Here is a 113,006-nt window from a genome sequence, read left to right on the forward strand (position 1 = left end):
TCGTAGCGGCGCGCGTGCACACCTTCGGCCACTTCGGTCCAGGTCATTGCGCCTCCAGGATTTTCCCGCGCACGGTGGGCGCGGTGGTGCTGACGTCCGCTTGCGCGGCGAGCTCGACGTCGTTCGCGTGGCCCGCCGCGGCCAGTTCGCGGCCGGACGAACACGTGCGCAAGGCCTTGGCCACATCGGTGCCCGCGTAGGCGGCGGCAGCGAGAGCGGCTTCCGCCGAGAGCGTGCCGCCGTGGCGGGCGAGTGCCGCGACGATCGCACCCGCGCCCAGCTGGTCCTCCACGCACGGGCGCAGCGGCCCGAAATGCTGCTCTTCGCCCAGCAGATCGATGCCCCAGCGTTCGCCCGCCGGGATCACGCCGACGGGCCGCCCGGCCGCCAGCTCGTGCGCCTTCGCCGCGACGGCCGAGGCGTTGCGCAGGCAGCCGGCCAGTACGTGCGCTCTTGTGGCGGCGGCCGCGGCGATCAGGGTGGCGCCGTTGGGCGAGGGCAGTGCGAGGAGTGTGCCCGACGGGATGTCCGTCACAGAGGAGGGCCGCAGCGTCCACGCTTTCTCGCCCGCGACGACCGCCCCCGCGGCGCGCGTTTCGGCGACGCCGCGGTCGTCGCGCCAGCGCACCGGCAGCACCCGGCCGCCGCGTGCGATGACGAGATCCGTGTTGGTGCAGAAGGAAAGCACGTCGACCACGACGAGCACCGCGCACGCGCCGCCGAGCGCCGTGATGCCTTCGGCGCCCCATTCGAGCCGCACGTCGTGTCCAGGCTGTTTCCATGTGTCCACCCCCAGAGCATGCCCGCCACCGGCGGTGATGGCAGACTCGCCGCTGTGCGTGTCTACTTGGGATCCGACCATGCCGGTTTCGAGCTGAAGAACCACCTGGCCAGCCACCTCGCGGGCCAAGGGCACGAAGTCGTCGACGTCGGTCCGCACACCTACGACCCGGTCGACGACTACCCCGCCTACTGCGTGGCCGCGGCGCTGCGCGTGTCCGGCGACGAAGGCAGCCTCGGTATCGTGATCGGCGGCTCGGGCAACGGCGAGCAGATCGCCGCCAACAAGGTGCCCGGCATCCGCGCGGGTCTCGGCTGGAGCGTCGAGACGGCGCAGCTGTGCCGCGAGCACAACCACGCCCAGGTGCTCGGCGTCGGCGCGCGGATGCACACCGTCGAGCAGGCCACGGAGATCGTCGAGGCGTTCCTGGCGACGGAGCCGTCGCCGGAGGAGCGCCACGGGCGCCGGATCCAGCAGCTGCTCGACTACGAGCGCACCGGCACCCCGCCGCCCCTGCCGGAAGCCTGATGCCCGAAGGGCACACCCTCCACCGCCTCGCCCGTCTGCACAAACGCCGCTACGCCGGCGCGCCCGTCTCGGTGTCCAGCCCGCAGGGCCGGTTCGCCGAGGAAGCGGCGAAGCTCGACGGGCAGGTGCTGGAGTCGGCCGAGGCGTACGGCAAGCACCTGTTCCACGACTACGGTCCACACGGGACGGTGCACGTCCACCTCGGCCTGTACGGCACGTTCGGCGAAACGCCGCTACCCGAAACCGAACCGGTGGGCCAGGTGCGGATGCGCCTGATCGGCCGCACGCACTGGACCGACCTGCGCGGCCCCACCCGGTGTGAGCTGCTCGACGCGGCCCAGGTCGACGCGATCAAGGCGCGGCTCGGGCCCGATCCGTTGCGCCGCGACGCCAAGCCCGACCTCGCGTGGGACCGGATCTCGCGTTCGCGCACGTCGGTGGCCGCGTTGCTGATGGACCAGGCGGTGCTCGCCGGCGTCGGCAACGTGTACCGCGCCGAGGTGCTGTTCCGCCACGGCGTCGCCCCGATGGTGCCCGGGCGCGCGCTCGACCGCGGGCTGTGGGACGCGATGTGGGCCGACCTGGTGACGTTGATGCGCCACGGCGTGCGCATCGGCCGCATCGACACGGTGGCGCCGGAGCACATGCCGGCCGCGCAGGGCCGCGCGCCGCGCGACGACCGGCACGGTGGCGAGGTGTACGTCTACCGGCGCGCCGGGATGCCGTGCCTGGTGTGCGGCACGCCGGTGGCGCACCAGGAGCTCGTGGGGCGGAACCTGTACTGGTGCCCGTCCTGCCAGCCCGCCTGAGTCACGCGGTGAGGCCGTCCAGCAGCAGGTCGAGCCGCTCGGCCAGCGCGGCGGCCAGGTCGAACGGCGGCGCTTCGTCGGCGAGCCAGCGGCGGAGGGTGTCGCCGTAGATCGCGGTGACCACTTCGGCCACCGTGCGCGGCGGGAGCTCCGCGCGTAGTTCGCCGCGTTCCTGGCCCTGGTGGATCGCGGCGATCGTCGCGTCGGGCACGGGGTGCTGGTGGGCGACGACCTCGTCGTGGCGCAGGCTCACGTGCAGCATGCGGGTGAGGGTGCGTTCGCGCTCGTTGACGGCCGCCAACGCTCGGAAGTAGCGGTGCAGCCGCGTGCGCGCGGGTTCGTCGGAGTCGTCGACGGTGAGCAGCTGGTCACGGCGATCCTGGCCCCAGGCGACGAGGAAATCGCGCTTGTGGGGGTAGTGGTTGAGCACGGTCTGGCGCGCGACGTCGGCTTCGGCGGCGATGTGGTCGATCGTCGTCGCTTCGTAGCCGTGCGCCTCGAACAGCTCGAGCGCGGCCGTGAGCAGGCGCGCCCGCATCCGGGCCCGGTTCGCTTCCCGCCGTCCAGTCACGGTGCCAGCTTACCGAAGTTTGGTCTTGAGGCTAAACTTAGTCTGAAGACCACTCTTTGAAGGAGTTGACCATGCAGGTGGACATCCGCGACAAGGTCATCGTCATCACCGGCGCGGCGCAGGGACTGGGCCGCACGCTCGCGCTGGGCCTGGCGCGCGAGGGCGCGCGGATCGCGGTGCTCGCCCGCAGTGCGGCGAAGGCGGCGGGCACCGTGGACGAGATCGTCGCTTCGGTGCCGGACGCACCGAAGCCACTGGCCGTCGTGGCGGACGTGTCCGACGAGGACCAGGTCCGCGCCGCGGCCGAGGCCGTCGACGCGCACTGGGGCCGCGTCGACGCCTTGATCAGCAACGCCGGCTGGATGCCACCCGCCGGCACGATGCGCGTGCTGGACTTCGAGCTGGCCGATCTGCGGCGCATCCTCGACAGCAACCTCGTCGGCTGCTTCCTCGTCACCAAGCACTTCGCGCCACTCATGATCCGCGGGGGCGGCGGCCGCATCATCTACGTCGGCAGCATGGTCGGCACCCAGGCCGGCCCCGGCGCCGGCGCGTACGGCGCGTCGAAGGCCGGCGTGCACCTGCTGAGCAACGTGGTGCACCAGGAACTGGCCGACCAGGGCATCCGCACCGTCGCGCTGGCGCCCGGCCTCACGGTCACGCCGGGCATGCGCGTGGCCGCCAGCGAGGAGCACATCGCGCGCGTCAGCGCCCGCTACCCGGGCGGCCGCGTCGGCCAGCCGGAGGACATCGTGCCCTTCGCGGCCTTCCTGTGCAGCCCGGCGGCCGAACACCTGTCGGGCACCCTGGTGGGGATCCGGCCGATCACGGGGTGAGTCCGATGTGGACTGGGGTGGGGGAATGGTTGGTGCGCCCCGGGTTTGCGCGGCAACCGGCTGAGCTGGTGCGGGTCGGCGCGCGGTGGTCAGCCGCGGGTTTCCGTTGAGCTGTATCGGAGCTTGTCTGGCCTGGCGCTGTTGCCGGGCGCGGTTTTCCGCGCCCGGCACGGGGCGTCGGGCTGGTGCGGACCGGCGCGTGGTGGTCAGCCGCGGGTTTCCGTTGAGCTGTATCGGGGCTTGTCTGGCCTGGCAGTGTTGCCGGGCGCGGTTTTCCGCGCCCGGCACGGGGCGTCGGGCTGGTGCGGACCGGCGCGCGGTGGTCAGCCGCGGGTTTCCGTTGAGCTGTTATCGGGGCTTGTCTGGCCTGGCGCTGTTGCCGGGCGCGGTTTTCCGCGCCCGGCAGGGGGCGTCGGGCTGGTGCGGGTCGGCGCGCGGTGGTCAGCTGCGGGTTTCCGCCGAGCCGTACCCGGGGTTGTCTGACTTGGCGCCGTTGATGGGCCTCGGATGTTGGCAGCGTCTGGTTGAGTCCTGTCGGGCCGGCGTCGGCGGTCAACTGTGCGCTCAGGCCGGGCGGTGCTGGGCTCGGCTGGTCGGCGCCGTTGCCGGGCCTCGGCTTTCGGCCGTGCTTGGTCGGGCCGGGCCGGGTTGTCGGTCTGGGCGCGGCCTGCTCGAGCCCGGCGCACCCGTGGCTTTGCCGAGTACCCCGAACCGGCCCCGCAGCAGCCCCTGAATGCGGTGAAGGGCACCTCGCGGGAACCGGAGTCCCGCAAGGTGCCCTTCACCGACGTTGCCGCCGGCTAGAAGTCGAAGCCGCCGCCGCCGAAGCCGCCGCCGTCGAACCCGCCGCCGTCGAAGCCGCCGAAGTCCTGGCCGCCGCCGTCGTAGCCGCCGCTGTCGCCGCCGTCGAAGCCGCCGCCATCGCCACCGTCGCCGCCGTCGCCGCCCTGGTCGCCGGACTCGAGGGCGTCCTGCTGGCCGGCGTCGTAGCCCGATTCCCAGGCCGAGGCGCTCGCGATGCCGCTCATGCCGGAGAACATGGCGCTGAACAGGAACATCGAGCCCAGGCCCCACGCGCCGGCCACGAGCGCGGGCTTCCACCACGGCTCGCTGTACCAGCCCTGCGGCACCGGACGTCCCGCGACGCGGCCGCCGGGGTAGTAGTACGGCGTTTCCTGGCCGGGGTCGGGCGAGGCCTCGTAGTGCTGGCCCTCGACGTCGACCTTGCGGTGCTCGGTCACCTTGCCGGCGCGCTCGCGCTCGGCCTCGTCCGGCAGCGCCGGGCCCGGGTCGAGGCCCATGGCCGTGCGGGCGGCGCGGACGTAGTACAGGCCTTCGAGCGCGGTTTCCTTGACGAGCCGGGCCTGCTCGACGGTTTTCGCCTGTTCGAGCTGGGAGCCGGCGGCGTTGTAGCGCTCGCTGGCGTCGGCCATCGCCTGCTGGGACGCCGTGTCGGTGCCGGAGATGTTGAGGACCTGTCCGCCGAGGCGTTCGACGAGGCGGCGCGCGTCGGCCTTCGCGTCGTCGAGCTGCCGCTGCCGCGAAGCGGCCTGCGACCGGGCGAAGTACAGCCCGCCCCCGACGATCACGACGACGAGCACGATCAACAGGATCGCGGTGCCCATGGGTCACTCCACGTGGTGAGCTTGTCTCGGCGGCCCCGCGGCCGCCTTTGAACCGGACAACGCGGACAGTACGCTGAGGGTTCCCGAGAGGTGACGGGGAGCACCTCTGGCCGGGCAAAGTAGAACACGTTACAGTCGGGTCATGAAGTTCTCCCTGTCGATCGCGATGAACCCCCTCGATCAGCTGGGCGAGCTCGCCCGCGCCGCCGAGGAGGCCGGATTCTCCTCGATCGTCCTGCCGGATTCCCTGTTCTACTCGGAGAAGGTGTCGGCGGACTACCCGTACACGCCCGACGGCAGCCGGTTCTGGACCGAGGAGACGCCGTGGGTCGACCCGCTGGTGGCGGCCGCGTCGATGGGCGCGGTGACCGAGCGGCTCGAGTTCTACACCTCCGTGCTGAAGCTCGGCTCGCGCAACCCCGTGCTGCTCGCGCGTCAGGTGAACTCGGTGGCGGCGCTGACCGGCGGCCGGTTCGGTCTCGGGCTCGGCATCGGCTGGTCGCCGGAGGAGTTCGAGTGGTGCGGCGCGCCGTACGAGCGGCGCGGCAAGCGCTTCGACGAGGCCATCGAGGTGCTGCGCCTCATCCTCGACGGCGGCATGGTCGAGTTCCACGGTGAGTTCTTCGACTTCGACAAGCTGCGCATGAGCCCGACGCCGCCGAAGCGCGTGCCGTTCTACATCGGCGGCCACACGGACATCGCGCTGCGCCGGGCCGCGCGCGTGGGCGACGGCTGGTCGTCGGCGATGATGACGCTCGACCAGCTGCGCGATACGATCAAGCGGCTCAAGGAACTGCTCGCCGAACGCGGGCGCGAGGCCGATCCGTTCGAGTTCCAGGCCGTGTGCGTCGACCGCTTCGGGCTCGACGGCTTCCGCGAGCAGGCCGAGGTGGGCGTGACCGACGCGATCACCATGCCGTGGGTGTTCGAAGGCCTCGGCTTCGACGCCGAGGTGGGCCCGAAGGTCGACGCGATCCGCAAGTTCGGCGACGAGGTCATCGCCAAGTTCCGTGAATCGGGGGCGTGACATGAGTGTCGAGGTCAGCTGGGACGTCGACGCGGACCAGCCGCCGGCTCGCCTGGCGTCGTTCCGGTCCATGACGTCCGTCGCGGCGGGCGACAAGGACGCGTGGCTCGCGCTGTTCGCACCGGACGCCGTGGTGGAAGACCCGGTGGGCCCGTCGATGTTCGACGAGCAGGGCAAGGGCCACCACGGCCACGAGGGCATCGGCTCCTTCTGGGACCTGACGATCGCCCACGTGGAGCGCTTCGAGTTCGTCATCCGCGACTCGTTCGCCGCGGGCGCCGAGTGCGCCAACGTCGGCACCATCACCACCTACCTGCCCGGCGGCTACCGCGTCGACACCGACGGCGTCTTCGTCTACCGCATCGGCGACGACGGCCTGATCACCTCGATGCGCGCCTTCTGGGAAACCGAACGCGCGATGGCGACGGCACGCCAGGTCTGAGCCTTTCCGGTCGCTTCAGGACGCGCTCATGCGCTCGTCGGCGTAGGCGCATTGCGTTTCGATGACCTCGCGGAGGTGATCGAGGGCCGCCACCGGGTCGGCGAGCGGCGACGTCGTGCGCAGCCACCGGGCCCAGGCACCGTTCTCGCCGAGGAACGGGGCCGAGTGCCCGGTGCCGAGCCGCGCGTCCAGGTACGCGAGCGCGCCCAGGGCCGAGTCCTGCTCGCCGCGGTCGGTGCTCGGCAGGAACGCGCGGAGGTACTCGACCAACAGGCGCGCGTCTTCGTCCGCGCCGAATCGGGCGAGGGCAAAGCAGAACCCGCGGCCGGCGTAGATGCGTTCGTTCGCGAGGAGCAGCTCGCCGATCCGGTCGCGGTGCGCTACTCGCCGCGCGAAAGCGATGAGCCACGACGCCGTCAGCTGCGCGCGCCATTCGTAGCCGAGCAGCAGCTCGAGCTCGTCGTCGGTGATCCGGAGCGCGTCCTGCGCCAGCGTGCGCCCGAGCGTCTCGCGCTGCGCCGGGTCGCTCAGGAAACAGGTGTTGGCCAGGTGAAAGTACCGGCGGCCCGGCGTCACGTACTTCTCGACGACGGCGTTCAGCGCGGGCTCGTGCCGGTGGTCACGCATGCGGGGATTCTGCCCGCGCTGGCCCCTGCCCGCGACGGTGTTTCCTGGCAAGATCGCCCGTCGGGAGTTGCCGAACACCGGGAGGCGTCATGGTTGCCGGACATCCGCTCGGCCCGCCGGCGCACGAGCAGCACTGGGTGGACCTCGCGGCAAACCTGGCGCGAGAGTTCGCGCTGACGGCCGCCGAGCGGGACCGGACGGGCGAGCTGCCCGTCGGGAACCTCCGGAGGCTGAACGCGAGCGGGCTCGACGTCGCCTTGCTGCCGGCGGAGTACGGCGGCCAGGACCTCAGCTACCGCAGCTACGGTGCGATCGTCCGGGTGCTGAGTGCGGCGTGCCCGTCGACGGCGTGTGTGTGGGTGATGCACATCGGCGCGGCGGCGGGGCTGGTGGAGATGGCCGAGCCGGACGTGGCGCGGTTCTTCGCGCAGCGGCTGGCGGCCGGGGCGCGGTTCGCGAACGCGTTGAGCGAGCCGGCCGGCGGGAACCTGTTCCTGCGGTCACAGCAGCCCGCGGTGGAGGTCGAAGGCGGGTTCCGGCTGAGCGGCGAGAAGCGCTTCTCGTCCGGGTGTGAGATCGCCGATCACTTCCTCGTCAACGCGAAGATCGACGGCGTCTCCACGTTCTTCGGGCTCGACGCCGACCCGGCGACGATGACGTTCCGACCGAGCTGGGACGCGATGGGCCTGCGCGCGAGCGGCAGCCAGCTGATCCGGTTCGACGGCACGCTCCTGCCCCACGAACGCCGCTGCCCGCCGTCGAAACGGCGGCGCCCCAACCACATCGGGGCGGGGGTGGCGGCGTTGTCGCTGGGGGTGGCCGACGGTGCGCTGGCCGCGTTGCGGGAGCACGCGCGCGCCCGGCAGGTGGTGCCCGGCGGCGGGACGCTGGCGGAGCAGCAGTGGGTGCGCTTCGGCGTCGGCGAGCTGGAGAGCCGGCTGCAGGCGGCCGCGATGTTCGCGCAGCACATGTGCTGGCTCGCCGACGAGAACTCGCCGGAGTTCCTGCCCGCGACGATGCGCGCGAAGCTGCTGGCCAACGACGTCGCGCGCGAGATCGCCGACCTCGGCGTGCGGGTGGGCGGGGGATCGGGCTACCTGAAGACGTCGCCGATCGAGCGGTGGTTCCGCGACGCGCAGGCGGGCTGGCTGATGGCCTACTCCGCCGAGGTCTGCAAGGACGTGATCGGCTCGCAGGTGCTGGGCGACGATGCCTGAGCGGATGCTGTTCAACGCGTTCCACATGTTTGCGGTTTCACACCACGCGCAGGGACTGTGGGCCGAGCCGGACAGCCGCCAGCTCGGCTACACCGACCCTTCGACGTGGCTGGACCTCGCGCGGACGCTGGAGCGCGGCCGGTTCGACACGCTCTTCTTCGCCGACGTCCTCGCCCCCTACGAGACCTACCGTGGCTCGCGCGACGCCGCGGTCCGCGAGGGGATGCAGTTCCCGACCGGCGATCCCTCCGTGCTGATCCCGCTGCTCGCCTACCACACGGAACACCTGGGGTACACGTTCACGCAGAACATCCTGCAGGAGCACCCGTACCCGTTCGCCCGGAAAGTGTCCACTCTGGACCACCTGACGGGCGGGCGGGTGGCGTGGAACATCGTCACGTCGTTCCTGCCGGGCGCGGGCCGCAACCTCGGGTACGGCGGGCTGCCGGGCCACGAGGAACGCTACGGCCGTGCCGAGGACTTCACGCAGGCGGCGCTGAAGCTGTGGCTGCACAGCTGGGAGGACGGCGCGGTGCTGCGCGACCGTGTGCGGCGCGAGTTCGCGGATCCGGCCAAGGTGCACGCCGTGGTCCACAATGGACACTACTACCAGCTCGACGGACCGCACCTGAGCGAGCCGTCGCCGCAGCGGGTGCCGGTGCTGTTCAACGCCGGCGTCTCGCCGGCCGGCCGCGCGTTCGCCGGGCGGTACGCGGAGTGCCTGTTCATCAACTCCCAGGACCCCGCCGAGGCGGCCCCGATCGTCGCCGACGTGCGCCGGGCGGCGGCCGCAGCGGGCCGGAACCCGGCGCACGTCAAGGTTTTCGTGCCGCAGTCGTACCTGCTCGCCGGCACTGAGGCCGAAGCCCGGCGGCGCCACGCCGAGCTGCTGGAGCACCAGACGGTGGAGGGGAACCTGGCGCGGGCGTCGGTGTTCGCCGGCCACGACTTCGGCCTCGACGACCCGGACGCGCTCGTCGGCGACCTGCGCGGGCGCGAGGTGTCGGAGCCGGTGCGCAAGCTCCTCGCCACGACCACGCGGGACGACTGGACGCTCGGCGAGCTGATCCTCAGCCGCACCAACAAACGCGTCGTCGGGACGCCGGAGCAGATCGTCGAGAACATCGCGCGCTGGCGCGACGCGGGCGTCGACGGGATCAACCTCGAGTACGTGATCTCGCCGACGAGCTTCACCGAGTTCGTCGACCACGTTGTCCCGCTGCTGCAGGCGCGTGGTCTCATGCAACGCGAGTACCGGCCGGGCACGTTGCGGGAGAAGCTCTTCCCCGGCGCCGGCCCGGTGCCGCCGCGCGATCACCCGGCGTGGGCGCTCAGGCCGCGCTGTGGGCCAGCCAGTGGTCGACGAGATCCCGATCGCCCGTGATCGTCACGTCGTCGGCTGGCCGGCGACGGGTGAGCACGAGCAGGAGGTCGGTCAGCGGGCCGGCGAGCGTGACGTCGGCGGGGGTGGTGGCGCGCGTCCACTCGATGCCGTCCGGGGTGCGGGTGACGTGCCAGCCCTCGGCGTGGTCGGGGAGGAACCGCAGGGTCTGCCCGGTGCCGCTGAGCCCGGCGACGTCGGGTTTGAGCGTCCGCGTGGCGGGGTTCGCGAGCAGGCCGAACCAGTCGCTGATCACGTCCTCGGCCAGGTCCGGGGCGACTGAGAACGCGGGGCCCGCCGCGTCGGCGTGGTGCACGACGGTGTCGTTGAGCAGGCGGCGCAACCAGAACCCGGCCGGCCCCTGGCCGAAGAACGTCCACACGGGACTGTCGCTGGTGGACACCGCGTCGATGAGATCGGCGGCTCCGGCTTGCAGCCAGCCGGACCAGCCGGCCGGGTCGCCGGGGGCGGCGTCGAACGGGTCGGGCACCGGCGAGGGGCCGGAGCGCACGACGCTCGCCGCCCAGCGGTGCGCCTGGCCGACGTGGCCGACGAGCACGCGCAGCGGCCAGTCGGGGCACGTCGGCACGCGGGCTTCGGGGTCGGCGCCGGCCGTGGCTTTCGCGAGGGCGGCGGTGTGGTGGTGGAGCGCGTCGGCGAGTCGGGTGGTGTCCATGGGCCGTACCGTAGGAACTCCATCCGGCTGGAGGTTCTACCGATGGTGACCGGGGTCACACTGGGGATCGGCGACCTGGCGCGACGGACCGGCGTGCCCGTCCGCACGATCCGCTTCTACTGCGACGAAGGCCTGCTCGAACCCACCCGTAGCGCGGGCGGCCACCGCCGCTTCGCCGAGGAGGCCGTCGAGCGGCTCACGCTCGTGCGCCGGATGCGCGGCCTGGGCCTGGGGCTGCCGCTGATCACCGACGTCCTCGCCGGCCGCCGCTCCCTGGCCGACGCCGTGGCCGCCGAACGCGCCGCCCTGGACCGCGAAGTCGCGACGCTCGCCTGGCGCCGGTCCGTCCTGCGCGCCGTCGAGGACGCGACCCCGCTCGACCGCCCGGCGCGGCTGGAGCTGCTGTCGGCCGTGGAGGACGGGTACGCCGCCCACGACGTCCTCGTCCGCCTCTGGCACCCCATGACCTCCGGCCCCGTCCCCGCCGACTCGGCTCGCATGTTCCTGGCCATCAGCGCCCCGCCGCCCCCGGAGCTGCCGACGCCCGCACAGGTCGTCGCCTACGCGTCGCTGGTGCTGCTCGCCTCGGACCGCTCGTTCGTCGACGCCCTGCGCACCAGCACCCTCGTCAACCACGACCGGATCCCCGACCTCGCCGCCCTGCACGCCGAGGTCGCGCAGGCCTGTGAGCTCGCCTTCCCCGCCGTGACGTCCGGCACCCGCCCGGCGCCGGGCCCGGCCCTCGACCGCTTCGTCGCCGCCCACGCGGCCGCCCTGCGCACCACCGACACCCCGGCCTTCCGCCACGCCCTCAACCACCGCACGGCCCCCGACCGCGACCCGCGCGTGCGCCGCTACTGGACCCTGGCGGGCGAGGTCACGGGCGAACCGGCCCCGATGGGCGTCACGCACACCTGGCTGCTGGACGCGCTGAACGCTTCGGCCGGCTGAACGGAGCGAGTTCCGGTGAAGGTGAACCCGAAGGCCGTGCTGCTCGCGCCGGTTGTCGTTCTGCTGGCCGCGTGCGGCCCGACGGCGAAGGCGATCGATCCGCTCCAGCCGGGGTGGGCGCCGTCCGCGTTGCTCGCCGGCGCGGGCGGCTTCTACGTCAATCCTGACAACCCAGCCGCGAACTGGGTGCGGACAGCGCCGCCCGGCCCGCGCACGGACTCGATCCGGGCGCGGATCGCCACGAGGCCCGCGGCCACGCTGATTGCTGAGCCCGCGGCGACCGCCTCCTCGCACGTCCGGGCCGTGGTGACCGCCGCCGCGGCGGTGCGGCGGCAGCCGATCCTGCTGCTCGACGCGGATCGGGCCGGTGCGTGTGCGGACGGGGGCGCGGGGTGGTTCGGCGAGGTGGCGCGAGGACTGGGGGACGACCGCGCGCTGGTCGTCGTCCGGGGGCGTGAGTGCCGACCGGGTGCCGCTGCCCACGCTCTGGCGGCAGCGGCCCACACGACCGTGCTGCTCGACGTGTCCGATGCACCGTCGCCGGACGTTGCGGCGCAGCGGGTCGCGGTGGGCGGACCGGACGTCGACGGGTTCGCCACCAACGTCGGCGGCTACGCGCCCGAACGCGTGGCCCTCGCGACCAGCCGCGCGATCGGCCAGGCCCTCGCCGCGAGCACCGGGAAACGCGAATACCTCGCCGTGATCGAGAGCAGTCGCAATGGCCGGCCGGTGTCCGGTGCGTGCAACCCGGCCGGTGCGCGAATCGGGCTGTACGAGTCGCTCTCCGCCGACGGCGCCCCGCAGCAGCTGTGGCTCACCACGCCCGGCATTTCCGACGGGCCGTGCGGAACCGCCCCGGCCGGCCGGGCCGGCGACTTCGTCCCGGACCTCGCCGCCGCCCTCGCTCAGCGGTGAGTCCCAGATCTTGGACAGACTCGCCAGACGTCTGACGTCCAACCTATTCTCGCGGCGGACGAGGGCGAGGAGTGGTGCATGTCCGAACGTGATCGGGCTCGGTTGGCGGAGCCGGCGCAGCCGCAGGATTTCCCGGACAGCCCGTTGAGCCGGGTGCTGCGGCAGCCGTTGCTGCTGGGGGTGTTCCTGCCGCTGCAGACGGGTGGATGGTCGCAGTCGACGTTGCCGCGCGGGACGGACTGGACGTTCGACTACAACCGCGCGCTGACGCAGCAGGCGGAGAAGTTCGGGTTCGACATCGCGTTCGGGCTGTCGCAGTGGCTGCCCAAGGGCGGGTTCGGCGGGGAGACGCACTACCGCGAGAACTTCCTCGACCCGTTCGTCTCGGCGATCGCGCTCGCGTCGGCGACGGAGTCGATCCTGTTGCTGGGCACGGTGCACGTGCTGTACGGGCCGTGGCATCCCTTGCACCTGGCCAAGTTCCTCGCGACGGCCGACCACATCTCGGGCGGGCGCTTCGGTGCGAACATCGTCACCGGGTACGCCGACACCGAGCCCGCGATGTTCGGCCAGCTCAAGCCCGAGCACGACAAGCGCTACGCGATGGCCGACGAGTTCGTCGCCGTGTGCAAGGACCTCTGGGCGGGCGAGGACAACCTCACGTTCCACGGCGAGCACTACTCGCTGCAGGAGGCCTACGCGTCGCCGCTGCCGAAGTACGGGCGGCCGATCCTGGTGTCAGCCAGCGGTTCCCCGGCGGGTTTCGCGTTCGCGGGCCGCAACTCCGACCTCGTGTTCATCTCCAGCCCGGCGGGCGAGAACATCGACCGCGCGCTGGAGGCGTTGCCGGCGCACGTGGAAAAGGTCAAGCAGGCCGCGCGGGACCAAGGCCGCGAAGTGCGCGTGGTGATCAATCCCACGGTCGTCTCCGCGCCCACGAGCGCCGAGGCGCACGCGCGGTACCAGGCGATCATGGACCACGCCGACCTCGGGGCGATCGGGGCGTTCACCGACCGCCACACCGCGGGCGACAGCCAGTCGTGGCTCGAGCACTCCGCCCGTGGCCGCGCGGTCGGCGGGCACCTGCACATCGTCGGCTCGCCCGAGGAAGTCACGGACAAGCTGCGCCGCCTGCACGAAACGGGCATCGACGGCGTTCAGCTGACGTTCTACGACTACCAGCCCGAACTCGACTTCTTCGGCACGCAGATCGTGCCGCTGCTGGAAGAGGCCGGGCTGCGCAAGAGTGTTACGAATCCCTGACTGTCCACGCGGGACCGGCCGCCGCGGCCGGTCCCCGGCCTACTCTGTGCGAAGACAGAGGAGGTCACCCTGATCACGTTGGTGCTGATCGGCTTGGTGGGCGGGCTGATCACCGGCATTTCGCCCTGCGTTCTCCCGGTTCTGCCGGTGTTGTTCATGACGGGCGGGGCGAGCGGCGCGCGCAAGACCGGCACGGCACCGACGCGGCGCCGGCCGTTCCTCATCGTCGCGGGGCTGGCGTTGAGCTTCAGCCTCGTCACGCTCCTCGGCACGCTCGTGCTCGCCGCGCTGCACCTGCCCGGTGACGTGCTGCGCTGGGCGGGCCTCGTGGTGCTGGTGGTCCTCGGCGTCGCGATGATGTTCCCGCGCGTGCAAGACCTCCTGGAACGCCCGTTTGTCCGCCTGGGCCGCAAATCCGTGCCGGGTGACCGCGGTGCGTTCGTGCTCGGGCTGGCGCTCGGCACCGTCTACGTGCCGTGCGCGGGGCCGGTGCTCGCGGCCATCACGGTGGCCGGCGCGACGCACACGATCGGCGTGTCGACGGTCGCGCTCACCGTCGCGTTCGCCGTCGGCACGGCGATTCCGCTCCTGTTCTTCGCGATGGCCGGCAACCGCGTCGCCGAGCGGGTGAAGGCGTTCCGCGACCGGCAGCGGCAGGTGCGCATCGCCGCGGGGATCGTGGTGATCGGGCTGGCCGTCGCGCTCACGTTCAACGTCACCGACGCCCTGCAGCGCGCCATTCCCGACTACACCGCCGGGCTGAACCAGGCCCTCGGCGCGGACAAGGTCGGCGGCGGCGGCCTGCAGGCGTGCGACCCGTCCGACGAGCTGCAGGACTGCGGCACGGCGCCGCAGCTGGCCGGGATCAGCCAGTGGCTGAACACACCCGGCGGGAAACCCGCCGCGCTGCAAGGGAAAGTCGTGCTCTACGACTTCTGGGCCTACTCGTGCATCAACTGCCAGCGCGCCATCCCGCACGTCGAGGCGTGGTACCAGCGCTACCACGACGCGGGCCTGGAGATCGTCGGCGTCCACACACCGGAGTACGCGTTCGAGCACGTCCCCGCCAACGTCGCGGCCGGCACCGCCCGCCAGCACATCACCTACCCCGTGGCGATCGACAACGACTACGCCACCTGGAACGCGTTCAAGAACGAGTCCTGGCCCGCCGAGTACCTCGCCGACGCCACCGGGCACGTCCGCCACGTCTCCATCGGCGAAGGCGACTACGACGGCACCGAGTCGCTCATCCGTGAGCTGCTGACCACCGCCAACCCGAGCCAGACGCTGCCGCCGCGCACCGACGTCGCCGACGACACCCCCACGAACCCGTTGCAGAGCCCCGAAACCTACCTCGGCTCCGAGCGCAGCGGCGCCGGCGGCGCGCCCGTCGAGCTCCACGGCAAGTGGACCACCGCCCCCGAATACCTGACGGCCGGCGACGACGCCTCCCTCACCCTCACCTACGACGCCTCTGCGGTCTACCTCGACGTCGGCGGCACGGGCACCGTCACGGCCACCGCCGGCGGCGTCACGAAGACGATCCCGGTGTCCGGCAGCCCGGACATCCACGCCGTCGTGCAAACCCCGACGCCGCAACAGGGCACGGTGACGCTGAAGCTGAGCCCGGGGCTGCAGGCCTACTCGTTCACGTTCGGCTGACGTTCCGCAGCAGACCCGAGCCGAGGTCGGTGAGGCAGTGGCGCACCATCGTGCCCTCGCGGTGGCTGGTCAGGAGGCCCGCCGAGCGCAGGATGGAGGCGTGGTAGCTGGCCGACGCGGGGGAGACGCCGACACGGCGGCTCAGTTCCGTGGTGGTGCGCCCGCCCGCGGCGGCGGTGAGCAGGTGGGCGCGGGTCTTGCCGAGGAGGGTGGCGAGCGCGGCCGAGGCGTCTGTCGCCGGGGCGTGGCCGAAGGGGTATTTCCGCGGGTCCAGGGCCATCGGGTAGACGATCACGGGCGGCAGCGCGGGGTCGGCCAGCACCGTCGGCGCGCCGTGGCAGAAGAACGACGGCACGAGCCGGACGCCGCGGCCGTCGAGGTGCAGGTCGCCGGTCACGTGGGTGCCGTGCAGGACCAGGGTGTCGCCGGAGCGCGTGAGCAGCGGGTGCAGGCCGGTCAGCAGGCCTTCGACGCCGGAGTCCAGCAGGGCGCGGGCGCGCAGGCGGCGGTCGTCCTGCACGGCGCCTTCGCCCCCGATGGCAGCCGCCTCGCCACCGCCGGCGCCGACCACGCCGTGCGCTTCTGGCTCACCGACGCCGCGGCCGCGGCGCGGACGATCTGCGCGTCGTCCGCGCCCGGCATCGGACGGCGCGCGGTCAGGCGCCATGGTCGAGCGGTCACGGGGCGGTCGCCGCGGCACCCATCCTGGGGACGCCACGGCGGGGGGACAAGCTTTTCGAGCGTGCTCGAAACGGTCACCACCGGCCGCGGTGCACGACCTCGTCGAACGGGCGGCGAGTGGGGTTCTTGATGGGCCGCAGCGGCCGGTCGGCGGGATAGCCGATGGCCAGCATGAGCGACACGACGTGGTCGGCCGGAACCCCGAGGATCTCCCGCGCCCGGTCCTGGTCGCCGATCGAGGAGTGCCCGGTGCCGATGCCGAGGTCGGCGGCCGCGAGCATCATGGCGTAGGTGGCCTGCCCGAGGTCGTACTGGTCGAGCACGCGTGTGCGGTCGTCGGCCGGTTCGGGCACCACCAGCACGATCGCGGCCTGGGCGCCGGCGAGGTGCCCCGCGCCCTGCCAGACCGTGGAGAGCTCACGCAGCTGCTCGCGGTCGGTCACGACCACGAAGTCCCAGTGCTGGCGGTTCGACGCCGAGGGCGAGCGCCAGCCGGCCTCGGCGATCCGCGTGAGGTGCTCTTCGGCCACCGGCTCGCCGGTGTAGCTGCGGACGTTGCGACGGGCGCGGATGGCGTCCCAGGTCTCCATGGCGTTCTCCTCTTCACGCGGCGGGCCGGTGCCGGACCAGGCTGTCACGGCGGGGTCGGAGAAGCCAGACGGCCGTTCGGCAGGACGACGCTGCCGGAGAACCGGTGCGGCGGTGCGAGGTGCGTCCTGCTCACGGCCTGCTGGAGAATGCGGTGGGCCGGCGTGGTCTCGCGTGGTCGGGCGGATTTCCGGCGACGGCTTTCTTTCGCGTGTGGACTGTCCGCTGTGGACGCGGGAGCTTACTTCGCCGCGTGGCGCTCGATGATCGCGATCATCGAGTCCAGGCCCGCTTCCAGTGCCTTCGTGGAGCGCTGCGCCTGGGCCAGCACGAGACCACCCTGCAGCGCGGCCAGCATCGCCAGCGACAGGTGCTCCGCGTCGGTGTCCGCGCGCAGCACGCCGTGGTCGATCATGTGCCGGAGCCCGTCGCGGATGGCCTCGGCCCAGAGGGTGAAGCTGTGGGCGAGGGCGGCGCGCGCGCCGGCGTCGTGTTCGGCGAGCTCGCCCGAGAGGGTGGCGAGCGGGCAGCCGCCCTGGCAGTGCAGGTCGTGTTGCAGCTGCACGAGCGCGTCGCGCCAGGCGCGCAGGGCGGCGAAGCTGTCGAGCCGGGACAGCAGGGCGTGCTGGCCGCCGACGATGCGCGTCGTCTGGAACTCGATGACGGCCCTGGTCAGGGCGCCTTTGTCGGCGAAGTAGTGGTAGATCTGCGATGAGCTGACCCCGGCGGCGTCGCGTACGTCGGGGGTGCTGGTGCCGGCCACGCCGCGTTCGGCCATCAGCTGGGCGGCCGCGGACACGATCCGGTCCCGGGTGGCCTGCCCACGCGCGGTCAGGCGGGCCGTCGCCGTCTCTGTCATGCCCCCAGTCTACGGAAAACCCGGCTAACTGGATTTGACTATCCAGTTCGTGGCCGGTACTACTGGATCGAGCTATCCAGTTCTGCTGGCCAGCGGAGCTGGCGGGGACGTCGAAAGGCTTGATGTGACCACCACCAGCAGCACCATCGCCGAACGGGTCGAGGCCCTGCAGGAGGGTCTGGCGGGCAAGATGCCGGCCGGGGCCGTGGCCGCGTTCGGCGGTGAGCAGGCCGCGCTCGATGCCGCCGGCGTGCCCGCGGGCGTGCTGTCCGCCGGCGCGCCCATGCCCGACGGCGACCTGCTCGACGCGCACGGTGCCGCCACCACGCTGACCGCGGCGCGCGGCGGCAAGCCCGCCGTGGTCGTGACCTACCGGGGTGCCTGGTGCCCGTTCTGCAACGTCGCCCTGCGCACCTACCAGGAACAGCTCGTGCCCGCGCTCGCCGGCCGCGGCATCGAGCTCGTGGCCATCAGCCCGCAGAAACCGGACGGCTCGCTGACCATGGCCGAGAAGAACGAGCTCACCTTCACCGTGCTGTCCGACCCGGGCAACCAGATCGCCGCCGGCCTCGGCGTGCTCACCGCCCCGACCGACGAGGTCCGCGAAGCGCAGCAGTCCCTGGGCCTCGATCTGGCCGACATCAACGCCGACGGCACCCGCGGCATCCCCATGCCCACCGTCGTCCTCGTCGACGCCGAGGGTTTCGTCCGCTGGATCGACGTGCACCCCAACTACACCACCCGCACGGAGACCTCGGACATCGTCGCGGCTCTCGAACTGCTCTGAACGGCGGCATGCGCCCGCTTTCCCGATGCGGGACCCGGGCGCACAGCCGTCCGCCGAAGACCGAAGGCACCGGGTTCGCCCGGTGCCTTTGTCGTCCCCGGCGCGGGCGAAAACCGTTGCGCCGCGGCGGTTATTGTCCGTCCACCCGCCGTCCTTTGACGGTGGCTCCCGCCCTGGCGGCGGCCACAGATCGTCTTTCGGGTCCACCACCCGGATCGCCGGATCCGGGGTGCTCGACCCGACTGTGCGTTTAATCCCCTGTGAACGGTTGGAGCACGTCCGCGCTGCCCGTTGTTCGGCTGGCGTATACCGACGTGGGTGAGCCTGAGCGCGTCGGTCGGGGACCGCTGGAATAAAGGAAAACGATGGCCGAGCCTCGGTTCGAGATGGTGTCCATCTCGGTTGCTGGACTGAATGGACGAGCGCATTCCGATTCGGGGTGGGCCGTCATGTGGCGTTTTCTCTCAGCCAACAACCGCAGCATCGCACAGTCGGTTAATTCCTTCCCTGACGGTGATTCCTGCGCCCACGCGGTGCAGACGCTCAAGGCCGGCCTCAAGCTCGCGCAAGTTCTGACCGTGCGCGACGAGCAGGGGATGTGGCTCTGGCAGCTGCGCCTGGACGGAACGCCGGTCGGCGTGTCCAGCCGCAAGTACCGCCGTCGTCTCCACGCGATCAATTCGGGTAGTTCTTTTCATCAACTGGCCGAATCCAGCCGCGAGATCAACCGAACGCGTGTTCGTCCGTAGTTAATGTTTTTGCCCGGCCTGCGACAGCTGTCCGGGTAAAGCTGCGCGAGCGTGATTCGGAGAGGAGGGGACATGACCGGTGTGCTCGAACACGCCGGCGGGGAAACTCAGGCCCGCCGGAAGACCGGAAGACCCGGCGGCGCCGACCGTTTCTTCCGCCTGGCACTGCTGGGTGCGGGGCTGCTGGTGCTCACGATCATGGTGGTGGTGGGCGGTTTTCTGCTGAAGAACGGAAGCCGGGCACTCGGCCGGGCCGGACTGTCCTTTCTCACCACTCAGGCGTGGCAGCCCGACTCCGGCAACTTCGGCATCGCCGCGGTGCTCGTCGGCACGCTGCTCATCGCCGCAACCGCGCTGTGCGTGGCTTTTCCGCTGGCCTGCGGGGTGGCGCTGTACATCTCGGAGTACGCACCGCCGCGGCCGAAGCGGGTGCTGATCAGCCTGGTGGACCTCATGGCCGCCGTCCCGAGTGTGGTCTACGGCCTCTTCGGCGCGGTGTTCCTGCAGTGGAACCTGCTCGACGTGCCGCGCTGGCTCTCGATCCACCTCGGCTGGTTCCCGCTGTTCACAGTGGACGGTTACGACGCGAACGACCCGCTGAGCAGCCAGACGGTGTTCGCCAGCTCCACCTTCTTCGCCGGCCTGGTGGTCGGGATGATGGTGATGCCGATCACCTGCTCGGTCATGCGGGAGTCGTTTTCCCAGGCCCCGCCCGGAGAACGGGAAGGCGCCTACGCGCTCGGCGCCACGCGCTGGGGCATGATCCGCAGCGTCGTGCTGCCCTACGGCCGCGGCGGGATGATCGGCGGCACCATGCTCGGCCTCGGCCGCGCGCTCGGCGAGACCATCGCGGTGTACATGATCATCGCGCCCGTCTTCACCATCCAGCCGCACGTGCTGCAGAGCGGGGCGAACTCCGTGTCGGCGCTCATCGCCCAGCAGTGGGGCGCGGCCAGCCCGTTCGGCCTCTCGGCGCTGATGGCGGCCGGTCTCGCGCTGTTCGCCCTCACGCTCGTCGTCAACTTCGGCGCGTCCGCGATCATCGCGCGCAGCCGCTCCGGACAGGGGAGTGAGGCATGACCGCCCTGGACACGCGGGAAACCCCGGAAATCCCCGAGCTCCCCGAGTTCGACGACGCACCCGAGGCGCCCGAACGCCGCCGCGTCACCCGGCCCGGCCGGCGCGCCGACACGGTGAACGTGGTGGGCGCGCTCGTCGCGGCCATCGCGCTGACCGCGATCGTGTTCACCCAGCTCGCCCCCTTCGGCGGCGCCATCGGGTTCCTCGCGATCGCGTGGGTGCTGTTCCTCGGCCTCTACGCGCTGCTGGTCTCCTTGACCGACAACGCGCTGGCGGTCCGCGACCGCCTGGTCTCCGCGGTCGTGCACAGCCTCGCCGCGTTCGCCTTGCTGTCGCTGATCACGATCGTCGGCTACCCGCTCGTGCGCGGCATCGACGCGTTGAGCCACTGGAACTTCTTCACCGACGACATGGCCAACGCCGGCCCGCTCGACCCGCTGAGCCAGGGCGGGATCATCCACGCGGCGGTCGGCACCTTGGAGCAGATCGCCATCGCGCTCGTGCTCACCGTCCCCTTGGGACTCACGTGCGCGGTGTTCCTCAACGAGACCCGCGGCTTCTTCTCCCGGCTGGTGCGCACGATCGTCGACGCGATGACCGCGCTGCCGTCCATCGTGGCCGGCCTGTTCGTCTACGCGGCGCTGATCCTCTCGCTGGGCCTGGAGAAGTCGGGGCTGGCCGCGGGGTGCGCGATCAGCGTGATGATGCTGCCGATCGTGATCCGGGCCTCCGACGTGGTGATCCGGCTCGTACCGGGCTCGCTGCGGGAGGCGTCGCTCGCGCTGGGCGCCGGGCAGCTGCGCACGGTGTGGCACGTGGTGCTGCCGACCGCGCGCTCGGGCCTGACCACGGCGATCCTGCTCGGCACCGCGCGCGGCATCGGCGAGACGTCCCCGGTGCTGATCACCGCCGGGTTCACCGCCTACCTCAACGCCGACCCGCTCTCGGGCCCGCAGATCTCCTTGCCGCTGGCGACTTTCTCACTGGTCACCTCGCCGGAGGAGGCCATGAAGGCCCGCGGGTTCGGCGCCGCCGCCGTGCTGATGCTGCTGGTGCTCGTGCTGTTCGTGATCGCCCGGCTGGCGGGCGGCCGCCCGGCCGGGGAGCTGACCCGCGGCGGACGCCGGCGCCGCGAACGTGCCTCGGCCGCCGACCGCGAACGCTTCATTCGGAGAATGCAGGGGGAACAGCAGTGAGAAGCCGGATCTTCCGCTGGGTCGGGCTCGCGCTGGCGCTGGTGCTGCTCGGCCAGAGCACCGCGTTCGCGCAGGGCTACGTGCCCATCAGCGGCGCGGGGTCTACGTGGAGCTCGAACGCGCTGGACCAGTGGCGCAAGAACGTCGGCCAGTACGGCATGCGGATCAGCTACGCCGCGACGGGTTCCACCGACGGCCGCAACCAGTTCAAGGCGGGCCAGGTCGACTTCGGTGTGTCGGAGATCCCGTACGGCCTGACCGACGCCGGCGTCACCGACGCCGCACCGACCAACCGCGGCTTCGCGTACATGCCGATCGTCGCCGGTGGCACGGCGTTCATGTACAACCTGCACATCGGCAACACCCGGGTGACGAACCTGCGGCTGTCGGGCAAGACGCTCACCCAGATCTTCACCGGCGCCATCACCACCTGGGCCGACCCGGCGATCAAGGCCGACAACCCGGGCCTGACCCTGCCGGCCCGCAAGATCATCCCGGTGGTGCGCTCGGACGGTTCGGGCACCAGCGCGCAGTTCACCACCTACATGGCCCGCCAGTACGGCTCGCTGTGGGACGCCTTCTGCCGCAAGGCCGGGCGCTCGACCCCGTGCGGGTTCACCTCGAACTACCCGCTCGTGCCACCGATGATCGGGCAGTCGGGCTCGCTCGGCGTCACCAACTTCGTGCGCCAGGACCAGAGCGAGGGCGCGATCACCTACGTCGAGTACTCCTACGCGCGCAACGCCGGGTTCCCCATCGCCAAGGTGCTCAACCAGGCCGGGTACTACATCGAGCCGAAGGCGCCGAGCGTCGCGGTCGCGCTGCTCTCGGCCCAGATCAAACCGGACCTGACCCAGGAGCTCGGGAACGTCTACACGAACCCCGACCCGCGCACGTACCCGTTGTCCAGCTACAGCTACATGATCCTGCCGACCACGCCGACGGCGCCGTTCACTGTCGAAAAAGGACGGACGCTGTCGGACTTCGCCTACTACTTCCTGTGCGAGGGCCAGCAGCAGGCCGATCAGCTGGGCTACTCGCCGCTGCCGATCAACCTGGTGCAGGCCGGCCTCAACCAGGTGGCCCGGATCCCCGGTTCGACGAAGAAGCCCACTGACATCACGAAGTGCCACAACCCGACCTTCTCGCCGGACGGCACGAACCTGCTCGCCAAGAACGCCCCGCAGCCCTCGCCGTGCGACAAGATCGGCGTGGTCCAGTGCACCACCGGCACCGGCGGCGCGAAGTCCTCGACGCCGAACAACGGCGCGGGCAGCCACTCGAACACCACTGGCGGACCGGGCGGCACCGCCGGCAACGGCCCCGGCGGCACGGCCGGCACCCCCGGGAACACGAGCTCGACCCCGGGCGCGCCGGGCACCGCCAACGGTCCCGGCGGCGGCGCGATCGACCCCGACACCGGCCTGCCCGTCGGCACGCAGAACCTCGCCGACGGTGGCTCGTCGGTGCCCGTGTCGCTCGCCCAGCGCGACGACGCCACGGCGGCGCTGCTCACGTCCGTGGCCGTCGCTCTGCTGCTCGGGCTCGTGATCGGCCCGCCGTTCCTCGCCCGCCGCCTCACCAAGGACAGGGACCGGTCGTGAAGTACCTCAGACTCCTGCTGGCCGCCTTGCTCGCCCTGGCCGCGCTGCTCGTGGCCGCCCCCAGCCAGGCCGAGACCGGATCCGCGGTCACCGTGTCGGGCACCGGCGCGTTCTCCTCGCTGAAGGTGACGGTCAGCCAGACCACCGACCTGATCAACCAGACCGTGCGGGTGACCTGGACCGGTGGGCAGCCGACCGGTCCGTCGGGCAACTTCGCCACCGACTACCTGCAGATCATGCAGTGCTGGGGCGACGATCCGGCCGGTCCGAAGCGGGAACAGTGCCAGTACGGCGGGCTCGCCGCGCAGGGCTCGCCGGTCGCGGGCGCGTGGACGCGGCTGCGGCAGGTCAGCTACGGCACCCTGAAAGACGGGCTGGAGACGATCAAACCCGCGGACGGCAAGCAGGCCGTGGTCCCGTTCACGTCCGTCTCCGGCGTCACGACGACCTCGACCGGAGAGTTCTTCACCGCCGGCACCACCAACGAGGTCCCGCTCGCCAAAACCCGGCTCGACGGCGGCGGCGAGGTCGACTTCGAGGTGCAGACCGCACTCGAGGCCGACGGCCTCGGCTGCGGCACCGTCGTCAACGGCGCGCCGCGCGGGTGCTGGCTGGTGATCGTGCCGCGCGGCGACCGGGAGGTCGACGGCACCCAGGTCGGTGTCGGAGACAACCGGCCGCAGCTGGACTCGTCGCCGTTGAGCCAGACGAACTGGAACAACCACATCTCGGTGCCGCTGAAGTTCCAGCCGGTGGGCGACTCGTGCCCGCTCGGCGCGGCCGAGCGGCAGACCTCGGGTGACGAGTTCCTGTCCGAAGCCGTGCTGCGCTGGCAGCCGACGCTGTGCGCCGGCGGCGGCACCGTCTACGGCTTCACCCAGGTGCCCGACGGCGTCGCTCGCCAGACCGTGGTGTCGGACAACCCCGGCCTCGCGTTCATGACCGATCCGGTGCCACCGGACCAGGTCACGAAACCATTGGTGTACGCGCCGATCGCGTTGTCCGGGTTGAGCATCGCGTTCATCACCGAGCGCCAGTCGGCCGGCGAAGGCGTGGTGCCGCCCGAGGTGTGGCAACGCGACGGCGAGCAGATCACCGAGATGAACCTCAACCCGCGGCTCGTGGCGAAGCTGCTCACGCAGTCGTACGTGCTGTCTTTGCCCACGCGCCAGGACTACCTCAAGGGCAACCCGGACTCGCTCACGCTCGACCCGGAGTTCCTCCGGCTCAACCCCGACTTCAAGGACTCCGGCCGGCTGATGTCCGCTGTGGACGCCCTTGTGCCCACTGTGGACATGGACGCCACCACCATGCTGTGGAACTGGATCAAGGCCGACAAGGACGCGTCCGACTTCGTCAACGGCGTGCCCGACCCGGACGGCATGAAGGTCAACCCGTCCTTCCGCGGCACGAACCTGCCGGTGTCGAACTTCCCGCGCTCCGACCTGACGTGCGCCGGCACGGGGCTGCTGGCCAGCTGCGCGCTCGACCTGCGCCCGCTCGCCAACGACATGCACGAGGCCGGTCGCGCCATCAGCCGCGGTGACACGCTCGGCAAGGCCCCCACCGGCTTCGCGACGCCGACGGGCGCGCCGGAGCTCAAGGCCGTCGACCGCGAACCCCAGGGCCAGCGCAGCCTGCTGGCCGTGGTCGACACCCCGACGGCCGAGCGTTACGGCCTGCCCACGGCCAAGCTGCGCAACTCCTCGGGCGCGTTCGTCGCGCCGACCGACTCGGCGATGCTCGCCGCCGTCGCGGCCGCGAAACCCGGCGCGGTCAAGGATGTCCTGCACCTGGACCCGACGACGACCGCCGCCGACGCGTACCCGCTCACGAACCTCGCCTACGCGGCGACCGCACCGTCCGCGTTGGACAAACAGGCCGGGGCCGACTACGCCGCGTTCCTGAAGTACGCGGTGGGGAACGGCCAGAAGCCGGGAATCGAGGCGGGCACCCTGCCGGCCGGTTACGTGCCGCTGCCCGAGGCGATGCGCGCGCAGACCGTGGCCGCTGCCGACACGATCGCGGCCCAGTCCGGCCAGACCACCCCGCCGCCCCCGTCCGGCGACCAGACGTCCGGCGCGGGCGCGGGTGGCGCCAGCGGCGGCGACCTGCCCCCGGCGTCGGACGGCTCGGGCGGCACCGGCGGCGTGGGCGGCACGCCCGGCACCGGCGCCGGACCTCCGCCGAACGCACCGGGCGGTGCACCCCTGGCCGTCAAGGCACCGCCGACTTCCACGGCCGACCAGCAGAACGTGGCGCAGACACGGCCCACCCCGGGCTCGCCCGTCGGGTTCGTGCGCTACCTGCTGGTGATCCTGCTCGCGGCGGGCGCAGTCGCCGTCGCCTCCGGGCCCGCGCTGACGCGCCTGAGCAAGCGGATGGGGAGGTGATGTCCGCGGCCCGCCGGCCCGGGAGTTGCCGCTCCTGAGCTCGACGGGCCGGGTGCAACCGGCAAGACCGGCGTCACGACCGCAAAACGGCGACGCCGGCAGGTCCGGACGACGAGTCCGGGCATTCCTGCTGCGAAAAGGATACCTGAAGTGAGCAGAAGAAAAACCCTCGTCACGGTCGCCGCGGCGGCCCTGGTGCTCGGCCTGAGCGGGGTGGCGCAGGCCGACCCGAGCGGCACGCCGACCTTCCGCCAGCTCGCGGGTGTCGGCTCCGACACCACGCAGGGCGTGGTGAACGGCCTCTCCGACGCGATCACCGTCGGCGGCACCAAGATCATCGCCTCCTACGACGCGGTGGGCTCGGTCACCATCACCACGAAGGACGCGTCGACGCCGAACTGCACCATCCCGCGCCCGGCCAACTCGGGTGAGGGCGTCAACGCCCTGGTCGCCTCGCTCGACAACGGCACCAACTGCGTGCAGTTCGCGCGGTCCTCGGCCAACAACTCGTCGAGCTACGCCGGCAAGAACCTCACCTACGTGCCGTTCGCCGTCGACGCCGTGACCTACGCGGTGCGCTCGGACAGCTCGATCTCGAAGAAGCTGACCACCGCGCAGCTCAAGAGCATCTACAACTGCACCGCCCCGGGCGTCGGCACGACCTACAAGCCGCTGCTGCCGAAGTTCGGCTCGGGCACCCGCGCGTTCTTCCTGTCCTCGCTGGGCCTGACGAACGCCGCGAACTACACCACCACGTTCCCGTGCGTGCACGACACCGACCCGACGAACGCGCCGATCGAGGAGAACACCGGCACGTTCCTGACGGACCCGGCGAACGTCGCGCCGTACTCGATCGCCCAGTACCAGAGCCAGATCAACGGCGTGGTCCCGGCCGTGCAGGGCAAGGCCGTGCTGGCCACGCTCAACGGCATCTCGCCGACGTCGCTGAACACCTCCTCGTCGTTCAAGCGGGACGTCTACAACGTCATCCCGAGCGCCCAGGTGGGCAACGCGCCGTACGCCGGCACCTTCGTCGGCCCCGACTCCGCGATCTGCGCCGCCGGCGACGTGATCACGAAGTACGGCTTCGGCAAGGCCGCCAACTGCGGCGACACCAGCATCGTCACGCCCTGACCCGGAAAAGGACCTCTTCCATGAGCACCAGATCCCTGCTGCGCCGCGTCGCCGTGGGCGGTGTCATCGTCACCGCCGCGCTGGCGGCGATGGGCACGCTCTCGACGGCCTCGGCCGCCGTTGCGCCGGGCACGCTCGGCACCCTGACCCTGAGCCCGGCCACGGGCGTCGACACCACCGCGGGCGTGGCCACCACGTCGGCGGGCTGCCCGGAGACCTCCGACGCGTACTACCTGTACGTCTTCGGCCCCGGCGGCTTCACCAACGGTCTCATCGCGACGACCACCACCGACGTCGGCCTGTCCCACACGGACGGTTTCCCCGTCCAGCTGGGCCTGTCGATGAAGGACATCGCGCTGGACAACAGCACCACCGTCCAGCCGGGCCGCTACGACCTGGTCGCGAGCTGCATCGACTCGTTCTCGCAGGAGGTGCAGGGCACCTTCACCCAGGCGATCTACTTCACCGACTCCACGCACTACCAGAGCACCGACCCCGACGCGCCGGTCTCGACCAGCACGTCGCTCGCGGTCTCGCCGGCTTCCCCGGCCACGCAGGGCAGCACCGTCACCCTGACCGCCACGGTCACCCCGGCCTCGGCCGGCGGCACCGTGCAGTTCAAGGACGGCGCGGCGAACCTGGGCAACCCGGTCGCCGTCAACGGTGGCACCGCGGTGCTGACCACGTCGGCGCTGACCGCCGGCAGCCACTCGCTGACCGCCGTCTTCACCGGTGGTTCGCAGAACGTCGGCGGCTCGACGTCGGCGGCGGTGACCTACCAGGTCAACGCCCCGGTCGCGACCCCGACCACGACCGCGCTCTCGGTCACGCCGAGCGGCACGGCCCAGCAGTTCAGCACGGTGACGCTGAACGCGTCGGTCAACCCCGCGGGTGCGGCCGGCTCGATCCAGTTCACCGACGGTGGTGCGAACCTGGGCAACCCGGTCGCGCTGTCCGGTGGCACCGCGACGCTGAACACCTCGACGCTGGGCGTGGGCGACCACACCTTCACCGCCAAGTTCGTCCCGGCCAACCCGGCGGCGTTCGTGGCCTCGGAGTCGGCCGGTGTGCCGCTGTCGGTGACCGCCTTCGCGGGCGTGGCCACCTCGGAGAACATCACCACGACCGTCAACGCGGGTGAGCTGCTCATCAGCGTCGACAACGAGAACGTGACCCTGCCGTCGCCGACGATGCTCCCCGACGCCTCGATGCTGCAGACCTCGGGCCAGCTGAACCCGGTCACGGTCACCGACACCCGCGCCGGGAACCCGGGCTGGAACGTCTCCGGCCAGGCGACCGACTTCGGTGACGGTGCTTCGCACGCGATCAACGCCGCCAACCTCGGCTGGACCCCGGTCCTGGTCGACAAGGTGGCCGCGCAGAACATCACCGCGGGCCCGGCCGTCGGCCCGGCCGCGGCCGTGGAGCCGGGCGCGGCCGCTCCGGCGGGCCTCGGCCTGGCGGGTTCCCGCACCCTCGCCACCGCCGCTTCGAACGGTGGCAACGGCACGGCGCACCTCGGCGCCGGGCTCTCGCTGAACGTGCCGACGTCGACCGTCGCCGGCACCTACACCGCGGTGCTCACGCTCACCGCCATCTGATCACCGGGTCTCCGGCGGCGCGGTGCCGGCCGCCCGCCGGAGACCCGGCCCCCAGTCGTTCTTCCGTCCGAAGGGAAACGCCGATGCGCCTCGTGGCACTGGCCGCCGCGCTCCTGCTGGGTTTCGCGCCCGCCGCCACCGCCTCCGCCGCTCCCGCCGAGGCGCACCCGTCTTCTCACCTCGGTGCCGAGGCCGCTTTCCGCCCGGCCGCCCAGCCGCCCGCGGGGGACCGGCGCGTGACGTTCGGCGTGCGCCCCGCCACCGCGAAGGCGCCGGACAACCGGCCGAGTTTCGGTTACGGCGCCACACCCGGCGCCGTCGTCAAGGACTACGTCGCCGTCTCCAACGTCGGCACCACCCCGGTGACGCTGAAGATCTACGCGAGCGATGCGTTCAACACCCCGGAGGGCGGGTTCGACCTGCTCGCCGCCGGCAAGAAGTCGGTGGACGCCGGGGCCTGGACCAAACCCGCGCAGGCCAGCGTCTCACTCAAGCCCCGGTCGGTCTCGATCGTCCCCTTCAGCCTGACCATCCCCGTGAACGCGACCCCCGGTGACCACGCGGCGGGCCTCGTCGCCGCGCTGACCACCGAGCAGACGGGCGCGAACGGGCAGCGGGTCTCGGTCGAGCAGCGCGTCGGCGCGCGCATCTACCTGCGCGTGACCGGGCAGCTCACGCCGCGGCTCGCGATCACCGGCCTCACCGGCACCTACGACCCGACGCCGTTCGGCCGCGGCGACGCGACCGTGAGCTACACCGTGCGCAACACCGGCAACACCCGCCTTTCGGGCACGCAGCGCGTGGGCGTGAGCACGCCGTGGGGGACCACTGTGGACAGTGCCGCGCTGCCGCCGATCCCGGAGCTGCTGCCGGGCGGGCTGTTCAAGGTGACCACGAAGGTCTCCGGCCTGCTGCCCGCGGGCTGGCTGAACGCGACCGTGCACGTCGACCCGCACCCGGTGGCCGGGTTCACCGACCCGGTGGAGCCGGTCGAGGAGACCCTGACGCTGAGCGCCGTGCCGTGGGCGTTCCTCGGCATCCTCCTGGTGCTGGTCCTCGGCGTGGTCGCCGTGGTGTTCACGAGGCGCAGACGTCGGCGTGGTGGCACGACCGAAGCCCCGCCGGCGGAGGAGGTGGCCGAACATGCGGCTGCGCACTGAGCTCCTGCTCGTCGCGGGCGGGCTCGTCCTGTTCGCGGCGCCCGCCCAGGCGGCGCCGATCGGCGGCCTGGTCGTGACGCCCGGCGAAGGCCAGGACGCGTCTTCGATCCGCATGCACACCAGCGCCGGCTGCCCGGCCGACGCCGACGCGTACTACGCGAGCCTGCGCGGCAAGGGCATGCCCGCGGCGGGGCAGGTGGTCGTCGCGAACACCGACGTCGGCCTGTCGCACACGCGCGGCTTCGACGTGTTCCTCGCCCAGACGCTCAAGGACTTCGCCGCGGACAACGGAACCTCGCTTTCGGGCAAGTACGACGTGACGCTGTACTGCATCGACTCGTTCAGCCAGGAGAGCAAGGGCGAGTTCACCGCGTCGCTGAAGTTCGACAGCCCGGTGAAGTACGCGGCGCTCGGCGCGGCGAAGGGCCCGAACCGGGCGCCCGAGACCACATCTTCCGCGCCGCCGCCCTCGTCGCGCGTCGTGCCGCCGACGTCGGCCGTGCCGGCCGGGCCCGGCGCGGGTTCGACCCCGGTCCCGCTCCCGGGATCCGGCAGCAGCGGCGGGCCGCGGACGAGCGCTCCGGCGCCGGAAAACGCGGCCGCACCGGCGGAACCGTCGACGACGCTGATCGGCGCGTTCGCCCTCGTGGCGGGCGTGGGCCTGGTGGTCGCCGCGGTGGCGCTCGCCGCGTGGGTGGTGCGCCGGCGTGCCCGGTGAAGTGCGGTTGTCCCCTGAACAGCGGAAGGAAAGCTTTCATGCGTAAGCGTCAGCTCGTGGTGGCGGGTGCCTCGGCGGCCGCGGCGGCGATCGTCGTGGTGACCCTGGTGACCTCCACCGCCTCGGCCGCGCTGCCCCCGCCGGGCAGCCTCGGCACCCTCACCCTCGAACCGCCCACGGGGACCGGAGCCACGGCTCCCGTCGTGCGCACGTCGCAGGGCTGCACCCCCGACTCCGACTCCTACATCGCCCACGTCTTCGGGCCCGGCGGGTTCGCGCCCGGGCTGGTGGCGACGTTCGGGCTGCAGGACGTGGACTTCTCCACCACGCAGCCCTTCCCGGTGCAGTTCACCAAGGGCATGACCGACATCGCCACGGACAACCAGACCGAGGTCGTGGCCGGCACCTACGTGGTGCAGGTGTCCTGTATGGACTCGTTCTCGCAGACGTCGACCGGCACCTTCACGACGAACATGTACTTCACGGACGCGACGCACTACCAGTCGACGGACCCGAGCGGGCCGCCCGTGTCGACGACGCCGACCACACCGACGTCGGTGAGCACCTCGCAGCCGACCTCGACCTCCACCACGACGTCGACGTCCACGGCCACCTCGACTTCTACGACGACTTCGAGCCCGGCGTCGACCACGACCACACCGTCTGCTTCGGACACTTCGACGGCCACGACGACCACGACGTCGCCGACCACCACGAGCACCACCACCACTGGCGCCACGGGCACGCCGACGTCGACCACGACCACGGGCACCACGAGCACGAGCGCCACGACCACGACGGGCACGACAACTTCGACGGGTACCTCGACGCCGACTTCCACCTCGACCCGCACGTCCACGAGCTCGCCCACCTCGACGACCACCACCACCCTGCGGACGTCCACGACTTCGCCCAGCACCACCACGCCGGCTTCCACGACCGCCACGACGACGTCCTCCGGCACGGTCTCCGACACCGAGACGAGCTCGGCGACGGACACGTCGTCGAGCACGTCCACAAGCGACACTTCGGTGACCGTCCCGCCCGGTGACACCGGCACTCCCGGCTCGGGGGGCAGCGCGGGGCAGAACGTCGGTACCGACGTGCCGGGCCGCACGCTGGCCTACACCGGGTTCGACCTCGGGTTCTTCGTCCTGGCCGCGGCCGTGCTGATCGGGCTGGGCGCCGTGGCGCTCATCGCGGTCCGCCGGCGCAGGGCGGATGCCCGCCGCACACGGTGACCATCGAGACGGACGTCGCCGCACCGCCGACGGGGAAACCCGCGGCGGTGTGGGTGACCGGGCAGGCGCTGTCGATCGTCGGCGCGCTCATGCTGTGCCTGGTCGTGCAGATCGCCGTGATCGGGCAGCTGGCGCACAACCGCGACCAGGACCGCGCGTACGCGGCGTTCCGCGACCAGCTCGCGAACGCCACCGCGCCGGCCGGCGGCTACGACCCCGACGGGCACCCGCTGGAGCCGGGGACGCCGGTGGCGGTGCTGACGGTGCCGCGGATCGGGGTGCGTGAGGTCGTCGGCGAGGGGTCGACGTCGGAGGTCCTGAAGGCCGGGCCGGGGCACCGCCGCGACACGGTGCTGCCGGGCCAGGCGGGCACGAGCGTGGTGCTCGGCCGGCGCGCGGGGTACGGCTCGCCGTTTCTGGACATCGGCAAGCTCAAGCGCGGCGACCTGATCAGCGTCACCACCGGGCAGGGCAAGCACGAGTACGAGGTGCTGGGCGTGCGCCACAGCGGCGACCCGCAGCCGGCCCCGCCCGCACAGGGCCAGGGGCGGCTGACGCTCGTCACCGCCGACGGCCCGCCGGGTCTGCCCGCCGACGTCCTGCGCGTCGACGCGCGGCTGCTCACCCCGGCCGTCGGGATCGGGGGCGTGCTGCCGGCGTCGGCGATGAGCGAGTCGGAGCAGGCCCTCTCGGGCGACCCGGCGGCGATGGTGCCGCTCGTGCTGTGGGGCCTGCTGCTCGTGGTGAGCGCGGCCGGAGTCGTGTACGTCCACCAACGCGTCGGCAAGTGGCATTCGTGGGTTATCGGGGTGCCGCTGCTCGGCGCGCTCGGCGTCACGGTGGCCGACCAGGCGGCTTCGCTGCTGCCGAACCTGTTGTGAGGAGACCAGGATGACCATGCTGCTGCCGTCGGTCGAGGAGACCACGTCGATCGAGGCGCGCGCGGTGTCCGCGTGGTTCGGCGACCGCAAGGTGCTCGACCGCGTGTCGCTGACCATGCCCGCGCGGTCCGTCACCGCGCTGATCGGCCCGTCGGGGTGCGGGAAGTCGACGTTCCTGCGCATCCTCAACCGCATGCACGAGCTCGTGCCTAGCGCCACGCTCGCCGGTGAGGTCCTCCTCGGGGGCGACGACATCTACGACCCGTCGTGGAAGCTCACCGACGCGCGCCGCCACATCGGCATGGTGTTCCAGAAGCCCAACCCGTTCCCGGCGATGTCCATCTTCGACAACGTGACCGCCGGCCTGAAACTCACGGGCACCAAGGTGCGCAGCTCCGAAAAGGACGATCTCGTCGCCGAGTGCCTCATCAAGGCCGGCCTGTGGAAAGAGGTCCGCGACCGCCTCCGCCAGCCCGGCGGCGCGCTGTCCGGCGGCCAGCAGCAGCGCCTGTGCATCGCCCGGGCCCTCGCGGTCCGCCCGAAGGTCCTGCTCATGGACGAGCCGTGCTCGGCGCTCGACCCGACGTCGACGCGCCGCATCGAGCAGACCATCGAGGACCTCAGCGGCGAGGTGACCATCGTGATCGTCACCCACAACATGCAGCAGGCCCAACGGGTTTCCGCGCAGTGCGCCTTCTTCCTCGCCGAAGAGGGCGCCCCCGGCGGCATCGTGGAGGCCGGCCCGACCACCACGATCTTCGAGTCACCCCACGACGACCGCACCGCCGACTACGTCCACGGCCGCTTCGGCTGAGCCCTACTCGCCGTCGTCGTTGAGGATGACCGTCGGCGGCGTCCCCTTCGCCTTCACGTAGAACACGGCCAGCTTCGCCGGCTCCGTGGTGCTCGCGTTGCGACTCACGACGTGCACGTCGGTGGGGGACTCGAAGAAGACGCCCCCGGTGTTGACGGTCTGCAGCTTGCCGCCTTTCACCTGCGTGACAACACTTCCCTGGAGGACGTAGACGAACAGGTCGCAGTTGTGCCGGTGCACCTGGGAGGCCTCCCCGGGCGCGAAGTCGACGATCTCGATCATGCCCTCCTTGCCCGGGATGTCGGGCAGGGCCTGGGTCATGAGCCGGGTGACGGCACCGGCCTTCGTCTGGTGCTCTGCCGGGCCGCCGTTGCTGGGGCTGCCGGCGGCCGGCGCCAGGTCGGCCGCTCGACCCGAGCCGCACGCTGCCACGCCGGCCAGTGCCAGCAGGGAAACCAATGTTGTCTTGACTGTCCTGTTCATGGTCCGCACTCCCGCCCGGTAGTTGATCTCCCTCTCGACCGTAAGGTCGGGACGGCACCGGAACGCGGGTCACTTCGGCTCAAGATCATTGGGCCACTTCGCGGGGATCGTTTCGCTCCTGGGACCCGCGCACCCCGGCGCAGACTTTTGCGGCTGGCGGGTCTGCGCCGGAGTGCCACGCTTCAGGCTCGGGGGCCCCCGATCGAGCGAAGGCCGAGCGGGTCGTGGATGACGGCGCCGGGATCGTACTGCCGGGCGATCCCGCCCAGGCGTGCGGCGACATCGGGCGCGAAGAACCGGTCGACGGCGCGGTCGTCGGCGCTCGCGAACGTGCGGAACGTCCGTCCCGTCGCGGCCGGCTTGAGCGCATCGAGGACGCGCCCCTGCTCCTCGGCCAGGGCGGCCACGTCCTCGGGCCGGAAGATCAGCCCGACGCTCTCGAGGAAGTACTCGCCCTCGACCCGGTCGAGGGCGGCGGGCGCCTCGGCCGGCCGGTTCAGGGCTCCGCCGAGGCGGCGGAACTCGACGACGGACAGCGGGCTGCCCTGCGGACCGAGGTCGGTCACCGCGCTCAACGCCGACTCCGGCAGGTCGTCCAGAATCTCGGTGCGGATCACGACCGGCGCGCCGTCGGCGGGGACGCCGGCCAGGTCGAGGTCGTCGGGCGTGCGCGGCCGGGTGGAATCGAGCATGGGCTGGGCGACTTCGAGCATCGGAAGCAGCAACCGCCGCGCCTCGTCCGCCGTGCCCAGGTGGCAGACCGTCAGGGTGACCGCGCGCTGCCCGCGAATCGGCTCCGGCACCGAGGGCAGCGGCGGGAACTGGTGCACCCCGATCGCCGTCGTCATTTCCTCCGGCAGCGTCGAGGACCACGTCCGGTAGGCGGCGAACAGGTCGAGTGCCGCGTCGACCGGCCAGATCAGATCGCCCGCGAAGAGCTCGGGAACCGGAGCGAGCTCGATCTCCAGCTCGGTCACGATGCCGGGCGGGGTGCCGCCCCCGCGCAGCGCCCACCACAGGTCGGCGTGGTGCTCGGCGTCCACGCGCAACCGCTGCCCTTCGCCGGTGACCAGCTCGGCGGACACCACTCCGTGCGCGGCGAGGCCGTGCCGCCGGGCGAACAGCCCGAGCCCTCCGCCCAGGGTGTACCCGGTGACCCCGGCGCTGGGGACGTTCGTCGCCAGGCCGCTGAGGCCGTGCGGGGTGCACGCTTGCTGCAGATCTTGCCACCGCACCCCCGAACCGACGCGGGCCCGGCGCCGGGCCGGGTCGATGGCGATCGCGTTCAGCTCGCCGGTGCGCAGCAGGAGGGCGCCGTCGTAGGAGTCGATCGCGCCGTGGCCGGTGCCCTGCGGTGCGACCCGGATGCCGTGCTCGGCGGCGAACTTCACCGTGGCCACCACGTCCTCGACGCCGGCGGCCGCCACGACCGCGGCCGGACGCTGCTCGACCGTCAGGTTCCACGGCTTGCCGGCGCGCTCGAACCGTTCGTCATCGGTCCCGATGACCGCGCCCTGCACATTTTGCGCCCATTGCGCCAGATCTCTGATAACCATGTGCGCGATGCTGACATGCGAATCCGGCGGACCGGAATCCCATGAGCAGGGGATTCGAACGGGAATCCGTCCGGAACAGCCGGACACAGTGGACGGTGGTATCGGAAATAAACCTCGATCAACCTATAGGGGTGTCGGGAGTCACTTTGCCCGGCGGTCATTTTCCGCATTATTTTGGTGGCGGGTACCTGGGGCGGGGAAAGGACTCGGATGACGCCGGTGACCGGCGACGCGTACGCGGCGATCGAGCGGATGGCGGACGCGCGGTCGACGTGCGAGGCGTTCCAGTGGTCCGCGGTGCCCGAGCTGCGCCGGATCGTGGGCTTCGATTCGATGTGCTGGAGCCTGATCGATCCGATGACCTGGGCTCCCTCGTGGACCGTGGGTGACAACTCGGTCCTCGGGTTGCAGCAGCGCCGGTTGCAGACTTCCTGGGCGTCGTCGGGCGAGTACCGGGAATTGACCGGCCGGGGCTTCGCCTTCACGAGCGTCGACGCCGAAGGGCTGCCACGGCGCGAGTCGTACTGGTGGGAAATGGGTGAGCCGGGCGGACTTCGCGACGGGCTCTCCGTCGCCCTCGGCGCGGACGGCGCCTGCTGGGGGATTTTGCATCTGTTCCGCGATCACGACGGTCGCCGGTTCTCCGCGGCCGACGTTGACGCGGTCCTGAAGATCGCGCCGACCCTGGGCCGCCGCCTGCGGCGGAGCACGATCGATCCGGCGGGGGAGCGCCCGAGCGGCGACGAGGCCGGAACGCTGATCCTCGATCGCGGCCTGGCCCCGGTGGCGTCGACGCCGGAGGCGGACCGCTGGCTCTCCCGCCTTCCGCAGCCCGCCCCCGGGGGTGATCCCCTCCCCGGGTTCGTCTACGCGATCGCGGCCCGCCTCGGTCCCGATGTCCTGCCACCGTCGACACCCCAGCTGCGCATCCGCGCCGACGACGGAACCTGGCTTCTCCTGCGCGCGGCGAGGCTGTCCGGCGGCTCGGCACTGGGCGACGGGGCCATCGCGGTGACCATCGAACCCGCCTGCCAGGCGGATTTACGACCGCTGTTGATGCGGGCCCACAAACTGTCCGCGCGCGAACGGGAGGTCGCGGCCCTGGCCGCGAAAGGCCTCACGAATGTCGAGCTGGCGAGCGCCTTGTTCATCACCCGCCACACCGTCGCCGACCACCTGAAGGCGATCTACGACAAACTCGGGGTCAACAGCCGAGGCGAACTGACCTCGGTGCTCGGCGGACTCCGTTGACCTGCCGAAGGTGAGCCCGAGCGGATGAAGTGGAGAATTTCGGCACCGTTCTCGGATCCTCGATCGGCGGTGAACGGAGTGCGCAACCTGGACGCGATGCCCTTCATGAGGATCAGCGTCCCCGGACCGGATCCGCTTCGACACACCGGATACGATCGTGCTGGCACTCCGTTGTCCGTCGGGCCGGCACTTCTGTTCCGAATCCCCGAATCCCCGAATCGCACGGCCGCACTGTTCGACCTCGTGCGCGACAACTGGGCTTCGGCGCGACGGGACGGGGCGCCGTTGCTCATCGCTGAGATCCACGTCGCACTCGGACGACGCCGAATAGTCGATTCCGCCCGGGTCCGGCTGTAACACTATTTCCGGTTCGACCCCCGAACTCGCGCGAAACGCGTTGGCTTGAGGTGACGCGGCCGGATCGCTCCGGCCGCGTCACACCGGCGCGGGTCAGGCCGGGCGGACGGCCGCGATCGCGCTGACCTCGACTCGCAGGTTCGGCGGGACGAGGCGCGACACCTCGACGGTCGTCGAGGTCGGCATCCGCTTGAAGTACTCGCGCATGACCTCGACGACGATCTCGTTGTCCCGGTCGACGTCGACGAGGAACTTGCCGACGTTGATCACGTCCGCGATCGTCGCTCCCGACAGGGCGAGGACGTGCTCGAGATTGGCGAACAGCCGGTGCATCTCGGAGCGCAGGTCCGTCGGGTCGGCAGGGTTCTTCGGGCCGCCGAGGACGCCGGAGACGTAGATCAGATCCGCGCCGGCCGGAATCCGGATCGCCGGGACCAGGGGCAGGCCGGAGACGCCGGTCTTCTCTCCCGTTTCGTCGATCACGGTGAAGGGCTTGTCGTCGGTGGTCATTCGTGGACCTGTGTCCTTTCTCGTGGGGTGAATGGGAACCGCTCAGATGGGCATGACGAACTCGTCGTCGCCGAACAACGCCCGGCCGTAGATCTCCGTCGCGATCTCGGGCTGGATGAGGCCGTGGCGGCTGGCGGCCTCGGAATCGCGCCAGATGCGCTGCAACGGGTTGCCCGTCGCGAAGCTGCCGGCGCCGTTCATCGTCAGCGTGCGGTTGATCGCACCGCGGCTGTAGGTGATCGCGAGCCCGGTGTCCATCCGGATGCGAGCGCGGACGACCAAGCCGGGCTTCGCGCCTTCGTGAGCGAGGCGCACGATGTCGTCACACGCGCGCCGGGCGACCATCGTGGCGATGTCGACCGACGACACCGCCTCGGCGATCCCGGTCCGGTTGGCCGGCGCGTCCACGGCGTGGTCGTACTTCGAGTACATCACCGTCCGCCGCGGCAAGTTCGCGAGCGTCAGGTCGACGGCGGCCTGCGCGAGGCCCAGCTGGGCACCGCACAGCACAACGCCGAGGACCGGCAGGAACGACTCGCGGTGAACGGGTGCCTCGGACGAGGTCGCGTAGACGTCGGCGGCGAGGTCGTCGTACCGCTGGACGCGGTGATCGGGAACGAAAAAGTCGCGGGCGACGAGCGTGTTGCTGGCGGTGCCGCGCATCCCCACGACGAACCAGGTGTCCACGATCTCGAGCTCGTCCATGGGGAACAGCGCCAGGCTCTGAACGCGATTTCCCTCGTCGTCGGGCGTCATCACGCCGAGGTGCGCCCACTGCGAGTGCGCCGAGCCGCTGGCGAAGGGCCACTTGCCGCTGACCACGTAGCCACCGTCGACGCGGCGGACGTCTTCCACCGGGTTCAGGACGGTGCACAGGCGCGCGTCCGGGTTCGTGCCCCAGACGTCCTGCTGGGCCTGTTCGGAGTAGGTGGAGGCGATCCAGGCCGCCGAGTTGATCAGCGCGTGGACCCAGCCCGCGGAGCCGTCGCCGCGGGCGACCTCCGCCGTCGTCTCGACGAGGGTGCGGACATCCGCCTCGAGCCCGCCGAACCGCTTCGGAACGCAGAGACGGTAAAGGTCCGCGGCCTGCAGCGCGTCGACAACCTCGGGGGACAGGGTCCGGTTGTCGTCGGCGAACTGCCCGCCTTGCCGCAGCATGGCCCGCAGTCCGGCGGCGCACGCGACGAGCTCGTCGGACAGCCGGCGCGAGTCGGGAATGACGTCAGAATCGATACTTGTCGCCATCAGTACCTCTCAGGAGGGTGCCGCTCCTGCTATCCGAGCGACTTGAAAGTTCAATTGCAAACGTTAGCAGAAATATCCGCCGGATTTGCAAGTAAGATGGATGGAAACGATTGCAGTCGAACGCGTATCAGTCTTGCCCGATTGATCGCAGGCTTCGAACCGGCGGCCCTGGGAAGTGGTCAGGCGGAGACGCGGTGCAGGACCACGACCGGGATGACGCGAGTGGTCGTGCCGTGGTCGGGGAAGCCGGTGGTGCCGGCGGTGAGCCGGGCGAAGTTGTCCGCGAAGCGAGCGAACAGGGCGTCGCGTTCGGGGCCGGATTCGAGGGGTTCGGCGGTGGCCTCGAAGGTCTCGGCGCCGACTTCGACGGTGACGGCCGGGTTGGCCTTGACGTTGTGGAACCAGGCCGGGTTGGTGTCGGCGCCGCCGTTGGAGGCGATGACGACGATCCGGTCCCCGTCGGCCAGGTGGCTGAGCGGGGTGGTGCGCACCGTGCCGGTCTTGGCGCCCGTGGTCGTGATCAGCGCCATGTCCATGCCGGCGAACATGCCGCCGACCTTGCCGGCGTTGGCGCGGAACTCGTCGATGACGGTGGAGTTGAAGTCGGCGGCCGAAGTCATGACCGGTCCTTCCGGTTCGGGGGTTCTCGGGGCGCCGTGATCTTGGCACGCCGGCGTCCACATCGGACGATTCGCGTCCCGCGGTACCGGACACCGAGCGGCGTCACCGGGCACGGTGACGGGGCGCGGTCGGCGGCGGTCGACTTCCGAGCGGGTTCCTCTTGTGTCGGTTCCGCCCGGAGCAGCGCGGGTGAACTCCGGGGTGGGTCTCCGAAGTCTGTGCCTGGAGGCCACGGTGAACACCTTGCCGCAATCCGGCGGGCGCACCGCTTCGGTGAGCGATAGCTGCGCCGTGACCGCGTTCGCGAAGTCGGCTACGGCCTGTGCGCGGGTCACCCGGCACCACCGGGTCGGCGCTGATGTGGCGACGGTCCGCGACCGAGGTAAAACGGCGTGCGCGGCCCTGTCCGCCGCCAAAGGCACCTGTCAGGCGCTCTTCGGCCTGGAATTTCGCAGCGGCCCCCAACAGCCCCGGCGAGGTTCGTGGCGGCCTGAGTTGACTAGCCCTCCGCAGCGTTTTACGGTTTCGGTAGCCAGAGTTTGCTTTCTGTAGCTCGGAAAGCCGTCCGTATCCGCAGTCAAGCGGGCCGGGAGGGCGCGCATGACGACCTACGAACCCCGAGACGTGCGACCAGGGATCGCGGCGCTGGCCGAGCGCCTGCGGGCGGCGTTGGGTCGCGATTCGGTCATCGACGATCACCAGCGGCTGCGCACCTACGAGTGCGACGGCCTCGCGCACTACAAGGTCACGCCCGCGCTCGCCGTGCTCGCGCGGGACACGGCCGCCGTCGTGGAGACTGTGCGCGCCTGCGCGGAGGGCGGCGTGCCGTTCGTCGCGCGCGGGTCCGGCACGGGCCTCTCCGGTGGCGCGCTGCCGCGCGCCGACGGGGTCCTCATCGTCACCTCGCGGATGCGGCACATCGTCGAGATCGATCGCGAGAACCAGCGTGCGGTGGTCGAGCCGGGGGTGATCAACCTGGACGTCTCCCGGGCCGCGAAGCCCGAGGGCTACTACTACGCGCCGGATCCCTCGAGCCAGCAGGTGTGCTCGATCGGCGGCAACGTCGCGGAGAACTCGGGTGGCGCGCACTGCCTGAAGTACGGGTTCACCACCAACCACGTCACCGGGATCACCTTCGTGACCGCCGACGGCGAAGCCGTGCGACTCGGTGGCAAGGCGCCCGACCCCACGGGGTACGACCTGCTCGGGGCCATCGTGGGTTCGGAAGGCACGCTCGGCATCGCCACCGAGGTGACGGTGCGGCTCACCCGGCTGCCGGAAGCGGTCCGCACGCTGCTCGCGGCCTTCCCGAGCACCGACGACGCCGGCGCGGCGGTTTCGGAGATCATCGGCGCCGGAGTCGTGCCCGCGGCGATCGAGATGATGGACGCGCTCGCGATCGAGGCGGCCGAAGCGGCCGTGCACTGTGACTACCCCCGTGGTGCGGGTGCGGTGCTGATCGTGGAGCTGGACGGACCGGCCGACGAGGTCGAGCGGCAGTTCGAGGAGGTCGAGCGGCACTGCCGCGGGCACCGGGCCTTCGAGATCCGCATCGCCGAGGACGACGTGGAACGCGCGTTGTTCTGGAAGGGGCGCAAGTCGGCGTTCGCCGCCGTCGGGAGGATCAGTCCCGACTACATCGTCCAGGACGGCGTCATCCCACGCACGGCGTTGCCCGAGGTGCTGCACCGGATGACGGAGCTCTCGCGCAGCAGCGGCGTCCGGGTCGCCAACGTCTTCCACGCCGGGGACGGCAACCTGCACCCGCTGGTGCTCTTCGACGACGCGGTGCCCGGCGAAGCCGAGCGCGCCGAGGAGGTTTCGGGAGCGATCCTCGACCTCTGCATCGAGTACGGCGGATCGATCACCGGCGAGCACGGCGTCGGTTCGGACAAGGCGAAGTTCATGCCGCGGATGTTCACCGAGGCGGACCTCGACACGATGCAGCTGGTGCGCTGCGCGTTCGATCCGGCCGGACTGGCCAATCCCGGCAAGGTGTTCCCGACGCCGCGGCTGTGCGGCGAGGTGCCGGGCCGGCACAAGGGCGCGCATCCCTTGCAGGAAGCCGGAATCGCCGAGGTCTTCTGATGAGCGGGCCCGATCCGGCGGTGCTGGACGCGCTGTGTGCGGCGACTGCGAAGCACGCCCGGCCCGCAGAGGCAGGCGACGAGGTCGACGGGATCGCACCGGCCTTCGTCGCGGCACCGGGCAGCACCGCGGAAGCGGCGGAGGTCATGCGGATCGCCGCCGGCAACCGCCTCGCCGTCGTCGCCCGAGGCTCGGGCACGAAACTCGGCTGGGGTCAACGGCCCGCGAAGGCCGACCTGGTCGTGGACACCGGCCGCATGGACCGCGTCGTCGAGCACCGCGCCGGCGACCTCGTCGTCCACGTGGACGCCGGCCTCCGCCTCTCGACGCTGCAGGAGCGCCTCGCCCCCGCGGGCCAGCGGCTCGGGCTCGATCCGGTGCTGCCGCCCGGTGCGGCCGGCTCCGGAACGGCAGGCGGGCTCATCGCGACCGCCGCGTCCGGCCCGCTGCGCTTCTCCCACGGCGCGGTGCGCGACCTGCTCATCGGCATCACGGTCGTCCGAGCCGACGGCGTGGTGGCGAAGGCCGGCGGAAAGGTCGTGAAGAACGTCGCGGGCTACGACCTCGGTAAGCTGTTCGCCGGCTCCTGGGGCACGCTCGGCCTGGTCACCGAGGCGGTGTTCCGGCTGCACCCGCGACCGGTGCTGGCCCGCTGGGTCGTGGTGCCGGTGGACTCGACAGGCGTCGCGTACGAGCGTCTGCGCCGGGTTCTGCACGCCCAGCTCGTGCCGAACGCGGTCGAACTCGACCGCCCGGCCGGCGCGACGGGGACGCTCGCGGTGCTCGTCGAGGGCTTCCCGCAGGGAGTCGCCGGCCGGGTCGGGAAGTTCCTCGAACTGCTCGGGGCCGGCGCCGAACCGCGCGACGCCGCGCCGGAGTGGTGGGGCCGAGCCCCCTGGCAGCGAGACGGCGTGGCCCTGCGCCTCACACACCAGATCACCGGCCTGCCGGCCCTGCTGAACACACTCGACGAGCAGGCGCGGCGCCACCGTCTGCCGATCTCGGCCCGTGGCTCGGCCGGCGTCGGTCTCCTGTACGCCGCGGTGCCGGGTGCCGCCGAGCCCGCCGTGATCGCCGAGCTGGTCCAGGTCTTGCGCGACCGGTCGGCCACCTGGGGTGGGGATGTCGTCGTGCTGGACGCTCCGCCTGCGGTGAAAGCGGCGCTCGACCCGTGGGGGCCGGTACGGGGGTTGAGCTTGATGCGTCGGGTGAAAGACCAGTTCGATCCGGAGCACCGGCTCGCTCCCGGGCGTTTCGCAGGAGGGATCTAGATGTCCGAACCTGCCTTCGATGACCACCACCCGCCGTCCGCGGCGCTCATCGGTGACTGCGTGCACTGCGGGTTCTGCCTGCCGACCTGCCCCACGTACACGTTGTGGGGCGAGGAGATGGACTCGCCCCGCGGGCGGATCTACCTGATGGAAATGGGCCTCGGCGGCGAGCCGATGACACCCGAGATGGTGCAGCACTTCGACGCCTGCCTCGGCTGCATGGCCTGCGTGACCGCGTGCCCGTCCGGGGTGCAGTACGACAAGCTCATCGAAGCCACCCGCGCGCAGGTGGAGCGGCGTCACCACCGCCCCGCCCGCGACCGGCTGATCCGCCGCGCGATCTTCAGCGTCTTCCCCTACGCCAAGCGGCTGCACGCCCTGCGCGGCCCGTTGCGGGCCTACCAGGCCACCGCGCTCAGTCGCCGGTTGCGCCGCGGCGGCCTGCTGCGCAGGACATTCCCGGCGCTGGCGGCGCTGGAGTCGCTGGCACCGGAGCTCGAGCCGTTCGAGCAGGTTCCGGAGCGGTCTTCCGCCCAAGGTGCGAAGCGAGGCACCGTCGGCATGCTCCTGGGCTGCGTGCAGCGGGAGTTCTTCCCCGGCGTCAACGCGGCGACCGCCCGCGTGCTGACCGCGGAAGGCTTCGACGTGATCGCGCCCGCCGGGCAGGGGTGCTGCGGTGCGCTGAGTGTCCACAACGGACGGGAGGAAGAGGCGCAAGCCTTCGCCCGCAAGCTGATCGACACGTTCGAGGCCGCCGGGGTCGATCAGGTCGTGGTCAACGCCGCCGGCTGTGGTTCGGCGATGAAGGAGTACGCGGACCTCCTCGCCGACGATCCCGCCTACGCCGAGCGCGCGAGAGGATTCGCCGACGGAGTCCGTGACATCACGGAATTCCTCGTGGAGCGGGGAACGGTGGCGACCCGCCACCCGCTGCCGGTCATGATCGCGTACCACGACGCCTGCCACCTCGGGCACGCGCAGGCGATCCGCACGCAGCCCCGCGCGCTCTTGCGGGACATCCCGGAGCTTCTGCTGCGGGAGATCGCCGAAGCCGAACTGTGCTGTGGTTCCGCGGGGATCTACAACATCCTTCAGCCCGAGGCCGCGGGGGAACTGGGCGATCGCAAGGCACGCAACGTTCTCGCCACCGGCGCACCCCTGCTGGTGACGGCCAACCCGGGCTGCCTGATGCAGCTGGCCGCGTCCGCCGAGCGGCTCGGCGCGCAGCTGAAGGTCGCCCACACCGTCGAGGTCCTCGACGCTTCGATCCGTGGCCTGGCAGCGGACGCTGTCGGGCGGTCCCGCTCCGGGGCGTAAGCCGGCAAATCCCCCGTTGTCGTCCTCAACGATGAGGTGACGCATGTACACGCAGATTCTCGATCCCGTTGCGGGTTCACTCGCTTGGTCGTCGCTCGTGGCCGCCATCCCGCTGATCGTGCTGTTCGTCCTGCTCGGCATCCTCCGCATGACGGCGTGGCTCGCGGCGCTGATCTCACTCGCGGTCGCGCTCGCGATCGCGATCTTCGTCTACCCGATGCCGGCCGGCCCGGCGTTCCTCGCGGCGGCAGAAGGTGCGGCGTTCGGGTTCTTCCCCATCCTGTGGATCGTCATCAACGCGATCTGGATCTACAACATGACTGTCCACACCGGACATTTCGACGTGCTGCGTCGCTCGTTCTCGCGGGTCAGCGACGACCAGCGGATCCAGGGTGTGATCGTCGCGTTTTCCTTCGGCGCGCTGCTCGAAGCGCTGGCCGGGTTCGGCACCCCGGTCGCCATCACCAGCGTCATGCTGATCGCGCTGGGCTTCCGGCCCTTGAAGGCCGCGGTGGTCGCACTCGTCGCCAACACCGCACCCGTCGCCTTCGGCGCTCTCGCCGTGCCGATCACCACGCTGGCCACCGTCACCGGGCTGCCGCTGCACGACCTGTCCGCAATGGTCGGACGCCAGACCCCGCTGCTGGGGTTCGTCGTCCCGCTCGCGCTCGTGTTCATCATCGACGGCACCCGCGGCGTCCGCCAGACCTGGCCGGTGGCGCTCGTCTGCGGCGTGGTCTTCGCGGTCGCGCAGTTCGCGATCTCGAACTACGTGAGCGCACCGCTCACCGACATCATCGCCTCGCTGCTGAGCGCCGGCGCGGTCGTCCTGTTCCTGCGGGTCTGGCAGCCGGTCGAGCGGTTCACCGAGACCGGCGCCCCCGAGGTCACCCGCACCGGCGCCGGCACGGACGGGTCCGCGGAGGCGAAGGCGACCTCGACGGCCACGATCGACCGGCAGGCTCCCCGGGCGGGCCGCGACGGTCCACCGCGCGGAGGCGGCGACGGTGACACCGAACCCGGCCGCCGCGACAGCGGCGCCGAGGTGTTCCGCGCCTACTCGCCCTACCTGATCATCATCGCGGTGTTCGGGCTCGCGCAGATCCCGGCGATCCAGCACGCGCTGACCAGCGTCACGCGCACCTTCGCCTGGCCCGGGCTGCACATCACATCCGCGAGCGGGAAAATGTCGACGCTGCCGATGTTCAAGTTCGACTGGCTCGCCGCGGCCGGCACACTGCTCATCATCGCCGGGCTGCTCACGATTCCCGTGATCCGCATCCGGCCCGTGACCGCGCTACGCACCTACTTCGCCACGTATCGCCAGCTCGCTCCCGCGATCGTGACCGTGATGGCCGTGCTCGCACTCGCCTACGTCATGAACGCGAGCGGGCAGACCACGACGCTCGGCACGTGGATGGCCGGCGCCGGCGGGATCTTCGCGCTCATTTCGCCGATCCTGGGCTGGCTGGGCGTCGCCGTGACCGGCTCCGACACGTCGTCGAACTCGCTGTTCGGCGCGCTGCAGGTGGTCGCCGCGCAGAAGGCCGAGCTGAGCGCCACCCTCCTCGCCGCCGCGAACTCCTCCGGCGGGGTGCTCGGCAAGATGATCAGCCCGCAGAACCTCGCCATCGCCGCGGCGGCCGTGGGCATGTCCGGACGGGAGGGCGACCTCTTCCGCAAAGTGTTCCTCTGGAGCGTGGTCTTCCTCGCGGTGATGTGCGTGCTCGTCTACCTGCAGTCCAGCCCTGTGCTCTCGTGGATGGTGCCCTGAACGCGGATGGCGTCGGGTGTGGCCGGCCGGTCTTGTCAATGTCGCGCCCGACATGACTGGTGTGGCATTCGTAGGTGGTAAGGCACTGGGCGTTGCGGGGCGGCCTGCGCGGCGCGCTCGTTCCCCTTTTTGTAGTGACGGATGTCCCGCATCAGTCCGTCGATCAGCTCGTCGAACTTCGCATCGTCCGGCCGAAGCCGTTCGAACTGCTTCAGCTCGTCCCCGTTCCAGAGGTACTTCCGCTCCGCCGGGTGCATGAACTGCTCCTCGGCGACCGAGTGGCGAATGAGCCCGCGGAGCGCCGGACGAGAAATCGGTTCACCTTCGCGTGAGGGGGGTCGAAATCGGGCCGGAACAGGTGTAGGCAGGAGTCGCGGTGGGTCGTGGAGGTGTCGGATGGACACTGGTGGGCTGCCGGGGCGGGGTTCGTCCGCGCAGGTGGCCGTGCTGAGCGAGACCGGGCGCACGCGGGTAAGCCGGGTGTTCCTCGGGAAGCGGACTGTGGTGTGCAAACAGCCGCTGGGCCCGGACGCACCCGAGCGGCTGCGGCACGAGCGGGCGATGCTGGAGCGGCTTCGCGGGGTTCCGAATGTCGCCCAGCTGCTGGACGCGCCGCGCTATGCGGGGTCGATCGTGCTGGCGGACGCCGGCGGCCGAAGCCTGGCCGGACGGGCGGAGCCACTTCCCGTCGACGTCCTGCTCGGGGTCGGGCTCGGGGTGGCCCGAGCCGTGGCGGCCATGCACCGGCGCGGGGTGCTGCACCGCGACATCACCCCCGCGAACATCGTGCTTTCCCCCGAGGGCACCCCGTGCCTGCTCGACTTCGCGCTCGCCGCCTCCCTCACCGACCCCGGCCCACCCTTCCCCGGCCACAGCGACATCGTCGGGACACTGGCCTACCTCGCGCCCGAGCAAACCGGGCGGACCGGCCGTCCGCTGGATCAACGCAGCGACCTCTACGCGCTGGGTGCCACGCTCTACGAACTGGCAACAGGCGCGCCGCCGTTCGGCTCCGACAACCCGCTGCGACTGGTCCACGACCACCTGGCCCGGGTACCTGCGCCCCCGGCCGAGGTGAACCCGGCCCTCCCCGCCCCGCTGTCCGAGATCATCGCGCACCTCCTGGAAAAGGAACCCGACCACCGCTACCAGACCGCGGAGGGTGTGGCGCACGACCTGGAACGGTTGCGTGACGCCCGGACCGGGCGCGCGACGGAACCGATCCCGATCGGGCACCACGACTTCCCGCGCCGGCCCTTCGCCCCGGCACGGCTGGTGGGGCGCGACATCGAGGTGGCCGCGTTGCGGGCGGCGTTCGAGGACGCGCTGACGGGCCGGTGCCGGGGAGTGCTGATCGGCGGTGCGGCCGGAGTCGGCAAAACGGCCCTGGCCCACGAGCTGCGGCCGGCGGTCACCAGCCGGGGCGGCTGGTTCCTGGCCGGCAAGTTCGACCAGTACCGGCGCGACCTGGAATTCGACGGGGTGTTCCAGGCGTTCCGCTCGCTCGGCAGGTTGCTCCTGGCCCAGCCGGAGAGCGAGCTGGCCCAGCTCCGGCTACGGATCACCGACGCAGTCGGCCCGAACGCGGGCCTGCTCACCGCCGTCGTGCCGGAGTTCGCCGCCCTGCTGGCCGTGCCGCCCGATCCCGGCGATCTCCTCACCGCACGAGTGCGCGCGCAACACAACAGTGTTCGCATCCTGCGCGCGGTCGCCTCCCCGGACCGGCCGCTGGTGCTGTTCCTCGACGACCTGCAATGGGCCGGCCCCGGCCCGCTCGGCTTCGTCGACCTGTTGCTCGACACCGACCCGATCCCCGGCCTGCTGGTGGTGGGCGTGCACCGGGACAACGAGGGGGAAACGGCACAGCCACCGACGCTGTCGCGGTCACGTGACCGGGCCGGCGTGCGTTACGTGCAGCTGGAGAACCTGCCCACCCCCAGCCTGATCGCCCTGGTCGCCGACATGCTGCACGCCGAAGCAGCCGCCGCGACGGGCCTGGTCGGGGTGATCGCACCGCACACCCGCGGCAACCCCTACGAAACCGTGCAGCTGCTCACCGCGCTGGCTCACCACGGCGTCCTCACCGCGACCTCCGCGGGCTGGCAGTGGGACCCCGCGGTAGTGCGCGCCCGCCTGGGCCCGGCGGAGGGCGGCGACCTGCTGACGTCGCGGATCCGGGCCCTGCCGCCGCCGTCGCGGCAGCTGGTGGAGGCGATGGCCTGCGTGGGTGGGCAGGTCGAGACCGAGGTGCTGCAGACCGCCACCGGCGAAGCGGCCGACGTGGTGGCACAGCGCCTGACTCCGCCCGCCGACGAGGGCCTGCTCGTCCTGGAGCGCGACGCCGTGCGGTTCCGCCACGACCGCATCCGCGAGGCCATCCTGCGCGGGCTCAGTCCCCAGCGGCGAAGCGCCTTGCAACTGGCCATGGCACGACGGCTGGCCCGAGCACCTGACCTGTTCGCGGTCGCCGCCGAGCAGTACCTGGCGGTGCTCGACGCGGTCGAAGACCTCACCGAGCGGCGAGAGGTGACCGAGCTGCTGCAGCGCGCGGCCGGCCAGGCCGCGCTGATCGGCGATCACGCGCTGGTGAACGCGCTCCTGGTGGCCGCGTTGCAGGTGGTCGACCCCGCGCAGACCGCGGTGGCGCTCGAGCTGCGCAGGACCCGGCAGGCGGCGCTGTTCAGCTTGGGCCGCCTGGGAGAGGCCGACGACGAGTACCGGGAGATCGAACGGCTCTGCCCGAGCACACCGGAGCGCACGAGCGCGATCGCGATCCACGTGCGCAGCCTCAGCTACCAGGGCCGGTTCGGGGAGGCGATCAGTCTCAGCCTGCAGTCGCTGCGGGAGTGCGGGCTCGACGTCCCGTCGGCGGAGCGGCTCCCCGCCGAAATCGACCGGGGGTTCGCGCTCCTCCACCACTGGCTGGAGCACAGCGACCCCGCCGACGACCTGGCCCGGCCGGATCTCACCGACTCCGTGCTCCTGGACGCGACCGACGTGCTCGACGCGGCGTTCCTGGCGGCCTACTTCGCCGCCGATTTCGCCTCGGTCGCGTGGATCGGGCTGGAAGGCTTGCGGATCTGGATCGACCACGGCCCCGGCCCCACCTTGCTCGGGCCCGCCGGCGCCGCCGCCTACTGCGCCGTGGCGCAGCGCGGCGACTACGTCGGGGGATACCGGGCGGCACAGCGGCTCCTGGCGTGGGCCGAGGCCCGCGGCGCCGAGCCCGGCATGTCGCGGGCGCGCCACCGGTCCGCCCTCTTCAGTTGCTGGCTGGAGCCGATCGAGAACGGAGTCCACGAAGCTCAGCGGGCCCGGGACGGGTTGATCGCCGAGGGCGACCTGACGAACGCCGGCTACACCTTCCTCTTGACAGTGCGGTCCCTGGCGGACTGCGCCCCGTCGCTGGAAAGCCTCCTCGCCGAAGTCGACAGTGGACTGAACTTCGTGCACCGGACCGGCAACGAGCAGACCGGACAGGTGCTCGAGACCTACCGCTGGCTGGCCGACGTGCTCCGCGGCGACAGCCCTGCCGACCCGATCACCCTCGACCGGTTCACCGACAACCCGCTCGCGCTTCTCCACGCGCATCTCGCTCGCGCGATCGCCGCCGCCGTCTCGGGGGATCTGGACAGTCTGATCCGGGAGAGCGCGGCGGGAATGCGGCTGCTCCCGGTTGCCGCCGGCTTCTACCCCACCGCCGTGGTCCGCTCGCTGCACGGGCTGGCCCTCGCCGAGCGCGCCCGCGCGGCCGACGGCGACGAACGCTGCGCGCTGCTGTCCGAACTGGACGAGGTGACGGGCTGGCTGGCCGCCCGGGCCGCGGACGCCCCGGACAATTTCCTGCACCTGCTGCGGTGGATGGAGGCCGAGCGGGCCTGGGCGGCGGGTAATGTGCAGGCCGCCGAGCTGGCGTTCGACGCGGCCCGCAGCGAGGTCTCCCGCCGCGCCAGGCCCTGGCACCGTGCGTTGATCACCGAGCGCGCCGCGCGCTTCCACCTGGCCCGCGGTCTGGACCACGCCGGTCGCGAACTGCTCGCCCAGGCCCATCGGCACTACGCCGCCTGGGGCGCGAGCGCCAAGGTCACCCAACTCGACTGGGCCTACCCCACGCTGCGACGACACTTCGAGGCCAGCCTCGGGCCGGCCCTGAACCAGCCCGGCGAGCTGCTGAATCAACCCGGCGCAGTCACCACGGGCACCCTCGACCTGCTCGGCATTCTCTCCGCGTCCCAGGCACTGAGTTCCGAGACCAGCATCGAGCGCCTGCACGCGCGCGTCGTCGAGGTGCTCAGCGCGATGACCGGGGCCACCGACGTCCGCCTGCTGCTGTGGAGCGACGACCAGCAGAACTGGCTGCTGCCCGAAACCACGGGCACCCCCGGTCACGACCGCGCGGTGCCGATGTCGGTGCTGCGTTACCTCCGCCGGACCGAGACACCACTGGTCGTCGATGACGTCACCCACGATGAACGCTTCGCCCACGACCCGTGCTTCACCGACCTCTCCGGCTGCTCGCTGCTCGCCGTACCCATCCTCAGCCGCGCCGTCCTGCGAGCCGCGCTGCTGCTGGAAAACCGCCTGATCCGCGGCGCGTTCACCGCCGACCGGCTCGACGCCGTCAAACTCATCGCCGGCCAACTCGCCGTTTCCCTCGACAACGCCCAGCTCTACACCCAGCTCACCGCCTCCCGAGCCCGCATCGTCACCGCCGCCGACCAAGCACGCCAACGCATCGAACGCGACCTGCACGACGGCGCCCAGCAACGCCTGGTCACCCTCACCCTCCGCCTGCGCGCGATCCAAGCCGAGATGCCACCGGACACCGGCCACCTCGCCATCGAACTCGACAACCTCGCCGGCGAAACCATCGGCGTGCTGGACGAGCTACGCGAAATCGCCCACGGCCTCCACCCCGGCATCCGGGCCACCGGCGGAATCGCACCGGCCGTCCGCGCTCTCGCCCGCCGCTCGCCGATCCCGGTCGAGCTCGACCTCCACCCGCTGCCACCTCTGCCCGAGCCCATCGAAGTCAGCGCCTACTTCATCATCGCCGAAGCCCTGACCAACGCGGCCAAACACGCACGCGCGTCCTCGGTCGCCGTCACCATCGATCCCGACCCCGCCACCGGCGTCCTGCGCATCACGGTCCGCGACGACGGCGTCGGTGGCGCCGACCTCACCCGGGGCACCGGGCTGCTCGGCCTCAAAGACCGCGCCGAAGCCATCGGCGGCCGGCTCCACCTCGAAAGCCCACCCGGCGCGGGCACCGCCCTGCACGTGACCCTTCCCCTCTCGGGACCGGACCAGAGATCACCCCGGCCAACCAAGGCACCGTCGTCACCATGACCGGAGCTGACCTGCGGCGGGCGCGGGACCATCCGTGAACCAGCACGTCCGCGACAGCTGCGAAATCAGCCCTACCGGACAAACCGAAGTGGGCCTCTTGGTGAACACCTGATCATGGCTTCAGGCAAGGTTCGCGATCCGATCCGTCCTTCTTCACGAACCGGCCAGACGCCTTCGAGAGCGTCGGCCCATGAGAATCTTCCCCACCAGGTCCGCTGCAGCGCACCCGAGCTCGCGCCACGGCAATCGCACGCGTCTCGCTGTCATCGCGTGCGCGTCCCTCGCCGTGGCCGGCATCGCCTCCACCGCTGTCGCCGCGACCCTGGCCGACCCGGCTCCGATCGAGGTCCAGGCCGGCCCGGCGGCGCAGTCCCCGAAGGACAACGTCAAGACCCCGGGCGCCGACCACCGCGACGCTTCGCTGGTGGCTGCCTTCGAGCAGGTCGACCAGAACACCGTCTGGACCAAGTCCGGCTCCATCCCGCAGACCTGGCAGCCTGCCGGCGTCGACTACGAGCAAGAGGGCTTCAAGTACTACAACGGCCGTTACTACATCTCGGTCTACGACCACACCGCCAACGACGGCCACCTCGTCATCCTCGGCAAGAACGGCACCCTCATCAAGGACATCGCGTTCGTCGACGGCGCCCGCACCCACGCCGGCGGTTTCGAGGTCTACGGCGACTACGCGTATGTCCCGCTCGCGGTCGACTCGCCGCACAGCTCGGCCGACATCCTGCGGATCAACATCAAGACCTACCAGGTCACGACCCTCTTCACGGTCGACTACGACCACGTCGGCGGCGTCGTCTACGACCCGGTGAAGAAGACCCTGGTGGGCCAGAGCTGGGACTCGCGGACCTTCTACGAGTGGACCCTGAAGGGGAAGCTCGTCGGCACCTGGAAGAACCCCTCGGACTACGTCGGCTACCAGGACTGCCAGTACGTGCCGTACGAGAAGATGCTCTGCTCCGGTGCCGCTGAAGGCATCCAGTCCCACGGCGGGTTCGACCTGATCGACCTCGAGGACCCCGACCACGCGATTCTCAACGGCTACCCGACGAAGATCGGCGGCGGCAACGCCAACGAAATCCTCGCCACGCCCACCCCGGACGGTGTCGTGTTGACGCAGTACGCCGCGGGCGATTCGATCGACACCTACACCACCACGGTCCACGAGGCAGGCTAGACCGTGTGCTGCACGGAGGTGGTTGTCGCGTGGCGGATCACCGCCGAGCGGCAGACGATGGCCAACGTGCCGTAACGAGTGGCAGGCTTGGGATGGGTGAGCCCGCGGTCAAGTCCCCGATGGCGAGAATCCCGTACCTCATGGACAGGTCCGCGGTCTCTGTCCACATTGGCTCGTTCATGCGCCCGCCCATCGCTGTCCCCGCCCAGCGATTGCCGGACGCCGCGATGGGGTAGGCGGCGAGCCCGGATGACGACGAATCATCCGGCCTGCGTATAACGGCTTGTACTGAGACGAAAACCGAGACGGCGGGGTCTCTCCACCCGGAGAAGCCCCGCCGTCTCGCTGGTCGAACCAATTGCCTGAGTCGGGATGACAGGATTTGAACCTGCGACCCTCCGCTCCCAAAGCGGATGCGCTACCAAGCTGCGCCACATCCCGATGCCCGCCACCCGCCGGAACGTGGTCCGGAGGGGGTGTGCGGCACCAGCCTAGCCCTCACGCTAAGCTGGGCCAGCCTCCGGGTCCACTGGGTCCCCGAGGGGCGCTGCGGGTGTAGCTCAATGGTAGAGCCCTAGTCTTCCAAACTAGCTACGCGGGTTCGATTCCCGTCACCCGCTCCATATCCGTTCACCTGCGAAGACGAGGCCGCGTCGGCCTCGAGGCGGGTCGCGATCACGTCCAGGAGCAGGTCGGTGTCCACCGGCTTGGTGATGTAGTCGTCGGCGCCCGAGGCGAGGGTGCGTTCGCGGTCCTCGGCGGTGGCCTTGGCTGTGACGGCAATCACGGGCAGGTCCTCGTGCGCAGCCTCGGCACGGATGGCCGCGATGGTGGCGTTGCCGTCGAGCTCGGGCATCATCACATCCATCAGCACCAACGCGGTGTCCTCGTGGCGTTCCAGGGCGCGGATGCCCGCGACGCCCGTGTCGGCGTAGATCACCTCGAGGCCGGCCTGTTCGAGCACCGCGGCGAGGGCGAAGACGTTGCGCAGGTCGTCGTCGACGATGAGGACCTTCTCGCCGTTGAAGCGCTTCGGGGCGCTGTCCGGTTCGGTCACGGTGATCGTGCTCGGCAGGACCGGAAGCTTCGGCTTGGGCCGCACCGGGACGGCGGGCGCGATGAGGTTCGCGGCGCCCACGGGCAGGTACAGCGTGAACGTGCTGCCCTTGCCTGGTTCGCTGCGCACCCGCAGTTCGCCGCCGATGAGTTCCGTGAGCTGCTGGCTGATCGAGAGCCCGAGGCCGGTGCCGCCGTACTTGCGGCTGGTGGTGCCGTCGGCCTGGCGGAACGCGTCGAAGATGATCGCCAGCTTCTCCTCGGGGATGCCGATGCCGGTGTCCTCCACGGCGAACGCGATGATCCCCGCCGCCGACTGCAGCGCCTCCTGCTCGACCTCCTCGGCCGACGCCATGCGGATGTGCAGCCGCACGCCGCCCTCGTCGGTGAACTTGGCGGCGTTGGACAGCAAGTTGCGCAGCACCTGCTGCAACCGGTGTTCGTCGGTGTGCACGCTGCCGGGCACGGGCGGATCGATGCGGACCGCGAACTCCAGCCCCTTGTCCGCGGTGAGCGGGCGGCACAGGGACTCGACGTAGTTCACGAGCTCCGGCAGCGTCACGTCCGACATCTGCAGGTCCATGCGCCCGGCCTCGACCTTCGCGAGGTCGAGGATGTCGTTGATCAGCTGCTGCAGGTCGCTGCCCGCCGCGTAGATCGTGCGGGCGAACTGGATCTGCTTCTCCGTGAGGTTGCCCTCCGGGTTCTCCGACAGCAGCTTCGCGAGGATCAGCGCGCTGTTGAGCGGAGTTCGCAGCTCGTGCGACATGTTCGCCATGAACTCGGTCTTGTACTGCGACGCCACGGTGAGCTGCCCGGCGCGCTCCTCCAGCTCCTGGCGCGCCTGCTCGATCTCGATGTTCTTGACCTCGATGTCGCGGTTCTGCTGGGCCAGCAGCGCCGCCTTCTCGGCCAACTCCGTGTTGGAGCGCCGCAGCTCGCCCTGCTGCGCCTGCAGCTGCTCCGACCGCGCGCGCAGCTCCTGGGCCAGCCGCTGCGATTCGGTCAGCAGCGCCTCGGTGCGCGAGTTCGACAGGATCGTGTTCACGTTGACGCCGATGGTGTGGCGCAGCTGCTCCAGCAGATCCAGGTGCACGGCGGAGAACTCGTTGACCGAGGCCAGTTCCAGCACCCCGAGCACCTCGCCCTGGAACAGCACGGGCAGCACGATCACGTTCACCGGCGGCGCCGAGCCGAGGCCCGAGGACACCAGCGCGTACTCCGGCGGCGCCTCGCGCACGAGAATCGTCTGCCGGTCGACGGCGGCCTGCCCGATCAGCGACTCGCCGAGCGTGAACCGCAGCCCCGCGCGCGACTGCGCGAGCCCGTAGGCGGCGATGCAGTCGAGCACCTTGCGGTCGGGGTCGCTGCCGTCGTCGTGGGCGAGGAAAAACGCGCCCTGCTGGGCGCTCACCAGCGGCGCCAGCTCCGACAGGATGAGCGTGGCCACGGAAGCGAGGTCGCGGTGGCCCTGCATCCGCCCGCCGAGGCGCGCGAGGTTGGTCTTCAGCCAGTCCTGCTCGCGGTTCGCCGATGTCGTCGACTTCAGGTTCGCGATCATCTGGTTGATGTTGTCCTTAAGGTCCGCCAGCTCACCGGACGCGTCCACGGTGATGTGGCGGGTCAGGTCGCCCGCGGTCACGGCCGTGGCGACCTGGCCGATGGCGCGCACCTGCGTGGTGAGGTTGCCGGCCAGCTGGTTCACGCTCTCCGTGAGCCGCTTCCACGTGCCGGATACGCCTTCGACCTCGGCCTGGCCACCGAGCTTGCCCTCGGTGCCGACTTCGCGCGCGACACGCGTGACCTCCGACGCGAACGCGGAGAGCTGGTCGACCATCGTGTTCATCGTGGTCTTGAGCTCCAGGATCTCGCCGCGCGCGTCGACGTCGATCTTGCGCGAGAGGTCCCCTCGCGCGACCGCCGTGGTCACCTGCGAGATGTTGCGCACCTGGCTGGTCAGGTTGTGCGCCATGAAGTTGACGTTCTCGGTGAGGTCCTTCCACGTGCCGGCCACGCCGGGCACGCGCGCCTGGCCGCCGAGGATGCCTTCCGTGCCGACCTCGCGCGCCACGCGCGTGACCTCGTCGGCGAACGCGCGCAGCGTCTCGACCATGCTGTTCAGCGTGGCCGCGAGCGCCGCGACCTCACCGGCGGCGTCGATGGAGATCTTCTTCGACAGGTCGCCGTTGGCCACCGCACTCGCCATGGTCGCGATGCTGCGGACCTGCTCGGTGAGGTTGTCGGCCATGCCGTTGACGTTGTCGGTGAGGTCCTTCCACGTGCCGGCCACGCCGGGCACGCGCGCCTGGCCGCCGAGCTTGCCCTCGGTGCCGACCTCGCGGGACACCCGCGTGACCTCGTCGGCGAACGCGGAAAGCTGGTCCACCATCGTGTTCAGCGTGTTCTTGAGCTCCAGGATCTCGCCGCGCGCGTCGACGCTGATCTTCTGCGTCAGGTCGCCCTTCGCCACCGCGGAGGTGACCTGCGAGATGTTCCGCACCTGGTCGGTGAGGTTGTTGGCCATGAAGTTGACGTTGTCGGTGAGGTCCTTCCACGTGCCGGCCACGCCGGGCACGGTCGCCTGACCGCCGAGCTTCCCCTCGGTACCGACCTCGCGCGCGACTCGCGTGACCTCGTCGGCGAACGCGGAAAGCTGGTCCACCATCGTGTTCAGCGTGGTCTTCAGCTCGAGGATCTCGCCGCGGGCGTCCACCGCGATCTTCTTGGTCAGGTCGCCGCGCGCGACGGCCGTGGCCACCTGCGCGATGTTACGGACCTGTGCGGTGAGGTTGTTGGCCATGAAGTTCACGGACCCGGTCAGGTCGCGCCAGATGCCGGCGACGCCGGGGACCTGTGCCTGGCCGCCCAGCATGCCTTCTGTGCCGACTTCGCGCGCCACGCGCGTGACCTCGTCGGCGAAGGCGGAGAGCTGGTCGACCATCGTGTTCATCGTCGTCTTGAGCTCGAGGATCTCGCCGCGCGCGTCGACGGTGATCTTCTGCGTCAGGTCGCCCTTCGCCACGGCGGTGGTCACGTGGGAGATGTTGCGGACCTGGTCGGTGAGGTTGTCGGCCATCTGGTTGACCGAGTCGGTGAGGTTGCGCCAGGTGCCGGCCGCGCCCGGCACCTCGGCCTGGCCGCCGAGCCGGCCGTCGCTGCCGACCTCGCGGGCGACGCGGGTGACCTCGTCGGCGAAGGCGGAGAGCTGGTCGACCATCGTGTTGAGCGTGGTCTTGAGCTGCAGGATCTCGCCGCGGGCGTCGACGTCGATCTTCTTGGTCAGGTCGCCCGCCGCGACCGCCGTGGCGACCTGCGAGATGTTGCGGACCTGGTCGGTGAGGTTGTCGGCCATCAGGTTCACCGAGTCGGTGAGGTCGCGCCAGGTGCCGGCGACGCCGGGCACCCGGGCCTGGCCGCCGAGGCGGCCCTCGCTGCCGACCTCGCGCGAGACGCGCGTGACCTCGTCGGCGAACGCGGAGAGCTGGTCGACCATGGTGTTGATGGTGGTCTTGAGCTCGAGGATCTCGCCGCGGGCGTCGACGTCGATCTTCTTGGTCAGGTCGCCGCGCGCCACGGCCGTGGTGACCTGGGCGATGTTGCGGACCTGCTCGGTGAGGTTGTCGGCGAGGAAGTTCACGGAGTCGGTGAGGTCGCGCCAGGTGCCGGCCACGCCGGGGACCTCGGCCTGACCGCCCAGGCGGCCCTCGCCGGCGATCTCGCGCGAGAGGCGGATCACTTCGGCGGCGAAGCGCGAAAGCTGGGCGAGCAGGCCGTTCACGGTCTTCGCGAGGTCGGCGTACTGGCCCTGCAGCGGCTTGCCGTCCAGCTGCAGCGCCATCGGCTGCGACAGGTCGCCCTCGGCCACGGCGCCGAGCACCCGGTCGAGCTCCACCACGGGCTTGCTGACGTCCTCGATGAGCCCGTTGACGGTCTCGACGGCGGTGGTCCAACCACCGGGGCCGATCTCCGCGCGCACGCGCTCGGTGAGCCGGCCCTCCTGCCCGACGGCGCCGCGCACGCGCATGAGTTCCGTCACGAGCCGCTGGTTGCGCTCGGCGATGTCGTTGAACGCGCCCGCGAGCTGAGCTGCGATCCCGTCGCCGCTCGCCACGAGCCGACGGCGGAAGTTGCCTTCGCCGAGGTCACGGACGGCGGCCAGGAGCCGCTCCAGCGCGGCCGCCTCACCGGCGGGGATGCCCGTGCCACCGGTGATCTCGTCCCGCTCGGAACCGGTTGTCATGTGTGCCGACCCTCTCCACCACGCGTGTGCCAGCCATGGTCGTCGACCCAGCGTGCCACGGTTCGCCCTACACTTCGAGCCAGTCCGCCCGCTCACGCTGTGCCAACCTTGTACTGACGACAAGTCGGTCGACCCGGAGGCAGGAGGTTCGTGCATGGTGTCACGGCCCGCTCCGGCGTCGGCCCTGCCACCCGGCGCCGAGCTGCCCGAGTACGGGGGGTTCTGGCGTTCGGTGCTCGAAGACGTGCGGGACCCCGTGTTCGTCCAGGACCCGGCCGGCGCTGTGCGCTGGGCCAACGCGGCCGCGCGCACGCTGGCCGCCGAAGGCCCGCCCGTGCTCGACACCGTGACGGAGACCACCGGCCGCATCGACCTCGGCGACGTCCGCCGCGCCGCGCACGTGCGTGCGCTGCCCGAGGGCTGGCGCGTGTGGACCGTGGTCGACGACAGTCCTCGCCGTCCTGAGGAGTTCCTCGCGGAAGCCGGTCCGAAACTCGCGGCGGCCCGCGGCCGCCACGGCACGGCGCGCGTGATCGCCGAGCTGGCCGCGTCGGCGCTGGGCGACTGCGTGTTCGTGCTGCTGCCCACCACCCGCGGCCGCTGGGAGTGGTGGAGCTGCGAGGACCACGGCGCGCCCGGCCACGGCCGCATCCGGCGGGTGCCGGCGCAGCACGCGCCGGCCGTGGCCGAGACCTTCGCGGCCGTCGGCCCGCCCGAGGTGCGCGTGGTGCCGGCCGCGGAGGTGGCGACGATGCCCGCCGCGGTGGCCGAGCGATTCTCCGGCCACGCCGAGGTTTCGGTGGTGTCGCTGGGCGTCGACGAGGGCGGCGTCACGGGCGCGGTGCTGATCGGGCGGCGCTCGGAACCGGCGTTCGGCGCCGGGCAGCCGCGGGCGATCGAGGCGTTCGCCACGGCCGCGGGCACGGCGCTGGCCAACGCGCAGCGCTACGCGCGTCAGGAAGAAGCGACGCGCGGCCTGGAGACCACGCTGAAGCCGACCCCGCCGGCCGAGGTCGAGGGCGCCACCTTCGAGCTCTGGTACGAGCCGGCCGGCGGCGTTCTCGGGGTGGGCGGAGACTTCTACGACGTGCTCGCCCGCGACGACGGCAGCGCGTTCGTGGTGGTCGGCGACATCTGCGGCAAGGGCGCCGAGGCGGCCGCGCTCACCGGCCGCGTGCGGCATTCGCTGGCCGCGCTGCAGCTCGTGGAACGAGACGGGCGCACGATGCTGCGCCTGCTCAACGAACTGCTCATCGCCGGCGGCTCCAACCGCTTCGCGACGCTCGTGCTCGGCTCGGTGGTGCCGGCGGAATCGGGGCTCGACGTCACGCTCGCCTCGGGCGGGCATCCGGCGCCGCTCGTGCTGCGCCGCGACGGCGGGGTCGAGGAGGTGAGCGTGCCGGGCACGCTCGTCGGGATCTCGCCGCAGGCCCGCTTCGCCGAGGCGACGGTGCACCTCGACGAGGGCGACGTCTGCCTGCTCTACACCGACGGCGTCACGGAAGCGCGCAACCGCACGGAATCGGCCGAGCTGTTCGGCGACGAGCGGTTCCACAGCGTCCTCGCCGACTGCGTCGGGCTGCCCGCGCACCGGGTCGTCGCGCGGCTGCGCGAGGCCGTGCGCGCGTGGCTGGGCAACTCCGGCCACGACGACATCGCCGTGCTCGCGATCGAAGCCGCGGCGCGCGCGGATTGAGCGGTCCGCCACGCGGGTAGCCGGGGACCAGTCACTTGGACCCGGATGGAGGGAAACCCGATGGGGAACGCACTTCAGGGCCGCAAGGTGGCCATCCTGGCCGCCGACGGCGTCGAGCAGGTGGAGCTGGAACAGCCGCGCAAGGCGGTCACCGCCGAAGGCGCGACGGCGGACCTGGTCTCGCTCGCCGACGGCGAGATCCAGGCCATGAACGGCGACATCGACAAGGGCGCCACGTTCCCGGTCGACCGGCTCGTCGCCGACGTCTCCGCGGACGACTACGACGCCCTCCTGCTGCCCGGCGGCACGATGAACCCCGACAACCTGCGCCGCGATCCGGCGGCCGTGCGGTTCGCGGGCGATTTCGTGCGCGCGGGCAAACCCGTCGGCGTGATCTGCCACGGACCGTGGACGCTCGTGGAGGCCGACGTTCTCCGCGGTCGCACGCTGACGTCGTTTCCCAGCGTGCGCACGGACATCCGCAACGCGGGCGGCACCGTCGTCGACGAAGAAGTGGTGGTGGACAACGGTCTCGTGTCCAGCCGGAACCCGGACGACCTGCCGGCCTTCTGCGCGAAGGTGATCGAGGAGTTCGCCGAGGGGCGCCACCCGGTCGGCTGAGGCTTGTCATCGACACGCGCAAAGCAGTGGCGCTCTTCCGGTCCGCGGGGGACCCTTGATGGGTCCGAGCCGTGCGATGCGGGAGGAGGTGACGCGATGACAGTGCATTCGAGGCGATACGGCCGGTGGTGCCGGGAGCACTTCGACACGCCCGCCCCTGCCGGGGACAAGGCCGTGAAGGAGGTTCAGGTTCCTCAGCCGGAACCTCCGGGGCCACCCGCGCCTCCGGCGCCGCGGAAGCCGAAGGGCTGAATTCCGCGCCGTCCGGGGGCAGGCGGGCAACCTGGGTGAGAGCCGGACGTCTGCCGATCATGAAATCCACCCGGTGCGCCGCCGTCGTCGCGGCCGCACTCGCCGTGCTGGCCCTCGTCCCTGCCTCCGCCACCGCCGCTCCTGCCGTTCCCGCCGGCTTCGCGCCCGCGTCCACGAGCTGGACCGGGCCGGAGCACGGCTTCGTGCTCGGCTACACCGACTGCGGCGAGCCGGGCTGGTGCCCGGTCCTGCTCGCCACGACCGACGGCGGCGCGCACTGGCGGCGGCTCGGCGCGCCGCCGATGTCGTTGCCGGACAACCACAACCACGTCCGGCTCGTCGCCGCGAGCACCGAGCACCTGTACGTCACCGACGGTTCCCGCATCCTCGCCACCCGCGACGGCGGCCGTCACTGGTTCACGGTCCTGGTCGCCGGCGGCGGGCAGCGGTACGTGTCGGCGCTGGCCGAGACGGGCGGGCGGATTTTCGCCGTGGTCACGAGCAATTCGTACGGCAACACCACGTCCGTGTACTCGGGCCCGGCGGGCGGGCCCGTGCTGGCGCCGCTGCCGGGGTTCGAGGTCACGGGCGGGATCACCTACGGCGATGTGGCCACCGCGGGCGGGGTGCAGATCGCGCTGGGCGCCGACTACCGCAGGGAGGAGTACTGGACTTCGCGGGACGGTGTCGTGTTCACGCCCGCTTCGCCGCCGTGCCCGTCGGGGACCACGGCGTCGCTGGGCGGGGTGCGGGCCGGACAGGTGATCGCGTTGTGCAGCAGCAGCCCGGGTTCACCGCAGCCGGGTTCGTCGGAGCGGCGGATGTGGCGCGCGCCGAGGCTGGGCGGCACGTTCAGCGGCACGGCCGACGCGCCGGCCGTCGGCATCACGCAGGGCTTCGGCGCGGCGACCGCCGACACCGCGACCGTCGCGGCCGAGGGCGGCGGCGACGGCTTCCTCCACCACACCACCGACGGCGGCCACACGTGGACCACCGCGGTGCTGTCTGATCGGGGCGTGGGGCTGTCGGATCTGGCCTTCGTGGGCGACGGCGTCGGCGTGGTCGTCGACGGCCTGCCGGACGCCGAGAGCGGCTCCGCTGTATATCGGACGACCGACGCCGGGAGCACGTGGGTAGAACTCTCGTTCTCCTGAGCGTTACTGCAGGTGGAGCAGGCTGCGGGGAGTGGGTTCCCGGGGTGAACCCGGTGTCGTACCCTGTGCACTGTCCGTGGCGCGAAGGGGGCAGTGGTGGTTTCGGGGACCTCGACGCGGTTCGACCACGACCGGCCCAGCCTGGCCCGCCTGTCCGACGCTCTGCTCGGCGGCTGCGACCACTACGAAGCCGACCGCGTGATGCTCCAGCGCCTGCTCGCCGTCGCCCCGGGCGCCCAGGCCATGGCGCGCGAGCACCGCGAATGGCTCATGCGCGTGGTCCGCCACCTCGCCGCCGACCGGGGCATCGACCAGTTCCTCGACCTCGGCTCCGGCATGCCCACGGCGGAGAACACCCACGAGGTCGCCCAGCGCCACAACCCCGACGCACGCGTGGTGTACGTCGACAACGACCCGGTCGTCCAGGTCCACGGCCGCGCCGTCCTGGAGACCAACGACCGCACCCACGTCTCCGGCGCCGACCTCACCGACCCCGGCGCCACCCTCGGTGACCCCATCGTCTACCGCCACCTCGACTTCGACCGCCCGATGGCCCTGCTGCTCTGCTCGATCGTCCACCACATCGACAACCTCGACCGCGCGCAGTTCATCGTGCGCAGCTACGTCGACCAGCTGGCCCCCGGCTCGTACCTGCTGCTCACCCACCACCACACACCCCCCGCGGACCCCCCTCGCCAGGCCCTGGCGCACCTCATCGACTCGACCTTCCAGGGCACGGGCCTCGGCACGGTGCACCGCTCGCGCGAGGAGATCGAGTCGTTTTTCACCGGGCTGGAGCTGCTGGAGCCGGGCCTGGGCCCGCTGCACGAGTGGTGGCCGGACGGTCCGAGGATGATTCCGTTGGGGGATCTGAACTACCTGACGTTGGGTGGCGTGGCGAGGAAGCCGGAGTCTTCCTGACGGTTTTCCCTGGCGTAGTGGACCACCGGCCAGACCTGGCCACCGACCTCCTTCGTGGGCGGGCCTTCGACGCGGCCGAAGCCGGCGTGCTCGGCCACCCGCCGCGAAGCGATGTTGTCGGCGTGCGTCCAGAGGCGGATCTCGGTGCCGGGCCACGCGGCGCTCACCCGGCGGCACAGCTCGGCGAGCGCGCGCCGTGCGACTCCGCGGCCTCGCGCGGAGGCTGCCACCCAGTAGCTGACCTCGGCGACGGCACCTCTGCGCTCCGCCGCGACGTTGGCCAGCCGTTCGCCGGACCCGGCGGCGATGGCGACGAAGCCGAGGGCGTTCTCGTTGTGGCGCAATGCCTCCAGCGCGCGCCGGAACTCCGCGACCGTCAGCGTCGCCCGTTCCGTGGTGAAGCGCAGCGTGTCGGGGTCTTGCACCTGCGCGACGTACCACGCCGCGTCGTCGGGCAGCCAGTCCCGCAGCTCGATCTCCATACCGCACCGTAGAACGAAAAACGGGCGGCTCCCACGTGGGAAGCCGCCCGTTTCAACACGATCTCACGCCACGTCGAACGTGTCCGGGTCCGGACCCGTGCGCAGGCCGCGGTCGAGCGCGGACAGGCTCGCCAGCTCGGCGTCGGTGAGGGTGAAGCCGAAGACGTCGAAGTTCTCGGCCACGCGGGAGGGTGTGACGGACTTCGGGATGACCACGTTGCCCAGCTGCAGGTGCCAGCGCAGCACGACCTGGGCCGGGGTGCGCCCGTGTGCGGCGGCGACGTCGGCGACGGCCTGCTCGCCCAGGAGGTCGCCGCCCTTGGCCAGCGGGCTCCAGGCCTCCGTGGCGATGCCGTGGTCGGCGTGGAAGGTGCGCAGTTCCTGCTGCACGAGGTACGGCGACAGCTCGATCTGGTTCACGGCCGGCACCACGCTGCCCTCGTCGAGTACGCGGCGCAGGTGCGCCGGCTGGAAGTTGGACACGCCGATGGCGCGCACGCGGCCGTCGGCGTAGAGCTTCTCCAGCGCCTTCCACGTGGCGACGTACTTGTCGCGCGCGGGCAGCGGCCAGTGGATGAGGTAGAGGTCGAGCCGGTCGAGGCCCAGGGCGGCGATGCTGGAGTCGAACGCGCGTAGCGTCTCGTCGTAGCCCTGGTCGCTGTTCCACAGCTTGGTGGTGATGAACAGCTCGTCGGCGGGGATGCCCGACTCGGCGAGGGCCTCGCCGACCGCGGCTTCGTTGCCGTACGCCGTGGCAGTGTCGATGCTGCGGTAGCCGGCGTCGAGGGCGGTCTTCACCGCGGCCTTCGTCTCGGCGGGCGGCACCTGGAAGACGCCGAAGCCGAGCTGTGGCATCTCGACGCCGTTGTTCAACTTGGTGACAGGAACGCTGGTCAACTCGAAAACCCTTCCATAGCAAAGAAACTTACGGAATGATCGCCGACGCGACCCCACCGTCGACGCGCAGCGCGCCCCCGGTGGTCGCGGCGGCCTGGTCGGAGGCGACGTAGGTGATGAGGTTCGCCACCTCCTCCGGGCGGATCAGGCGGCCCAGCAGGGAAGTCGGACGGTCGTGGGCCATGAACCGCCGCTCGGCCTCGGCGAAGTCGAGGTCCGGGTACAGACTGCTCACGAACTCGCGCACGCCCTCGGTGAGCGTGGGTCCGGGCAGCACGCTGTTGACGGTGACGCCCGTGCCGGCCACCTCCTGAGCCATCCCGCGGGACAACGCCAGCTGGGCCGTCTTCGTCATACCGTAGTGGACCATCTCGGTCGGCGGCTGGACCGCCGATTCACTGCTGACGAAGATCACCCGGCCCCACCCGCGATTCACCATCCTGGGTGCGTAGTGCCGCGTCAGGCGCACGCCCGAGAGCACGTTGACCTGGTAGATCCGCAGCCACTCGTCGTCGCTGATCTCGAACACCGGGATCGCCGCGAAGACGCCCGCGTTGTTCACCAGCACGTCCACGTCCGGCAGTTGCTCGATGACCGAAGCGACCCCGTCGGCCGTGCCGACGTCGGCGGCGATCCCGCGCACGCCCAGGCGCTTCGCGACCTCGTCGACGCGGTCGGCGTTGCGGCCGTTCACCACCACGTCGGCCCCGGCGGCGGCCAGCGCGGCGGCCGCGGCCTCGCCGATGCCGGCGGTGGACCCGGTGACCAGCGCGGTGCGCCCGCTCAGGTCGATGTTCATCGGGTGGATACCCCTTCCTGCGTTCGCGAGTACAGTGACAGCAGACGATTACGAGCGTCGGCAATACTTGCACACGCGGTTATTTGCACACGCTCGATACTGCCTGAAGGGCGAACCACCCGCAACCGCGGGGGTCGGCGAGAAGGGGTGAACCGTGTCACTGGCTGACGACGCCGTGGAGGCCCGGGCGCAGGGCTGGCGCACTCTGGCCGCGTTGCACGCGCGCATCGAAGACCGGTTGCAGCGCGCGCTGGAGCGCGACCATGAGCTGTCGGTGAGCGAGTACACCGTGCTCGACGTGCTCGCCCGCCAGGACGGCTTCCACCTGCGGATGAACCAGCTGGCCAACGCCGTGGTGCTGAGCCAGTCGGCCACCACCCGCCTGGTCACGCGACTCGAGGACCGCGGCCTGCTGTCGCGTTACCTCTGCCCGACGGACCGGCGCGGCATCTACACCGAGGTGACCGTCGCGGGCCGCGAGCTGCTGGACGCGGCCCGCCCGACGCACGACGCCACACTGTCGGCCGCGCTCGCCGAGGCCGAGGAGCTGCCGGAACTGGCGCCCCTCGTCGGCGCGCTGGGGTCGCTCGCCTTCGCGAAGCAGTAACGCAGCGTCACCATCCGGCTGGGGCCCTCCGAGGACCTTCGGCCCTAGGCGGGAGCGGTTCCAGGCGTGACGCTGAACCGGGAAAACTCCCGGAAGCCGGGTGGCGAAATGACGGAAAACGCTCGTACCACGGAAGAAGCTCCCGCCGGAATACTCGAGCGCCTCGGCCGCTGGTGTGCCGGGCACCCGTGGCCGGTGATCGTCGTCTGGATCCTGGTGCTGGCCGGCGCGACGGTGGCCAACAACCTCGTGGGGGGCACGTACAGTGACGACTTCAGCCTGCCCGACGCCGAGTCCGGCCGCGGCAGCGCCGTGCTCGCCGAGCACGGCATCGTCGGCGGTTCCAACAGCGCGCGCCTGGTCTTCACCACCGACTCCGGCACGCTGAGCAGCCAGAGCGCGGCCATCGAGCAGGCCGCGGCGCAGGTTCGCGCCGTGCCCCACGTCGTGTCGCTGTCCGACCCGCTCGCGCCGGGCACCACCGCGCCCGACGGCCGCGTCGCCTTCGCCAACATCCAGTTCGACGACAAGCCCGCCACGCTCGGCACCGGCCTCGTCGACGGCATCGACAAGGCCACCGACCCCGTCCGAGCGGCCGGCGTCCAGGTCGACTACAGCGGCGCGCTCGGCAAGGCGGCCGAACCCGGCGCGGGCGACCTGCGCTCGGAGTCCGTGGGCATCATCGTCGCGATCCTGGTGCTGCTGCTGGCTTTCGGCAGCGTCATCGCCGCCGGCCTGCCCATCGTCACGTCGGTGATCGGCGTCGCCACGGGTCTCGGCATCCTCGGCTTGCTGGCGGCCGCGATCAGCTTCGCCACGGCGTCGCCGACGCTCGCGATCATGATCGGCCTCGGCGTCGGCATCGACTACGCCCTCTTCCTCACCACGCGCTTCCGCCAGCACCTGCTCGACGGCGCCGATCCGGTCACGGCCGCCGGCCGCACCGTCGCGACGAGCGGCCGTTCGGTGCTCATCGCCGCGACGACAGTGGTCATCGCGCTGATGGGCCTGTTCACCGTGGGCGTCGCGTTCATCGGCAAGCTCGGCCTGGCCGCCGCGATCACGGTGGTCGTGGCCGGCATCGCGGCGACCACGCTCGTGCCCGCGCTGCTCGGCCTGTCCGGACGGCGGATCGACCGCTGGCACGTGCGCAAGCCCGTGGCCGAGCAGTCGGCCGACGGCAAGGAAAGCGCCTGGCACCGCTACGCCGTGCGCATCGACCGCCATCCCTGGCGCTACCTCGGCGGCGGCGTGCTGGTGGCCGCCGTGCTCGCCATCCCCGCGTTCTCCATGCAGCTCGGCCACATCGACGAGGGCGCCGACCCCGCCGGGACCACCACGCGCCAGGCCTACGACGCCATCAGCAGCGGCTTCGGCCCGGGCGCCAACGGCCAGTTCACCGTCGTCGTGGAATCCTCCGACGCCGCCTTGGGTTCGACCGTGCAGCAGGCCCTGGCCAAAACCCCCGGCGTCGCCTCGGCCACTCCGATGACCCCCAGCCCGGACGGCGCGGTGATCCTGTCCACCGTCACGCCCACCACCGGCCCGCAGGACGCCGCCACCGACGAGCTCCTCGCCACCCTGCGCACCCAGACCCTGCCCCCGGCGCTGGCCGGTGCGACCAGCTACGTCACCGGCATGACGGCGGGCCAGCTCGACTTCCGCGACATCGTGGCCGCCCGCCTGCCCACGATCATCGGCGTTGTGGTGGCGGCCGCGTTCGTGTTGCTGTTGCTGTCTTTCCGCAGCCCGGTGCTGGCGTTGAAGGCCGCATTGCTGAACCTGCTGTCCATCGCCGCTTCGTATGGCGTGATCGTCGCGGTGTTCCAATGGGGCTGGGGCGGGGCGCTGCTGGGGGTGCACGAGAAGGTGCCCATCGAGTCCTACGTGCCGATGATCATGTTCGCCATCGTGTTCGGCCTGTCGATGGACTACGAGGTGTTCCTCCTCTCGCGGGTGCACGAGGCCTGGCTGCGGACGAAGGACAACCACGCGAGCGTGGCCGATGGCCTCGCCGTGACCGCCCGGGTGATCTCTTCGGCCGCGGTGATCATGGTGTGCGTGTTCTTCGCGTTCCTGGCTTCGCCGAACGTGGTGATCAAGATCCTGGCCCTGGGCCTCGGCGTCAGCGTCCTGATCGATGCGACGATCATCCGGCTCATCATCGTGCCGGCGGCGATGTTCCTGCTGGGGAAGCACAGTTGGTGGCTGCCGCCTTGGCTGGACCGGTTGTTGCCGCACCTGGAGCCGGAGCCGGAGGGGGTGCCGGAGGTGCCGTCGCCGGTGCCTTCGTCGTCGCCTTCACCTTCGCCTTCGCCGGAGTCGACACCGTCCACTTAGGCCGGTTTGCCGAAGCTGCTGAACCAGTAGACGGCGTTCTGGCTGCGGATCTGCCCGTCCGTGGTCCGGACGGCGGAGAAGTCGGCGGTGTAGGAGGTGCCGTCGGCGCGGGTGCCGCGGATGTGCAGCACCTCGGCTCCCTGGATGGTGCCGTTGTCCGGTTGGCTGCGCGCGCCCTCCACCGCGGGCGGCGCGGGGGAGGGCGCGACGTGCGAGATATCAGCCCGATCCAGCACCTTCTGGCAGGCGCTCACATCTTGTGCGACGGTCTGGCACAGGCCCGCGTAGTCGTGAGCCCGGGCGAAGCCGGTTGCCTGGCTCAGCAGGGCTTCGGCCTCGCCTCGGGTCGGCACGGGCAATGTCCGAGTGTCGGTGATCTGCCGGCCGAGCCACACGGTGGGAGTGCCGGAGATGACCAGGAGGCCGGCGCAGAGGACCAGTCCTGCGCCGCAGAGCCACAGCACGGTTCGGCGTCGACTGACCACGGCTGACCCCCTGGTTCGCTGGCCTCTCACCCGCGCGGACGGCTGGATTTTACCCGAAGGGCCGACCGACGCCCTGAACCGTCCACTTAGGTCTCCTACGGCCGCAACCGGTGCAGGTCTCGGGGAAACAACGTCGTACCACGGATGTTGGGCACCTTCAACACTCGCGCGACCCAGCGTTCGAGGCCGATGGCGAAGCCGCCGTGGGGTGGCATGCCGTGGGCGAAGGTGGCGAGGTAGTCGTGGTACTGGTCGGCGTCGGGGCCCAGGGCGGCGAGGTAGTCGGCGTAGCGGTGCAGCCGTTGGCCGCCCGTGACGAGTTCCAGGCCGCGGAAGAGAAGGTCGAAGCTGTTGGACAGGCCCGGGTGCCCTGGGTCCGGGTGGGTGTAGAAGGGGCGTTTGGCCATGGGGTAGCCGGTGACGAAGAGGAACTCCGAATTGTGGTTGTCCAGGGCCCATTCGCCGAGGCGGCGTTCGTCTTCGGGGGAGAGGTCGGGTTCGGTGCTGTGCAGGATCTCTTGCGCCGCGGGATAGGAGACACTCGGGATCTCGGCAGGGACGTGCGGCGCCTCAGGCCCCACGGCGGCGGCCATTTCCGCGACGACATCCCGCAGCACAGCCATCACGTCACGGTGGTCGGTGATGAAGCCGAGTTCCGCGTCCAGGCTGGTGTACTGCGCGAGGTGGCGCGCGGTGTCGTGGGGTTCGGCGCGGAAGACGGGGCCGACTTCGTACACGCGCTCGAAGACACCGACCAACGCCTGTTTGAAGAACTGCGGCGACTGGGCGAGGTAAGCCGGTTTACCGAAGTAGTCGAGCTGGAAGACATTGGCGCCGGATTCCGTGCTGGTGGCCACGATCTTGGGCGTGTGCACCTCGGTGAAGCCGCGGCTGTCGAGCGCACGCCGGAACGCCGCGACGCTGCGCGCCGCGATCTCGTGGCGCCGCTTCAGCTCGGGATGCCGGAGTGCGACGGCCGCGTTGTCCAGCACGGTCGGCAATGCCGCCGGGATCGTCGGCCGGTAGAGGTCGAACGGCGGCCGTTTCTCAGGTTTGGCAAGGACTTTGACGGTCGCTTCCGCGATCTCGATTCCGCCGGGTGCCTGCTTGTTGGCGACGACCCGCCCGGTGATCTCGACGACGGTTTCTTCGCTCAGCTGCGGGATTTCGGTGCTGTCGGGGGACTTGTCCACACCCGAGCCGAGTTGTGGACAACTCGGGCCTGATTCGGCTTGGCCCCCGTTTTTGTCGGGGGTGGGCGATAGAATGGAGACGGGGACGCCCCCCAGGGAGGGCGGGGGCGTGTTCGGGTCGGGGTGAGGGGGCGGGGGTGTGTTCGGGCTGGGGTGAGGTGGCGCATTGAAAACCACCTGAGCCAATCCCGTCCGGTCCCGGATCACCAGGAACGTCACGGACTTCAGGCTGCGCCGGCGGTGGAGCCAGCCGGCGATGGTCACGGTGGCGCCGGCGTGGGCGGGCAGGTCGGCGACCAGGGTGCGAGGGGACATCCACTCTCCTTGAGTGAACTCGGCGAACCCTTGGGGGTGCGGGCGAGAAGGGAGCTCGCGGTACCACCGCACCTTCGCCGCCGATGGGGAAACCGGCGGCCTCGAGAAAGCTGAGCCCGGTGTCGGGGGCCGGCCGGCGGGGCATTGCCTCCCCGCTGCTCGGGAGTGTCTTCGCGGCGGGGGCGCGGCGCCGCCTCTCAGCGATGGCGGCTCTCTGTGGGCGCGGGACCCCGCGCTACTCGGTTCCGTCAGCGCGTTGCGCGGAAGTCTAGGCACAGGCACCGCCGGAAGTCGCGCCAATTAACACCGGCCAAGTGCAGGACTTTCGACTTGCCGCGACGAAAGGTGACTATCTGCCGTTTCCAACGAATTCCCCCGCGGCCACCCCGCCGGGTTCACCCGGGTGGCCCAGCAAGCCCCGAGCGCCGATCCGGCCGGCTCATCCGAGCAGCTGAAGCCGAACGGGTGAGTGGTTCGGACGTCGGTCATCTCAATCCGTGCTCCATCCGAAGGATCGCCCGCGCCGCCCAGAAGAACAGTTTCCCCAGGTCACATCGGCATTTAGGGGCTTTTGCCGGGATCGTTACCATCCCTCCATCGTTGACCCCTTCGTTCGCGCTGACTTAATTTGTTGCCCCACCAGACGAACTTGGCGGTGTCAGCGTGGACTCCTCCCTGCCTCTGAGACCCGTCGGCCCGCCGCGGCCGGCGGACCAGGCCTCGGTGCGGCGCAGCAACCTCGCGCTCGTGCTGCGGCACCTGCGTGACGCCGGGCCGCGGTCGCGGGCGGGCATCGCGGCGGAGACGGGGCTGAACAAGGCCACGGTGTCGAGCCTCGTCGCGGAGCTCGTCGAGCGCCGGCTGGCGCGGGAGGGCGAGCTGGACCGCGCGGGGTCGGTCGGGCGGCCGGGCACGATCGTGGAGCTCGACGGGCGCGGGGTCGGCGGCGTCGGCGTGGAGGTGAACGTCGACTACCTCACCGCGCTGGCCCTGGATCTCACCGGCACCGTCCTCTTCGAACAGCGCGTGGCGTTCGACGTGCAAGCGCTTCCTCCGGCCAAGGTCCTCGACGCGACAGCCGAGCTGGCCGCGCGAGCGCTGCGGGAATGCCGCCGCCTCAAGGTCTCGCCCGTCGGGCTGACGCTGGCGATCCCGGCGCTGGTCGACGTGGAAGCCGGCACGGTGGCGTTCGCGCCCAACCTGCACTGGACCGACGTCCCCGTGGTCACCGGCCTGACCGAACGGCTCACCCAGCGGCTGGGCCGCCTGGGCTTCCCGGTCCGCATGGCCAACGACGCCAACCTGGGCGCCCTCGGCGAGCACGCGATGGGCAGCGTCGCCGGCACCGCGGACCTGGTGTACCTCACCGGCGAGATCGGCGTCGGCGGCGGCGTGATCTCCGGGGGCCGGCTTCTCGGTGGCGCGGAAGGGTTTTCCGGCGAGATCGGCCACATCCAGCTCGACCCGAACGGCCGCCGCTGCGGCTGCGGCCGGCGCGGCTGCTGGGAGACGATCGTGGGCCTCGCCGGGATGCTGCGGCTCGCGGCCGAGCCCAACGACCCGGTGCACGACCCGTCGCTGGATCTCGAGCAGCGCCTCGACATGCTGCGCCGCCGCGCGGAGCTGAAGGACCGCCGCACGCTCGACGCGCTGGCGAAGGTGGGCACCGGGCTCGGGGTGGGCGCGGCCGTGCTCGTGAACGTGTTCAACCCACGCGTGGTGCTGCTCGGCGGCTACTTCGCGCAGCTCGGCCCGTATCTGCTCGGCCCGATGATGGCCGAGCTCAAGGCCCGCGTGGTCGCGCCCGACATCGGCGGCTGCCGCGTGGAGCTGTCGTGGCTGGGCTTCTCGGCCGCCTCGCGCGGCGGGGCCCACGTGGCGCTGGAAGCCGTGTTCGACGACCCCGCGCGGGTCGTCGCCGGAGCTGGGGAGAGGGACAGCGGATGACGCTTCTCGAAATGACGGGGATCGGCAAGGGTTTTCCCGGCGTGCGCGCCCTCGACGACGTCGAGCTGAGCGTGGCCGAGGGCGAAGTCCACTGCCTGCTCGGGCAGAACGGCGCCGGCAAGTCCACGTTGATCAAGGTGCTCGCCGGCGCCCACCGGCCCGACACGGGGGAGATCCGCGTCGGCGGCGAGCCCGTGGAGCTGCCCAACCCCACCGCCGCCATCAAGTGCGGCATCGCCACGCTGTACCAGGAACTCGACCTCGTCGACGGGCTTTCCGTGGCGGAGAACATCTTCCTCGGCCACGAGCAGGCCAGCGTCGGCTGGGTTCGCCGCGCGACCATGCGGGCCGAGGCGCGAAAACTCCTGGACCGTCTGGGGCACCGGGAAATCCGCGTGGAACGCGAGGTCGGCTCGCTCTCGGCCGCGGGCAAGCAGATCGTGAGCCTCGCCCGCGCGCTCTCGCTCGACGCGCGCCTGATCGTGCTCGACGAACCCTCGGCCGTCCTCGCCAGCGACGAGGTCGCGAACCTCTTCCGCGTCATCCGCGGACTCACCGAACGCGGTGTCGCCGTCGTCTACATCTCCCACCGGCTCGAAGAGATCCGCGAGATCGGCGACCGCGTCACGGTCCTCAAAGACGGCCACACCGTCGCCACCGGACTGCCCGCGCGCACCACGCCGACCACCGAGCTGGTCGCGCTGATGACCGGCCGCCGCGTCGAGTACCTCTTCCCGCCCCGGCCCGCCGAAGACGTGTTCGACGACCGCCCGGTGCTGCTGGAGGTCGAGGACCTGACCGTGGCCGGCTCGTTCGAGGACGTGTCGTTCACCGTGCGGGAAGGCGAGATCGTCGGCCTTGCGGGACTTGTCGGGTCGGGCCGCTCCGAAGTCCTGGAAACCGTCTACGGGGCACGGAAACCGACCACCGGCCACGTGAAGCTCGCCGGCAAACCCCTGCGGAAAGGCGTGACGTCCGCCGTCCGCGCCGGCCTCGGCCTCGCGCCCGAGGAACGCAAGAGCCAGGCCCTGCTGCTGCAGGAATCCGTGGCCCGCAACGTTTCCCTCGCCTCGCTGCGGCGCTACGCGCGGTTCGGCTGGTTCAACTCCCGCGCCGAGACCGCCGCCGTCCGCCGCCACACCGAGGCGCTCGACCTGCGCCCGCCCGACATCCGCCGGCCCGCGGGCAAGCTGTCGGGCGGCAACCAGCAGAAGGCCGTGCTCGCGCGCTGGCTGCTCAAGGGCTGCCGCGTGCTGCTGCTCGACGAGCCGACCCGCGGGGTCGACGTGGGCGCGCGGGCCGAGCTGTACCGCGTGATCCGCGACCTGGCCGATTCCGGCGTCGCGATCGTGCTGGTGTCCAGCGAGCTGCCTGAGGTGCTCGGCCTGGCCGACCGGGTGCTGGTGCTGCGCGAAGGCCGCGTGCTCACCGAAACCCGCGCGAGCGACCTCGACGAATCGGCCGTGCTCGACCTCATCCTCGAAGAGCAGGAGCGTGCGGAATGAACGCTGAACAGGCGGTGGCACCGGAGCCCACGCGCCGGTTCTCGGTGCGGCTGCGGGAGGCGCGCAACCTCGGCCTGGTCGGGGTGCTGGCCGTGCTGGTACTGATCGGCGCACTGACCGAACCGGGCCAGTTCCTCACCACCGGCACGGTGGTGCTGGTGCTCACGCAGGCGTCGGTCATCGGCGTGATCACCGTGGGCATGACGTTCGTGATCATCGGCGGCGGCATCGACCTGTCCGTCGGGGCGGTGGTCGCGCTCGCGACGGTGTGGGCGACCACGCGCTCCACGCAGCAGTTCGGCATCGGCGGGATCGTGTTCACCGCCGTGGCCGTGGGGGTCGGCTGCGGTCTGGTCAGCGGGCTGCTCATCGCGTACGGACGCCTGGTCGCGTTCATCGGCACGCTGGCGATGCTCGCGTCGGCCCGCGGCCTGGCGATCCAGCTCTCGCAAGGGCGCACGCAGACCGTGACGTCGAGCAACCAGGCGCTCGTCGACCTCGGCTACCAGGACAGCTACGTGCTCGGCATCCCGCCGCTGGTGCTGATCTTCGCGGCCGTCGCGATCGTCGGCTGGCTCGTGCTCAACCGCACGACCTTCGGCCGCCGCACCTACGCGATCGGCGGCAACCTGGAGGCCGCGCGCCTGGCGGGCATCAACGTGAAGCTGCACACCTGCCTGCTGTACGTCCTTTCCGGACTGTGCTGCGGCATCGCCAGCGTGATGCTGATCATCCTCACCTCCAGCGGCACCTCGGGCAACGGCAACCTCTACGAGCTCGACGCCATCGCCGCGGTGATCATCGGCGGCACCCTGCTCTCCGGCGGGCGCGGCACGCTCGTCGGCTCGGTGCTCGGGGTGCTCGTGTTCACGGTCATCAGCGTGCTGTTCACCCTCAACAACCTGCCCACGGCCGTGCAGCAGCTGGCCAAGGGCGTGATCATCGTGCTCGCCGTGCTCGTGCAGCGGCGGGCTTCGCTCTACTCGAGTGAGAGGACCACCCGATGAGTACCGACATCCGCCGCCGCGCGTTCCTGACCGGAGCGACCCTCGCGGGCGTGGGCGCGCTCGCCGCGTGCACGAGCAACGAGGAACCACCACCCGCCGCCGCGACCGCACCCCAAGGTGCCCAGGACGCGCCGGGCAAGAGAGTCACGGTGGGGTTCGCCGGCCCGCAGGCCGACCACGGCTGGCTCAACGCGATCACCGTCAACGCGCGGGCCGAAGCGCAGCGCCATCCCGACGTGGAGCTCGTCGTCGCCGAGGGGTCGAACGACGCGGCCACGCAGTCGGCGCAGATCGACGCGCTGATCAACCGCAAGGTCGACGTGCTCGTGGTGCTGCCGGCCGACGGCAAGCAGCTCACGCCGGCCGGGCGCAAGGCGATGGACGCGGGCATCCCCGTGATCAACCTCGACCGGATCTTCGACTCGCCGCAGGCCTACCGCACGTGGGTGGGCGGCGACAACTACCGCATGGGGGTGAACGCCGGCAACTACATCGGCCGGCAGCTCAACGGGCAGGGCACCGTGCTCGAGCTCGCCGGCATCGACACCCTCGAGCTCACCCGCCAGCGCACGCAGGGTTTCGACGACGCGCTGGCCAACTACCCGGGCATCCGCAAGGTCGGCCGCGCCGCCGCCGAGTTCACCGTGCCGACCGGGCAGGCGCGCATGGCCGAGCTGCTGCAGGCGCACCCGCAGTTCAACGCGATCTGGAACCACGACGACGACCAGGGCGTGGGTGCGCTACAGGCCGTGCGCCAGGCCGGGCGGTCGGACTTCCTGATGGTCGGCGGCGCCGGGTCGAAGGCCGCGATGGAGGCCATCAAGAGCGACAACTCGGTGCTCAAGGCCACCGTGCTCTACCCGCCGACGATGGCCGCGTCCGCCGTGCGGCTGGCGCGGCTGCTCGGGCAGGCGAAGGGCGTGTCGGACCTGGCGGAGCAGGAGATCCCCGCTTCGGTGACCACGTTCTCGGCCGTCGTGACCAAGCAGAACGTGGACAAGTACCTGCCGGTTTCCTTCGAGTGAAAGGGTTTTCGATGGCCGGGCAGATCGGCGTCGGGATGGTGGGCTACGCCTTCATGGGCGCGGCCCACTCCCAGGCGTGGCGGACCGTGCACCACGCCTTCGACGTGCCGCTCACGCCGCGGATGGCGGTGCTGTGCGGCCGGGACGCCGCGGCGGCGTCGGCTGCCGCGGAGAAGCTCGGCTGGGCTTCCGTGGAGACGGACTGGAAACGGCTCGTGGAGTCGGACGAGGTGGGGCTCGTCGACATCTGCACGCCGGGGGACACGCACGCGGAGATCGCGCTGGCCGCGCTCGCGGCCGGCAAGCACGTGCTGTGCGAGAAACCGCTGGCCAACACGGTCGCCGAAGCCGCGGCGATGGCCGCGGCCGCCGAGGAGGCGGCCGCGCGCGGGGTGCGGTCGATGGTGGCGTTCAACTACCGGCGCGTGCCGGCGCTGGCGTTCGCGCGCCGGCTCGTCGCCGACGGGCGGCTGGGACAGCTGCGGCACGTGCGCGCGCAGTACCTGCAGGACTGGATCGTCGACCCCGAGTTCCCGCTGGTGTGGCGGCTGCAGCGGGAGCGGGCGGGGTCGGGCGCGCTCGGCGACATCGGCGCGCACATCGTGGATCTCGCGCAGTTCCTGACCGGGTCGCGGATTTCGGGCGTGAGCGCGGTGACGGAGACGTTCGTGCGCGAGCGGCCGCTGGTCGCGTCCTCGTCGGGGCTGGCGGCGTCCTCGGCGGCGGCGCGGGGCGAGGTGACGGTGGACGACGCCGCGCTGTTCACCGCGCGCTTCGCGTCGGGAGCGCTGGGCAGCTTCGAGGCGACGCGGTTCGCGGCCGGGCGCAAGAACTCGATGCGGATCGAGCTCAACGGTTCCGCGGGCAGTCTCGCGTTCGACTTCGAGGCCATGAACGAGCTGCACTTCCACGACCACACCCTCGACCCGGCGGTCGCCGGGTTCCGCCGGATCCTCGTGACCGAACCCGAGCACCCGTACGTCGGCGCCTGGTGGCCGCCGGGCCACGGCCTGGGGTACGAGCACACCTTCACCCACGAGGTGCGCGATTTCCTCGACGCGCTCGCCTCGGACACCGACCCGGCGCCGTCGTTCGCCGACGGGCTGCAGGTGCAGCGCGTGCTCGACGCGGTGGAACGCAGCGCCGCCGCCGATTCCGTGTGGACCGTTGTCTGATCAGGAGGTTTTTTCGATGGCACGACCGCTGACGCTGTTCACCGGGCAGTGGGCCGACCTGCCCTTCGAGGAGGTCTGCCGCCTCGCGAGCGGCTGGGGCTACGAGGGCCTGGAGATCGCCTGCTGGGGCGACCACTTCGAAGTCGACAAAGCGCTTTCCGACGACGGGTACGTGCAGTCCAAACTGGACACCCTCGCCAAGTACGACCTTCGCGTGTGGACGATCTCGAACCACCTGGTGGGCCAGGCCGTGTGCGACCACCCCATCGACGAGCGCCACGAGGCCATCCTGCCCGCCCGCATCTGGGGTGACGGCTCACCCGAGGGCGTGCGGCAGCGGGCGGCGGAGGAGATGAAGGACACCGCGCGGGCGGCCGCGTTGCTGGGGGTGTCCACTGTGGTCGGTTTCACGGGGTCGTCCATCTGGCACACCGTGGCGATGTTCCCTCCGGTGCCGCAGTCGATGATCGACCGCGGCTACGAGGACTTCGCGGCGCGCTGGAACCCGATCCTGGACGTGTTCGACGAGGCCGGCGTCCGTTTCGCCCACGAGGTCCACCCGAGCGAGATCGCCTACGACTACTGGACGACCGTGCGCACGCTGGAGGCGATCGGCCACCGCCCGGCCTTCGGGCTCAATTTCGACCCGTCGCACTTCGTCTGGCAGGACCTCGACCCCGTGGGTTTCCTGTGGGACTTCAAGGACCGCATCTACCACGTGGACTGCAAGGAGGCCCGCAAGCAGCTCAACGGCCGCAACGGCCGCCTCGGCTCCCACCTCCCGTGGGCCGACCCGCGCCGCGGCTGGGACTTCGTGTCCACCGGCCACGGCCACGTCCCGTGGGAAGACGTCTTCCGCATGCTCAACGCCATCGCCTACGACGGCCCCATCTCCGTCGAGTGGGAAGACGCCGGCATGGACCGGTTGACCGGCGCGCCGGAGGCGCTGGAGTTCTTGAAGCGGTTGAACTTCACGCCTCCGACGGCGGCGTTCGACGCGGCTTTCTCGTCGAAGCCCTAGCGGGTGAGCACCTGGGCGACAGGCGCGGCATGGGCGTCGGAGGCCACCCGGTTGCCGACCATGATCACGCCCGCCAGGAGGGCGAGCGCCGCGAACACGATCCCGATCACGGCCAGCGCCTTCATCGGCCGCCGCCCCATGCACCCCGCAATCCCCAGTGCCAGCCCGACCACGGCGAACGGAAACGCGATCCACGCCCGCACGTCGTCCAGCGGCAACGGCAGGAACGGCACCACCAGCCCGAGCACGCCCAACACCAGGGCGAGCACGGCGGGGGTGGCGTTGCCCTCGGCGGCAGGCTTCGGCTGTCCGGGCTGCCCGGCCCACTGCTGGGGCCCGCCGGGCTGCTGCGCCGGCGCGAACCCCGGCTGCGGCACCCCGGCGGCCGGCGGCTGTGGCACCCCGGCGGCCGGCGGCTGCGGCACCCCGGCGGGAGGCTGCGGCACCGCGGCGGGAGTGGACCACGCCTGCTGCGTCCCGCCGCTCAGCCGCCCGGCCTCGGCCGCGGGCGGCTGACCCGGCGTGTACCGCAACACGGGCCCTTGTGGCGGCGGCGGGAAAGCCGCGTCCGGCCGGGGTTCCGGCGCATCGGTTTCGGGCTGCGGACCCTCGGTCATGGTGGGGACTCCCTCGCTGGCAGGACCGCTTGGCGAGAAGAAAACATAGTGGTTCGACCACTCGCGCGACCAGCGAACGCCGTTCATCGCGGCGACCTCGGCCCCGGCTGCGCCCGTACCCGCGGTTCCCGTCCCCGCAAACGGTTCGGGGCCGGGCCCGAGCTGGAAAGCCCGGGCCCGGCCCCGAATCGCGGCGAAGTCAGTGAATCGAAGCGCCCGGCACCGTCACCGGGTGCCGAGCAGGTGCTCCAGCGCCAGCTGGTTCAGCCGGGTGAAGTGGTACCCCCGCTTGCCCGCGGCCTCCAGGTCGAACGAGTCCGCCGCCAGGTCGTCCAGGGTCTCGCCCGGGGCCACCGTCGGCACTGACAACTCGTCAACGCGCGAAGCCGACAGAGCCGCGGCCACCTCCGGGTCCGCCCGGAACGCGGCGGCCTTCTCCTTGAGGATCAAGTACATCCGCATGTTCGCCGCGGCCGAGTCCCACACGTCGGAGGGGTCCTCGGTGCGCAGCGGCTTGTAGTCGAAGTGGCGCGGGCCGTCGTAGCCGCCGGTCTCCAGCAGGTCGACCAGGAAGAACGCCGACGTCAGGTCGCCGTGGCCGAAGATGAGGTCCTGGTCGTACTTGGGGCCGTGCTGGCCGTTGAGGTCGATGTGGAAGAGCTTGCCCTGCCACAACGCCTGCGCGATGCCGTGCACGAAGTTCAGGCCGGCCATCTGCTCGTGGCCGACCTCCGGGTTGAGGCCGAACAGTTCCGGGCGCTCCAGCTGCGAGATGAGGCCGAGCGCGTGCCCGATGGTGGGCAGGAGGATGTCGCCGCGGGGCTCGTTGGGCTTGGGCTCCAGGGCGAACCGGATGGCGTAGCCCTGGGAGACGGCGTAGTCGGCCAGGAGGTCGAGGCCCTCCTTGTAGCGGTCCAGCGCGGCGCGCACGTCCTTCGCCGCGTCGGACTCGGCGCCCTCGCGGCCGCCCCACAGGACGTACGTGGACGCGCCCAGCTCGGCGGCCAGGTCGAGGTTGCGGCGCACCTTCGTCAGCGCGTACCGGCGGATGTCGCGGTCGTTGCTGGTGAGGCCGCCGTCCTTGAACACGGGGTGCGTGAACAGGTTGGTGGTCGCCATCGGCACCTTCAGGCCCGTGGCCTCCAGTGCCGCCTTGAACTTCTTGACCGCCGTGTCGCGGTCGGGCTCGGTGGCGAGCAGGTCGTCGTCGTGGAAGGACACGCCGTACGCGCCCAGCTCGGCCAGGCGGTGCACGCTCTCGACCGGGTCCAGCGCCGGCCGCGTCGCCACGCCGAACGGGTCGGCGGCCGGCCAGCCCACGGTCCACAGGCCGAACGAGAACTTGTCGTCCGGAGTGGGCGCGAAGTCGGTCATGACGATCCCCTTCAATCCAGTGCAGATTCAATCCAGTGAGTATTTAGTTCACGTTGTAGACTAAATATGCGCCCCGGAGGCCCGCCCGTCAAGGGTCACCGCTTCACCGGGGCCTCGGTACAGTTCCGGGAGGAGGCCACGGGGATGACGCAGGCGGTGCGGCACGATTCGATGCGCGCGCGCAACCTCGAACTGGTGCTCGGCGAGGTCGCCGGGCGCGGCCCGCTCACCCGTGCGGCGCTCGCGGAGCTCACCGGCCTCACCAAGTCCACCGTGTCGAAGCTCGTCGGCGACCTGCTCGACGCCGGTTTCCTCGCCGAGACCGGCCCGGCCCGCGCGGGCGAACGCGGCCGCCCCGGCGTCGAGGTCGTGCTCTCCGGCGCGCGCGTGGCGTCGCTGGGGCTGGAGATCAACGTCGACTACCTCGCCGTCTGCCTGCTCGACCTCGCCCGCACCGTGCGCTTCACCGAGCGCCGCGAGCGCGACAACCGCGGTTCGCGTCCTGAGGAAGTGCTGGGGGAGCTGCAGAACCTCGCCGAAAAAGCCCTCGCCGCAGCCGGGAACCTCACTGTCGCCGGCGCGGTCCTCGCCGTGTCCGGCCCGGTCGGCGACGGCGTGCTTTTCAGCGCCCCCAACCTCGGCTGGAGCGACGTCCGCGCCGCCGACATGCTGCACCTGCCCGTGCCCGTCACGCTCGACAACGAGGCCAACCTCGGCGCGCTGGGCGAGCTCTGGTTCGGCGCCGGACCGCCGGACTTCCTGTTCGTCTCCGGCGAGATCGGCATCGGCGCGGGCCTGGTCGTGGACTCGGCGCTGTTCCCCGGCAGCCACGGGCTCGCCGGCGAACTCGGCCACGTCGTCGTGTCCCCGGCGGGCCCGCGCTGCCGCTGCGGCGCGTCCGGCTGCCTGGAAACCTATGCGGGACAAGAAGCCCTGCTCGCGGCCGCGGGCGTCAAGACCGTCCCCGAGCTGCTCCGCAACCTCGGCACCGGCGACCCCACCGCGGCCGAGGCCGCCACCGCGGCCGGCGAAGCGCTCGGCCTCGCGCTGTCCTCGGCCGTCAACCTGCTCGACCTCGACCACGTGGTGCTCGGCGGCGTCTTCGCCCCGCTCTTCCCCTGGCTGGCGCCCGCCGCGGAAACCGTGCTGGCCGCCCGTCTGGGCCGCCTGCGCGGCTCCGTCCCGACGCTCGCACCGTCCACTGTGGGCGGTGACGCCGCCACCCTGGGCGCGGCCGGGCGCACCATCCACCACGTGCTGGCCGACCCCGGTCCGTTCCTGACTCCGGCTCATCCCCGACGGGTGAGGTGACTTCGGCACCGGCGGGCCGACGATGACGACGAAGCCCCGCCGAATCGAGGTGATCGATGACCGCCCAGCCGACCGCCCGGACACCCGACCAGGCGCGCGTGCGCCACGCCGAAGTCGCGTTGCGCTCGATGGGCCAGCCGAACTCCGTGGCCGGCGAGTTCGACTTCTGGAACGACCGCTACGAGGGGCGGCGGCTGTTCTCGGAGCTGTTCGGCACTTTCCTGCTGGTCCTCGTCGCCGTGGGCGGCGGGGTCGTCAACGCCCGGTTCGGCGGCTCGGCGATCCCGACGTCGGCGCAGGTCGTGGCGCCGGCGTTGATGGTGGCCGCGATCATCCTGTTCATGGGCACGGTCTCCGGCGCCCACCTCAACCCGGCGGTGACGCTCGCGTTCGCGGCGCGCGGTGACTTCCCCTGGAAACGCGTGCCCGCCTACCTCGTGGCGCAGTTCGCCGGTGCGGCCCTGGCCACGCTGCTGCTGTGGGCGCTGCTCGGCAAGCAGGGCGACGCCGGGCTGACGCTGCCCGGCAGCGGGATCAGCACGGTCACGGCGATGCTGTGGGAGCTCGTGCTGACCACGGGCCTGGTGAGCGTGATCCTGGGCAGCGCCTCGGGCGCCCAGCAGGTGGGGCCGCTGGCGGCGATCGCGGTGGGCAGCTACATCGCGCTGGCCGGGCTGTGGGGAGCGCCGGTCAGCGGCGCGTCGATGAACCCGGCCCGCTCGCTCGGGCCCGCGCTGGTGCGGGGCGACTGGACGTCCTGGTGGGCCTACCTCGCCGGCCCGATCGCCGGCGGCATCATCGCGGTGGGGATCGCGTACATCCTGCGCGGCCGCGGCGGCGGACGCAGCGGCGAGAAGGCGGCGCAGGGCGTGCTTCCGGGGAGCGCGGCGGCGCGCTCCCCGGAGAACACCTAGCTCACCGAGCGCACCAGCACGGTGCCGCCGCCCACGGTCGCGCCCGCGTCGTCGACCACCGACAGCCGGCCGCGCAGCACGCGGCCCGCACCCGGGGCGGCCGAGGCCGTCACGACACCCGGCACGGTCCACGTGGTGCCCGAGGCGTGCGCGGCGACCGGGTCGGTCACCGTGACGCCGCCGAACGACGGGTTCACGAACACGTCCAGGTAGTCGAACGCCGTGGTCCCGGTGGGCACGGAGTACCCGTCGACGACCGCGATCCACCCGCCCGCGGCCGGGTTCTGGATCGTCACCGACTCCTCGGAGTCACCGTCGGCGCTCTGGCCGGCGAGGACGCACGAACCGCTGGAGCAGTTGTACACCGACAGGTCCAGGTCGGCGGCGGTGTCGGCGGTGTTGCCGATCGTCACCGTCAGCGAGGACGAACCCGGCAGCACGTTCAGCTGCGTCTGCTGCTGGGCGTCCTGGGCGATCGTCGGCCGCGTGATCTTCGCGCTGCCGAAGGTGCTGCCCACCACGTGCCCGGTGAAAGCCTTGAGCGAGTTCTTCACCGTGTACGTGCGGTTCACCGCGGCACCCAGCGGAGCCGACGCGATGTCGTCCGGATTGGGCGTGATCGCGGTGCCCAGCGCGGAAACCGTCAGCTTGTACGGCGCGGTGTCCACATCGGACGTCCGCCGCGCCTCCACCGTGATCTCCCAGACGCCCGGCAGCGGGTTGGTCAGCGTGCGGCTGGTCGGCGTGCCGCCGACGCAGCCCGCGCCCGCGTCGGGGTTGTAGCAGTTGGTGGAGGTGTTGCTGTCGACCGGAACGCCGGTCGGGTCGTAGCGCAGGAAGCGCACCTGGCCCTTGCCCGGGTCACCGCCGCCGGTCAGGTCCACCTGCAGCGAGCTCGCACCCTGCGGCACGCGCAGGAAGTAGCTCACCGACTGGTTGCGCGCGATCGTGCCCGATGCGGTGAAGATGCCCGACGAGGCGAACTCCGCCGGCGCGAAGACCGTGTTCATGGTCTGCACGTCGACGCCGATCGTCAGCGGGTTGTCCAGGTACAGCAACGCCGAATGCGCGCCGGCCTGTTTGGGGTTCACCTTGACCTGGAAGGAGACGGGCTTGTTCAGTGGCAAAGACACCAGGGAACCCGAGGAGAATGTTCCGTCGTTGCCCACCCAGCGTGCGAAATACACCACCGGACGGGAAGAACCGGACGTGCGCGTGAGCGTGTACGTGCGCGTGTAGGACTTCCCGACGGTCACGCCCTCGCGGTCGTGGATGCCGACGCCGACGCCCGGGGTGGGCTTCAGCAGGTTCGCCTGCACGGTGTGCACGTCGACGGCGGTGGTCACCGTGTCCGGCTTCGGGTTCAGCGACAGCGCGACCCACGCGGCGGGCACGTTGAACAGCCCGGCGCCCTGCTCGTAAGCGCCGATCCCCGGCACGAAGCGCGCCGTGGACTTGATCGCCGAACGCAGCGCCGCGACCGGCGGCCGCTGGCCGTGGTGTGTCGCCTTGTACGCGCTCACCAGCAGCGCCGCCGCGCCCGTCGCCTGCGGCGAGGCCATCGACGTGCCCTGCAGCATCGCGTAGCCGGCGGGCAGCTCGTACGTGCCCGCGACCGGACCCGGCGCCTCCCACCGCGGCACGGTGGAGATCGCCGCGCCGGGCGCGATGATGTCCGGCTTGAAGCCACCGTCCTCGCGCGGGCCGCGCGAGGAGAACGGGTGCAGCGCCTCGGCCTTCGACACCTTGGAGCCGTAGTTCGACAGCCACGTCTCGCGCGTGATGTACGAGCCGACGCTGATCGCGTCCGTGGCCACCGACGGGTCGCCGACCGAGTTCGCGCCCGCGCCGGAGTTGCCCGCGGAGATGAAGATCTGCACGTTGTACTCGGCGATGGTGCGGTTGTAGAGCTCCGCGCGCGCGTTGTTGCCGTCGTTGAGCGCGGGCAGGCCGCCGATGGAGATGTTGATGACGTCGGCGCCGTGGCTCGCGGCGTAGACCACGCCGTCGAGCAGGCCGCTGGAGGTGCAGGAGTCCGTGGTGAGACAGACCTTCACGGCCATCACGTTCGCACCCGGCGCAGCCCCGTCCATCTTGCCGCCGAACAGGTCGTTGCCCGTCGCGATGCCGGCCACGTGCGTGCCGTGCTCGGCGCCCGCGATGCCGATGTTGACGAAGCCCGGCTTGTCCGTCTGCACCACGAACGCCATGCGCTCGGCGCGGTCGGTGGCCGGGTTGTCGGTGCCGAAGTAGCCGACGTCGAAGTTCTTGGCGTAGTCGGACATCGGCTTCTCGTCGGTGAAGTCGCCGTCTCCGTCGAGGTCCACGCGCACCTGCTTGGTGGCGGTGTCGAGGAGGACGCCCCACGAGTCGGTGCGGTCGCCGTCGCGGTTGAGGTCGCCGCCGGTCTCGCTGCCGGCGCCGCCGAGGTCGCCCGCGGTCTCCTTGAACAGGCCGAAGGTGTACGGGCCGCCGGTGGCGGGCGCGGTCCAGTCGCGGCCGCTGGAGTTGAAGGTGCCGGTGTAGGTCTGGGTGGACTGCTGGACCCACGTGCCGTCGCCGGAGTTGGTGGCGTTGGCGTTGTACCAGTCGACGATCTTGCGGTCGCCGTGGCTGGTCTTGGCCAGCGCGGGGCTGTCGAGGTCGACGCCGGAGTCGAGCACGGCGACGGTGGTGCCCTTGCCGTCCCAGCCGCCGAAGGTCTGGCCGAACTGCGCGGCGTAGGTGTCGCCGGTGGGCAGGTACGGGTTCACGCGCGGGGTTTTCTTGCCCGGAGCCGGCTGCGGGATGGGGTTGGCCGCGCCTTCGGGCTTCGGGTCGTCGCGGTGGATGAGGCCGTCGACGTCCACGGCGTTCACCGACTTGAGCTTCGCGGCCTTCTCGGCGTTCGCGACGGGCACGGAGACCTTGACGTAGTCGAGCTTCGCGTCCGTGGACTCGACCACTCCGCCGAGGGCCTTGAGGTCGTTCACGGCGGCGCTCGACCGGCCACGCTCGGCCGCGACCAGCAGCGTCACGGTGCGCTTGCCGGCCCGCTGGGCCTCGGCGACGAGCGCGCGGTCGTGGTCATCGAGGGTCTTGCCGTCGGTGGCGGCGGGGTTTCCGGGGGAGGACGGGGGCTGCGCGGCGAGCGCAGCGGGCACCCCGACGGGCGCGACGCCGAGGGCGGTGGCGAGGAGGGTGATCCCGGCCCGCCGTCTCCAGCGTGATCTCTGCTGTGTCATCGGAGCAGTACACAGGTCGGGACCATCCGCATCAATCAGACAGTCAGCCTATCGGCCGCAATTCGACGTGAGACGAACGGCCTAACCCCCACCGCCACTGGGGCCCCCCGGAACCCGACGGGCAAGACAACCCACCAAGGCAGCCACCTCTGGGGCCGAGCCGAAGCCCCGCAAATGCCGAAGCGTGAGCGGCCTGACGAGGTGACTTCGCTGGGGTCGGGGCGAAGCCCCGCAAATGCCGAAGCGCGAGCGGCCTGACCAGGTGACCTCGCTGGGGTCGGGGCGAAGCCCCGGAAATACCGAAGTGAGAGCGGCCTGATGAGGTGACTTCGCTGGGGCTGGGCCGAAGCCCCGGGAACGCCCGAGCGTGAGCGGCCTGACCAGGTGACCCCGCTGGGGGCTGAAGCCCCGGGACCGCCGAAGCGCGACCGGCCTACCAAGGCGACCACCTCTGGGGGTTCCGGGGGCGAAGCCCTCCGGGCGGGGCCCGGGGGTTGCACCCCCGGAGACACAACGAGCGAGCAAGGCCCGCGCACTCCGCGGACACACTCCGCCCACTCGCTCGTGGCAACCGAGGGAGTCGAACCCTGCGCGGCTTGTGAAGGCGGCGCCCCTGACCGGCCCTGACCCTTCGGCGGGCGACGGCTGCCGTACTTTCCAACAAGGGAGGAGTACCCCCACATTCCCAGCATCGCACATTCGTCACCCGTTCGGGCAGTGACCGGGTGACGGTGATCTCGCTGTGCCGGTGATTCCCTTTCCCCGCACCGGCCTGGCAGGCTGGACGGATGGACGATCTCCTCCTCCGCCGGGTGCGGGTCGGGCTGGGCGGCGGGCTCGCCGACGTGCGCGTGAACGACGGTCGCGTGGCCGCGATCGAGGAGCCGGGCGCCGGGTCGGGCTTCGCGGCGCGCGTGCTCGACGGGCACGGCGGCACGCTGCTGCCAGGCCTTGTCGACGCTCACGTGCACGCAGTGCAGTGGGCCACCTTCCGAAGGCGCATTCCGCTGGAGGACGCGCGTTCGGCGGCGGAGGCGGTGGAGCTGCTGCTGCGGCGGCTGCTGGAGACGGCGGACCAGCCGGGGGATCTTGTCGTCGGCGCCGGGTTCCGCGACGGGCTCTGGCCCGACAAGCCGCACAAGGACCTGCTGCAGCGCGCGTTGCCGGGCCGCGCGGTGGCGTTGTTCAGCGCGGATCTGCACACGCTCTGGCTCAGTCCCGCGGCGCTCAAGCTGATCGGCCGCGACCACCCGACGGGCGTGCTGCTGGAAAACGACTGCATGACCGCCACGGCCGCGCTGCCGTCGGCCGCGCTGGAAGTGCAAGACCGCTGGGTCGCCGACGCGCTCGGTGCGGCCGCTTCCCGTGGTGTGACAGGGATCGTGGACTACGAGTACGCGGACACCGTCACCGACTGGACCCGCCGCGTTGCCGCCGCGGCGCCGGCGACGCGAGTGGCCTGTGTGATCTCGCGGCCGTTGCTGGACGTCGCGATCTCCCGCGGCCACCGGACCGGCGACGTGCTGCCGGCCGGTGGCAGGTTGCTGACCGTGGGGCCGTTCAAGCTGTTCGTCGACGGTTCGCTCAACACCCGCACCGCCTACTGCCACGACCCGTATCCGGAGTCGGATTCCCCTGGCCTGCTTGAGCTCCCGCCCGCGGAGCTCGAGCCGTTGCTGCGGCGGGCGTGGGAAAACGGCCTGGTACCGGCGGTCCACGCCATCGGCGACAAGGCCAACACCATCGCTCTCGACGCGTTCGCCGCCGTCGGCTGCCCCGGCCGCATCGAGCACGCGCAGCTGTTGTCGTCCGACGACGTGCCGCGGTTCGCCGGGCTCGACCTCGTGGCGAGCGTGCAGCCCGCCCACCAGCCCGACGACCGCGACGTCGCCGACCGCCACTGGTACGGCCGCACCGACCGCGCCTACCCCTACCGCGCGCTGCTGGATTCCGGCGCCCGCCTCGAAATCGGCTCCGACGCGCCGGTCGCGCCGCTGGACCCGTGGGACGGGATCGCCGCCGCCGTGGGCCGCACGGACGACGACCGGCCGGCTTGGCACCCGGAGCAGGCGATCCCGCTGGCGGACGCCCTGGCCGCGGCTTCGGGCGGCCGCCGCGGAATCGCCGTCGGCGACGTGGCGGACTTGATGATCACGGCGGCCGACCCGTCGCACTTGTCTCCGGCCCAGCTGCGCGACATGCCGCTGACGGCGACGATCCTGGCGGGGAAGCCGACGCACCTGGCGTGAGCGCGGGGGTCGGTTCGGCGCGTCAGGGCGCGGCAGTACCCGCCTGCCAGCCCGAGGCCCACAGCCGATCCGGCTGCACCTCACCGCGGAACAGTCCAGCCGCACGGGCGGCGAAGTCGGCGAAGGACGTCGGGCGGAGGCCGAGCTTCGAGAACACGTCGGTGTCCACAGTGGACTCCGGACTCCCCGCGCGGCGAAGGTGGAAGAGCGCGGCGACGTCGTCCGCGAACTCCGCCGGGATCCCCGCCGCCACGACGCGGCGGTGGTGCTCCTCGGGGGCGAGGTCGACGTAGCGGATCGGCCGTCCCACGACGCCGGTCAGGATTTCGCAGACCTCCGCCATGGTCAGCGCTTGCGGTCCGGTCATCTCGTACCGGGCCGATTCGTGGCCGTCGGAGGTCGCCGCGGCGTAGACGACCTTCGCGATGTCCTCGACGTCGATCGGGGCCAGGCGGGTCGCGCCGAGGGGCAGGGCGAGCTCGCCGTCGGCGAGCATGGCCGGCACTTCTCGCAGGTAGACCTGCATGAACTGGCTCGGCCGCAGGATCGTCCAGGCGAGGCCGGACCCGCGCAGGTGCTCCTCGATCCGGGCGTGCAGCCGCGCGAACCGGAAGGCCGATTCCGCGTCCGTGCCCATCCCGGACACCTTCACGACGCGCCGCACACCGGACCGCACGGCGGCGTCGATCAGGTTGGCCTGCGCCTCGGCCATCCGGCCGTCCGCGCCGGAGATCAGGACGGCCGTGTCGACGCCGTCGAGCGCCGGGCCGAGCGTTTCCGGCGCCAGCAGGTCGCCGTGCACCGGAGAGATGCCGGGCAACGCCGGCAGCGGCCTGCGGACCAGCGCCCGCGCCGGGTGACCTCGCCGGACGAACTCGCGCACGACAGCCGAACCGGTGAGCCCGGTGCCGCCGGTGATGAGGATCATGGGGTGGCTCCTTCGTCGAATTTCCCTCTCGATCCCTGTAGACGAAGCGCTCGCCGCGAACTGACCGCGGAATCCCCCGGAGGTCCGGCGCGTTGCCGGGGTTGTGACGCCGACCACCCTTGACGACTGGACCGACCTCGACACCCGGCATCGGCCGGAGCTGCTGGGCTACTGCTACCGGATGCTCGGGTCGGCCGTCGACGCCGACGAAGCCGTGCAGGAGACGATGCTGCGGGCCTGGCGCGGGCGCGACGGCTTCACCGGTGCCGCCACGCCGCGGGTGTGGCTGTTCCGCATCGCCACGAACGTCTGCCTCGACCAGCTCCGGCGCCGGCCGCGCCGGGAGCACCCCGTCGACGTCGCCACGGCCGGCGACGCGGGTTCGCCGCTCGGCCTGGCCGAACCGGCGAGGTGGGTCGGTCCCGCGCCCGATCGCTGGCTCCTGCCACCGGGTGCCGATCCGGCGGAAACCGTGGTGCGGCGCGAATCGGTGCGCCTCGCGTTCGTCGCCGCGCTGCACACGCTCTCCGCGTCGCAGCGCGCGACGCTGATCTTGCGTGACGTCCTGAAGTTCAGCGCGGACGAGACAGCCGGGTTCCTCGGCATCACCGTGGCCGCCGCGAACGGGCTGTTGCGCCGCGCGCGGGGGCGGCTCGCCGAGCGCCCCGCGCCGGCGGCCGGACTCACCGACACCCAGCGCGCGCTGCTCGCCCGGTTCGTCGAGGCCTTCGAACGCTACGACGTGCCCGCCCTGACCGCCCTGCTCCACGAGGACGCCACGCTCGCCATGCCGCCCTACGGCCTCTGGCTCGCCGGCCGGGCCGAGATCTCGCGGTGGTTCCTGCGCGAGGACAGCCCCTGCCGCGCGTCGAGGCTCGTCCCGATCGAGGCGAACGGTTCGCCCGCCTTCGCGGTCTACCACGGCTCGCGGGCCTTCGCGGTGCTGGTCGTCGAGGTCGCAGGCGAGGGGGTCACCGCGCTCGAGGCGCACCTCGAGCCGCGGCTGTTCGGCTTGTTCGGGCTCCCGGTCGAGCTCGCCGAGGCCTACTTCCCGTGCGGGTCGGCGGTGTTGAGGGCGGCGACGACCTGGTCGTAGTCGCCGCGGGCTTCGCCGTAGCGGAGGAACTTGACGCGCTCGACCTGGATCTCGCGGGCGTCCGGTCGGGTCTCGATGAGGGTCATGACCTCGCCGATGAACTCGTCGAGCGGCTGGGCGTGGTCGTTGTCGGCCTGGCCGGGGAGCAGGTCCGTCTGCACCGACGGCGGTTCGAGCTCCAGGACCTTCACCGACGTGTCGGCCAGCTGCAGGCGCAGCGTCTCGCTGAGCATGTGGATGGCGGCCTTCGACGCGTTGTAGCTCGGCGTGATCTTGAGCGGCGTGAAGGCGAGGCCCGAGGAGACGGTCATGATCGTCGCGTCGGGACGCGTCTGCAGGTGTTCCACGAAGGCGGCGATGAGGCGGATCGGGCCGAGCAGGTTGGTGGCCACGGTGGTTTCGGCCGAGGCCAGGAACGTCTCGGGCCGGTGCCAGTCCTCCACGCGCATGATGCCGGACATGGTGACCAGCACGTTGAGGTCGGGGTGGTTCGCCAGCACCTCCTTCGCGGCGGCGTCGATGCTCGCCGGGTCGGTCGTGTCGATCTCCACGGTGCCGAGCCCCGGGTGCCGGGCGGCGAGGTCGCGCAGCAGCTCCGTGCGGCGGCCGCCGATGATCACGGTGTTGTCCTTCGCCCGCAGTTCGAGCGCGAGGGCCAGGCCGATGCCGCTGGTCGAGCCGGGGATGAAGATGGTGTTTCCGCTGATGTCCATGCCTCGACTTTGACGTTTCGCCGGGCCGAGGTGCAGAGACCGCTCATCGGGGGATCGCCGCTCCCTGGTTCGCGCGCGGCGGGGCCCGGATACTGAGTGTCATGGATCGCGCGACACTGGCGGAGTTCCTGCGCCGACGCAGGGAGGAGCTGCAACCCGAGGACGTCGGCCTGCCCGTGGGCGCGCGTCGCCGCGCGCCCGGGCTGCGGCGTGAGGAAGTCGCGTCGCTGGCCGCCATGTCCACCGACTACTACACCCGCCTCGAACAGCAGCGCGGCCCGCAGCCGAGCGAGCAGATGCTCGCGTCGCTGGCCCGCGCGCTGCGCCTGGACGCCGACGAGCGCGACTACCTGTTCCAGATCTCCGGTCGCAACGCGCCTTCGGCGGTCGCCGTCGCCACCCACGTCGCGCCCGCGTTGCTGCGGGTCCTCGACCGGCTCGACGACACGCCCGCGCTGATCCTGTCGAACCTCGGCGAGGTCCTCGTGCAGAACCGCTTCGCCGACGCCCTCTACGGCGACCACTCCCGTCACACCGGCCTCGCCCGCAGCGGCATCTACCGCTGGTTCACCGACCCGGACGAGCGCCTCATTTACCCGGAGGACGACCGCGCCCGCCAGAGCCGCGCCCAGGTCGCGGGCCTGCGCGCCGCGTACGGCTCGATGGGGCCGCAGTCCCGGGCCGGCGAGCTGGTGCGCGCGTTGCAGCACGAGAGCGCGGAGTTCGCCGAGCTGTGGGAACGGCACGAGGTGGCGCGGCGGTTCGAGGACCACAAGACGTTGATCCACCCGCAGCTGGGTGCGATCGAGGTCGACTGCCAGGCCTTGTTCACGGAGGACTGGTCGCAGTCGCTGCTGGTGCTGACGGCGGCGCCGCGGACGGAGGCCGCGGAGAAGATCCAGCTGCTCGGCGTGCTGGGGCACGAGCAGTTCGCGGCACCGGCTCGCTGATCGTTGCGCGGGGGCGGATCGGTCACGTCGCCGTGCCCGATCGGCTCGGGCGATGACTGTCCTGGTTGACGGGAATCGGGAAGTCCGCGCCGGACTGACAGGATTGCCGATCTGTGTCCGCGGTTCCGGGGAGGAAACGAGCATGTCGCCCGCTGAGGTTTTCGCGCGGCTGAGTGATACCCGCACGCCGGCGGCGGGACCGGTGGTGGTGAAGACCGCCGTGGTGCTGGGCGGGAGCGTCGCGGGGCTGCTCGCGGCGCGGGTGCTCGCGGACCACGCCGACGAGGTCGTGGTGCTGGAGCGCGACGACCCCGGCCCCGGCGCGCGGCCGGGAGCGCCGCAGGGGTCGCAGACGCACGTGCTGCTGCCGGCCGGGCTGCGCCAGCTCGAACGGTGGTTCCCGGGCTTCACCGAGAAGACCGTGGCCGCCGGTGCGCGGCGGGCGCCGGCGCGGTTGCGCCACACGTATTCCGACGGCGTGCGCAAGGTCGTCGGCTCGGACACCGAAATGCTGACCAGCAGCCGGCCGTTCCTGGAGGCGCAGATCCGGGAGCACACGCTGGCGCTGCCGAACGTGCGGGTGCTCGTCGCGCGGGTGACGGGGCTGGAGTTCTCGGACACCGCGGTCACCGCCGTGGAGTACGAGGGCGGGCGCAGGGACGCCGATTTCGTCGTCGACGCGATGGGCCGCTCCAGCCGCCTCGGCGACTGGCTGACCGGCGCCGGGTGGGACCAGCCGCCGATGACGCGGATGAAGATCGACCTGAACTACGCCACCGCCGTGCTGCGCCGCACCGACGAGCGGCCCGAGGCGCGCGTGGGCTTGTCGATGCACTCGCCGGGCGACCCGTCGGGCATCGCGGCCGCGGTCACCGTTCAGCTCGAGGACGACCGGTGGATCGCCACGCTGTCGGGCTACCTCGACCGGCGCCCCGGCAGCACGCCGGAGGACTTCGTCCACCTGTGCCGCACCGCGTTGCCGGACGAGTTCGGCGCCGTCGCCGACCACGAGATGCTCGGCGGCATCGCCACCTACCGCCACGCCGACAGCCGCCGCCGCGACTTCGACCGCGTCCGCCGTTTTCCCGCGCGCTTGGTGGCCACCGGGGACGCCGTCGCGTCCTTCAACCCCATCTACGGGCAGGGCATGGCCTGCGCCGCGTTGCACGCTTCGTGCCTCTCGGAGTACCTGCGCTCGGCGCCGGACCTCGCTGTGCCCGCGAGCGCGTTCTTCGCGCTGCAACGCGTGATCGTCGACGCCGCCTGGGGCCTGTCCACGGGCGGTGACCTCGAACTGCCCCACGTGGACGGCCCCTACCCGCGTGGCTATCGGCTGCAGAAGTGGGCGATCGGGCAGATCGTCGCCGCGTCGGTGCACGACCCGGAAATCGCGCGCCGGTTCGACGAGGTCGCCTACCTGCTGGCGCATCCGTCGACGCTGGCTCGGCCGGGGACGTTGCTGAAGTCGATTCTGGCCAACCGCCGAAAGAAGTGAGAGCCGGTCCGGGCGCCGCGACGCCAGGGCGCCCGGACCGGCGTCGGGTCAGTGCCGGAGTTCGGCGTGGATCAGGAGCGCGTCGTGGTCGGTGTAGGTCGTCGGCAGGATCTGCGCGCGGGGCGCCGCGAGGGTGCCGTAGGAGTGCTGGATGCCGGGGTCCTTGGCGGCGGCCGCGTCGGTCAGCGTCCAGAAGCCCTGGGGCGCGCACGAAGGGTGCCGGTTGACGTCACCGGCGAAGATGGCCGGCCGGTGCCGGGCGGCGAGCACGGTGGACAGCTCGGTGCACTGGACGGAGTTCGTCGTGCCGGGGGCCTCGCCGTCGGTCGACAGGTGGCTGGTGCAGACGTCCACTCCGCGCGCGGTCGTCACGCACAGCCAGCGGCGCTGCTCCACGCCGCTGAACACGGAGTACGGCGCGTCCTGGGCGGCGCGGATCGCGTCCTTGGTCAGCACGGCGTTGCCGAAGAACCCGCGGCCTTCCGGGGTTTTGCAGGCCAGCGGGGCGCCGTTGTAGATCACCGTGGCGAACCGGTAGTGGTAGCGGGTGCGCGCGGCGACCTGGGCCACGTCGCCGCTGCACGCCTCGTTGAGGGTGACCGCGTCGACGTTGTTCGCCTTGATCTTGGCGACGACCTCGTCGACGATCTTCGGGTATTGGGTGCCGGGGTAGCAGCCGGCGTAGCCGCTGGAGCAGACGTTCATCTGCAGCAGCGAGTACGGCGACCGCCCGTGCCCGGCCTCGGCCGCGCCGGCGATGGCGGTGGTGACGGCGGGGGACAGGAGCCCGAAGGCCAGCAGACAGAACAAAACAGTGCGCAGACGCGCTGCGAAACGTTGAGTCACGAGCAGATTCTGCGGCCCGGGCCGGGCCACCCGAAGACCTCTCGGCAAGAGTTCACCGGGTGGACGTCCGGCGGGCAACTTTCGTCCCGGAGTTCGGCGCTTTCCGTTGCGCCACTGCGGTTTCTCGCGATCGCGGGCACCCCGGAACCTGCGCCGGCGGCTTCCGTGGTGCCCGCGATCGCGTCAGCCGCGCCCCGCGGGCCGGGGCAGGTCGAGGTGCTCGCGCAGGGTCGACCCGGTGTACTCCGTGCGGAAGCGGCCCTTCGCCTGAAGCTGCGGCACCACGTGGTCGACGAAGGTGGCCAGCTCGTACGGGAGGGTCGAGCCCATGATCGTGAACCCGTCGACCGCGCCCGCGTCCTGCCAGGTGAGGATGTGGTCGGTGAGCTGCTCGGGTGTGCCGACGAAGTGGTACTGCCCCGCACCGCTCTTCATGGCCGAGGTCAGCTGTCGCAGCGTCGCGGTCGGCTCGGCTCGGGCCGCCTCGACGAGCTGCGCCGCCCGGCTCGACGCCGCGGGCGCTTCGAGCAGCTCCGCGGGCAACGGCGCGTCCGGGTCGTACGCGTCCGGATCGAGCCCGGCGGTGTAGAGCACGTTCTGCCAGCGGAACTCCTCGCTGGACAGGTCCTCCAGGCGCTGGGCCTTTTCCTGTGCGGCCGCTTCGGTGTCGCCGAGCGTGATCATCAACGCCGGCAGCACCAGCACGTGCTCGGGAGCACGCCCGGCCTTGGCGGCTTGCGCGTGCAGGTCGGTGCGGAACGCGACGGCCGCCTCCAGCGACGGCGGACCCGAGAACACCAGCTCCGCGTGACGCGCGGCGAGCCCGATGCCCGCGGCCGACTGCCCCGCCTGCACCAGCACGGGCCACCCCTGCGGCGAGCGCGGGAACGGCAGGATGCCCTCGACGTCGTAGAACTCGCCGTGGAAGTGCGGCGCGTGCAGCTTCGACCGGTCGGCCCAGACACCGTCCGGGCGGTCGCCGACGATGGCGTCGTCTTCCCAGCTGTCCCACGAACGTTTGACGACGTCGACGAACTCGTGCGCCCGCGCGTAGCGGTCGGCGTGGTCGGGGTGCGCGGCCTCGCCGAAGTTCGCCGCGGCCAGTGAGGTGACCGTGGTGACGATGTTCCAGCCCGCGCGCCCGCCGCTGAGGTGATCGAGCGTCGCGAAGCGGCGCGCGAGCTCCCACGGCTTGTTGTACGTGGTGGATCCCGTGCCGATCAGTCCGATGTGGCTGGTGACGCCGGCCAGCGCCGACAGCACCGAGATCGGGTCGAACTGCGTCTGCGGCAGGTGCGACACCCGGTACTCGGGGATGGCGATGTTGTCGGCCAGGAACACCGTGTCCAGCAGGCCGCGCTCGGCCGTGCGCGCGATGTCGGCGAAGTACGGCAGGCCGAGGACCCCGCGCACGTCGTCGCCGACCACGCGCCACGCGGACTCGTGGTAGCCGTTGGGCCAGATGAACGCGTTGAAGTGCAGCGGTCGCATCACGCCAGGCCCTGCTGCTTCAGCCAGTCCTTCGCGACGTCGGCGGCCGGGTCACCGTCGGCGTCGACACGGCTGTTGAGGTCGCGCAGCTCGTCGGTGGTCAGCTTCGCGCTCACGGCGTTCACCGTCGCCGCGAAGTCCGCGCCCCGCTCGTCGAGCACCTTCTGGCTCACCGCCGGCACGACGTTCTCCGTCGGCTCGATCCCGAGGTCGTCCTTGAGCACCACGTACTTCGAGTCACCGGCCACCGGGCTCACCGAGTCGACCGGGATCACGGTCGCGCCACCCGAGTCGAGCTCCTGCACCCGCGGGCCGATCTCCTGCACGGTCTTGAACGTCGCGTTCGTGAGCTTGTACACGTCCTGGAAGCCCTTGAAGCACGGCAGCCGCGTCTCGCACTCCGGACCGCCCGCCATCACGACCTTGTCGAGCTTCTTCAGGTCGCCGATCGTCGAGAGGCCCTTGGACTTCGCCAGGTCCGCCTTCACGATGTAGACGTCCTTGTCCTCGGCCGGCGCGTAGTTCAGCAGGCCGATGCCCTCGGGCTTGAACAGCGCGGCCAGCTGGGTGTGCTCCCCGGCCGCGTCCTTCACCGCGTCCTTGCCGAAGCCGGTCGCGATGGCCGCGCCCTGGTACTCCGGCACGAACTGCAGCTCACCCTTCTTCAGGGACGGGTAGATCAGCTCGCGCGAACCCAGGTTCAGCTTCCGCGTGACCGGGTAGCCCTTCGCCTCCAGCGCGCCCGCGTAGATCTCCGCGAGGATCTGGCTGTCGGTGAAGTTGAACGACGCCACCACGATCGGCGCGCCGCCCTTGCTCTGCGCAGCCGGCTGGTCACTGCCGCCGCCACCGCAGGCCGTGAGGCCCAGCGCCGCCACGGCCAGCAGCGCGGCCGCTCGGATGGTCCGGGTCCAGCGCACGTGCCCACACTCCTCGGGTCGAGAACGGTCTGGGTGACCGATCACTGGGACCCTATAGACGGGTACCGACAGAAACCACATCGTGGGAATCACACGGGGGCGCCGTCCGCTGGGGACAGCGGTTATTCCCGATTCACGGCCAGAAATATCGGTCCGAAAGGTCATCCGCGACGAGCCACCGGTGCAACAATCGAAGACGCTCGCGGACGACCTGATCCCGAAGGCGACAGCCCCGTGACAAGAACGCTGCTGGTCCTGGTCCTCGCGGCGGGCCTGGCGATCTTGGTCGTCTCGCTGACCGGCGGTGACTACCTCCAGGTTCCGCTGACGGTGTTCGTGGTCCTCGGGGCGGGCCTGCTTGCGCGATGGGCCGCCGAGCGCTCCCGCAAGCGTTGAGCCGCGGATCCACCCGGCGCCGAACCGAGAACCGCCGAACCGAGAACCGTCGAAGCACGCATGGTCGCGGCACCTGCGACCGGGCTACGTTGATCACGTGACGAGTTACGCGATCGTGGGGTCCGGCTGGCGCGCGGAGTACTTCTGGCGGCTCGCGGACGAGCTCGACTGCCTCGGTGTGGTGTCGCGCAGCCCGAAGGAGCTGCCGGTGCCCGTGTTCACCTCGCTGGACGAGTGTCTCGCGAAGAAGCCCGACTTCGTGGTGACGTCGGTGCCCTGGCACGTGACGCCCGGCCTGATCCGGGAGCTGGTGGGCCGCGGCGTGCGGGTGCTCGCGGAGACACCGCCGGCGCCCGACCTGGACGGCCTCAGGGCGCTGTGGCGAGACGTCGGCCCGAGTGGTCTGGTCCAGGTCGCCGAGCAGTACAGCCGGATGCCCGCCCACGCGGCCCGCATCGCGCTGGCGCGCTCGGGGGTGATCGGCGACATCACGCGCGTCGACGTGTCCTCCACGCACCAGTACCACGCCGTGTCGTCGATGCGGACCTTCCTCGGCGCCGGCCGCGGGCCGGTGGAGGTGCGCGCCACGCGGACGACCGCGTTGCTGGCGGACCCGCTGTCCCGCGCGGGCTGGGCCGAGAACGTCGAGACCAAACCCGCGGTCACCACGTTCGCCACGATCGTCTTCGAGCAGGGTCTCGGCGTCTACGACTTCACCGACAACCAGTGGCACAACCAGCTCCTGCACCGCCGCCTGCTCGTCCGCGGCACCCGCGGCGAGCTGGCCGACCAGGACGTCCTGCGGCTGACCGCCGACCGCACGATCGTCCACACCCCGATCGTCCGCCGCCAGACCGGCTACGACCTCGACCTCGACGGCTTCGACACCGACCACCTCACCTTCGGCTCCGAGGTCCTCCACCGGAACCCCTACCAGGGCCGCCGGTGGAACGACGAAGAGATCGCCATCGCCACCCTCCTGGCCGATACCGGCGCCTGGGTCCGCGACGAAGGCCCGCCGCCGTACCCGCTGGCCGACGGCATCGAGGACCACCGGATCGCGCTGGCGATCGAGGAGGCGGCGGACCGCGACGCGGTGGTGCGCACCGAGCGCGAAGCCTGGCACTGACCAGCGGAACCGGCACACCAGTGGTCTGCACCACCGGAACCGATTCAGCCGCCAGGTGAATCGGCCACTGGTACAGGCGGTGGATTGACGGAACCCCACGGAACGGGCAAAGATCGTAGACACCCCGATCTGACAACGTTGTCACCCGAAAGGAACGCGATGAGAGCGCGGAAACGCGTGTTCGCCGCCTTGGTGCTCGCCAGTGCCGTGGCCACAGCGGCCACCACCACGGCAGCCACCGCCCAGGCCCAGCAAGGCCCGAAGTTCGCCGACGACCCCACCACGCTCGTCGACACCAGCATCGGCAACAACGGCGACGGGACCACGTTCCCGGGCGCCGCGGTGCCGTTCGGGATGGTGCAGCTGAGCCCCGACACGCAGCTGAACCAGTACGCCTCCTACGACTACAAGCAGGACACCATCCTCGGCTTCAGCCACACGCACCTCTCGGGCGTCGGCTGCCAGACGATGGGCAACTTCCGCTTCATGCCGACCACCGGCGCCGTCACGTCGTCGGACCCGGCGGCCTACGGCGCGAAGTTCAGCCACGCCAACGAAACCCGCGCGCCCGGCTACTACGGCGTGAAGTTCGACAACGGCATCCAGGCCGAGCTCACCGCGACGCAGCGCACCGGCCAGCACCGCTACACCTACCCCGCCGGCTCGGGACCCGAGAACGTGCTGGTGGAGGTCGGCCAGAGCAACGGCTCCACCTACGCCGGCGACGTCCACGTGGTCGGCAGCGACACCGTGGAAGGCTGGCTGCAGGGCGGCAACTTCTGCGGCGAGACCGGCAAGGAGCGCTACCGGATCTTCTTCAGCGCCAAGTTCGACCGCAAGTTCCAGAGCTTCGGCACCTGGACCGACGGCACGATCACCCCGAACCAGCGCGACGCCTCCCGCGGCACCCAGCGCGCCGGCGCCTACCTGACGTTCGACCCCAGTAAGGGTGACCAGGTCGGCGCGTCCGTGGGCCTGTCCTACACCTCGATCGACGGCGCCCGGCTCAACCGCAAGACCGAGCAGCCGAAGTCTTTTGACAACGCGCGTTCCCAAGCGCACAACACCTGGGAGAACGAGCTCGACCGCATGCGGGTGGCTGGTGGAACAACACCAGACCAGCGTACGTATTACACCGCGCTCTACCACTCGCTGCTGCACCCGTCGGTCGGGTCCGATGTGGACAACCGCTACCGCGGCTTCGACGACCAGGTGCACAAGGCCGATTCGACGTACTACCAGATGTTCTCGCTCTGGGACACCTACCGCTCGCAGAACCAGCTCGTGGCGCTGCTGCACCCGGACAAGGCCGCCGACATGGCCAAGTCGGTGTTGCACATCTACCAGGACGGTGGCTGGTTACCACGCTGGGGCCTCGGCAACAGCGAGACCAACGTGATGTCCGGCGACCCCATCACCCCGTGGGTCGTGGACCTCTACAACCGCGGCCTGCTCGACAACCGCACCGCGCACGGCCTGTTCGACGCGCTCTGGAAGAACGCCAACGAGGTCCCCGCCGACCAGTCGATCTTCCGCGGCCGCGACGGCAACCCCAGCTACGTGCAGAACGGCTGGGTCGCCTACCAGAACCTGCCCGGCTACAAGTTCGGCGACAGCCGCCAGGCCGGCTCCGCCACGCTCGAGTACGCGCTGGGCGACTGTTCGCTTTCCACCATGGCGGCGGGGCTGGGTTACCAGGACAAGGCGAAAACTCTCGCAAGCCGCTGTGACAATTTCACCAAACTCTGGGACCCGACGATCACCTCCCAGGGCTTCACCGGCTTCCCCGTCCCGAAGAACGCCGACGGCTCGACCGTGGGCAACCCCGACCCGACGCAGACCAACGCCTTCCACGAGGGCACGGCCTGGCAGTACCAGTGGATGGGCCAGCAGGACCCGCAGACCCTCTTCGGGCTGATGGGCGGCGCCGGGCAGGCCGAGCAGCGGCTCGACAAGTTCTTCGACATGCCCACCGTGCTCACGGACCCGGCGAAGGCCGCCGCGGACTCCTGGGTGACGGGCGCCTACGACTACCACAACAACTTCGCCTTCAACCCCAACAACGAGCCCGACTTCGCCGCCCCGTGGATGTACACGTGGACCGGCGCGCCGTGGAAGACGTCGGCCGTGCTGCGCGCCATGCGCACGCTCTTCACCGACAATGTCTACGGCATGCCCGGCAACGACGACCTCGGCGCCACCTCGTCGCTGCTCGTCTTCGCCATGGCCGGCATCTTCGAGGCCCAGCCCGGCTCCGCGACCTACGTGATCACCGCGCCCATGTTCGACAAGGTCGAGATCAGGCCCGAGCACGGCCGCACGATCACCATCGAGGCCCCGGGCGCCAGCGCGTCGAAGCTGCAGTACGTGTCCTCGGTCAAGACCGACGGCCCCGGCAACCGGGGCAACGACGGCAAGCTGCGCCAGAGCTGGCTGTCGCACAAGGACCTGCTGCGTGCGGGGACGATCAAGATTCAGCTCTCGGACACCCCGACGAGCTGGGGCGTCAACGCCGGTCCGCCGGCGGTGGCGCGCGCCTGACAAGTCCGGGGTTGCGGTCCAACAGGGCCGCAACCCCGGGCTTCAGTGCTTCGCGAGCTTCAGTTGCTTCAGTGCTTCGCCTGCAACGCGGCGAGCACGCCCTGCCACGCTTCGCGCGAGACGGTGAGTTGTCCCGCTTCGCGATTCTTGGTGTCCCGGACACCGATCTCCTCCGAGACGGCCACCTCGACACACTCGGAATTCGCCTGACTGTAGGACGACTTCCGCCACTGGGCAGCCTGCATGTCTGGCCTCCGCCTATCTCGCTGCCTCCGCGATCACCTCGCGGCTGGCTTCTTCGCTCAACGCCTCTCCGGCCAGAAGCCTAGCAAGCTGCTGATAGAGACTCCCATCCTTATCGCTGCTGAGGAACGAGGTAGTACTGAACTGCTCAAGCAGTACAACGGGATTCCGATGGCCATATTCATAAATCGTGAACGATCCCGCCATGCCGGGGTGGTATTGTGGCCGTCGTGGCAGGACTCGCAGCGTGACGTTGGGTCGCTCCGACAAGGCCAGTAGGTGATCCATCTGGTCTGACATGACCCAATCAGGTGCCAACGGTTCATCGATGGCATGGAGGGAAATGGTCGCGGAATACTTGATCGGATCGCGCCGAGTAAGAATCTTCTGTCGATCGAGCCGAACCCGAATGCGCGCATCTGTCTGGGTGTCGGTGAGTCCCGAAGCTTCGAATACCCTGCGTGCATAATCCGGTGTCTGCAATATTCCCGGAATGACATAGGTAGCCCACGCGCTGATTGACTTTGCACCCTGTTCGTATTGCAGCAGGGTGGTCAATTCCGGAGTCAGCTCCGCCTCGCCGGTGGCCATCCAGTTGGGGTCCCGGACATTGCGCGCCAGGTCCATGATCCGCCGCTTCGACTCGCCGATCACGCGGAAGAAGCCCAGCATGGCGGAGACGTCCTCGATGGAGGGGATGCGGGTTCCGGCTTCCCAGTGCGCAACGAGACTCGGGTTCAGGTCGAGTGCCCGCGACAGTTCGCGAAGGCCGAACTTCTTCGCTTCGCGCACTTCGCGCAGCGCCGCACCCAGCGCCACGGCGCGCGGGGTGCCAGAAGGCTTGGTCATGGGCGTCAGCATACGTAATCGGATGATCACCCGGGCCGCCGTTGGCGTTTACCGCTGTGCACAGAAGGCTAAGTTCGGCACGTTGCTGAATAGGGGAGACCGTTGTGTTGAGATGGCAGCAGGCCGAGGGAAAACGGCACGCCCTCGAAGGGCCTTTCGCGCCGCGTCCGGAGGAATCGTTCGTCGCGTTGTGCGGGGTGGAGGTGACCGTGGCGCGGGAGGACGTTCCGCAGCTCGGCGGGAATTGGTTCGATCCGACGTGTGCGGTGTGTTCGTCGGCGTGGTTGAGCCGGACGTGAACGACACCGTGCTCCTCGAGCGGATCCGGGATCTGCACGCGTCGCTGGCCACGGATCTGGCGTTCCTGGCGCGCACGTTCGAGGAAGACCTGCCGCGCCCCGACGCGTTGCGCGACCTCGGCGAGCGGTTGCTCGACCTGGGTGGCGCGCTGGTGACCAGGTCGGACGAGCTGAACGCCGCCATCCTCGCCGTGCTGCCGCCCGACGGCTGGCTGCCGGAGGCGGGCACGCGCCGGCACGTCATCGGGCTGGTGCACCAGGTGGGGCCGAGGCCGTTGCGGTGCGGGAACGTGTTCCTGGCGTTGTGCGGTTCGGCGTGTTACCCGTTCTACGGCCGCGACGCCACGAACCGCGCGGCACGGCACCAAAGGTGCGAATCGTGCCAAGCCCGGGGCTCTTCGCGAGCGTGACCGGCGGTTTTCGTGTTGGCTGGACCGATGGCAGAGGACGAGCAGGGGGCGAAGGACGAGAAGGACCAGAACGACCCGAAGAACCAGAAGAGCCAGAAGACGAGCACCGAGCGGCTGTTCAAGATCGCGATCGCGCTCAAAGGGCTCGACGGCGCGCTGCAGCTGGTCGGGGCGCTGATCCTGGCGTTCATCCCGTCGTCGGTGGTCACCGGATTCACCCATGCCGTGATCACGCGCGACCTGCTGGGCGACCCGTCGGGCACGCTCGCCCACCACCTGGAGCTCGCGACCGAGCACTTCGTGGACGGTGGGACGAAGACGTTCGCGGTCGCGTACCTGCTGGCCCACGGCGTGATCAAGCTGGCGCTGGTGTTCGCGCTCTCGCGCAAGTGGGTGCGCGCCTACCCGGTGGCGATGGTGGTGCTGGGCGCGTTCGTGGTCTACGAGGTGTACCGGGCGATCGACACGCATTCGATCGCGTTGCCGTTCTTCGCGGCGCTCGACGCGGTGATCATCGTGCTCGTCTACCGCGAATACCGGCAGCTGCGCCGGGAACGCGCCGATCAGCGTGAGCCGGGCAGCCCGGGCTCAGGCGGCGCCGGTTCAGGCAGCTGAAGGAAATCGTTCGGTGACGATGGCGGCCACGTCCACCTCCGGCTGTTCGACGAAGAGCGCGGTGGCGTTGTCGGTGCCGCCGAAGGCGATGGCCGTCTCGACCAGCGCCGCGGCGCCGCGCTCGGGGTCGGCCAGGATCTCGTCGATGGTGGAGGGCGGGAGGACCTTGTGCACGCCGTCGCTGGTGAGCAGCAGGCCGCCGCCGACGACCTCCGTCGTGCCGATCTCGTCGGGTTTCGTGGTGCGCACGCTCGTGGTGACCATGTGCTCCATGCGCGGCGAGTACGGCTGGTGGCGCGCGCGGAAGTACTCGGCGAGCGTGTGGTCGGTGGTGAGCTTGCGGATCATGGTGCCGTCCCAGGCGTACGCGCGGGAGTCGCCGACCCACGCGATGCGGTAGCCGCCGGGGAAGGGCATGGCGACCACGAGCACGGCGTCGCCGGTGCCGCCGAGCTCGCGCAGGGCGCGCTGGGCGTTGAGGATCGCGGCGACGGGCCCGCTCTGCACGGGCGTGCGCGCGGCGGCCGCGGCGGCGGTCTGGGCGGCGCGGCCGGCGCCGGGGTCGTCGCCGACGCCGTCGGCGAGCGCGAAGGTGATCCCGGGCGCGCCGGCGAGGGCGTAGGCGCTCACGGCGTCGGCGTTGCGCTCGCGGGGGCCCTGGGCGCTGGCGGTGTGCCAGCGTGGGTATCCGGCCATCGTGACCTCCCGGGTGTTCGCGGCTTTCCCCCTTGCACTTTCCAGAATGCGCCCGTTTCCTGGGAACATCCTGAGGAGTGGCTGTTTTTCCCCTGTTGGCCTAAACCTCTGCCTCACACCGGCGGAGGCCACCTCGCACTGGGCGAGATGGCCTCCGGGTGGTCACTTCGTGAGGTCGTAGACGGTCGTGTTGCCGACGGTGGTGGCGGTGAAGTTCGTCGCGACCCACTCGGTGATCTCGCTGGAGCCGCCACCGGGCCCGCCTCCGCGGCCGCCGTCGACGTAATAGGAGACCTGGCCGTTCGCCACGTACTGCTGGAACTCCGCGAGCGTCGGGGCCGGGTCGCTGCCGGACCAGCCGCCGACGCCGATCACGGACTTGCCGCCGGCCAGTTCCAGGCTCGCGGCCGACTGGGAGCCGGTGGTGGCGGCGGCCCACTTCGTGGTGGTCTGGGCCAGTAGCCGGCTGACCATGGTGTCGGCTTGTTCGCCGCCGAAGCCGCCCCCTCCGAACCCGCCGGTGGTGGCCGGGCCGGACATGGGGATGGAGCCGGTGTGGGGCTGGGCGGCCGTGTCGACGGCGTAGGCGGCGGTGCCGAGGCCGAGCGTCAGCACACTCACCGCGGCCAGCACCACCAGCGCCTTGCGCAGTGGGGGCACGCCGACGACCACGACCGTCGCGACGAGCACCCCCAGCACCACGATGATCCACCGCAGCGCGGGGAACCAGTCGGGCGTGCGGTCGAGGAGGATGAAGCTCCACACGGCCGTCACGGCGATCATCGCGCCGAGCACGGCCCGTGGCGCGGTCTGGGCGCGGCCGCGCCACAGCGCGTGGCCGGAAATCGCGACCAGGGCGGCGATCGCGGGGGCGAGCTGCACGGCGTAGTACGGGTGGATGGTGCCGCTCATGAAGCTGAACACCAGTCCCGTGACGAGCAGCCAGCCGCCCCAGACGACGAGCGCGGCGCGGGTGCGGTCGGTGCGCGCGGCGCGGCGGGTGAACCACAGGCCGGCGACGAGGCTGATGATCGCGGCGGGCAGCAGCCAGGAGACCTCCGTGCCGAAGCTGGCGCCGAACATGCGGCCGAGGCCGGAGCTGCCGCCGAACATCGTGTTGCCGCCCGCGTTGCCACCGCCGCCGAAACCGCCTCCGGCGTTGCCTTCGCCGCCGAAGATGCGCCCGAGCCCGTTGTAGCCCAGTGCCAGCTCCAGGAGGCTGTCGCCGGTGCTGCCGCCGATGTAGGGCCGGGACGCGGCGGGCCACAGCTCGACGAGCGCCACGAACCAGCCCGCGGACACGACCACGGCGGCCGCGGCGGAGAGGAGGTGGAGCAAGCGCTTCCCGAGCGTCACCGGGGCGGCGATGAGGTAGGCCAGCGCGAAGGCGGGCAGGACGAGGAAGGCCTGCATCATCTTCGTCAGGAAGCCGAAGCCGATGGCCACACCGGCCAGTGCGAGCCAGCCCGGGCTCGCCTTTTCCAGTGCCCGCACGGTGAAGTAGGCGGCGGCGATGAGCAGCAGGACGAGCAGGGCGTCGGGGTTGTTGAAGCGGAACATCAGCGCGGCGACGGGTGTCAGGGCGAGTCCGGCACCGGCGAGGAGGCCGGGGACGGGGCCGGAGACCCGGCGGACCGTCAGGTAGAGCAGTCCGACGGACGCGACGCCCATGAGCGCCTGCGGGGCCAGCACCGTGAAGCTGGAGAAGCCGAAGATGCGTGCGAAGGCCGTGCCGACCCAGAGGGCGGCGGGTGGTTTGTCGACGGTGATCACGTTGCCGGAGTCCAGCGAGCCGAAGAGCCAGGCCTCGACGTTCTGCGTGCCCGACTGCACGGCGGCGGCGTAGAAAGAGTTGCCGAAGCCCGAGGCCGTGAGGTCCCAGAAGTAGAGCCCGGCCGTGAGGGCCAGGAGGCCGAACACGGCCGGGCGCACCCACGGCGGCAAGTTTTCCTTGCGATGTATCGGGTTCTTCTTGGCGGGGACGGCGAGCGTGGCGGTCATGGGGTCTCCTCGGACGGGCGCCGGCGAGGGTTGAACACCCAGCCGCGCAGCAACAGGAAGCGCAGCACCGTGGCGGCGAGGTTCGCCAGCACGAGCACGGTGGTCTCCAGCACGAGCCCGGGGTGGGTCGTGTGGTTGAGCAGGGCCAGCGAGCCGCTGGTGAGCACCAGGCCGAGGCCGAACACGATCAGGCCCTCGAACTGGTGGCGCCCGGCCCCGCCGCGCCCGCGGACGCCGAACGTGACGCGCCGGTTGACCGCGGTATTGGCGACAGCCGTGACGAACAGGGCGAGGAAGTTCGCGGGCTGCGAGCCGATTCCGTTGCGGAGCAGAAGGAACAGCAGCAGGTACGCGGCGGTGCTGGCGACCCCGACGGCGGCGAAGCGCACGAGCTGCTTCACGAGGCCGGGCGGGACGCCGGGCGCGGTGACGCCGATGGGCTCGCGCCCGAGCTGCTCGCGCAGGCGGCGCACGGGGATCTCGCCGGTGAACGTGGCCCGCGTGATGCGCACGATGCCCTTGAGGTCTTCGGTGGCCGTCTTGACGATGTGGACGGACGACTCGGGGTCGTCCACCCAGTCGACGGGGACCTCGTGGATCCTCAGGCCCGCGCGCTGCGCGAGGACGAGGAGCTCGGTGTCGAAGAACCAGCCCGTGTCCCGCACGTGGGGGAGCAGACGGCGGGCGACGTCGGCGCGGATGGCCTTGAAGCCGCACTGCGCGTCGGAGAACCGGGCGGCGAGTGCGCTCTTGAGGATGAGGTTGTAGCAGCGTGAAATGAACTCACGTTTGGGGCCGCGCACCACGCGCGCGCCTCGCGCGAGCCGGCTGCCGATGGCGAGGTCCGAGTGACCGGACAGCAGCGGCGCCACGAGCGGCTGCAGGGCGGCGAGGTCGGTGGAGAGGTCGACGTCCATGTAGGCCAGCACCTGGGCGTCCGAAGTGGACCAGACGGCGTTGAGCGCGCGGCCGCGGCCCTTCTCGTCGAGGTGGTGGACCTCGACCTGGGCGAACTCTCTCGCGAGCCGCTCGGCGACGGGGAGCGTCTTGTCGGTGCTCGCGTTGTCCGCGATGGTGATGCGGTAGGCGTAGCCGGCGTGCTCCTCGAGGTGCGCGTGCAGCCGGCGGATGCAGGGCTCCAGGTCGGTTTCCTCGTTGTACACCGGGATCACGACGTCGAGCACCGGCTGCGGCCCACCGAGGCCGACCGGCGTCGACCCGGGCCGGGGCTGCGGCACTTCCGCCTTGGCCCCGGTTCCGGTTCCGTTTCGGGAGGGTGCGGTGGCGTTCATGGGAGCCATCGTTCGGCTCCCGGCTTTGGCCGGCTTGTGGCGCCGCTGTGGGGCGCCTGTGGGTCGGCTCCCGATCGGGTGATCTTGAACGGCTGGGGGTTGCTCGTAGGATGGGCCGATGCTGTTCGAGGCACGGCTGCGGGAAGGCATCCACGCGGGGCGCGTGACCGTGATGGTGCGCAGGTGGGCGCGCAACAAGGCGATCGCCGGGCACCGGTACCGGACGGGCGTCGACCTCATCGAGGTGGAGCACGTCGACGAGGTGGCCGTCGAGGATCTGACGGACGAGGACGCGGTGGCGGCCGGCTACGCGGATGTGGCGGAGCTGGTCGCGAACCTGCGTGGGGACGAGTCGGTGCCGTTGTACCGGGTGTCGTTCCACGTGGTGCAGGGCGGGGATCCGCGGGACACGCTGGCGGCGGACGCGGCACTGTCGGGTTCGGACGTCGAGGCGATTTCCGCGCGGTTGACGAGGTTTGACGCTTCGGGTCCGGATGGGCCGTGGACGAGGGCGGTGCTGGAGGCGATCGAGGCGAACCCGGGGCTGCGGGCGGGGACGCTGGCCGAGCAGCTGGGGTGGGCGGAACTGCTGGTGTTCAAGCGGTCCGTGCGCAAGCTGAAGGACCTGGGCCTCACGCTCTCGCTCGAGGTGGGGTACCGGATTTCGCCGCGGGGCGAGGCTTATCTCAGGTTGTCAGGTCGTACACGGTGACACCGTCCACTGTGGTCGCCTGGTAGGTGTCGGCGACCCAGGTGGCGATCTGCCGGGCGTCGTCGCTGCCGGAGCTGCCTTGCATCAGGAGGCCGCCGCTGAGCACGCCGGCCGCGGCGTGGTCGTCGCGCAGGCGCCACAGCTGCACCACGGCCGTGCCGACGAGCGCCGCGACGGCCGGGGCCAGCGCGACCGTGTAGTACGGGTGGATGATGCCGCCCATGTAGCTGAAGACGAGCGCCGTGACCAGCAGCCAGCCGCCCCAGATCACGAGCGCCGCGCGGCTTTGGTCGCTGCGCCGGGCGCGGCGCGTGAACCACAGGCCGGCGCCCAACGCAAGCAGCGCGGCCGGGAGCAGCCACGCGATGCCGCCGGCCATTTCGCTGCCGAACAGCCGGAAGAGGCCCGTGGTGCCCCAGCCGCCGCCGCGTCCGCCGCCGACGCTGCCGGTCTCGTCGCCGGTGATGCGGCCGAAGCCGTTGTAGCCGAAGGTGAGGCCGAGGAGGCTGTTGTCCTGGGAGCCGCCGATGTAGGGCCGATCCGCGGCGGGCCACAGCGCGACGACGGCGAGGTACCAGCCCGCCGAGACGACGACGGCGCCCAGCGCGCCGGCGAGGTGGAGGACGCGTTTGCCTGCCGGGGTCGGCGCGGCGATCAGATACGCCAGCCCCAGCGCGGGCAGCACGAGAAACGCCTGGAGCATCTTCGCGAGAAACCCGAACCCGACGGCCACCCCCGCCAACGCGAGCCACCTCGGACTGGCCTTCTCGATCGCCCGCACCGTGCAGTAGGCGGCCGCGATGAGCAACAGAACGAGCAGCGCGTCGGGATTGTTGAACCGGAAGATCAACGCGGCGGCCGGCGTGAGGCTCAGGATCGCCCCGGCCAGCAGCCCCGCCGCGGCTCCCGAGGTGCGGCGGACGGTCGCGTAGAGCAGATAAGTCGACCCGACCCCCATCAGCGCCTGCGGCACGAGCACGCTCCACGCGTTCACCGCGAACAGGCGCGTCGCCAGCCCCATCACCCAGAGCGCCGCGGGGGTCTTGTCGACGGTGATGCCGTTGGCCGCGTCGCTCGACCCGAAGAACCACGCCTTCCAGCTCTGCGCCCCCGCCTGGGCGGCCGCGGAGTAGAACGCGTTGGCCCACCCGGAGGCACTCAGGTCCACCAGGTACCCCACCGCCGTCCCCGCGAGCAGGACGGCCAACGCCGGCCTTACCCACCGGGGCCGGCTGACATCCGCCGGCCTGGGCTGCGCGGCGGGAATCGCGACTGCGGTCATGACAGCCACCCTGGCGCCCCCGCCTGGGCCGGGCATGTGGACACCCTGTGTACCCCCTGTGCGACGCGACGTCACAGCGTGAGCGGACATCACGGGTGGTAGGGGGAGGATTCAGGCTTCGATCTGCGCGGGCTCGCGGGCGCGTTGCACAGGGACGCGAACTCGGTGCGGCGGGGCGTGCTGCGGCTTCGACGGTCGTCGCGGGTCACGAGTGCGGTCGCCGTGGCGTCAGGCTTTTGTGCCGCGAGCTTGCTTGTGCGCCGTGCCGGACGGCGGTCGCACGGCGAACTCGGGGGGCGTGCTGTGGACCTCGGTGGTCCGGGGCTTTCCCGCGAGCTTTCGCCGCCGCGTCAGGCTTCGATCTGCGCCACGGGCTCGCCCGTGCGCTGGGCGGGGACGGCGACCGGCAGCCGGACGGCGAATTCCGTCCGCCCGGGGATGCTGTGCACCTCGATGGTCCCGTGGTGCGCCACCAGGACGGCCGCGGCGATGGCCATGCCGAGGCCGGTCGAGCCGGCGGCGCGGGAGCGGGAGGAGTCGCCGCGGGCGAAGCGTTCGAAGACGGCCGGGAGGAGGTCCGGGGGGATGCCGGGGCCGTTGTCGGTGACGGTGATGACGGCGGTGCCGTCGGCGGAGCGGGCCAGCGACGTCACGACGGTGGTGCCGGGTGGGGTGTGGACGCGGGCGTTGGCCAGCAGGTTGGCCAGGACCTGGTGGAGGCGCTGGACGTCGCCCTGCACGAGCACGGGGGAGTCGGGCAGGCGGAGCTCCCAGTGGTGCGAGGGGCCGGCCACGTGGGCGTCGCCGACGGCGTCCGCGACGAGGCGGGCCAGGTCGACTTCGGCGACGTCCAGGGGGCGGCCCGCGTCGAGGCGGGCGAGGAGCAGGAGGTCTTCGACCAGCGTCGTCATGCGGTCGGCCTCGGATTCGATGCGGGCCAGGGACCGGGCGACGTCCGGGGGCACGTGCATGCGGCCGCGGCCGGCGAGTTCGGCGTAGCCGCGGATGGCGGCGAGGGGCGTACGCAGCTCGTGGCTGGCGTCGGCGACGAAGCGGCGTACGCGCATTTCGCTGGCGTGCCTCGCTTCGAGCGCGGCGGAGATGTGGCCGAGCATGAGGTTGAGCGCGGAGCCGACCTGGCCGACTTCCGTGCGCGGGTCGGTGTCGCCGTCGGGGACGCGCACGGACAGGTCCACGTAACCGCGGTCCAGCGGCAGCTCGGACACGCGGGCGGCCGTCGCGGCGACGCGGTCGAGCGGGCGCAACGTCCGCCGCACCGCGAACGCGCCGATGAACGCCGCACCCGTGACACCGGCGGCCGCGACGCCGAAGAGGATCAAGCCGACGGTGAGCAGCGTCTGGTGCACTTGTTCCAGCGGCACGCCGGTCACCACCACGCCGTCGGGGATCGGGGTCGCGGTGAGGCGGTAGTCGCCGAGGTCGCCGACGGTGCGCGAGTACGCCCGGCCGTCGGCCGGCAGGCTCTGCAACGCCGCGAGCTGGTCGTCGGTGAGCGTGACGCGCTGGCCGTGCTGGGAGAGCGAGCCGCCGTCGATGAGCCGGCCGCCGGAGAAGTGGGCGTTGACGGTGCCGGCGCCCTGCCCGGGCGCGTCGAGCGGGTTGTGGCCGCCCAGCGGCCCGCCGTGCGTCGCGAAGTCCTGCGCGCGCCCGGCGGCGGCGTAGAGCTGCCCGTCGGTCTGGTCGATGAGGAACGCGCGCAACGCGAACTCGCTCACCACCCCGATCACCAGGCACACCAGCGACAGCAACGCCACGATCGCCACGGTCAGCTTCACACGCAACGACAGCCGCCCGAAGCGGGTCCTCGCGCGCTGAGTCATGCCACGAGCGTGCGGGCGCCGGGTGTGGGCCGCATGTGTGCTGCCTGTGAGCCCGCTGTGATGTCGGGTGTCCGAAAAGTCGGGGTCACAGCCGGGGCTGACGGCAGCCACAGCCCCGGCACAGGGTCCGCCTCGACGGTTGGTGGTCATTCCCCTTCAGCCGTAAGGAGCACACGATGCCCGAACAGTCCACTCAGGACACCACTCCCACCTGGGGCGCCGTGTCGAACCGCCCGGCTCCGGAGGGCGCAACGCCGAGCAACCCGGAGCCGAACGGCGCTGCGCCGAGCAGCCCACAACCGAAGCGCGCGACGCCGAGCAGCCCGCGGCGCAAATGGGTCGCCGGCGGGGTCGCCGCAGTGGTCGCCGTCGGCGGCGGCGCCGCGATCTGGATCGCGAGCAGCTCCGCCGACGCCGGCACGGCCACCGCCGCAGGCCCGGGCGGTCTCGGCACCGGCGGCCCCGTCGGCTCTGGCGGCCCCGCCGGTGCCCTCGGCCAAGCCCTCCACGGCGAATTCACCACCACCGACGACACCGGCGCCTACGTGACGAAATTCCTCCAGACCGGCAACGTCACCGCCCTCTCCGCCACCTCCCTCACCACCCGAAGCGACGACGGCTTCACGAAGACCTACACCCTCGACTCCACCACCGCCACGGGCATCACCACCGGCGAGAAGGTCACCGTCATCGCCACCACCACCGGCGACACGGCCACCGCCACCTCCGTCACGGAAGCCATGGACGGCCCGCCGTCACAGTAAGGTCCGCGGGCGTCGCTCGCTTCGCACACGACCGAACCGGCAGGGCTGGCCTCGACCGGCAGCGATGGCCGGCCCGCCTTCATGTCGGCACCTCATCGCGGAAAGGTCTGCGCGGCGCAACACCGAAGGCCGGGACGGGCGAGCGGCGGAAACACCTGGCGCCCGCTAACCGGCAGCGACCGGTGGCGCGCGGTCATGGCACCGTCGCAGTGGAGGCTTGCGCGACGCGATGCAACCAAGAGCAAGATCGGCGAGCGAGTGGCGCCCGCTGGCGACGGCCTGTGTCTGGCCGTCGCCACACGCCTTGCGGCTGTCTCAGCGCATCCCGGGCGCGGCAAGCGCTTGCGCGGCGCACGACAGCCGAAACGCGAGCTTGCCGGGCCAGGCAAGAGTCAGTCAGGGGCCATCGCCGCAGTGGTTTCGGGTTGAGGCAAGGGCTTACGCGGAACAAGACCGCCGAAGAAAGCATCCGTGAGCGGCGGCCCGGCTCAGGAAGGGAGCCACAGATGGCCCACCCTCACAGTAATCCCCGAGCCGCCGCAAGAGCTTGCGAAACATACGACCGTCCAAACAAGACAACATGCACCAGCAACGGAAACAGCTGATGCAGCCCCACCCGCGACCGCCACCCATCACCCAGTGGCGCGGCCGCGTCGTAAGCCGCGAGCACCTCCTCCAAGTGCGGGCAGCCGAACAGCCGGAGCATCGCGAGATCCGTCTCGCGATGCCCACCGTGGGCGGCCGGATCGATGAGGCAGACGCCGCCGGGAGTCCACAGGACGTTGCCGTTCCACAGATCCCCGTGTAGCCGCGCGGGAGGCTCGGCGGGGCCGGCGACCGAAGAAAACCGCGAACAAGCCCGTTCGAACACGCGCGCCTCGGCAAGGTCCAGCACCCCGCCGTCCACCGCCAGACGCACGTACGGCAGGACCCGCTGCTCCGCATACCACTGCGGCCACTCGGCGCCTGTCACGTTCGCCATCGGGGCCGACCCGATCCACGCCGACACCGGGCCACCCGGAGGCGGTGAGCCGAAAGCCGGCGCCCCGGCCGAATGCAGCCGGGCCAGACCGGCCCCGAACGAACGCGCCGCAGCCACCGTCGGGGCGGAAACCGCAACCCGATCCAGAACCAGCCAATCGGAGTCATAGCCCCGCACGCCGACCACCGGCACTGCGTCAGCCGAAGCCAGCCACCGCAACCCCGAAGCCTCCGCGACAGCCGCACCGGGTGCGTGCTTCACCACCACCCACCCGTCGGCCACCTCGGCCTCCACCAAGGAGCCCGACGAGCGCGTCCGCACCACCTCGAGACCCGTCAGCCGGGTGACCACCTCAACAGCACTCACCGGTCGTAATCGACCGCCAGCTCGGGCGTCGTCGGGCGGGCGCGGCAGGTCAGGATCCGGTTGTCCGCCACGTCGGCCTCGGTGAGCGCGTACTGCACGTCCATGTCCACCCGCCCGCGCACCAGCTTCGCGACGCAGCTGCCGCACGCGCCGCCCGTGCAGGAATACGGCACGTCGAGGCGCGCGCGCAAGGAAGCGTCCAGGACGGTTTCGCCGGGCTTGGTCACGATGTCCGTCACGTGCCGCCCGACGGTGACCGACAGGGTGGCCGGCGAACCTTCCGGGCGGCGCGCCGGGGCGCCGGCGAAAAGCTCGAACTGCACGTCCTCGTCAGGCACGTAGGCCTCGTGCAGGGTGCGGCGCGCCATGTCGAGCAGGCCGCGCGGGCCGCAGAGGAACCACTGGTCGACCTTGGCCGGGTGGAGGCGGTTCTGCAGCAACGCGCGCAGCCGGGTGGCGTCGAGGCGGCCGCTGCGGTAGCGCTCGTGGGAAATGGCGAGCGCCTCGCCGACGGTGTCGAAGTGGCGCACCGGACGGTGGGCGTGCAGGTCGGGATCCCGTTCGTCGGTGCGGAAGTGGACCACGTGGAGCCGGCCGGCCCACTCGCGGGCCAGCGTGCTGATCTCGTCGGCGAACATCGTCGTCGCGCCGGAAGTGTTGACGTACAACAGAGTTGCGCGGCTGTGGGCCTCCGCGCGCAGGGCGCTGGACAGGATCGACAGCACCGGCGTGATCCCGCTGCCGGCCGCCAGCAAGACGTAGTGCGCCGAGCGATCGGGGCACGGCGAAAGCGTGAAGCCGCCCGAAGGAGGCAGGACTTCGAGGACGTCGCCCGGCTTCAGCCGCGAAGTCGCGAACGACGAGAAAGTGCCGCCCCCACGGCGTTTCACCGCGATCTGCAACGACGTCGAACCCGCGGGGGAGCACACGGAATACGTGCGCCGCACCACGGTGCCGTCCACCCTCGTGCGCACGACCACGTGCTGGCCGGGCACGTGGCGGAACGTCTCGGCCAGCTCCGCGGGCACGTCGAACGTGATCACCACCGCGTCCTGGGCGATCGGCGCCACGGACCGGACCCGCAACGCGTGGAAGCGCCGCGGCCCGCGCCGCAACGGTTCCGGCGCGGGCTCCTTCTCGAAGCACTCGGTGAGCCGCCGCCACGCGCGGTACTCCGCGGCCGTCAGCTCGCGGCCCCACGCCGTGGTGATCGGGACTTCGCGCGCCAGGTACGCGTCGCGGTTGTCGTTCCACGCGCGCACGTAGCGGTAGAACGGGATCGCCGGGTGAAGGTGGTGCACCAGGTGGTAGTTCTGGTACAGCATGATCGGCGTCATCAGCCACTCCAGCCCCACGCGCACCCGCGTGGCACCGAAGCGGTTCTCCGCCAGGCCGTGGTGGGGCAGCCAGTCGAACCACCACGCGAGCAGCGCGAGCCCCAGCCGCTGCGGGATCAGGTAGACCACCAGCAGCTCCCAGCCGTGGCCGCACGCGACCACGGTCACCACCATCGCGGCGAACGCCACCAGCGCCACCAGCGTCTCCGCGCGCTCGGCGCGGGGCCGGCCGTGCACGCGGCCGGAGTAGAAGCGCACGTACCAGAAGTCGATCGTCAGCCAGCGGAACGGCAGCTGCCACCACGGGCCCTGCGACGTCCACGCGTCGGGATCGGTGCTCGCGTCGGCGTTGGTGTTGCGGTGGTGCTCGAGGTGGATGAACCGCAGGAACGGGAACGAGCCGTACGCGGCCACGAACAGCATCGCCAGCCGGCCGAGCACCTCGTTGAGCCACGTGAGCTTCCCGGCCGCGTGGTGGGCCGACTCGTGGGCGACGGTGAACATCGTGAACGTGACGAGCGCGTGCAGCGGGATCGTCACCCACAGTGGCGCGAAGCCGCACAACAGCAGCCACGTC

At 71.1% G+C, this 113,006-nt stretch carries 96 protein-coding genes, 2 tRNA genes and 1 pseudogene (2 of these 99 only partly in view); 58 read left to right on the forward strand and 41 right to left on the reverse strand.

Annotated elements, in window-relative coordinates:
- Together ACFY1H_RS42770 and ACFY1H_RS42775 are read right to left on the reverse strand one after the other, a co-directional pair.
- Positions 1 to 47: the 5' end (the start) of an MBL fold metallo-hydrolase gene (locus ACFY1H_RS42770; protein WP_386955891.1), read on the reverse strand. Its footprint begins 757 nt before the window's first position; 47 of the gene's 804 nt are visible here — the first part of the coding sequence; it begins with the start codon at positions 45 to 47; its stop codon lies beyond the left edge, outside the window.
- Positions 44 to 790 carry a 2-phosphosulfolactate phosphatase gene (locus ACFY1H_RS42775; protein ID WP_386955892.1) on the reverse strand — a complete coding sequence of 249 codons (747 nt, stop codon included), beginning with the start codon at positions 788 to 790 and terminating at the stop codon, positions 44 to 46. The genes ACFY1H_RS42770 and ACFY1H_RS42775 overlap by 4 nt, the downstream gene beginning before the upstream one ends.
- A gap of 45 nt (positions 791 to 835) precedes the next feature.
- On the opposite strand from ACFY1H_RS42775, the gene ACFY1H_RS42780 reads away from it, so the two are divergent.
- Together ACFY1H_RS42780 and ACFY1H_RS42785 are read left to right on the forward strand one after the other, a co-directional pair.
- A complete protein-coding gene (locus tag ACFY1H_RS42780; protein ID WP_364173345.1) occupies positions 836 to 1,309 on the forward strand; it encodes a ribose-5-phosphate isomerase in 474 nt (157 codons plus the stop codon).
- Positions 1,309 to 2,118 carry an Fpg/Nei family DNA glycosylase gene (locus tag ACFY1H_RS42785; protein WP_386955893.1) on the forward strand — a complete coding sequence of 270 codons (810 nt, stop codon included), beginning with the start codon at positions 1,309 to 1,311 and terminating at the stop codon, positions 2,116 to 2,118. Before ACFY1H_RS42780 ends, ACFY1H_RS42785 begins: the two co-directional genes overlap by 1 nt.
- A 1-nt stretch (position 2,119) precedes the next feature.
- Here the strand turns inward: ACFY1H_RS42785 and ACFY1H_RS42790 are convergent, their stop codons facing one another.
- Entirely contained in the window at positions 2,120 to 2,689 is a 570-nt protein-coding gene (locus ACFY1H_RS42790; protein WP_386955894.1) for a TetR/AcrR family transcriptional regulator, read from the reverse strand.
- A gap of 71 nt (positions 2,690 to 2,760) precedes the next feature.
- Between ACFY1H_RS42790 and ACFY1H_RS42795 the strand changes: the two genes are divergently transcribed.
- Positions 2,761 to 3,525, forward strand: a complete 765-nt coding sequence (locus tag ACFY1H_RS42795; RefSeq protein ID WP_386955895.1) for an SDR family NAD(P)-dependent oxidoreductase — start codon at positions 2,761 to 2,763, stop codon at positions 3,523 to 3,525.
- 800 nt (positions 3,526 to 4,325) lie between these two features.
- Here ACFY1H_RS42795 and ACFY1H_RS42800 read toward each other — a convergent pair.
- A complete protein-coding gene (locus ACFY1H_RS42800) occupies positions 4,326 to 5,150 on the reverse strand; it encodes a hypothetical protein (RefSeq protein ID WP_366586625.1) in 825 nt (274 codons plus the stop codon).
- Between the two features lie 142 nt (positions 5,151 to 5,292).
- On the opposite strand from ACFY1H_RS42800, the gene ACFY1H_RS42805 reads away from it, so the two are divergent.
- Both ACFY1H_RS42805 and ACFY1H_RS42810 read left to right on the forward strand, forming a co-directional pair.
- The gene (locus ACFY1H_RS42805) at positions 5,293 to 6,177 is read left to right on the forward strand and encodes a TIGR03619 family F420-dependent LLM class oxidoreductase (protein ID WP_366586623.1); all 885 of its coding nucleotides are present in this window, start codon (positions 5,293 to 5,295) and stop codon (positions 6,175 to 6,177) included.
- 1 nt (position 6,178) lies between these two features.
- A complete protein-coding gene (locus ACFY1H_RS42810; RefSeq protein WP_366586620.1) occupies positions 6,179 to 6,619 on the forward strand; it encodes a nuclear transport factor 2 family protein in 441 nt (146 codons plus the stop codon).
- 15 nt (positions 6,620 to 6,634) lie between these two features.
- Here the strand turns inward: ACFY1H_RS42810 and ACFY1H_RS42815 are convergent, their stop codons facing one another.
- Positions 6,635 to 7,246, reverse strand: a complete 612-nt coding sequence (locus ACFY1H_RS42815; protein ID WP_366586617.1) for a DUF6000 family protein — start codon at positions 7,244 to 7,246, stop codon at positions 6,635 to 6,637.
- Positions 7,247 to 7,335: 89 nt separating this feature from the next.
- Here ACFY1H_RS42815 and ACFY1H_RS42820 point away from each other — a divergent pair, with 89 nt between their 5' ends.
- Complete coding sequence (locus tag ACFY1H_RS42820) at positions 7,336 to 8,463, forward strand: acyl-CoA dehydrogenase family protein (protein ID WP_386955896.1); 1,128 nt, start codon at positions 7,336 to 7,338, stop codon at positions 8,461 to 8,463.
- Positions 8,456 to 9,847 carry an NtaA/DmoA family FMN-dependent monooxygenase gene (locus ACFY1H_RS42825; RefSeq protein WP_386955897.1) on the forward strand — a complete coding sequence of 464 codons (1,392 nt, stop codon included), beginning with the start codon at positions 8,456 to 8,458 and terminating at the stop codon, positions 9,845 to 9,847. Before ACFY1H_RS42820 ends, ACFY1H_RS42825 begins: the two co-directional genes overlap by 8 nt.
- Here the strand turns inward: ACFY1H_RS42825 and ACFY1H_RS42830 are convergent.
- Positions 9,795 to 10,520, reverse strand: coding sequence for a maleylpyruvate isomerase family mycothiol-dependent enzyme (locus ACFY1H_RS42830; protein ID WP_386955898.1), 726 nt, complete (start codon positions 10,518 to 10,520; stop codon positions 9,795 to 9,797). The two genes, ACFY1H_RS42825 and ACFY1H_RS42830, sit on opposite strands and share 53 nt — an antisense overlap.
- A gap of 42 nt (positions 10,521 to 10,562) precedes the next feature.
- Here ACFY1H_RS42830 and ACFY1H_RS42835 point away from each other — a divergent pair, with 42 nt between their 5' ends.
- The 4 genes from ACFY1H_RS42835 to ACFY1H_RS42850 all read left to right on the forward strand — a co-directional run bounded on the left by ACFY1H_RS42835 (position 10,563) and on the right by ACFY1H_RS42850 (position 15,311).
- On the forward strand, positions 10,563 to 11,471 hold the full coding sequence (locus tag ACFY1H_RS42835) for a MerR family transcriptional regulator (RefSeq protein ID WP_366586608.1): 909 nt from the start codon (positions 10,563 to 10,565) through the stop codon (positions 11,469 to 11,471).
- Positions 11,472 to 11,486: 15 nt separating this feature from the next.
- Positions 11,487 to 12,386 carry a hypothetical protein gene (locus ACFY1H_RS42840; RefSeq protein ID WP_386955899.1) on the forward strand — a complete coding sequence of 300 codons (900 nt, stop codon included), beginning with the start codon at positions 11,487 to 11,489 and terminating at the stop codon, positions 12,384 to 12,386.
- A gap of 78 nt (positions 12,387 to 12,464) precedes the next feature.
- The gene (locus ACFY1H_RS42845) at positions 12,465 to 13,649 is read left to right on the forward strand and encodes an LLM class flavin-dependent oxidoreductase (protein WP_366586604.1); all 1,185 of its coding nucleotides are present in this window, start codon (positions 12,465 to 12,467) and stop codon (positions 13,647 to 13,649) included.
- Between the two features lie 81 nt (positions 13,650 to 13,730).
- Positions 13,731 to 15,311, forward strand: a complete 1,581-nt coding sequence (locus tag ACFY1H_RS42850) for a cytochrome c biogenesis protein CcdA (RefSeq protein ID WP_366586689.1) — start codon at positions 13,731 to 13,733, stop codon at positions 15,309 to 15,311.
- Here the strand turns inward: ACFY1H_RS42850 and ACFY1H_RS42855 are convergent.
- From ACFY1H_RS42855 to ACFY1H_RS42865, 3 genes are all read right to left on the reverse strand, one after another.
- Complete coding sequence (locus ACFY1H_RS42855; protein WP_386955900.1) at positions 15,298 to 15,882, reverse strand: ArsR/SmtB family transcription factor; 585 nt, start codon at positions 15,880 to 15,882, stop codon at positions 15,298 to 15,300. The two genes, ACFY1H_RS42850 and ACFY1H_RS42855, sit on opposite strands and share 14 nt — an antisense overlap.
- A 184-nt stretch (positions 15,883 to 16,066) precedes the next feature.
- Positions 16,067 to 16,582 (reverse strand): nitroreductase family protein, encoded by a 516-nt coding sequence (locus ACFY1H_RS42860; RefSeq protein WP_366586599.1) that lies wholly within the window; start codon positions 16,580 to 16,582, stop codon positions 16,067 to 16,069.
- Positions 16,583 to 16,821: 239 nt separating this feature from the next.
- Positions 16,822 to 17,439: a TetR/AcrR family transcriptional regulator gene (locus ACFY1H_RS42865; protein ID WP_366586597.1), complete on the reverse strand. Its 618-nt coding sequence runs from the start codon at positions 17,437 to 17,439 to the stop codon at positions 16,822 to 16,824.
- Between the two features lie 124 nt (positions 17,440 to 17,563).
- Here ACFY1H_RS42865 and ACFY1H_RS42870 point away from each other — a divergent pair, with 124 nt between their 5' ends.
- The 10 genes from ACFY1H_RS42870 to ACFY1H_RS42915 all read left to right on the forward strand — a co-directional run bounded on the left by ACFY1H_RS42870 (position 17,564) and on the right by ACFY1H_RS42915 (position 29,861).
- Entirely contained in the window at positions 17,564 to 18,226 is a 663-nt protein-coding gene (locus ACFY1H_RS42870; RefSeq protein ID WP_366586594.1) for a peroxiredoxin-like family protein, read from the forward strand.
- A 365-nt stretch (positions 18,227 to 18,591) separates the two neighbouring features.
- Positions 18,592 to 18,975 carry a hypothetical protein gene (locus tag ACFY1H_RS42875; RefSeq protein ID WP_366586591.1) on the forward strand — a complete coding sequence of 128 codons (384 nt, stop codon included), beginning with the start codon at positions 18,592 to 18,594 and terminating at the stop codon, positions 18,973 to 18,975.
- A 72-nt stretch (positions 18,976 to 19,047) separates the two neighbouring features.
- The gene (gene pstC / locus ACFY1H_RS42880; protein ID WP_386955902.1) at positions 19,048 to 20,055 is read left to right on the forward strand and encodes a phosphate ABC transporter permease subunit PstC; all 1,008 of its coding nucleotides are present in this window, start codon (positions 19,048 to 19,050) and stop codon (positions 20,053 to 20,055) included.
- Complete coding sequence (gene pstA / locus ACFY1H_RS42885; RefSeq protein ID WP_386955903.1) at positions 20,052 to 21,251, forward strand: phosphate ABC transporter permease PstA; 1,200 nt, start codon at positions 20,052 to 20,054, stop codon at positions 21,249 to 21,251. Before pstC ends, pstA begins: the two co-directional genes overlap by 4 nt.
- The gene (gene pstS, locus ACFY1H_RS42890; protein WP_366586584.1) at positions 21,248 to 22,855 is read left to right on the forward strand and encodes a phosphate ABC transporter substrate-binding protein PstS; all 1,608 of its coding nucleotides are present in this window, start codon (positions 21,248 to 21,250) and stop codon (positions 22,853 to 22,855) included. The genes pstA and pstS overlap by 4 nt, the downstream gene beginning before the upstream one ends.
- Positions 22,852 to 25,248 carry a hypothetical protein gene (locus ACFY1H_RS42895; RefSeq protein WP_386955904.1) on the forward strand — a complete coding sequence of 799 codons (2,397 nt, stop codon included), beginning with the start codon at positions 22,852 to 22,854 and terminating at the stop codon, positions 25,246 to 25,248. The genes pstS and ACFY1H_RS42895 overlap by 4 nt, the downstream gene beginning before the upstream one ends.
- Before the next feature lie 150 nt (positions 25,249 to 25,398).
- Positions 25,399 to 26,382, forward strand: coding sequence for a hypothetical protein (locus ACFY1H_RS42900; protein ID WP_386955905.1), 984 nt, complete (start codon positions 25,399 to 25,401; stop codon positions 26,380 to 26,382).
- Between the two features lie 20 nt (positions 26,383 to 26,402).
- Entirely contained in the window at positions 26,403 to 27,983 is a 1,581-nt protein-coding gene (locus ACFY1H_RS42905; protein WP_386955906.1) for an Ig-like domain repeat protein, read from the forward strand.
- An 83-nt stretch (positions 27,984 to 28,066) separates the two neighbouring features.
- Complete coding sequence (locus ACFY1H_RS42910) at positions 28,067 to 29,143, forward strand: DUF916 domain-containing protein (RefSeq protein ID WP_386955908.1); 1,077 nt, start codon at positions 28,067 to 28,069, stop codon at positions 29,141 to 29,143.
- Positions 29,127 to 29,861 carry a hypothetical protein gene (locus ACFY1H_RS42915; RefSeq protein WP_386955909.1) on the forward strand — a complete coding sequence of 245 codons (735 nt, stop codon included), beginning with the start codon at positions 29,127 to 29,129 and terminating at the stop codon, positions 29,859 to 29,861. Before ACFY1H_RS42910 ends, ACFY1H_RS42915 begins: the two co-directional genes overlap by 17 nt.
- Positions 29,862 to 30,102: 241 nt before the next feature.
- On the opposite strand, the gene ACFY1H_RS42920 is transcribed toward ACFY1H_RS42915, so the two are convergent.
- Entirely contained in the window at positions 30,103 to 30,267 is a 165-nt protein-coding gene (locus ACFY1H_RS42920; RefSeq protein ID WP_366586568.1) for a hypothetical protein, read from the reverse strand.
- Between the two features lie 90 nt (positions 30,268 to 30,357).
- Positions 30,358 to 30,888: a hypothetical protein gene (locus ACFY1H_RS42925; RefSeq protein WP_386955911.1), complete on the reverse strand. Its 531-nt coding sequence runs from the start codon at positions 30,886 to 30,888 to the stop codon at positions 30,358 to 30,360.
- Between the two features lie 4 nt (positions 30,889 to 30,892).
- On the opposite strand from ACFY1H_RS42925, the gene ACFY1H_RS42930 reads away from it, so the two are divergent.
- Genes ACFY1H_RS42930 through ACFY1H_RS42940 form a run of 3 tightly spaced genes read left to right on the forward strand, consistent with a single transcriptional unit; the run spans position 30,893 to position 32,797 of the window.
- Positions 30,893 to 31,102, forward strand: a complete 210-nt coding sequence (locus ACFY1H_RS42930) for a hypothetical protein (RefSeq protein WP_386955912.1) — start codon at positions 30,893 to 30,895, stop codon at positions 31,100 to 31,102.
- Entirely contained in the window at positions 31,099 to 31,983 is an 885-nt protein-coding gene (locus ACFY1H_RS42935; RefSeq protein ID WP_386955913.1) for a class E sortase, read from the forward strand. Before ACFY1H_RS42930 ends, ACFY1H_RS42935 begins: the two co-directional genes overlap by 4 nt.
- 10 nt (positions 31,984 to 31,993) lie before the next feature.
- Positions 31,994 to 32,797, forward strand: coding sequence for a phosphate ABC transporter ATP-binding protein (locus ACFY1H_RS42940; protein WP_366586558.1), 804 nt, complete (start codon positions 31,994 to 31,996; stop codon positions 32,795 to 32,797).
- A gap of 3 nt (positions 32,798 to 32,800) precedes the next feature.
- On the opposite strand, the gene ACFY1H_RS42945 is transcribed toward ACFY1H_RS42940, so the two are convergent.
- Both ACFY1H_RS42945 and ACFY1H_RS42950 read right to left on the reverse strand, forming a co-directional pair.
- Positions 32,801 to 33,280 carry a cupin domain-containing protein gene (locus ACFY1H_RS42945; protein WP_386955914.1) on the reverse strand — a complete coding sequence of 160 codons (480 nt, stop codon included), beginning with the start codon at positions 33,278 to 33,280 and terminating at the stop codon, positions 32,801 to 32,803.
- Positions 33,281 to 33,462: 182 nt separating this feature from the next.
- Entirely contained in the window at positions 33,463 to 34,836 is a 1,374-nt protein-coding gene (locus tag ACFY1H_RS42950) for an FAD-binding oxidoreductase (RefSeq protein WP_386955915.1), read from the reverse strand.
- A gap of 297 nt (positions 34,837 to 35,133) precedes the next feature.
- Here ACFY1H_RS42950 and ACFY1H_RS42955 point away from each other — a divergent pair, with 297 nt between their 5' ends.
- Positions 35,134 to 36,087 carry a response regulator transcription factor gene (locus ACFY1H_RS42955; protein ID WP_386955916.1) on the forward strand — a complete coding sequence of 318 codons (954 nt, stop codon included), beginning with the start codon at positions 35,134 to 35,136 and terminating at the stop codon, positions 36,085 to 36,087.
- 450 nt (positions 36,088 to 36,537) lie between these two features.
- On the opposite strand, the gene ACFY1H_RS42960 is transcribed toward ACFY1H_RS42955, so the two are convergent.
- From ACFY1H_RS42960 to ACFY1H_RS42970, 3 genes are all read right to left on the reverse strand, one after another.
- Positions 36,538 to 36,954, reverse strand: coding sequence for a Rid family hydrolase (locus tag ACFY1H_RS42960; protein ID WP_386955917.1), 417 nt, complete (start codon positions 36,952 to 36,954; stop codon positions 36,538 to 36,540).
- Positions 36,955 to 36,996: 42 nt separating this feature from the next.
- Complete coding sequence (locus tag ACFY1H_RS42965) at positions 36,997 to 38,199, reverse strand: acyl-CoA dehydrogenase family protein (RefSeq protein WP_386955918.1); 1,203 nt, start codon at positions 38,197 to 38,199, stop codon at positions 36,997 to 36,999.
- A 179-nt stretch (positions 38,200 to 38,378) separates the two neighbouring features.
- The gene (locus tag ACFY1H_RS42970) at positions 38,379 to 38,819 is read right to left on the reverse strand and encodes a nitroreductase family deazaflavin-dependent oxidoreductase (protein WP_366586545.1); all 441 of its coding nucleotides are present in this window, start codon (positions 38,817 to 38,819) and stop codon (positions 38,379 to 38,381) included.
- Positions 38,820 to 39,420: 601 nt separating this feature from the next.
- Between ACFY1H_RS42970 and ACFY1H_RS42975 the strand changes: the two genes are divergently transcribed.
- The 4 genes from ACFY1H_RS42975 to ACFY1H_RS42990 are packed head-to-tail and all read left to right on the forward strand — an operon-like array spanning position 39,421 to position 45,270.
- A complete protein-coding gene (locus ACFY1H_RS42975) occupies positions 39,421 to 40,908 on the forward strand; it encodes an FAD-linked oxidase C-terminal domain-containing protein (RefSeq protein WP_386955919.1) in 1,488 nt (495 codons plus the stop codon).
- Entirely contained in the window at positions 40,908 to 42,179 is a 1,272-nt protein-coding gene (locus ACFY1H_RS42980) for an FAD-binding oxidoreductase (RefSeq protein WP_386955920.1), read from the forward strand. Before ACFY1H_RS42975 ends, ACFY1H_RS42980 begins: the two co-directional genes overlap by 1 nt.
- Positions 42,180 to 43,496: a (Fe-S)-binding protein gene (locus ACFY1H_RS42985; protein WP_386955921.1), complete on the forward strand. Its 1,317-nt coding sequence runs from the start codon at positions 42,180 to 42,182 to the stop codon at positions 43,494 to 43,496.
- A 43-nt stretch (positions 43,497 to 43,539) separates the two neighbouring features.
- Positions 43,540 to 45,270: an L-lactate permease gene (locus ACFY1H_RS42990; RefSeq protein ID WP_386955922.1), complete on the forward strand. Its 1,731-nt coding sequence runs from the start codon at positions 43,540 to 43,542 to the stop codon at positions 45,268 to 45,270.
- Between the two features lie 35 nt (positions 45,271 to 45,305).
- Here the strand turns inward: ACFY1H_RS42990 and ACFY1H_RS42995 are convergent, their stop codons facing one another.
- Positions 45,306 to 45,527, reverse strand: coding sequence for a hypothetical protein (locus ACFY1H_RS42995; RefSeq protein WP_386955923.1), 222 nt, complete (start codon positions 45,525 to 45,527; stop codon positions 45,306 to 45,308).
- 139 nt (positions 45,528 to 45,666) lie between these two features.
- Between ACFY1H_RS42995 and ACFY1H_RS43000 the strand changes: the two genes are divergently transcribed.
- A complete protein-coding gene (locus ACFY1H_RS43000) occupies positions 45,667 to 50,619 on the forward strand; it encodes an AAA family ATPase (RefSeq protein ID WP_386955924.1) in 4,953 nt (1,650 codons plus the stop codon).
- Positions 50,620 to 50,809: 190 nt separating this feature from the next.
- Positions 50,810 to 51,808, forward strand: a complete 999-nt coding sequence (locus ACFY1H_RS43005; RefSeq protein WP_366586529.1) for a DUF6454 family protein — start codon at positions 50,810 to 50,812, stop codon at positions 51,806 to 51,808.
- 367 nt (positions 51,809 to 52,175) lie between these two features.
- On the opposite strand, the gene ACFY1H_RS43010 is transcribed toward ACFY1H_RS43005, so the two are convergent.
- Positions 52,176 to 52,249: transfer RNA gene (locus ACFY1H_RS43010), tRNA-Pro, on the reverse strand.
- Positions 52,250 to 52,357: 108 nt separating this feature from the next.
- On the opposite strand from ACFY1H_RS43010, the gene ACFY1H_RS43015 reads away from it, so the two are divergent.
- A tRNA-Gly gene (locus ACFY1H_RS43015) sits at positions 52,358 to 52,431 on the forward strand.
- On the opposite strand, the gene ACFY1H_RS43020 is transcribed toward ACFY1H_RS43015, so the two are convergent.
- On the reverse strand, positions 52,383 to 57,104 hold the full coding sequence (locus ACFY1H_RS43020; RefSeq protein WP_386955981.1) for a HAMP domain-containing protein: 4,722 nt from the start codon (positions 57,102 to 57,104) through the stop codon (positions 52,383 to 52,385). The two genes, ACFY1H_RS43015 and ACFY1H_RS43020, sit on opposite strands and share 49 nt — an antisense overlap.
- Before the next feature lie 154 nt (positions 57,105 to 57,258).
- On the opposite strand from ACFY1H_RS43020, the gene ACFY1H_RS43025 reads away from it, so the two are divergent.
- The 4 genes from ACFY1H_RS43025 to ACFY1H_RS43040 all read left to right on the forward strand — a co-directional run bounded on the left by ACFY1H_RS43025 (position 57,259) and on the right by ACFY1H_RS43040 (position 61,748).
- The gene (locus ACFY1H_RS43025; protein WP_386955925.1) at positions 57,259 to 58,800 is read left to right on the forward strand and encodes a PP2C family protein-serine/threonine phosphatase; all 1,542 of its coding nucleotides are present in this window, start codon (positions 57,259 to 57,261) and stop codon (positions 58,798 to 58,800) included.
- Between the two features lie 60 nt (positions 58,801 to 58,860).
- Positions 58,861 to 59,421 (forward strand): type 1 glutamine amidotransferase domain-containing protein, encoded by a 561-nt coding sequence (locus tag ACFY1H_RS43030; RefSeq protein WP_366586523.1) that lies wholly within the window; start codon positions 58,861 to 58,863, stop codon positions 59,419 to 59,421.
- Positions 59,422 to 59,732: 311 nt separating this feature from the next.
- Positions 59,733 to 60,827, forward strand: coding sequence for a WD40/YVTN/BNR-like repeat-containing protein (locus ACFY1H_RS43035; protein ID WP_386955926.1), 1,095 nt, complete (start codon positions 59,733 to 59,735; stop codon positions 60,825 to 60,827).
- 96 nt (positions 60,828 to 60,923) lie between these two features.
- Positions 60,924 to 61,748, forward strand: coding sequence for an SAM-dependent methyltransferase (locus tag ACFY1H_RS43040; protein WP_386955927.1), 825 nt, complete (start codon positions 60,924 to 60,926; stop codon positions 61,746 to 61,748).
- On the opposite strand, the gene ACFY1H_RS43045 is transcribed toward ACFY1H_RS43040, so the two are convergent.
- The 3 genes from ACFY1H_RS43045 to ACFY1H_RS43055 all read right to left on the reverse strand — a co-directional run bounded on the left by ACFY1H_RS43045 (position 61,703) and on the right by ACFY1H_RS43055 (position 63,926).
- Complete coding sequence (locus ACFY1H_RS43045; protein ID WP_386955929.1) at positions 61,703 to 62,230, reverse strand: GNAT family N-acetyltransferase; 528 nt, start codon at positions 62,228 to 62,230, stop codon at positions 61,703 to 61,705. The two genes, ACFY1H_RS43040 and ACFY1H_RS43045, sit on opposite strands and share 46 nt — an antisense overlap.
- 63 nt (positions 62,231 to 62,293) lie before the next feature.
- The gene (locus ACFY1H_RS43050; protein WP_386955931.1) at positions 62,294 to 63,127 is read right to left on the reverse strand and encodes an aldo/keto reductase; all 834 of its coding nucleotides are present in this window, start codon (positions 63,125 to 63,127) and stop codon (positions 62,294 to 62,296) included.
- A gap of 28 nt (positions 63,128 to 63,155) precedes the next feature.
- Positions 63,156 to 63,926 (reverse strand): SDR family NAD(P)-dependent oxidoreductase, encoded by a 771-nt coding sequence (locus tag ACFY1H_RS43055; RefSeq protein WP_386955932.1) that lies wholly within the window; start codon positions 63,924 to 63,926, stop codon positions 63,156 to 63,158.
- 154 nt (positions 63,927 to 64,080) lie between these two features.
- On the opposite strand from ACFY1H_RS43055, the gene ACFY1H_RS43060 reads away from it, so the two are divergent.
- Together ACFY1H_RS43060 and ACFY1H_RS43065 are read left to right on the forward strand one after the other, a co-directional pair.
- Positions 64,081 to 64,533, forward strand: a complete 453-nt coding sequence (locus ACFY1H_RS43060) for a MarR family winged helix-turn-helix transcriptional regulator (protein ID WP_386955933.1) — start codon at positions 64,081 to 64,083, stop codon at positions 64,531 to 64,533.
- 108 nt (positions 64,534 to 64,641) lie between these two features.
- Complete coding sequence (locus tag ACFY1H_RS43065; protein WP_386955934.1) at positions 64,642 to 66,873, forward strand: MMPL family transporter; 2,232 nt, start codon at positions 64,642 to 64,644, stop codon at positions 66,871 to 66,873.
- Here the strand turns inward: ACFY1H_RS43065 and ACFY1H_RS43070 are convergent.
- The gene (locus ACFY1H_RS43070; protein ID WP_386955935.1) at positions 66,870 to 67,358 is read right to left on the reverse strand and encodes a hypothetical protein; all 489 of its coding nucleotides are present in this window, start codon (positions 67,356 to 67,358) and stop codon (positions 66,870 to 66,872) included. The genes ACFY1H_RS43065 and ACFY1H_RS43070 overlap by 4 nt on opposite strands.
- A 95-nt stretch (positions 67,359 to 67,453) precedes the next feature.
- Positions 67,454 to 68,866 (reverse strand): aspartate--tRNA(Asn) ligase, encoded by a 1,413-nt coding sequence (aspS, locus tag ACFY1H_RS43075; protein ID WP_386955936.1) that lies wholly within the window; start codon positions 68,864 to 68,866, stop codon positions 67,454 to 67,456.
- Positions 68,867 to 69,529: 663 nt separating this feature from the next.
- Here aspS and ACFY1H_RS43080 point away from each other — a divergent pair.
- Genes ACFY1H_RS43080 through ACFY1H_RS43105 form a run of 6 tightly spaced genes read left to right on the forward strand, consistent with a single transcriptional unit; the run spans position 69,530 to position 76,546 of the window.
- On the forward strand, positions 69,530 to 70,813 hold the full coding sequence (locus ACFY1H_RS43080) for an ROK family protein (protein ID WP_386955937.1): 1,284 nt from the start codon (positions 69,530 to 69,532) through the stop codon (positions 70,811 to 70,813).
- The gene (locus ACFY1H_RS43085) at positions 70,810 to 72,318 is read left to right on the forward strand and encodes a sugar ABC transporter ATP-binding protein (protein WP_366583952.1); all 1,509 of its coding nucleotides are present in this window, start codon (positions 70,810 to 70,812) and stop codon (positions 72,316 to 72,318) included. The genes ACFY1H_RS43080 and ACFY1H_RS43085 overlap by 4 nt, the downstream gene beginning before the upstream one ends.
- Complete coding sequence (locus ACFY1H_RS43090) at positions 72,315 to 73,325, forward strand: ABC transporter permease (RefSeq protein ID WP_360585203.1); 1,011 nt, start codon at positions 72,315 to 72,317, stop codon at positions 73,323 to 73,325. Before ACFY1H_RS43085 ends, ACFY1H_RS43090 begins: the two co-directional genes overlap by 4 nt.
- On the forward strand, positions 73,322 to 74,350 hold the full coding sequence (locus tag ACFY1H_RS43095) for a substrate-binding domain-containing protein (RefSeq protein ID WP_386955938.1): 1,029 nt from the start codon (positions 73,322 to 73,324) through the stop codon (positions 74,348 to 74,350). The genes ACFY1H_RS43090 and ACFY1H_RS43095 overlap by 4 nt, the downstream gene beginning before the upstream one ends.
- Before the next feature lie 11 nt (positions 74,351 to 74,361).
- Entirely contained in the window at positions 74,362 to 75,525 is a 1,164-nt protein-coding gene (locus tag ACFY1H_RS43100) for a Gfo/Idh/MocA family protein (RefSeq protein WP_386955939.1), read from the forward strand.
- A 16-nt stretch (positions 75,526 to 75,541) separates the two neighbouring features.
- Positions 75,542 to 76,546, forward strand: a complete 1,005-nt coding sequence (locus tag ACFY1H_RS43105; protein ID WP_366583949.1) for a sugar phosphate isomerase/epimerase family protein — start codon at positions 75,542 to 75,544, stop codon at positions 76,544 to 76,546.
- Here ACFY1H_RS43105 and ACFY1H_RS43110 read toward each other — a convergent pair.
- Together ACFY1H_RS43110 and xylA are read right to left on the reverse strand one after the other, a co-directional pair.
- On the reverse strand, positions 76,543 to 77,163 hold the full coding sequence (locus ACFY1H_RS43110) for a hypothetical protein (protein ID WP_386955940.1): 621 nt from the start codon (positions 77,161 to 77,163) through the stop codon (positions 76,543 to 76,545). The two genes, ACFY1H_RS43105 and ACFY1H_RS43110, sit on opposite strands and share 4 nt — an antisense overlap.
- A gap of 225 nt (positions 77,164 to 77,388) precedes the next feature.
- Positions 77,389 to 78,537 carry a xylose isomerase gene (gene xylA, locus ACFY1H_RS43115; protein WP_386955941.1) on the reverse strand — a complete coding sequence of 383 codons (1,149 nt, stop codon included), beginning with the start codon at positions 78,535 to 78,537 and terminating at the stop codon, positions 77,389 to 77,391.
- Positions 78,538 to 78,681: 144 nt separating this feature from the next.
- Here xylA and ACFY1H_RS43120 point away from each other — a divergent pair, with 144 nt between their 5' ends.
- Together ACFY1H_RS43120 and ACFY1H_RS43125 are read left to right on the forward strand one after the other, a co-directional pair.
- Positions 78,682 to 79,848: an ROK family transcriptional regulator gene (locus tag ACFY1H_RS43120; protein WP_366583946.1), complete on the forward strand. Its 1,167-nt coding sequence runs from the start codon at positions 78,682 to 78,684 to the stop codon at positions 79,846 to 79,848.
- A gap of 56 nt (positions 79,849 to 79,904) precedes the next feature.
- On the forward strand, positions 79,905 to 80,762 hold the full coding sequence (locus ACFY1H_RS43125) for an aquaporin (RefSeq protein WP_366583945.1): 858 nt from the start codon (positions 79,905 to 79,907) through the stop codon (positions 80,760 to 80,762).
- Here the strand turns inward: ACFY1H_RS43125 and ACFY1H_RS43130 are convergent.
- Complete coding sequence (locus ACFY1H_RS43130; protein WP_386955942.1) at positions 80,759 to 83,986, reverse strand: S8 family serine peptidase; 3,228 nt, start codon at positions 83,984 to 83,986, stop codon at positions 80,759 to 80,761. The genes ACFY1H_RS43125 and ACFY1H_RS43130 overlap by 4 nt on opposite strands.
- 788 nt (positions 83,987 to 84,774) lie before the next feature.
- On the opposite strand from ACFY1H_RS43130, the gene ACFY1H_RS43135 reads away from it, so the two are divergent.
- Complete coding sequence (locus ACFY1H_RS43135; protein WP_386955943.1) at positions 84,775 to 86,235, forward strand: amidohydrolase; 1,461 nt, start codon at positions 84,775 to 84,777, stop codon at positions 86,233 to 86,235.
- A 22-nt stretch (positions 86,236 to 86,257) separates the two neighbouring features.
- Here ACFY1H_RS43135 and ACFY1H_RS43140 read toward each other — a convergent pair whose 3' ends face one another.
- Positions 86,258 to 87,163, reverse strand: coding sequence for an SDR family oxidoreductase (locus ACFY1H_RS43140; RefSeq protein ID WP_386955944.1), 906 nt, complete (start codon positions 87,161 to 87,163; stop codon positions 86,258 to 86,260).
- Positions 87,164 to 87,266: 103 nt separating this feature from the next.
- Between ACFY1H_RS43140 and ACFY1H_RS43145 the strand changes: the two genes are divergently transcribed.
- Entirely contained in the window at positions 87,267 to 88,259 is a 993-nt protein-coding gene (locus tag ACFY1H_RS43145) for an RNA polymerase subunit sigma-70 (protein WP_366583941.1), read from the forward strand.
- Here ACFY1H_RS43145 and ACFY1H_RS43150 read toward each other — a convergent pair.
- Positions 88,208 to 88,972 carry an SDR family oxidoreductase gene (locus ACFY1H_RS43150; protein WP_386955945.1) on the reverse strand — a complete coding sequence of 255 codons (765 nt, stop codon included), beginning with the start codon at positions 88,970 to 88,972 and terminating at the stop codon, positions 88,208 to 88,210. The two genes, ACFY1H_RS43145 and ACFY1H_RS43150, sit on opposite strands and share 52 nt — an antisense overlap.
- 101 nt (positions 88,973 to 89,073) lie before the next feature.
- On the opposite strand from ACFY1H_RS43150, the gene ACFY1H_RS43155 reads away from it, so the two are divergent.
- Both ACFY1H_RS43155 and ACFY1H_RS43160 read left to right on the forward strand, forming a co-directional pair.
- Positions 89,074 to 89,922: a helix-turn-helix transcriptional regulator gene (locus ACFY1H_RS43155; protein ID WP_366583939.1), complete on the forward strand. Its 849-nt coding sequence runs from the start codon at positions 89,074 to 89,076 to the stop codon at positions 89,920 to 89,922.
- 142 nt (positions 89,923 to 90,064) lie between these two features.
- Positions 90,065 to 91,417 (forward strand): FAD-dependent oxidoreductase, encoded by a 1,353-nt coding sequence (locus ACFY1H_RS43160; protein ID WP_386955946.1) that lies wholly within the window; start codon positions 90,065 to 90,067, stop codon positions 91,415 to 91,417.
- Positions 91,418 to 91,465: 48 nt separating this feature from the next.
- On the opposite strand, the gene ACFY1H_RS43165 is transcribed toward ACFY1H_RS43160, so the two are convergent.
- From ACFY1H_RS43165 to ACFY1H_RS43175, 3 genes are all read right to left on the reverse strand, one after another.
- Positions 91,466 to 92,263 (reverse strand): endonuclease/exonuclease/phosphatase family protein, encoded by a 798-nt coding sequence (locus ACFY1H_RS43165; RefSeq protein WP_386955948.1) that lies wholly within the window; start codon positions 92,261 to 92,263, stop codon positions 91,466 to 91,468.
- Between the two features lie 183 nt (positions 92,264 to 92,446).
- Entirely contained in the window at positions 92,447 to 93,754 is a 1,308-nt protein-coding gene (locus ACFY1H_RS43170) for an LLM class flavin-dependent oxidoreductase (RefSeq protein WP_366583962.1), read from the reverse strand.
- A complete protein-coding gene (locus ACFY1H_RS43175; protein WP_366583936.1) occupies positions 93,754 to 94,674 on the reverse strand; it encodes an ABC transporter substrate-binding protein in 921 nt (306 codons plus the stop codon). Before ACFY1H_RS43175 ends, ACFY1H_RS43170 begins: the two co-directional genes overlap by 1 nt.
- A gap of 234 nt (positions 94,675 to 94,908) precedes the next feature.
- Here ACFY1H_RS43175 and ACFY1H_RS43180 point away from each other — a divergent pair, with 234 nt between their 5' ends.
- The 3 genes from ACFY1H_RS43180 to ACFY1H_RS43190 all read left to right on the forward strand — a co-directional run bounded on the left by ACFY1H_RS43180 (position 94,909) and on the right by ACFY1H_RS43190 (position 98,740).
- Positions 94,909 to 95,070: a hypothetical protein gene (locus ACFY1H_RS43180; RefSeq protein WP_386955949.1), complete on the forward strand. Its 162-nt coding sequence runs from the start codon at positions 94,909 to 94,911 to the stop codon at positions 95,068 to 95,070.
- Positions 95,071 to 95,167: 97 nt separating this feature from the next.
- Positions 95,168 to 96,199: a hypothetical protein gene (locus tag ACFY1H_RS43185; protein ID WP_386955950.1), complete on the forward strand. Its 1,032-nt coding sequence runs from the start codon at positions 95,168 to 95,170 to the stop codon at positions 96,197 to 96,199.
- Positions 96,200 to 96,358: 159 nt separating this feature from the next.
- A complete protein-coding gene (locus ACFY1H_RS43190) occupies positions 96,359 to 98,740 on the forward strand; it encodes a GH92 family glycosyl hydrolase (protein WP_386955951.1) in 2,382 nt (793 codons plus the stop codon).
- 68 nt (positions 98,741 to 98,808) lie between these two features.
- Here ACFY1H_RS43190 and ACFY1H_RS43195 read toward each other — a convergent pair whose 3' ends face one another.
- On the reverse strand, positions 98,809 to 98,985 hold the full coding sequence (locus ACFY1H_RS43195; RefSeq protein ID WP_386955953.1) for a DUF397 domain-containing protein: 177 nt from the start codon (positions 98,983 to 98,985) through the stop codon (positions 98,809 to 98,811).
- A 13-nt stretch (positions 98,986 to 98,998) separates the two neighbouring features.
- Complete coding sequence (locus ACFY1H_RS43200) at positions 98,999 to 99,832, reverse strand: helix-turn-helix transcriptional regulator (protein ID WP_366583931.1); 834 nt, start codon at positions 99,830 to 99,832, stop codon at positions 98,999 to 99,001.
- Positions 99,833 to 99,936: 104 nt separating this feature from the next.
- Here ACFY1H_RS43200 and ACFY1H_RS43205 point away from each other — a divergent pair, with 104 nt between their 5' ends.
- From ACFY1H_RS43205 to ACFY1H_RS43215, 3 genes are read left to right on the forward strand one after another with little or no spacing between them, the layout of a single operon-like run.
- Positions 99,937 to 100,131 (forward strand): zinc finger protein, encoded by a 195-nt coding sequence (locus tag ACFY1H_RS43205; protein ID WP_285973809.1) that lies wholly within the window; start codon positions 99,937 to 99,939, stop codon positions 100,129 to 100,131.
- Positions 100,113 to 100,541, forward strand: coding sequence for a hypothetical protein (locus tag ACFY1H_RS43210; protein ID WP_386955954.1), 429 nt, complete (start codon positions 100,113 to 100,115; stop codon positions 100,539 to 100,541). The genes ACFY1H_RS43205 and ACFY1H_RS43210 overlap by 19 nt, the downstream gene beginning before the upstream one ends.
- Before the next feature lie 27 nt (positions 100,542 to 100,568).
- Positions 100,569 to 101,156 carry a DUF2127 domain-containing protein gene (locus ACFY1H_RS43215; protein ID WP_386955955.1) on the forward strand — a complete coding sequence of 196 codons (588 nt, stop codon included), beginning with the start codon at positions 100,569 to 100,571 and terminating at the stop codon, positions 101,154 to 101,156.
- On the opposite strand, the gene ACFY1H_RS43220 is transcribed toward ACFY1H_RS43215, so the two are convergent.
- The 3 genes from ACFY1H_RS43220 to ACFY1H_RS43230 form a co-directional block, all read right to left on the reverse strand.
- Entirely contained in the window at positions 101,145 to 101,852 is a 708-nt protein-coding gene (locus ACFY1H_RS43220; protein WP_386955956.1) for a PP2C family protein-serine/threonine phosphatase, read from the reverse strand. The genes ACFY1H_RS43215 and ACFY1H_RS43220 overlap by 12 nt on opposite strands.
- A gap of 162 nt (positions 101,853 to 102,014) precedes the next feature.
- A complete protein-coding gene (locus ACFY1H_RS43225; protein WP_386955957.1) occupies positions 102,015 to 103,853 on the reverse strand; it encodes a glycosyltransferase family 39 protein in 1,839 nt (612 codons plus the stop codon).
- Complete coding sequence (locus ACFY1H_RS43230) at positions 103,850 to 105,145, reverse strand: bifunctional glycosyltransferase family 2/GtrA family protein (protein WP_366583926.1); 1,296 nt, start codon at positions 105,143 to 105,145, stop codon at positions 103,850 to 103,852. The genes ACFY1H_RS43225 and ACFY1H_RS43230 overlap by 4 nt, the downstream gene beginning before the upstream one ends.
- Positions 105,146 to 105,263: 118 nt before the next feature.
- Between ACFY1H_RS43230 and ACFY1H_RS43235 the strand changes: the two genes are divergently transcribed.
- Positions 105,264 to 105,857: a hypothetical protein gene (locus tag ACFY1H_RS43235; RefSeq protein WP_386955958.1), complete on the forward strand. Its 594-nt coding sequence runs from the start codon at positions 105,264 to 105,266 to the stop codon at positions 105,855 to 105,857.
- 82 nt (positions 105,858 to 105,939) lie between these two features.
- On the opposite strand, the pseudogene ACFY1H_RS43240 reads toward ACFY1H_RS43235, so the two are convergent.
- Positions 105,940 to 107,139, reverse strand: a pseudogene (locus ACFY1H_RS43240) (glycosyltransferase family 39 protein); the annotation flags it as partial.
- 350 nt (positions 107,140 to 107,489) lie between these two features.
- Positions 107,490 to 108,980: a sensor histidine kinase gene (locus tag ACFY1H_RS43245; RefSeq protein ID WP_386955959.1), complete on the reverse strand. Its 1,491-nt coding sequence runs from the start codon at positions 108,978 to 108,980 to the stop codon at positions 107,490 to 107,492.
- Positions 108,981 to 109,156: 176 nt separating this feature from the next.
- Here ACFY1H_RS43245 and ACFY1H_RS43250 point away from each other — a divergent pair, with 176 nt between their 5' ends.
- A complete protein-coding gene (locus ACFY1H_RS43250) occupies positions 109,157 to 109,744 on the forward strand; it encodes a hypothetical protein (RefSeq protein ID WP_386955960.1) in 588 nt (195 codons plus the stop codon).
- 517 nt (positions 109,745 to 110,261) lie between these two features.
- Here ACFY1H_RS43250 and ACFY1H_RS43255 read toward each other — a convergent pair.
- Positions 110,262 to 111,092, reverse strand: a complete 831-nt coding sequence (locus ACFY1H_RS43255; RefSeq protein ID WP_386955961.1) for a fructosamine kinase family protein — start codon at positions 111,090 to 111,092, stop codon at positions 110,262 to 110,264.
- A protein-coding gene (locus ACFY1H_RS43260; protein ID WP_386955962.1) for a fatty acid desaturase crosses the window boundary here: on the reverse strand, positions 111,089 to 113,006 show its 3' portion. 149 nt of this gene lie beyond the right edge of the window; only the last 1,918 of its 2,067 coding nucleotides appear in the window; the start codon falls outside the window, past its right edge; the stop codon is at positions 111,089 to 111,091. The genes ACFY1H_RS43255 and ACFY1H_RS43260 overlap by 4 nt, the downstream gene beginning before the upstream one ends.

Origin of the sequence: Amycolatopsis sp. NPDC001319 (assembly GCF_042896185.1) — a bacterium.
Lineage (GTDB): Bacteria > Actinomycetota > Actinomycetes > Mycobacteriales > Pseudonocardiaceae > Amycolatopsis.

Bases quoted from the DNA above. Each gene is read 5' to 3' on its own strand.
- ACFY1H_RS43065 (WP_386955934.1), top strand. From the start codon at position 64,642: ATGACGGAAAACGCTCGTACCACGGAAGAAGCTCCCGCCGGAATACTC.
- ACFY1H_RS42905 (WP_386955906.1), top strand. From the start codon at position 26,403: ATGAGCACCAGATCCCTGCTGCGCCGCGTCGCCGTGGGCGGTGTCATC.
- ACFY1H_RS42785 (WP_386955893.1), top strand. From the start codon at position 1,309: ATGCCCGAAGGGCACACCCTCCACCGCCTCGCCCGTCTGCACAAACGC.
- ACFY1H_RS42860 (WP_366586599.1), bottom strand. From the start codon at position 16,582: ATGGAGACCTGGGACGCCATCCGCGCCCGTCGCAACGTCCGCAGCTAC.
- ACFY1H_RS43085 (WP_366583952.1), top strand. From the start codon at position 70,810: ATGACGCTTCTCGAAATGACGGGGATCGGCAAGGGTTTTCCCGGCGTG.
- ACFY1H_RS43100 (WP_386955939.1), top strand. From the start codon at position 74,362: ATGGCCGGGCAGATCGGCGTCGGGATGGTGGGCTACGCCTTCATGGGC.
- ACFY1H_RS42875 (WP_366586591.1), top strand. From the start codon at position 18,592: ATGGCCGAGCCTCGGTTCGAGATGGTGTCCATCTCGGTTGCTGGACTG.
- ACFY1H_RS42805 (WP_366586623.1), top strand. From the start codon at position 5,293: ATGAAGTTCTCCCTGTCGATCGCGATGAACCCCCTCGATCAGCTGGGC.
- ACFY1H_RS43130 (WP_386955942.1), bottom strand. From the start codon at position 83,986: ATGACACAGCAGAGATCACGCTGGAGACGGCGGGCCGGGATCACCCTC.
- ACFY1H_RS43190 (WP_386955951.1), top strand. From the start codon at position 96,359: ATGAGAGCGCGGAAACGCGTGTTCGCCGCCTTGGTGCTCGCCAGTGCC.
- ACFY1H_RS43215 (WP_386955955.1), top strand. From the start codon at position 100,569: ATGGCAGAGGACGAGCAGGGGGCGAAGGACGAGAAGGACCAGAACGAC.
- ACFY1H_RS43235 (WP_386955958.1), top strand. From the start codon at position 105,264: ATGCTGTTCGAGGCACGGCTGCGGGAAGGCATCCACGCGGGGCGCGTG.
- ACFY1H_RS43225 (WP_386955957.1), bottom strand. From the start codon at position 103,853: ATGACCGCCACGCTCGCCGTCCCCGCCAAGAAGAACCCGATACATCGC.
- ACFY1H_RS42915 (WP_386955909.1), top strand. From the start codon at position 29,127: ATGCGGCTGCGCACTGAGCTCCTGCTCGTCGCGGGCGGGCTCGTCCTG.
- ACFY1H_RS42950 (WP_386955915.1), bottom strand. From the start codon at position 34,836: ATGGTTATCAGAGATCTGGCGCAATGGGCGCAAAATGTGCAGGGCGCG.
- ACFY1H_RS43150 (WP_386955945.1), bottom strand. From the start codon at position 88,972: ATGGACATCAGCGGAAACACCATCTTCATCCCCGGCTCGACCAGCGGC.
- ACFY1H_RS43045 (WP_386955929.1), bottom strand. From the start codon at position 62,230: ATGGAGATCGAGCTGCGGGACTGGCTGCCCGACGACGCGGCGTGGTAC.
- ACFY1H_RS42970 (WP_366586545.1), bottom strand. From the start codon at position 38,819: ATGACTTCGGCCGCCGACTTCAACTCCACCGTCATCGACGAGTTCCGC.
- ACFY1H_RS42820 (WP_386955896.1), top strand. From the start codon at position 7,336: ATGGTTGCCGGACATCCGCTCGGCCCGCCGGCGCACGAGCAGCACTGG.
- ACFY1H_RS42965 (WP_386955918.1), bottom strand. From the start codon at position 38,199: ATGGCGACAAGTATCGATTCTGACGTCATTCCCGACTCGCGCCGGCTG.
- ACFY1H_RS43140 (WP_386955944.1), bottom strand. From the start codon at position 87,163: ATGATCCTCATCACCGGCGGCACCGGGCTCACCGGTTCGGCTGTCGTG.
- ACFY1H_RS43095 (WP_386955938.1), top strand. From the start codon at position 73,322: ATGAGTACCGACATCCGCCGCCGCGCGTTCCTGACCGGAGCGACCCTC.
- ACFY1H_RS42825 (WP_386955897.1), top strand. From the start codon at position 8,456: ATGCCTGAGCGGATGCTGTTCAACGCGTTCCACATGTTTGCGGTTTCA.
- ACFY1H_RS42975 (WP_386955919.1), top strand. From the start codon at position 39,421: ATGACGACCTACGAACCCCGAGACGTGCGACCAGGGATCGCGGCGCTG.
- ACFY1H_RS43220 (WP_386955956.1), bottom strand. From the start codon at position 101,852: ATGGCCGGATACCCACGCTGGCACACCGCCAGCGCCCAGGGCCCCCGC.
- ACFY1H_RS43030 (WP_366586523.1), top strand. From the start codon at position 58,861: ATGGGGAACGCACTTCAGGGCCGCAAGGTGGCCATCCTGGCCGCCGAC.
- ACFY1H_RS42865 (WP_366586597.1), bottom strand. From the start codon at position 17,439: ATGACAGAGACGGCGACGGCCCGCCTGACCGCGCGTGGGCAGGCCACC.
- ACFY1H_RS43055 (WP_386955932.1), bottom strand. From the start codon at position 63,926: ATGAACATCGACCTGAGCGGGCGCACCGCGCTGGTCACCGGGTCCACC.
- ACFY1H_RS43090 (WP_360585203.1), top strand. From the start codon at position 72,315: ATGAACGCTGAACAGGCGGTGGCACCGGAGCCCACGCGCCGGTTCTCG.
- ACFY1H_RS42910 (WP_386955908.1), top strand. From the start codon at position 28,067: ATGCGCCTCGTGGCACTGGCCGCCGCGCTCCTGCTGGGTTTCGCGCCC.
- ACFY1H_RS43120 (WP_366583946.1), top strand. From the start codon at position 78,682: ATGACGCAGGCGGTGCGGCACGATTCGATGCGCGCGCGCAACCTCGAA.
- ACFY1H_RS42835 (WP_366586608.1), top strand. From the start codon at position 10,563: ATGGTGACCGGGGTCACACTGGGGATCGGCGACCTGGCGCGACGGACC.
- ACFY1H_RS42815 (WP_366586617.1), bottom strand. From the start codon at position 7,246: ATGCGTGACCACCGGCACGAGCCCGCGCTGAACGCCGTCGTCGAGAAG.
- ACFY1H_RS43135 (WP_386955943.1), top strand. From the start codon at position 84,775: ATGGACGATCTCCTCCTCCGCCGGGTGCGGGTCGGGCTGGGCGGCGGG.
- ACFY1H_RS43230 (WP_366583926.1), bottom strand. From the start codon at position 105,145: ATGAACGCCACCGCACCCTCCCGAAACGGAACCGGAACCGGGGCCAAG.
- ACFY1H_RS42980 (WP_386955920.1), top strand. From the start codon at position 40,908: ATGAGCGGGCCCGATCCGGCGGTGCTGGACGCGCTGTGTGCGGCGACT.
- ACFY1H_RS42985 (WP_386955921.1), top strand. From the start codon at position 42,180: ATGTCCGAACCTGCCTTCGATGACCACCACCCGCCGTCCGCGGCGCTC.
- ACFY1H_RS42800 (WP_366586625.1), bottom strand. From the start codon at position 5,150: ATGGGCACCGCGATCCTGTTGATCGTGCTCGTCGTCGTGATCGTCGGG.
- ACFY1H_RS42940 (WP_366586558.1), top strand. From the start codon at position 31,994: ATGACCATGCTGCTGCCGTCGGTCGAGGAGACCACGTCGATCGAGGCG.
- pstA (WP_386955903.1), top strand. From the start codon at position 20,052: ATGACCGCCCTGGACACGCGGGAAACCCCGGAAATCCCCGAGCTCCCC.
- ACFY1H_RS43155 (WP_366583939.1), top strand. From the start codon at position 89,074: ATGGATCGCGCGACACTGGCGGAGTTCCTGCGCCGACGCAGGGAGGAG.
- ACFY1H_RS43125 (WP_366583945.1), top strand. From the start codon at position 79,905: ATGACCGCCCAGCCGACCGCCCGGACACCCGACCAGGCGCGCGTGCGC.
- ACFY1H_RS43200 (WP_366583931.1), bottom strand. From the start codon at position 99,832: ATGACCAAGCCTTCTGGCACCCCGCGCGCCGTGGCGCTGGGTGCGGCG.
- ACFY1H_RS43000 (WP_386955924.1), top strand. From the start codon at position 45,667: ATGGACACTGGTGGGCTGCCGGGGCGGGGTTCGTCCGCGCAGGTGGCC.
- ACFY1H_RS43035 (WP_386955926.1), top strand. From the start codon at position 59,733: ATGAAATCCACCCGGTGCGCCGCCGTCGTCGCGGCCGCACTCGCCGTG.
- ACFY1H_RS42830 (WP_386955898.1), bottom strand. From the start codon at position 10,520: ATGGACACCACCCGACTCGCCGACGCGCTCCACCACCACACCGCCGCC.
- ACFY1H_RS43170 (WP_366583962.1), bottom strand. From the start codon at position 93,754: ATGCGACCGCTGCACTTCAACGCGTTCATCTGGCCCAACGGCTACCAC.
- ACFY1H_RS43195 (WP_386955953.1), bottom strand. From the start codon at position 98,985: ATGCAGGCTGCCCAGTGGCGGAAGTCGTCCTACAGTCAGGCGAATTCC.
- ACFY1H_RS42795 (WP_386955895.1), top strand. From the start codon at position 2,761: ATGCAGGTGGACATCCGCGACAAGGTCATCGTCATCACCGGCGCGGCG.
- ACFY1H_RS42995 (WP_386955923.1), bottom strand. From the start codon at position 45,527: ATGCACCCGGCGGAGCGGAAGTACCTCTGGAACGGGGACGAGCTGAAG.
- ACFY1H_RS43025 (WP_386955925.1), top strand. From the start codon at position 57,259: ATGGTGTCACGGCCCGCTCCGGCGTCGGCCCTGCCACCCGGCGCCGAG.
- ACFY1H_RS43245 (WP_386955959.1), bottom strand. From the start codon at position 108,980: ATGACTCAGCGCGCGAGGACCCGCTTCGGGCGGCTGTCGTTGCGTGTG.
- ACFY1H_RS43005 (WP_366586529.1), top strand. From the start codon at position 50,810: ATGAGAATCTTCCCCACCAGGTCCGCTGCAGCGCACCCGAGCTCGCGC.
- ACFY1H_RS43110 (WP_386955940.1), bottom strand. From the start codon at position 77,163: ATGACCGAGGGTCCGCAGCCCGAAACCGATGCGCCGGAACCCCGGCCG.
- xylA (WP_386955941.1), bottom strand. From the start codon at position 78,537: ATGACCGACTTCGCGCCCACTCCGGACGACAAGTTCTCGTTCGGCCTG.
- pstC (WP_386955902.1), top strand. From the start codon at position 19,048: ATGACCGGTGTGCTCGAACACGCCGGCGGGGAAACTCAGGCCCGCCGG.
- ACFY1H_RS43160 (WP_386955946.1), top strand. From the start codon at position 90,065: ATGTCGCCCGCTGAGGTTTTCGCGCGGCTGAGTGATACCCGCACGCCG.
- aspS (WP_386955936.1), bottom strand. From the start codon at position 68,866: ATGTCCCCTCGCACCCTGGTCGCCGACCTGCCCGCCCACGCCGGCGCC.
- ACFY1H_RS43250 (WP_386955960.1), top strand. From the start codon at position 109,157: ATGCCCGAACAGTCCACTCAGGACACCACTCCCACCTGGGGCGCCGTG.
- ACFY1H_RS43020 (WP_386955981.1), bottom strand. From the start codon at position 57,104: ATGACAACCGGTTCCGAGCGGGACGAGATCACCGGTGGCACGGGCATC.
- ACFY1H_RS42845 (WP_366586604.1), top strand. From the start codon at position 12,465: ATGTCCGAACGTGATCGGGCTCGGTTGGCGGAGCCGGCGCAGCCGCAG.
- ACFY1H_RS42810 (WP_366586620.1), top strand. From the start codon at position 6,179: ATGAGTGTCGAGGTCAGCTGGGACGTCGACGCGGACCAGCCGCCGGCT.
- ACFY1H_RS42945 (WP_386955914.1), bottom strand. From the start codon at position 33,280: ATGAACAGGACAGTCAAGACAACATTGGTTTCCCTGCTGGCACTGGCC.
- ACFY1H_RS43105 (WP_366583949.1), top strand. From the start codon at position 75,542: ATGGCACGACCGCTGACGCTGTTCACCGGGCAGTGGGCCGACCTGCCC.
- ACFY1H_RS42960 (WP_386955917.1), bottom strand. From the start codon at position 36,954: ATGACCACCGACGACAAGCCCTTCACCGTGATCGACGAAACGGGAGAG.
- ACFY1H_RS42990 (WP_386955922.1), top strand. From the start codon at position 43,540: ATGTACACGCAGATTCTCGATCCCGTTGCGGGTTCACTCGCTTGGTCG.